Genomic DNA, 115,343 nt, shown 5'->3' on the forward strand with positions numbered 1-115,343 from the left:
TGATGGCGTTCATGGTGATCGTCCTGGCTCAAGCACCTATGGCCTTGGCGGGTTCGATATCGGCTGCCTCTGCCGCATAACGGCTTTCGCGATATGGCAGCCCAAGATGATCGCGCAGCGTCTCACCTTTCAAAGTGGGATCGAAATAGCCGCGCTCGGTCAGGATCGGCATAACATGCTTGGAGAAATCGTCGAAGCCCTCGCCGATCACCGGGAAGCCGAGGATGAAGCCGTCCGCGCCCTCCTCATCCACCCAGCGGATGATCTCGTCGGCAATGTGCTCGGCGGTGCCGATGAAGGAGGTTCGCGGCGTGGCAGCATCGAGCGCCACTTCGCGCAAGGTGAGACCTTTTTCGCGCGCCGTCTTCTTGATGCGATCTGTCGTGGCTCGGAAATTGTTGCGACCGATATCTCCGAGATCGGGGAACGGCTCGTCCAGCGGATAGACGCTGAAATCGTGATGATCGAAGAAGCGACCGAGATAGGCGAGTGCTTCCTCGATGGTGACGAGATTGCGGATCGCCTGGTACTTGGCTTCCGCCTCCTCCTGCGTCGCTCCAACGATCGGGCCGATGCCGGGAAAGATGCCGACATCGGCAGCACTGCGGCCATGCGCGATCGCGCTCTGCTTCACCTGCTTGTAGAAGGTCTTCGCGTCTTCGAGCGGTCCGCCATTGGTGAAGACGGCATCGGCGTGTTTGCCCGCGAGCCGGATACCGGAATCCGAGGCGCCGGCCTGGAACACCACCGGCTGCCCCTGCTTGGAGCGACCAATATTGAGGGGGCCTTCGATGCGGAAGAACCGGCCTTTGTGGTTCAGGCGATGCAGCTTGGACTTGTCGGCATAAACACCGCTTTCGCGGTCGCGCACGAAGGCATCGTCATCCCAGGAATCCCACAGGCCCTTGATCGCATCAAGATACTCATCGGCAATCTCGTATCGCAGCTCGTGCTCGGGATGTTCGCGACTATAGTTGCGGCCGGAACCTTCGAGCGGTGAGGTCACTGCGTTCCAGCCAGCGCGGCCGCCGCTGATGAGATCGAGCGAAGCAAACTGCCGGGCGATAGTGAAAGGATCGCTATAGGATGTCGAAACCGTACCCACCAGGCCGAGCTTCGTCGTAAAGGCGGCAAGCGCCGAGAGGATCGTCAGCGGCTCGAAGCGGTTGAGGAAATGCGGGATCGATTGCTCGTTGATATAGAGTCCGTCCGCGACGAAAGCGAAGGCAATCCCCGCCTCTTCGGCCTTACGGGCCGTCTTAACGAAGAAGTTCAGATTGGTGCTGGCATCGGCCGGAACGCTCGGATGCTTCCAGGCATTCATGTGACCGCCGGGGCCTTGCAGCATGATACCGAAAGTGACGTGTTTTTGAGCCATGATGATCCTCCTGGGACAGGCCGTTCAGGCAACGAGGGAAAGGCGTTCTTTGGCGAGCAATTCTATGGAATTGAGCCGTTCGGCCGCGGTCAGCGCCGGCGTGTCGAGCACGAATTCCTCGACGCCGTAGCGGCGGTGGAGCGCGTCGAGCTCGTCGCGGATCTGCGCCGCCGTGCCATGCAGCACGCTCGGCGCTTTCTCCTCGGTCCGGAACTCCGAGAAGCCTGCCTGACGCGCAAATTCCGCCGCCTGCTCCTGGGTGCCGACATTGACGCTCTGGCCATTGGGCAGGAAGAGCTTGGTGATGCGCAGCTGCCCGACGCGCTCACGGGCATGGGCTTCGCTTTCGGCAGCAAAGGCTGCGAGCGCCAGGATCGGCACCTTGCCGCCCGTCGCATTTGCGTAAGCTTCGAAGGTATTGCGCAGATTTTCCGGATCGCCGTTCAGATGGCCGGCAAACACCAGCCGCCAGCCCTTCTCCGCGGCGAGCTTCGCGCTCTCGATGCTGGCGCCAAGTAGGAAGCGCTCCGGCGCACGCGGCGGAAAAGGCGTCGCCAGCGCGCCATCGGAATGAGGATCGGCCGAGAGATAGGTGTTGATATCGGAAAGCTGCTCGGCGAAGTCAGGCTTCTTCTCGGGATCGAAGGCCCGCTGCAATGCCCGCGTCGAGAGCGGAAATCCACCCGGCGCCTTGCCGACACCAAGGTCCACGCGCCCCGGCGCCAGCGAGGCCAGGAGGTTGAAAGTCTCGGCAACCTTATAGGCGCTGTAGTGCTGCAGCATGACGCCGCCGGAACCGATGCGGATCCTCGAAGTCCGGGCAAGAAGATGAGCGATCAGAACTTCCGGAGCCGAACTTGCGAGGTTCGCCATATTATGGTGTTCGGCGACCCAAAAGCGATGATAGCCGAGTTCTTCGGCCCTGACGGCCAGCCGTGTCGTTGCGCCAAGCGCATCGGTAGCACTGTGCCCCTGTTCAATCGGGCTCTTGTCGAGAAGACTAAGGAGGTAAGACATGCCGTTTCATCCATGTTTTCGCTCAATGTCGACCACGGAGCGCCATAGTCTATAAAAAACATAGATTTTAAGTTATTTAAGAAACAGCTTTCTTTTTCTTCCACCGGATGCGGAAAAAATCGGCAGTCATCCAAGGAACAGCACCGAGAGCAGCGCATCCATCGTATGTCGGAACTCACGATTGCTGATGGAGAGAAAGACGGTGTGACCATCGCACATCGCCTTTCAACCATCGCCAGAATGAACCGAATTGTGGTTCTCGACCCCGGATGCATCGTCGAAGAAGGCAGGCCGTAGCTGCCTCCCTGAAGAGATCAGCTACTGCGTGAGCCTATAAAATTGCTTGGCTTTCATCCTCTGCGTGCTGTTGCACTCGATCGGAGGGGTAAGATTTTTTTTGCTTCCCCGAGAGAGGCGGAAGGACCGCTTTGGACTGGCATAAAGGGTGTGGCGATCGCGTCCGGCTGCCCCGGCAGCTTGAAGCGCGTAATCATCTGCCGCAGTCTTTCAGCCTCTTGAGCAAGTGTCACGCTAGAGGCTGTTGCTTCCTCCACCATTGCCGCGTTCTGCTGCGTCACCTGATCCATCTGGTTGACGGCGGAGTTGACCTCGGACAAGCCGGTCGATTGTTCGTTCGCCGAAGCCGCGATCGACTGCATATGTTCGTTCACGGCGGTGATATTGTCCTGGATCGTCTTGAGCGCGTCGCCGGTCTCATGGACGAGCTTCACGCCGTGCTCGACCTCCTCCGAAGAGTTTCGGATCAGCTCCTTGATTTCCTTGGCAGCTTTGGCGGAACGCTGCGCGAGTTCACGCACTTCCTGGGCAACGACGGCAAATCCCTTACCCGCCTCGCCAGCGCGTGCGGCTTCCACACCGGCATTGAGCGCCAGAAGATTCGTTTGGAAGGCAATCTCGTCGATGACGCCGATAATATTAGCGATACTATTGGAGGACTCTTCGATACGCGCCATTGCACCTACGGCATCGGCAACGATCTGTCCCGAGCGGTGCGCGCTGTCATTGGCCGTTGCGGCGGCCCTGCTTGCCTCATTGGCTCGCTTTGAGGCATTGCCGACATTGACTGTGATTTCATCAAGGGCAGCTGCCGTTTCCTCCAGCGCCGCGGCCTGTTGCTCGGTGCGCCGCGAAAGATTGCTCGCGCCACCGCTGATCTCGCGGGCGCCCTCATCGATCGATCCAGCCGACCGGGAAACCGAAGCGAGCGTCTCGCCGAGCTGCTGCATGGCCGAGTTCATATTTTCCCGCAAGGCTTCGAAGTCCTTTGCAAAGGGTTGGTCCAACGAGAAGCTCAAATCGCCGAGCGCGAGTTTCGACAAGGCATCGCCGACCGTGCGCACCGCGAATACTCGCGCGCTGACGTCGGTGGCGAATTTCACGACTTTTACGATTTTTCCCGCGTCATTCGTAATCGGGTTGTAGGACGCATTCAGATAGATGGGTTTCCCGCCTTTGCCGTAGCGTATGATATCTCCAATATAAGGCTTGTTCGCACGCAGATCGGTCCAGAGCTGCTCGAACTGGCGATCGCCGATCTCGCCTTCCTCAAGAAACATGCGGTGATTCTGCCCCCTGATTTCAGCGAGCGTATAGCCGACCGCCGCCAGGAAATTATCGTTGGCGCTGACGATCTCGCCGGTGGGTGTGAACTCTATGACCGCTTGCACGCGATTGATCGCCAAGAGCTGATTGCGATAATCGGTATTCTGGATTCTCGCCTTCGCATCGGCCCATTCGACGACAAAGCCCGCGATCCTTTCTGCCCTTGCAAGGGGTGTTACGATCAAATCGAACATGCGATGGCCAACGGATATCGTCGCCCTGTGTTGTTTTTTCAAAGCAGCGAGCATTGAGCGCTGATGCGCCGGATTCTTATGAAAGATGTCGATGTTGGACCCGACCAGAGTCGCCATGCTGAACCGCGGCAACTCCTTCCTGAGGTCGCTTTCTGCCTCTTGCAGCAATTCACGCGTTGCCGGATTGATATAGACAATGTTGAGTTTGGCGTCGGCGATCATGATATTGGCGCTCATCGCGTCCAACGCACCAGTTTTCATCGTTCCAGTAGCACCATGGATTCCTAGCATGACCGTTCTATCCTTCCGGGGGTTTCAAGTAGAAGTTCATTGAACATGAGGCGAATCACGCAAACTATACATTAGCAATACACATTTGAGTAATTTAGGATATTTAATAATTTATTGAAGAACCTGATATCCTTATGATTATCTCTACTTCGGACTGTCGACGATCACGACAGTTACGAGCGCGCTCGTCGATGTTATCCTGCGCCACGCCCCGGATCCGGCCGAATTCCCTATAATGGCTGCGCAACAGATGAGTCCGTTTTCGGATCTCTGTCCCCCTCGGCAGCTGTGCCAAGACCTGGATCGTCGGAAAGTCGCACCGCGGCGACGGCGCGACCAGCGTAAGGGATAACGCCATCAGCATCACGACCTCCGAGAACAGTCAGCTCCTCGGTCGAGACCATCTCCATCTTGAGGGGAGCGCAACGCCATACGGGCAGATGGTTGCTTCACAATGCCAGCCGCAATCGGCAAAGGGAAAAGGCGCAATCGATAGCAATTGCATGCAATAGATTGCCAAAACCCGCAAATCAGTTCACCTTTCGGCCATGCCAAATATCGCACGACCATTCGTGACCGATGATGATCCTGATCGAGACATTCGCTGCCAGGATGCGCTTCAAGCGGCTTATCAAGAGTTGGTGAGCGCTGCGATCATGGCGGGATGGTCTCAGCGTGAGGTCGTTCTTGCGATTGGCGATCTCGCAGACAAGCACTTGCGCTCGCTTGAAACCAATGACAATGCGGATGCTTTGATTGCGCTGCTCCGGCGGATGACCTAATTGCCCCATCTGGGTCGTACCGCAAGCGACCTTAAATTTCGGTTCTTTCGCTTTTGCGCCATAGGTATGTTGTCCTCGCGAGGGTTGGCACAACAGTTCATATGTTGCTGGCCGCCGCTTGTTTCTCTCGCTGGAAAGATGCCTTAGTCACAGTCTTTACGAATTCAGACAAACAATTCCTATTATAGTCTATAAAAATAGTTTGCTATTTCTATCGATCCTCCTGCCGATTTCGATAGGTTCTGTGCATTGCATTCACGGTACCGCCGGAAACGCTGATCCGGCCAAGGGGGCTAGTTATGAAGTTCAATACACTGATCGCTGCGGCCGTGATGGGTCTCGCCAGCATTTCCACGGGCACCGGCGCGACCGCTGCCGACAAGAAGGTCGTGGTCGCCTATCAGACCGATGCCCTGCCCTCCTCGGTTGCGATCGCAAATGGCGATTTTGCGAAGGAGACGGGCTATGAGATCGACTTCCGCAAGTTCAATTCCGGAGCAGAGATCTTCGCCGCCATCGCATCCGGCGACGTCCAGATCGGCTATGTCGGTTCAAGCCCGTTTGCCGCTGCTGCTTCACGCGGACTCGAGGTGAAGGCATTCTACCTCTCGTCCATCTCGGGCGTCGATGAAGCGCTTGTGGTGCGCAATGGCTCCGGCATCAACACACTCGCCGATCTGAAAGGCAAGAAGCTCGCGGCGGCACCCGTCTCGACCGATCACTATCAGCTGCTCGCTCTCATCAAGTCCCTTGGCCTGAGCGAAAAGGACGTGCAGGTCTTCGCCGTCCCGCAGCCGGAAATCGTCGCAAGCTACAATCGTGGCGATATCGACGGCGGTTTCGTCTGGGACCCGGCACTCACCGAGTTGAAGAAGAACGGTAAAGTCCTAGTGACCTCCAAGGACGTTGCCGACAAGGGCGCTCCGACATTTTCCGCCTGGGTTGCAACCTCAAAATTTGCCGCAGACAATCCGAAATTCCTGAAGGCCTATGCCTCGGTGATCAACAAATACTACGCCTCGTTTGCCACCGACAAGGCCGCCTGGGGGCCGGATAGCGAGAATGCCAAGGCGCTCGCAAAGCTGCTCGGCGGCACGGCAGACCAGCAGGCCGCCGCCCTCAAAAATCTGACGCTGCTGACGCCCGATGTGCAGGCATCGGCAGCATGGCTTGGTGGCGGCGATCAATCCGGCGCTGCCAAGATCCTCAAGGATACGGCGACCTTCCTGAAGAGCCAGGGAAAGGTCTCCGAAGTCCTGCCGAACTACGGCACATTCGTCACTGCCGACGCGCTTGTCAGCGCCAGCAACTGATCCTCCCTGGCGTCGGCGCGCTTGTCGCGCCGGCGCCGCAATACTGAGAGAGCCCATGCTTCAAGTCGACCATGCAAGCGTCTTCTTTGCAGCGCGTGACGGTAGAACCGTTCACGCGCTTGACCGCGTTTCCTTCACCATTCCGGAGCGCGGCATCGTGGTGGCGTTGGGTGCGTCCGGCTGCGGCAAATCCACCTTGCTCAATGCCATCGCCGGTTTCCTGCCGCTTTCGGAGGGAAAGATCACGCTCGACGGCAGGCCTGTTTCGAGGCCTGGCGCTGATCGTGGCGTCGTCTTCCAGAAAGATTCGCTGCTGCCATGGAAATCTGTCATCGACAATGTGGCCCTCGGCCTGCAATTTGCCGGACTGGGCAAGCGGGAACGCCGCGATCGCGCATCCGAACTTTTGCGGCTGGTGGGCCTCACCGACTTTGCCAATGCTCTACCCTATGAGTTGTCGGGCGGCATGCGCCAGCGCGTCGGCATTGCCCGGGCACTCGCCACCGATCCCGACATATTGCTGATGGACGAACCCTTCGGCGCGCTCGACAGCCTGACGCGCGAGCAGATGCAGGAGCTTCTGGTCTCCGTCTGGGCCAGAACCGACAAACGCATATTCTTCATTACCCACTCGATCGAGGAGGCGCTGTTTCTCGGAACGGAGGTTCTCGTCATGTCTCCGAGGCCCGGGCGTGTCGTTGCGCGTTTCGAACTCGATTTCGTACATCGCTTTGCCGCCAGCGGCGATATAAGAGCGATCCTGTCATCTCCCGAATTCGGCAATCTTCGGGACGAAATTCGCGCGATCCTTCACAGCGCCGATCACATCAGGAGTGCGGCATGAGCGATATCATCGAAACGCGCCCGATCGCCGGATCTGAAAAGGAAACGCAGCCGAAGCTCGTTCGCATTCCCGGCTTCGGCATTGGTGAAAAACCCACTATCGCTATCAGCATCACCACGGCAGCCGCCTGCCTGGCACTGTGGTGGCTCGTCGCCAAGCTCGGTCTGGTATCGCACCTCTTCCTGCCCCGCCCCGACGAGGTGCTGACGCAGATCGGCGTCGTCTATCGCGACGGCTATGCCGGCGCCTCGCTTTCCGAACACATATTGGCGAGCCTGTTTCGCATCGTCGCCGCCGCGGCCATCGCGATCGGGATAGGCATTCCCGTCGGTCTGCTGATGGGCCTCAACCGCTGGGCAAAGGGAATTCTCGATACGCCCATCGAATTCTATTGGCCCCTGCCTCCCCTTTCCTACCTGCCGCTGATGATCATATGGCTTGGGATCGGCGAGACCTCCAAGATCACCCTTCTTGTGCTCGCAATGTTCGCACCGATCTGCCTGTCCGCTCAGGCCGGCGTCCGTTCGCTGCCGCTGGAGCGGGTCAATGCCGCGCGGTCTCTCGGAGCGAACCGGCTGCAGCTTTTCCTGAATGTCGTCCTGCCTTCGGCCCTGCCGGAAATCCTCACCGGCATTCGGATCGCCTTCGGCATCGGCTGGGGAACGCTGGTGGCGGCGGAGCTCATCGCTTCGACACGCGGCATCGGCTTCATGATCATGTCGGCATCACAGTTCCTTGCCACCGATGTTGTCTTCGTCGGGATCGGCATTATCGCGGTCTGCGCCTTCGCATTTTCGGCTGCCATCCGCATCCTCGAAGCCATCCTCGTTCCCTGGAAGGGCAAGCTTTAGCGCAACGGACCGGAAGCGATGGTGCTCACGGTCTTCTTCGCGACAGAATCCATCATTCGATCCAGAAAGACATACAGGCGCAGGCATGAGCAGCAATTGCGAATTTCTTTGGTACATTCCCAATGATGTCAAACCGGGCCATCGCGGTGATTCCACCGTCGAAAATCACAACAGCCTGGAGACTCTGACCAGCCATGCCAAGGCACTCGAAGATCATGGCTGGAAGGGCGCATTGATCGGCACAGGCTGGGGCCGCCCCGACACCTTTACCGTCGCGGCTGCCCTTACAGCGCGCACTACGACCTTCGAACCGCTGATCGCAATCCGCCCCGGCTACTGGCGGCCGGCGCACTTCGCCTCCGCTGCTGCCACGCTAGATCAGCTGAGCGGCGGCCGGGTACGCGTCAACATTGTTTCCGGCAAAGACAATCTTGCCGCCTATGGCGACAGCGAGGGCGATCAAGCCCACCGCTATGGCCGCACCAAGGAATTCATGCGGCTCACGCGCAGGCTGTGGACCGAAGAGAACGTAACCTATGAGGGGGAACATTTTCGCGTCAGCGAATCTACGGCTGCGCCGCGCATCGAGCCTCGGGGGAAACGTCTGCATCCCAGGCTCTACTTCGGCGGCGCTTCGGATGCTGCGGAACGTGTGTCCGCCACGGAGGCCGATGTTCAGCTTTTCTGGGGCGAGCCGCTCGCCGACATCGCAGAGCGGATCAGCCGGCTCAGGGCGCTCAGCAGAGATCTTGATCGTGATCTGCCGCCGCTGGAATTCGGGCTGCGCATAACGACGCTGGTGCGCGACACAACGGAGCAGGCCTGGACCGACGCCGAAGCGAAAGTCGCCGAAATGGCGAAGAATAAGGGCGTCGGCTGGAACGATCACCGGCAATCGATTGCGGTCGGCCAGAAACGACTGTTCGATCTCGCCGCCCGCGGCGACGTACTCGACGACAATCTCTATACCGCGCCCGGCAAATTCGGCGGTGGCGGCGCCGGCACCACCTGGCTGGTCGGCTCAGCAGAGGATGTCGCCCGCTCCCTGCGCAAATACCGCGATCTCGGCATCACACAGTTTGTCCTCTCGGACACGCCCTATCTGCCGGAAATCAAACGGCAGGGCGAGCAATTGCTGCCGCTTCTACGCGACTAAGCATCTGAGACCCACGTCAGCCCAAGCGAGGAATTTAATCTGACGGCCGACGGAGATCGGCCGCCGGGGTTTCATAACGTCGCTGAATTATTTATAGTCGAGGCTAAACATCATGACACGGTTCTTAATCATGGGGAGATGAGCCGCCTTGACGAAATTGCCTGCCGCCGCGGAAAGCCGTCTGTCTTCGACCGAGATCGAGACGCATGCCGAGGCCTTTCAGAAAAGCCGCGACGACCGACGCACGGAATTGATGGAAGACTATGTCGAGCTCATCGCCGATCTGATAGAACATGCCGGCGAAGCGCGCCAGACCGATATTGCACGGAGGCTGGGAGTAACACAGCCGACGGTCGCCAAGATGCTCAAGCGGCTGGCGGAGGAAAACCTCATCACACAACGCCCCTATCGCGGCGTCTTCCTGACCGAGGAAGGCCAGCGCCTGGCCGCGGCAACCCGCCGACGTCACGAGATCGTGGAAGCAGTTCTATGCCGTCTCGGCGTCGATCCCGATACGGCAAGAAATGATGCCGAGGGGATCGAACATCATGTCAGCCAAAGGACACTCGAGGCCTTTGAGCGCTTCTTGAAGACGTGACGGTTCGCATCGGACAAACCGATAGCAATCAAGCCAGGGCTTCTTTCGGGCATATTTCCAACAAGAATGAGTTGAAAAGAGATTGAGGCGCAGTGTCCGGCTTGACCGCTACTTGATGTCAACGCAAGCTTTACGAATGCTTGCTAACCAGAACTTAGCGAACTGCTGGCCTTTGTATAACGAATACTGACTTTTATTGCCGGCGCAGGGAATCATGATGAACGCCCAGGACTTCAGCAGCACCATTTTCGATCTTGCCCCCGTCGCCATGTGGCTGGAGGACTTCAGCGGCGTCAAGGAGCAGTTCGAATTCTGGCGCGCTGAAGGCGTAACGGACCTGCGTTCTTATCTGCTTGCTGATTTGCAACGCGTTGCGACCTGCTCGCAGAAGATCAGGCTTCTTGCCGTCAACGCCAGGACGCTTGAGCTTTTCGAGGCGTCGTCCTTCGAAACGCTTGTCGGAAATCTCTCACAGGTGTTCCGCGACGAGATGCTGCAGAGCCATGTGAACGAACTTGTGGCGCTCTGGGAGGGCAAGACCGAATTTTCCGGTACGGCCATCAATTACTCGCTGGGCGGCAAAAGGCTCGACATCCAGCTTCGCGGCGTCATCCTGCCGGGTCACGAGAGCTCATGGAGCCGGTTGCTCCTGACGACGGAAGATGTGACGGCTCGCGAGGAGGCAAGACGGCAGGAAGAGCGCCAGCGTCGCTATGCGGAAGGCATGTTCGAGCACTCGCCCGTTTCTCTCTGGGTCGAAGATTTCAGCCGCGTGAAAATCCTGCTCGATAAAATCCGCGACCGCGGCATCGTCGATTTTCAAGTCTTTCTCGATGTGCATCCGGAATTCGTCCAGCAATGCATGAGCGAAATCAGTGTGCTTGACGTCAATCAGGCCACCCTCGATCTCTTCTGTGCGCCGGATCGTCAGACCTTGCTACATCGGATCGGCGAAGTGTTCCGCGGCGACATGGAGAAGCATTTTCGCGGGCAATTGCTGGAGTTGTGGAACGGTCGCCTCTTCCATCAGCGCGAGGTACTGAACTACGCTCTCGACGGATCGGAGCGCCACGTCCTCCTGCAATTTTCCGTATTTCCCGGTTACGAGAACGATTGGTCGCTCGTGCAGGTGGCGCTGACCGATATTACCGCCCGCAAGAAAGCGGAAGCCTATCTTGAATATCTCGGCAAGCACGATGTGCTCACCCGTCTTTTCAACCGAGCCTTCTATATGGAGGAGCTCAACCGGCTGGAGCGCAAATCGCTTCGACCCGTGTCTGCTGTTATCATCGATCTCGACGGGCTGAAGGAGGCCAATGACGAGAGCGGCCACGATGCCGGCGACGCGCTGTTGCGCCGCATGGGCGAGGTGCTCAACAGCGTCGTCTCGCTGCCAAATCACGCAGCGCGCATCGGCGGCGACGAATTTGCCGTTCTCCTGCCGGGCGCCGATGAAATCACCGCTGCTGCAATGGTCGAGACGATCAACGAGCTGCTGAAGATCAACAATCAGTTCTATTCCAGCGCGCCGCTCAACGTCTCCATCGGGGTTGCAACGAGCCAGCCTGGCGAGACCATGGAAGCGATGATCAAGCGCGCGGATCTCGGCATGTACGAGCAGAAGAAGGCTCACTACGCCGCGGCGGCTGCCACGCGCCCACATCGGGCAAAGAATGGCGCCTGACGCCCAGCACTCAGCTAGAGCCCTATAATCCCTTGAAACAACTTGTTTTCGCAGACCCGTTCCCGGGAACAAAGATCGCGACTTCTCATTTGGCTCTCGGGGAAAGATGGAGTTTTGACATGGACGATCAAGCGGCCAATTTCGTCGTCGCAACACGCACCGCGCTCGACCAGGCCTCGGCGCTCGCGGTTCAATACGGTTTTTCGCTTCTTGGCGCGATCATTCTCCTGATCGGCGGCTGGCTTCTTGCAGGCGTTATCAGCCGCTCGGCCTATCGCGTCATCTCACGCATTCGCGGCATCGACGAAACGCTGGCGAGCTTCTTCCAGAATGTGCTGCACTATAGCTTGCTCATCCTTGTCTTCATCACCGTGCTTGGCCAGTTCGGCGTGCAGACCGCCTCGATCATCGCCGCTCTCGGCGCCGCGGGTCTCGCGATCGGCTTGGCGCTGCAGGGCACGCTTCAAAACATCGCCGCCGGCATCATGCTGCTGATCCTGCGGCCGTTCCGGGTCGGCGAATATATCGAGACGGCCAACGTCAAAGGCTATGTCAAGGAAATTGGGCTGTTCGCGACGGAAATGAAGACGGCGGACGGCCTTTATCTCATGGCGCCGAACTCGACGCTCTGGAACACACCCATCGTCAACCACAGCCGCGAGCCGGATCGTCGTCAGCAATTGTCCGTCACCCTGCCAGAAAAGATGGACATCGATCTTGCCCGCAAGACAATCCTCGACATCCTGAAAGCGGATCAGCGCATCAAGGCTTCGCCTCCACCGAAGGTTTATCTCGATGATCTGTCGGCCGATCAGGCCGTGCTCAATATTGAATATTGGACGATCACATCGTCCTGGTCGGATGTCCGGCATGACGTGGTGTCCAAGCTGAAGGCTCGGCTTGCCGAACCGGACATTACTATCAAAACGCGCGCAAGCGCGGCTGGATCCGACGAATGACCCCTACAAAAGCCAAGCCTGCCGCCGGCAGGGAGCTGAGCAAGCGGCAGGCTTTGCGAGGCGTAACACCTCAGGCAAGATTGATCTCTTGCGAGGTCTAAACTTCCGCTGGAGCCATTTGTTCCGCATTATCCGAACCCTACGATCGGGCTACCATTTGATGCGATAATCCAGGCGAACATTCCCGGTCGGTGTTAAAGTCTGGGGATCGGCAAACGACGCCGAGAAATTCAGGTGCGGCGCCAAGGGCTGCTGAAATGATACCGTGCTGGAAAAGGCATTGCCGACGTCCTTCAGATTGCCGATCGCGGAGATCGAAGTTCCTGTTTGGGGAACGGCAACGGTAACAGCCTGTGTCGCGGTCACGGAGTTTGCCGCGCTCCGCGAACCCGCATAATTCACGTTCAGCGAGCGAGACGTGCTCATGTCCAGGTTTTCCGACACCGTCCAACTCCGCGAGCGTTCGAGGCAAAGCGTTCCTGTGCTGTTGAGTGCGTCAACCCTCAACGACACCTCGCGGCGCCATACCGTCGAAAAACGTTTCTGATCGTCGATCGCCGTTCCCCACAGGGTCGCCAGGCTGCTGCTGCGCAAGATTGTGCCGCTGGCCGCACTACCAAGTCCAAGATCCATGCCTGCACTAACATCCCAAGTCATCGGCAGCCGAAAACCAAGGGTGGTCTTGTATGTTCTGGGCGCGACCTTGACCGGCGACCAGATCATCAGATCGCTGGCTTTCGTGACCTGCGGCAAGCTGACACTCGCAAGAAGACCAAGAACGCCGCGAAGGACGCGTTTTGACTTGAAGCCCATGTTAAAGCCCGCATTCTCTATGCCCTGCCCTGACGATGGCCAGGCCCGCACCAAGGCAATAGCCAGCGCGGAACACCGCCGCATTCTGGCTTCGGATTGATTTGTTCGGTTGAGCGCCAGCAAAATTGCGGCACATCGGAGCCAAAGATTTACGGCATCCGGTTGAAGGAAATAACGCCGCTTCCAATCAAGCTGCACCCTTCGCCTGAAAGAATCCCATCCGAGGCTATGCTTGTAAACCCCTTGACCTCAAGTTTTTTGCTGCGTTGCACACATGTCGCATCTGCGACGCAGCTGTATGAAAGCGACATTGCCGTAAGTGGCCTAAAAACCAGCCTTGGCCGGACAATCATATCGCAGTTAAACGATAATCACTTTCTCGCGAGCAGCGGCGGTGCAAAGCATCAAGGCGATGGTTCACTCCACCCGAAGCCCCGCCTTCTTCAGAATCGGAAGCACCCGATCGCAGAAATAGGGCAGTTCCTGGGTATAATTGACGAAGGACAGGGCGATGCCGGCATAGCCTTGCTCGGCAATGGCAATCATCTCCTCCGCGATGCGCTGCGGCGTCCCGATCAGCGGATAGCTGCCCGCCCCGCCGGCAAAACGCTGACGGTAGCGCTCATAGGCCTCGCGATCATGAGACTGCGAGAACTGTTTCTTGCCGGCCATATGCTGATCGACGGCAGCGTGATCGGCCATCGTCACGGCATAGCGGGTGTAATAGTCCTCGGCCTCCGTTTGTGTCTCGCGGCAGACGACATGACAAGCCGTGTATACGCCAACCTGCCTGCCTTTGCCTTCCGCCCGCGCGGCGATGTCAGTAACGTGCTTTCCGGCTTCATCGATCTCGGTAAAGGTGGTGAAGAGATAGTCGCAATGGGCGGCGGCAAAGTCTCGGCCGGGACCACCGAAAGCCGCATTCATCGTCACCGGCCGCGGCGCCTGCAGGCTAGCAGGGCGGCTGACAGCCTCTTTCAGATTGTAGTAGGCGCCGGCATAATCGATAGGCTCATCCGAGGCATAGAGCCTTTCGACGATTTCGAGCCATTCGGCGGCCTGATCGTAGCCTTTTTCCACCAGCGGCACACCGAACATGCCGAATTCCTTCGGGTTCCAGCCGCAGACAATGTTCAGTCCGGCCCGCCCATGGCTGATATGATCGACCGTCGCAAGCGACTTGGCAGCATAAAGGGGATGGACGAGCGGCACGTGCACCGTCATGAAAAGGCCGATCTGCTCGGTCGCGGCCGAGAGCGCAGCAGCCCAGGTGAAGGTCTCGAACGACCATTCGCGAACACGGTTCTTGCCGCCGAAACCACGCCAGCGAGCAATCGGCAGAAAGAATTCAAGCCCCGCCCGATCCGCAATCTGTGCTGCCGTCAGATTATCCTGCCAGCCGGCCGTCCAGCGCTCCGGCACATCGGTGATCGCGAGCCCACCATCCGCGTTGGCCGAGAAAACGCCGAGCTTCAGCCGGTTCGGCCCCTTCAGCGGATGCATCTTCATGGCGGCTTCCTCCTCCCGAATTTATCTCGCGTCTGCTGGAGATATGCAGTGACACGGTATGAAAACGTGTGACCGTTGCAATAAGGAATTTCAAGCTTAAAATTTATATGCCGCCGTCAAGATCGGGAACAGCGGCATGGATGGCATATTGCGATCGCGGCGCGACCTCACTCAATAGCCAATCCTGAAACAATGTCGCCGTCTCCTTCGTCTGCTTCTTTTCCGGCATGACCACGTAATAGCTGTTCTCGGTCGGCATCGGCAGATTAAACAGCGGCAGCAGCGTGCCGGCCTTGAGCTCATCCTCGATCAGATAGGTCGGCAGAAGCGCCACACCGAGCCCGGCGATGGCGGCTGCGATGATCATGGAAAACTGGTCGAAGCGCGCGCCGGGATAGGCATTCTCCGTCGGCAGCTCCTGCAGATCGAACCATTGCGCCCAGAGCTTCGGACGCGTCGTCAGGTGCAGCAGCGGCGCTCCTGCCAGCTCGTCTGACGAGACTAGAGCTGGCCACCCGCGATCATATCAAGCGTATGGATGGCATCTTTATTGGCGGCCTGTTGCTCCGCCAACTCCATTGCCTTCGATGCAGAAATACTCGGGTTTAACGTTCGTATAATCGACGCGTTCCTCGAAATAAGACGCCGTCTCAATAGGCCTGGCTGCTTCAGGACGAACGCAATCTGCGCTTCCGAAAACTTCGAGGCCTTCATCGAATTCTCCTCTTCTTCCCTTCAGGGATCATAAGTGGAAAATTCCAGTTCCAAATGGCCTAATTCATTGGGGGCACGTCAGTGCAGCCTACCGCCTTTCCCACCAATATGACCCGGCTTCGCCGCATCCGACCACCTCCATCGCGAATTTTTGAAAAGGTACTAGACGCCAACGGTCAATCATCCTATCGGGCGTATTACCGTGTATTGCCCCCTTTCCAGTTTCATCAAATGGAAGGTACCCAGCTGAGCGAGAATAGCGAAATGCTCAAGCGCTTTTACACGCCTGATGTTTTCGAGCCGTCGCATGGGACTATCCAGACCGACTGTCGCAATCGCTGGAAAGTAGCCATAGCATTCATCTCGCTCCAACGAGCCGTAAGACGCTATACAGCGATCGAACATAGGTTTGCCCTGAGCGTCGAATTCCTCGTAGTCTCTGCGGTCTGATACAAGTAGCGAGCGAGCGAGGATGTTTGGATCCGAACTGCGTTCCCGCTTTTCGAACCCGGGGGGCAGGATGAATTTCGTTGGGGCGAGCTTGCTGGATGTCAATCGCAGATCAACAAGATCGATCTCGAAATGATCATGTCGCTCAGACCAGCAGATAAGCCGACCGAACGCGGAATGGGCGACCACGAAGCAATCTTTGTGACTGAAATCCGCATCCGCGCCGAAAACCAAAGCAAGGATGGGCGAAAATTCCGCCGGATCGCAATATTGTACCTTTCGATCGAAATAGTCGCCCAGCCCGTATGCGCGCAAAAAATCCATAAAACTGCTCGGCAGGCATTTAGAAAGGCGGGCATCCTGCTCTGCCGTCAATGGAAGGCATCTCTGTGGCGGCCCTATTTCGTCAATCGTGTCTACAAAAAAAGAATCCAACATTTAACACCCATGCTATCGTTATTTTTCCCCACATATTTTTAGTTCGACACTCATTAGGCTTCCCGCCTCTTCCTAAATCCACAACACGCAAACCGCGGTCGCACGTCAGCTTAAGTTGCTCACCGCACCGCTCGCATCGCCAGGACTTGCGAAAAGGCTATCGCGGCCCTATCGGGCGCACGACCACGGACTGGCCATATCCCTGAACGTCGATAAGATTGTATTCCATAGTCTGCGCGACGATAGCGAAATGCTCGGACGCCTTTAGGCGCTTGAGGTGAGCGATATCTGAAACTCCTCCGAGAGCCAAAGCAGGCACGAATCCGTAACATTCTCCAGATTCGAGAAATCCGAGCTTCTTAGAAGCTCGCTTGAATAGTGGCTTGCCGGCTCCGTCCTCAAAATCCAGCGCCTGATCCGATAACCAGAACGGTACTGAAACCGCATTGGCAGCCATCGCTCCTGCAGGCTGCCCCTTCACAAAATTCTTCTGCGTCAAACAGCCTTCATAAACACTGATATTGCCGTAGCCATAATCTTTCATCCAAAAGAAAATAATGCCAAAAGCAGAATAAGCAAAAGCATGGCAATTGTTGTGCGAAAAATCTCTGTCAGCACCGAAAATAAGCGCGAGAATTCCCCTCATATCATCGGGATGGCATGATTGAATAAGTCCGCTACCCAACACCGACCGACCAATATCGAAGCAAAAATCGGCAACCGGATCCGGGAAATATTTCCGAAGCGCTAAATGCTCCTGTTCCGTAAAGGAGACGGACAAAGTCGGCTTGCGATATTTGCGCGCTATCTCTTCGTAAAGTTTATTCATTTCAATTATATACTGGAGTTGCCCCTTCAACCGTCGAACGGAAACCTGATCAGGTTCGATTTTTAAGGGGCAATTCCATACCCTTAACTGCCCCCAATACTTCGAATATGAAGTCAAAGCCGACTTCTTATCTCACTTAGAAAGAACGCGCCGAAATTTTCCGACAGCCTTTCGCCGGGGTTTGACGCAGAAGTGCTGGGTGTCCATTCAACAACTGGATACTCTTCTTCCGCGGTAACGGCAGAACCGTCGAGGCAAAAAATGGGACCATAACCACTGCTCATTATGGTGATATGCGTTTTAGGATAGCCGGCAAGTTTACGATCTTCCATAGTTCGCCAAATCATGCTCGGCACCGAACTGCCAGGTATCTTGTTAGCGATGATTCCATAAAATTCGGCGTCATCAAATGAGCCGACGCCCAAGGTAATCAGGAACCTACGATAACTTGGCGGCATGCGAATACCAAGCATCCGCTCTGCTGCTGCGACATTGTCTTCGGGGGCCGCGCCAAAAAAATCAAAACGGGAGGGAGTGTTTTGTACGATTGCAAGTGCGTCTTCAAAATCGGTTATCGCTGTCATTTCTAGCTCCTAGAAGTCATTTGCTCCCGTCCAATAACAATCCAGATTTCCGTCCATTAATTGAAAGTGCCCCAAAGACCATCTCACCGTCCCCGACGATCGTTTTCACAGTCTACACCTGTTCAGGAGTTCCGCCTAAGGCCGAACGATAGCACCGGTCGCCAACGACAATCGAAAGCCGAATTCGCCTCAGATTTACAGTGGAAATTTATAGCTCGTCAGACCTAATATATAACGAACTTTCCCCGAGGAAAGGCGCCAGAGAAGCCACACGGAAAGTGTCCGTGAAAATAATAGAACGAAACGGAGGAAAAAAATGCGGGATCCACAAGATCGGAATATTCAGCTTCCATGCACAAGTGAAATATATCCCACCTAATACATTTCAAAAATGTCTCAGGAAGCTTATTTGATATTGAAATTTTTTCCGCCTTATCCCTGGCGAGAGCATCCGAAAGAGGCTTTACCACTTTTAAAATACTATTCCACTGATTTAGTCTCTCCTTACTCTTCTCCCTAATCCGTTCCCGCATTTGATTGGCGGCTTCTAAAGTAAGATTTTCCCACTCAGGCGCTGAGCAGGATTTTATAGCGTCGGCCCATGAATTCACATACTCAGCGTGATTCTGGTCTTTCTTTCCTGCATTTGCAAACCAGTCGACAGAATCCAGCTTATCCAAGGTCGCAATCGTACGAGAATTGGGCTCAGTCAAAGTTTCTCCCAAACTACTTAGATTGGTTTATGCGCCCTGGTATTCTAGGCACTAGGTCATCTGAATTACGGTGACGAATTACGGTGACAGTGCACTAATTTTGGTTCTGCAACCGGAACGGGCGGGCCATGGGGTACGCTACACAGCGTATGTTCCTATTTAAGTGCACTGTCACCATAATTCTGAATCTGGTGAACGCACAAAGCTTGAATCCCGCTCTTAACCTTCGGCTCCGCTAGCCGATGGGCCGTACCGCCTGAAGGCCGCTTGAAACGGGCTTGGCAAGATAGAATTGCCGCAACTGCGCAAGGAACGTGAAATGCTCTAGTGCCTTCACTCGCTTGATGTGCTTTAAGTCTTGCGCTGGGCCGAAAGCACCGGCAATCGCCAAAGCAGGGAAGAAACCATAGCATTCATTCGCTTCATTCGCGCCATAAGCGCGTTGACATTCGGCAAACATGGGATTGCCGTTGGCGTCCAAAAAATCTGCTTCTTCCTCATCTGGAATCATGCCCGACGCAATATGCTCTGCACTTGCTTGGGGCGGCCAGTTTTCTGGCGTTGTAAGAGCTCGGCAGTAAACAACATTTAAAGGCAACTCTATCCGAAAATTGTAGAACTTATCCGACCAACAATAAAGAACGCCGAAGGCAGTGTAGCCGAACACATGGCAGCTCCTGTGATGGAAATCGTTGTCTGCACCGAACACTAACGCGGTGACAGTCCTCATCTCATCTGGGCTGCACATGGTAAATAGACCATTGTGAAAGGAGCAAAACCCCTTCTCCTCGATGAAATCGACAATCGTCTGAGGTAGCATTCGACGCAACTCCGAAAGCTCTGGTTTAGACGCAAATCGGATTTGCTTTACTGGGCCGTATTCTTCCAACGCGTATTGCAAATTTTCATGAATTGCTGGCATGACCCGCCTACGTCTATTCAACTCGACATGCGCATTTGCAATATCCCGATCATTGCGTCCTGTGCGTTCCGCGTCCTTTCTTAAAGAGGAGATTTGCCGCGTCTTGCACTGACGGCCTCCAAGTGAGAACCCACGTTCAGTGCTCGTCAGCAATTCCTTAGGGTCCGCTGACGAAGTGCGGCTGCCAGTGCGATCCCTAGCATTATGGCGACACTCAGCATATACGATCTCAAGCAACACGGCCTCTATCAGAATGAACGATTCCGACGAAAAATTGTGCTCCGCCGTTGAGGTGCACTAGATAACGGACAACCTCTCGCTGCTCTATCGCAAAGAAGCATATACCTTGGAAATCGACGGGGCGACATCATGGAATGCTTCCACACCACCTCGATCAATTGTCTTCCATTGCGATGGAAGTCCAATTGTCAAAAAGATCCCAGAAATCCATATCTGTCATGGGTTCGTCATCGTCAACCCAGAGAAGCAATCCCTCCGGATCATCAACAACGGTGCTGTGAAGGCTGACATAGCCCTGTCCCTTTCCGCCGCTGTTGAATATGTGAAAATAATCCTTTGATTTGACAGTCTCGAATAACTTCGAAGACGGCTCCGTCCAATACTCGTTACCGTCCTTACCTATCGGACGGATTTCTCCTTCCGGCAGCAAGCCACCCATAGAATGGAAGTCGCAGAAGCCGTCGAGCGCTTTGTAGAAAGCCCCAACGCTTCCTCCGAACATGGATTTATCAGTCGGTGCAAATCCCCTGTAGGATAAAACCTGATCGTCCGCCTGCCGGTCGGTAACGAGCGCCACATCGCCTCGTACTTTGACGAGATAGGCATCGGTCGTTCTCTCCAGAAGAAGACTGCTCGTTTCTGGCATATGAATGAAGACTTGGCGCACAAGCGCCCTAAAGGCCTCCAATCTCCGGCTTTGATCCGCAGTCGCAATGTCCACCCAAAAAGGCGGCAGCGAACGGCCGATATCTGCCGCATCGAGAATGACCTGATAATCACTCCCCCAAAAGCGTGAAAGATAGGTGTCGTTCATTCAAAACCTCATGAATGGTGCTTATCTTCCAGAAGATAGATCATTAATTTGCTGCTGCAACTGAGGCCTAATTTGGTTTGAGCGCTCGATCATTTGCTGCCGAAGAGTCGAATTAACCGCGATTCTATCGTCGCCTTGCCCATAATAAATCCAGTCTTCGAAGGACTTCGCCCCCTTTGAGGAGTTTGCCGATTTGCTAAGCCCTGTGAAGTTATCAGGATTATTTAGGACTTTAAGCTGATTCTCAGTGCTCAAATCTGCAAATCCGTCCATCTCAGTGATATTTTTCATGGAAACAATATGATCTGCCTCCAAGGGTCCAGTACGTTGTTTGCCCGGCAGCCAAGGATCATCAACTGGATTCTCGGGCGTGGCAACGGGCTGTCCCTCATTGACCTTATCTCGCATAGCCTGAGATGGCGTCTTCTTTCTAAGTTTATCGTACTCTTCTTTCGAGAGCTTCTTTTTCGGCGATTTCTCTGGGTCTAACTTCGTACTCCTCGCACCCTGTGCGCCGTCTTCAATCTTCCCCTCAATACGCCGCGCATCATTTACCGTTTCCGCAACTTCTTCCGCGCGATGAGCTTTCGCGAAAACGCTAGCCCCAACAGAAGCCGTTTTGCCAGCAACCGTGACAGCACCTTTGGTCGCGAGAGCTTCCACAGCTAATTTTACAACGTCAAAAGTACCATGACCAGCGGCCTGTGCCAGACCACCCTTTGCATAGGCTTCGCTGTAAGGGTCAGCCACACCATGCCATATTGAACTCGCGGTGTTGGTAGTATTATCCCATCCTCGGGCCAGAGTTGCACCCGGGTTGTCATATAGGTTCTGCCCAACTTCGGCGGTCCAATTAGCGGCCCCGACTGCGCCATCCTTGACACTTTCAGCGCCCGCGGCGACCGTCCCGCCAGGATCATTCCAAAGGTCGGACGCCAGATTCTTCGTACCGTCCCAGAGATTTGAGCTGACTTTCTTGACACCGTCCCAGGTTTCGCTGGCGTTTTCGGTAAAACCATCGGCAAATTTTTCGCCGGTGCTACGTGTGTCCTGCGTCTTCCCGGAGCTCTGGTTCTGTTTATCCGTGGCATCCGGCGCCTTGTCAGTCTCGGTCGACTGAACATAAACATACTCGCCAGGGCAGTTACCATTGTTCAATGTGCAACGATCTGTATGACGCTGTACCGGTATGCCGTTTGCTCGCACGATGTTAGACGAGGTCACCGGCGTTACGATATTTCCCACGGTGCCTGATTTTACACCCAGTCCCGTTCCAGGCTGATCTCCATAAGTCGCTGTGAATTGTGAATTGGAGCGCTTGATAACCTTCCCGTTGGATTTCACATCCGGGGAGTAATTCTGTTTATCGTCGGCCTTGCCCCATACCATGTAAGGCACGGGTGCAGTTGGTGAACGACAAACATCCGGCGACAGGCAAACCGCAATCGCGGAGCTGTCATCGGGAATGAATTCCGGGGGCGGTGGAACGGCTGCCGTAGGGCTTATTCGAGGGCCTTTCGTGGCTTGCTTGCCGTTGTCCGACAGCAAACTACTATTGGGATCGATCCGTACATACTCCAGAGGCTCTGGCTCTGGGGGCGCTTCTGCAGGCTGATTGCCGGCCATTAGCTGACACCTTCAGAAAGATTGACAACAGTCATCCTGGGCAGCCCGCGACGCTCCGGCCAGGGAAAGCCGATCCGCCAGGTCAGGAAAACGCGCCCCACATCGGGCCTCATGTCGAAATGGACGCCGTCGAGCACCATGGGGCCACGCGCCGGGCCTGTACCCCGATCGATTTCAATCTGAAGACCAACGCCAGGCAGGCGACCATGGAACATCTCTAATCCCGGCAGGAGGTGATCCAGCTCAAAGGCTTCGTCGCCCCGCAGCCAGGGATTTGCCACCAAGTCCGGATGCGCGGCCTGCCAGAAGGAGAAATCGAAGTCGCGGGGAAGCAGAGGATGCCTTTCGTTTAGCCAAGCGTCGTCATAGGTTCCCGCCTTTCGTATCCGATCTTCCCAGAATGGCGAAAGCAGACCAAGACCTGCGGGCGCCGGCCTGTCGTCGACAGAGCGAACTGGTTCGTCCGCATCCTCGATCTGCGGCGCTGGCCATTCCGGTCTTTCACGAAACTGGTGCTGATCGACGAGCCCGATCCCGAGTGGGTTCCGTTCGAATACCTCGCCGCTCTCGATCCTGCCTCCGAAAGCAAATCGCCAGTCGATAGGGACATAGGTCACCGGCTCTCCCGTAGTCAGCTCCCAACCATCAAGCGCGTCCTCTTTCTCCTTGTCGATCAGTCCCCGCCATGTCTTGCGGGTCTTCGCCCGCCAGACACGCGGTCCATGAACGCGCAGCCGCTTTTGTACAGGCCCTACTTTCAGGCCACATATCCATGAAGAAGCCGCCCCACCGTCGGAGGCAAAGGCGGCACCTATAAAAGTTACATCCGTCCCTGGCTTGAACGGTGCCAGATCTGTGCAAGCCATCTGTGGCGTCTCATGCGGATCGCCGTCATAGACGTCCGACATGACCAATGGCCGCTGGTTTTGATCCAAAACAAGCGGACCGTCATTTGTCAGTTTGAAAGTGCCTCTAGCGACAACAACACCCAGCAACTCGCCAGCCAAATTATACTGCCGGAAAGCGAGCGCCGGGAAAGGTGTGTGATTGTCGACCGACATTGCGCCTCAGCCCTGTGCCGTCGTATCCGACGATGACGGGGAGGCTTCGGCAAAGCCGCCGCCCGGCTTATTGAGATCGACGACTTTGCCGTTGATCTGCGTCGGCCCCGATGCGGTGAAGTTGAAATGCGTCCCAAGAATGATGACCGTGCCGTCCTGGCGCATGATGAATTTCGAGGCGCCGCATTCGATAACGAATTCGTCGCCCACGATCACTTTCTTGAATTTTCCGACCTTTTCGAGGGACGTTTGACCAACGTGCGTGACCTTGCTGACACCAATCTGCTCTGCTCTTGCAATGCCGATAGTGTCCGATTTGAACGACCCCACGACAGTGTTCATGATGCCTGGGAGCGGAAAGAGGCCGCTTGCCGCTTCGCCCAACCCGCTGCCGGAACCGGACAGATTCGTTCCAGCGTCCGCTCGCGGGTTTGGCCCCGAGACCACACCTTCGCGGCTACCCAGCCCTCCTAATCCGAGGAAGCCCAGGGCGGAGGAGGCAATGGTGCCAGCGAATGCGGCAAGTCCTTCACCGCCCCCGCCTGCGATTTGACCCGCCTGGGAAAGCAATCCGGCCGTCTGCCCCGAAAGTCCCTGCACCGCGCCCATCAACGCCATGGCCATGGGCCCGGTACCGCCCACAACCGTATTCACCGATCCACCGATCTCGTGCTTCTGGTTGCCGCTCACCTCAACGGCGCGGTTGCCGCCGATGGAGGCGACCTCGTGGCGGTCGACGCGTTTGGTGCGGTCGTTGCGCACGCGCGTCGTCTGGTCCTTCTGGGCGTGAAAGAACATGTTTTCCCGGCCGGCATCGTCCTCGAAGGTCATCTCGTTGAAGCCGGTGCCCTTATGCGTATTGGAGCGCAGCACCATGCGGGTCTTGTTGGCAGGAAGGTCGTAGGGCACGCCGTTGCTTGGGTTCGGCACCACGCCCGTTACCAAAGGCCTGTCCGGATCGCCGTCGATGAAGGCGACCATGACTTCCATGCCGATGCGCGGGATGACCTGGCCGCCCCAGGTGCCGCCGGCCCAGCTCTGGGCGACACGCACCCAGCAGGTGTCCGATCCGTCCTTCTTGGCGCGGCGATCCCAGGGATACCAGAGCTTGATGCGGCCATATTGGTCCGGATGGATTTCCTCCCCGGGAGGACCGGCGACGATTGCGACCTGCGTGCCGCGGATGCGTGGCCGCTCGGTTGTGCGATGCGGCGTCATCGGCACGCGCGACGGCACGGCTTCGAATTCGTTGGTATATTCCGGCTGATCCGCATTGGTTTCGTAAGAGGGGTCGACCGCATAATGGGTGGCGCGAATGATAACATGCTCTTCATAGACATGTTCGGGATGCGCCACTTCGTAAGGCGTAAATCGCCGGCCAGCCTCCAGCACGCGCGAAGACGATCGGCCGACGACCCGATTATGGTCGGCCTCGCTCGCCTGCATGCGCAGCTTCTGCGCCCGCTCGGCTTCTGCAACGGATGAAATGCGAGCCGGATATTCATAGAGCTCCCGCTTCATCGCGTCGGGCATTTGTACCAATGACGGCGTGGTCGTGCCCGGCACCATTTGCGGTGTCTCGAAGTTCCAATCGGCGCCGGCACGCTGGCCTGGAACATAGGCGTAATGCTTCGTCCAATCGCTGATGTGATTGCGGTCTGTCGAGCCCTGAGCAAGGCGCACGCGCCCTTCTCCCTGCGCCGACGGAGACGGGCCGGCCCATGAGTTGGCGCCATCGGCGACATGCAGCCGGTGGCTGCCCTCTTCATGTGAAAACCAGTAGAAAAGGCCGTCTTCCTCGAAGCGGCGCGTCAGATAATCCAGATCCGTTTCGTTCCACTGCACGGAATAATGTTGTGGCGGCGGTGGCGTCACGACACCGGAAACATCCGGGGCCGGAATGCCGTGTTCGGAAAACAGCGTCTCGACGATATCGATGCTGGTCTTGTCCATCCAGATGCGGCAATCCGAGCGCTGTGATAGCAGCCACATCTGCGGCTTAATCACCATCGAGTAGGAACGCAGGCCGCGCGTGATCGGCGGCCCCTCCTGAAGCGCGGTGACCAAGCCGTTGAACGGACGGCGAACGCCATCGCCACCGTCTTCATCCTGCTGGACTTCCAAGGATATATCGATCAGTCGACCGATCAATTCCTCCGGCTTAATGACTTCCCGTTTGGCGCGCACGGAGAGCCGGATGTCGAAAAGCGACGAAACGCCTTCCGTGATCATCACTCGCTCCGGCAGGAGTTGGTCCGTTCCAAGCGGTGAGGAAACCCTGAGGTTTCGGGTCGCCTGGATGAAATCATTGGCCGAGGGCTGATCGTTCATCTGCGCTTATCCTACCAGTGAGCTTGCCGAGCCTATAGTGCTGGCGCTGCCAATCTGCTGCTTACGGCCGCCGACGAGATAGACGATCTGGAACAGGGTGCCGTTCGGCAGCGTCTCGTGCATGCCGGGGCCATACAGCACCTGAGGGGTCAGGATCTTGCCGATATCGGCGCGCTTCGGCACCGTGCCAAGCAGATAGGCGCCGCGCGCCATCAGTACCCGTGTTTCGCCGTCGGTGACGGAATAATTGTATTGCGCAACGAACACCGAATGATGGTTGGTATCCATCTCGCGAATGATATGCGCCTCGTTGTTGCGCAGCCATCGCTGGAGCCAATGCGTCAACGACATCTCGTTGGCTTTTTCGGAGAACATCCGGAAAAGCGATGCGGCGGCTCCCATCGCCTGACCACGCGCCGCAAATTCGCGCGGGCCGCTTTGATAGGAAAAGTAGTCGTAGGACGGCCCGCGGCCTGCACGCTTCACGGGCGGAAGATCGGCCTGCTTCACGGGCTCCATCTGCAGTGCCGCTGACGAAACGGAAAAATCTACCATGGCGACCTCTTTGAGGGACGTTTGCCGAAACATGCCGATCGCGCCAAAGCACGATCTGGCAGCGGACGCGATTCCGGCGCGCTGATGCCAACGCGCCGGAAAGCGATACAAAACTCAGGCAGCCTTGGTCGTTGCCAGGTCGTAGGACGCGATCATCGGCGACTGCGGCGTCTGCGAGTCGTCGTAAGGCGTGTACTTCACTTCCATCTTCGTGAAGTTGAGCTTGATCGTTTCGACCGGACGGTCGCCATTGGAATCGACCGAGTAGCTGGCGATCAGCGTGTTGGTGAGCGTGTACTCGATATAGGTATCGCCCGGGTTGCCGGTGGTTACCAGATGGATGACGGCCTGTTTGCCGGTGCGGCCCGAGCATGCTTCCTGGAAGAGCTTCGTCGACGAGGAATCGCTGACCTTGGTCAGGATAACTTCCGAAACGGTCGGCTCGGAAGCTTCGCGGTTCGCAGCCGAACCGGCTGACGTCTTCATGTTGCGCGAGACATTCCAGTGAATGACTTCGATGTCCATCCACTTCTTGTGTTGCTCGTGGGTTGCATCACCCTGAATTCCGTCGATCTGCAGATAAATCGGCATGCTCTGAACTCTCCTGTTGAGATTTGAATTTCGCCCTGTCGCTGCAGGGCGGGTTTACCTTTCCGTCTAATGCCGCATCCGGGCGCTGTGTTCGTCCGGGGCTGCTTTATTCGCCGTGCCGCCATCCTCGGGGCCAGCGAATTCCTGGTCGCCCACCGGATCCTCTTCGATGAGAAAGCGATGGTCGTGAAAGCTTATGGTGATGCCGCCAACCTTGCGTCCAGCTGCGACCGCATCGAGGAAGAAGGTCGAAAGCTCTGGCAAAAGATCGCGTCCGATCATGGTTTCGATGGCACGCGCGCCCATTTCGCTTGCCTTGGCGCGGCCGACCAGCGCCTCGCGGGCTTCCGAAGCGAGCGAGACGCTCGTGCCATACGAGGCGGCGACGCGATCACGGATGCGGCCGATCTGAATGTCGACAATCCCGCTCAGCGTCTCACCGCTCAGCGGCATGAAGGGCAGAACGGTCGTGCGGCCGACGAAGGCCGGTTTGAAGTGCTTCTGCAATTCGGGAAGCAGCAGCGTTTCCAGCGCTTCGCCCTCAGGCATGGTTTCCGGATCAGCCGCCAGGGCTGCCAATAACTCCGAGCCGGTATTGGCGGTCATTACGATGGTGGTATTCTTGAAATCGATGTCGCGGCCCTCGCCGTCGCGCAGCGTTCCCTTGTCGAAGACCTGATAGAAGACTTCCTGCACGCCCGGATGGGCTTTATCGATCTCATCCAGTAGCAGCACGCCATAGGGGCGACGGCGAACGGCCTCCGTCAAGACGCCGCCCTCGCCATAACCGACATAACCGGGGGGCGATCCGAGCAGCAGCGAAACCTTATGGTCCTCCTTGAACTCGGACATGTTGATGGTCGTCAGATATTGGCTGCCGCCATAGAGAAGATCAGCCAGCGAGAGAGCCGTCTCGGTCTTGCCGGTTCCCGACATGCCAACGAGCAAAAAGACTGCGGGGGGGCGACGTGGGTCGGAAAGGCCTGCGCGGGCAGACCGCATCGCAGCCGAAATCCGCGCAATTGCATTGTCTTGCCCGAGCACGCGCTCCTTCAGCCTTGCATCGAGCGTCTTGACGGTTTCGACCTGGTCGGACAAGAGTTTGCCGACAGGGATGCCAGTCCAGCGCGCTACGATCCCGGCAATCACTTCCTTGTCGACCACGCGAGGCACCAGAGGGGTTTCTCCGGCAACGTCGGCAAGACTGCGCTCGGCCTGTACGAGGGCCGCACGAGCGGCGTCGACGGATGAGCCATTCGGCTGGAAGAGAGCGACATTGTCGCCGCGCAGACGAACGCCATCTTCGCCCTCTGGACCATTGGGATCGGCGAGCGCGGCTTCGATACGATCGGCCTCGGCCGACAGCCTGATTTCAGCGTCGAGCTTGGCCTGCAGCCGCTCGACCTCACCTACCGCTTCGTCCTTTTCGCTCGCGATGATAGCAAGACGTTCGACGATATCCGGGGTCGGCGGCTCGGCAGAAAGGGCAGCGGCTTCGACCTCCAGCATCCCCAGCTCGTTGCGCAACTCCTTCAGCGCCTCTGGAACGGTCTGTCGAGCCAGTGAGACGGCTGCCGCGGCGGTATCGATGAGGCTGATCGCCTTGTCGGGCAATTGCCGCGCCGGGATATAGCGCGTCGAGAGGCGGACGGCAGCCGCGAGCGCTTCGTCGCGAATCCGTACTTTGTGGTGAGCCTTGAAGCTGCCTACGACGCCACGCAACATGCGGATTGCCGTTTCTTCGTCGGGTTCGAGCACCTGAACGACCTGGAAGCGTCGGGTCAGCGCCGCGTCCTTCTCGATATATCGCTTGTATTCGCTCCAAGTCGTGGCCGCGATCGTCCTGAGCTCACCGCGCGCCAATGCCGGCTTCAAAATATTAGCGGCATCCCCCTGCCCGGCCTGCCCACCGGCACCGATAAGGCCATGCGCTTCATCGATGAACAGAATGATTGGCTCGACCGACGCCCGCACGGCCGCGACAACGCCGTGCAAGCGGCGCTCGAACTCGCCTTTGACGCCGGCGCCGGCCTGTAGCAGGCTGAGGTCGAGAAGAAGAATCCGTACCGGCTTCAGCATATCAGGCACATTGCCCGCCGCAATTTCCAGCGCCAGCGCCTCGGCAACAGCCGTCTTCCCAACACCTGCTTCGCCGACCAGCATCGGATTGTTCTGACGGCGACGCATGAGGATATCGATCACCTGGCGCAGCTCGCGATCACGCCCGATAACTGGATCGATACGACCAAGCCTCGCATCCGCCGTCATATCCCGCGTGTACAGGCGCAGGAATTCATTTTCGCCGACGGCGGCAACAGTTTCGGAATTCTCTGACAATGATGAGGCGCCGTCGGAAGCGAAAGTCGCGTTCAACTTTTTTTCAAGGGCGTTGCGATCAAGGCTGCGCAGCGACGGCGCCATGCCCCGTGCCATGATTCGCAGCGACTGGTCGTCGCTCAGTGCGGTCAGAAGATCGGCGAACGTGATGCTGCTACGCCCGCATTGGAGCGACGCGACAAGCCATGCCTCGCGCATCAGAGCGAGCAAATTTTGAGAGAGTACCAGTGCGGCACCATCGCCCCTCGGTAGGTCGGCGATGGCGCTATCAAGCTCCGTGCGGAGCGCTGCGGAAGAAACGCTAAGCTCTTCAAACAAAGAGCTAACTTCGGATATATCCAGCAACGACAATATCCAATGTGCGACATCGACATTTGCATGGCGATCACGTGCTGCAAGCGATGCTGCAGCCTCGAGACCGACGCGCAATGCTGGCTCAAGCGTTCTGATCAGACGATTGAGATCGATATTCGACACCTAGAAGTTTCCTCCCTCTGGTTTCATTTCAACCACACGCTCCAAATCGCGGCAACAACTAGGGCGGTTATTTCGATACGTCCAGATGGACTACAAAAAATTTTTCACGTGGTCAAAAAATGGAATCGTCATAAATCTGTTGCAGAATAGACATGGTTGACAAAGGAATATATCGGCCTAACTATCACGCCCTCTAACGATGTAGTTCATGATATGGAGTTAATTCCCTGCTGAACGTTCGCGACATAGAAAATCCATTTGAAGAAAACGCGCCATGCGGAGAAAATATTCGCAATAATACTTCTACGCGCGAAATATACTATAGAATAAAGGACGCAAGAAACCAGGCTCGCGCGGCGGAACGAGGTATATCTCCGGGCGAAAATATTAGCATTTCGCCTCTTTGGGCAGATGTCAGCAATCTCGGATTGCAGATTATTTCTTCGAAAAGTAAGGATCTCGAAGTATTAGCATGGTTGGCTGAAGCGGAATTACGTTTGCGCGGTTTCGAAGGGTTGCGGGACGTCTACCATGCGATCGCGTCGCTTTTGGACAAGCATTGGGAGAAATTTCATTCCGTCGGCGTCGACGATATCGAGGAACGGCTTGCCCCGCTTTCGGGCCTCAATGGCATCGGCGGCGAAGGAACCATCATCCAAGCGATCAGGTTGTCGCCGCTCATTCCCGGCGCGAAATTCGGCCAGTTTTCCCTCTGGGACTTTCAGCTGTCGCAGCGGCCCAACGAGGTAAAACGGCGTGACGAGTTGAGTCAGGCTGTTCTCGAGGCAGGCACGGCGGCGATGAGTTCGCATCTTGAAACGGTCAGTGGCTGCATTGCCGCATTCGACCGCCTCGTATCGGTTCTTAACGATCGCTGCGGGCAGATGGCACCGCCGAGTTCCAACACGCATAATGTTCTGCAGGAGGCAGCCTTGGCGCTTCGTTCTCTCGCCGGCATTGAATCGGATGAGGTCGTGGCCGCGGGGGAACCACAGCAAGGGGGCGGCGAGCAGGTACAAGTGCGTCCGCGCGCACTGAGTGTTGAACAGATCGGCTCGCGCGAGGAAGCCTTCGAGCTGCTGCTTGTCGTCGCGCGCTATTTCCGCCGCACTGAACCCCACTCTCCGATCTCGATGTCGATCGAGACGATGGTCAGGCGCGGCCGCATGGATTTTTCCGAGCTATTGGCCGAATTGCTGCCGGAACAGCAGGCGCGCAACGCCGTGCTGACGGCTGCAGGCATTCAGCTGAAATCGAACAAGAATGGGTGAGAAATACAACCGTCTTCTTAACTTTTTGCAACCGACCCTTTCCAAAATCGAGTTGCGCCACATCTGTAGAGCGAATTTGCCGCTGGCATGGAAGGAGAAACTTTATGGCGAGTGTTCACGAAAAGCTGGAGCGAGTGCGCAAGCCCAGGGTCCACATCAAATATGAGGTGGAGACTGAGGGTGCGATGGTCGTCAAGGAATTGCCTTTCGTCGTCGGCGTTCTCGGCGACTTCTCGGGCAACCCGACCCAACCGCTGAAACCGTTCGGCGAGCGCAAATTCGTTCAGATCGATCGCGATAATTTTGATGACGTCATGCGCCGTATGACGCCTGGCCTGAACATTTCTGTCGAAAACACGCTGGAGGGCGACGGCTCGCAGCTTCCCGTCTCGCTGAAATTCGAGAGCATGCGGGATTTCGAGCCGGGCTCCATCGTCAATCAAGTCCCGGCACTCAAGGCCCTCCTCGATGCGCGCAACCAGCTCCGCGACCTCATGAGCAAGGCCGACCGTTCGGAAGAGCTAGAGCGACTGCTTGAAGACGTGCTCCAAAACAAGGCTGATCTGTCCAAGCTGATGTCCGAGCTTGGATTGGCCGAAAAGCCGACCGCAAGCTGATCGTCGTCGGCGATCAGCCAAGGCCGATCGCCCGGTTCCGTTTCAAGCGGCCGATAACGACGGATTTCAAGCTGCGTCGATATCGCCCGCATTTCCGCAAGGATCGAAAAATGAGCGCTGAAAGCCAACTGAAGACCAAAGAGGCCGAGTTTGCGCCCGAGGAAAATCTGCTGTCGCAGATCGTGGCCGCTACTAGGCAGACCGAGCCCGATCGTGCCCAGGATCTCCTGAGAACGCTGACCGATCAGGCACTCAAGGGCACCGTCACCTATGACCGCAACCTGACGGTAACGCTCAACAAGGCCATTGCCGAGCTCGACCGGAAAATCTCCCGTCAGCTTGCCGCGATCATGCAGTCGCCTGAATTCACCAAGCTGGAAGGCAGCTGGCGCGGCCTGCAATATCTCGTCAAGAACAGCGAGACCAGCGTTAACCTGAAAATCCGCGTACTGAATGCTTCCAAGCGCGAAGTTTCCAAGGATCTCGCAAAGGCGGTGGAGTTCGATCAATCGCGGCTGTTCAAGTCGATCTACGAAGACGAATTCGGCACGCCTGGTGGTGAGCCGATGGGCGCTCTGATCGGTGATTACGAATTCGACAATTCCTTCGATGACGTCCAGACGCTGCAGGCGATTTCGTCGATTGCGGCCGCCGCTTTCGCGCCTTTCATTTCGGCCGCAAGCCCGCGCATGTTCGGCTTCGACGACTATCGCGAACTCGCCCGCCCGCGCGACCTGGAAAAGATCTTCGAAACTGTCGAATACGCCAAGTGGCGCAGCCTGCGCGAAAGCGAGGATTCGCGCTTCGTCACGCTTGCCCTCCCCCGCGTGCTTGCCCGCATGCCCTATGGTCCGAAGACCAACCCGATCGACGACTTCGCTTTCGACGAAACCGATCATTCGAAGACCGGCGAACTCGAGCACAATTCCTACTGCTGGATGAATGCAGCCTACGTGATGGGAACGCGGCTGACGGACGCCTTCGCCCAGAGCGGCTGGTGCACGGCAATTCGCGGCGCGGAAAACGGCGGCAAGGTTGAAAACCTGCCGATGCACATCTTCTCGAGTGACGATGGCGACCTCGATCTCAAGTGCCCGACCGAAGTGGGTATCACCGACCGTCGCGACGCCGAGCTCGGCAAATTGGGCTTCCTGCCGCTCTGCCACTATAAGAACACCGACTATGCCGTGTTCTTCGGTGCGCAAACGACGCATAAGCCGAAGGTTTACGACAAGCCAGAAGCAACGGCCAATGCCGCAGTTTCCGCCCGCCTGCCCTACATGATGGCCACCTCGCGCTTCGCCCACTATCTGAAGGTCATGGGCCGCGATAAGATCGGCTCCTTTATGGAAGCGCAGGATTGCGAAAACTGGCTCAACCGCTGGATCGCCAACTACGTCAACGCCAATGACGATGCAGGCGAGGAGTCCCGCGCCAAATATCCATTGCGCGATGCAAAGGTGACCGTTCAGGAAGTGCCGGGCAAACCCGGCTCATACAATGCCGTCGCCTGGATGCGCCCCTGGCTGCAAATGGAAGAGCTGACCACGTCGCTCCGCATGGTCGCGCGCATTCCGAGCAAGAACTAGGAGGGGCGGCGCGGCGATCGTCTCGCCGCGCGCCTTCAGTCAGCGCCATGACCGCGACAACGACGGAACAGAGAGCTGCCTGGCCGCGTCAAGTGCATCGCGTGATCGCCATGATCGACGATGCGCTCAATAGGCAGGTCAATGCCATCCTGCACCACCCCGAGTTCCAGGCAATGGAAGCGCGGTGGCGCGGGCTTGCTATGCTCATGCGTCACACCGGCCGATCGGAAGAAGTGAAGATCAAGATCCTCAGCGTCAGCTGGGCGCAATTGACGCGGCATCTCGAGCGGACCACGGAATTCGACCAGAGCCATCTCTTCGAGCTGATCTACAGCCGCGAGTTCGGCATGCCTGGCGGAGAGCCCTTCGGTCTGCTGATCGGGGACTACGAACTCTCTCCGCAGGATAAGACCGGCGGCGATACCGTCGGCGCGCTCACGCAGATCAGCATGGCGGCCGCCGCGGCCTTCTGCCCCTTCGTCGCTGCCGCCGCTCCGCAGGCAATCGGCCTGCAGGATTTTGACGAACTCAATCGTGTGCAAGACTTTTCTTGGCTCGCCTATGATCCCACCCGCATCCGCTGGAACGGGCTCCGCGCCCGAGAGGACTCCCGTTTTTTGGGCCTGGTCGCCCCGCGTGTTTTGATGCGTGCGCCTTATGAGGCGTTTTCCCGCGAGCGCGACGATCGGTTCCCGTTCCGCGAAAGCATTACCGCCGACGGCAGCACCTTGCTTTGGGGCAATGGCGCCTTCGCTTTTGCGATGATCGTCATCCGCAATTTCATCGAATCCGGCTGGTTCGCCGATATTCGCGGCGTGACGCAGGATGCGGTCGATGGCGGCATGCTGAGCACGGAGGAACTTGCGTCCTACGATCTCGGTATCGAAAGCAACGGGTTGTCGCAGCAGGCGCCGGTCGAGATACGGCTGACCAGCGGGCAAGAGCAGCAACTCTGTGAACTAGGCATCGTGCCCGTAGCGACCACCTATCTCTCCTCCTCCGCGATCTTCAATTCCAATCAGTCGTTGCATGCGCCACCACACTATTCGAGCGAGCACGCACGGCAAAATGCCCGCATCGCGGCGATGCTGCAGTATGTGCTCTGCGCATCGCGCTTCTCGCACTACCTGAAGGTCATCATGCGCGATGATATCGGCAAGCTGGCCGACAGCGCCTCCATCGAACGCAAGCTGAACGATTGGCTGTCGACTTACACGCTTGGCAATGACGACGCCGACCTGTCGCTGCGCACGCGTTTCCCACTACGTTCGGCCGGCATCAGCGTCGATGAAATTCCCGGTAAGCCGGGCATGTTCGCCTGCACGGTACGGCTGCAGCCGCATTTTCAGCTCGACGACGTCTCGACAAGTTTTCACCTCATCGCGGAGACGGCGAATGCGACCTATGCATTCTCGCGTCCCGCGAACATGCAAAGGATGTCCGCATGACGCTCTCCGCCAAGATCGCCGAAGCTCTCAGCGAAAACGCGCTCGACGACGCAATTGAGCAGGCGAAGGCACATGTAAAGGCAGCGCCGACCGACAAGGATGGTAGGCATATTCTGATCGATCTTCTGATCCTTGCCGGAGATTACGCACGAGCCGATGCGCAGTGCAATGTCGCGACGACATTCGCGCCGGAGGACATGATGGGCTTCGCCATGCTGCGCAATCAGCTGCGAGCGATGGCTGGGCGTTCGGCCTGGTTTGACGAGGCGGCAGCACCGGACTTCCCGAACGGACCGACAGCCCTCGACCAAGCGGCCCTGAAGGTGGGGATCGCTCATCGCGACCATGCCTCGGATGCGGCCGCGGCGTTGCAGTCCCTGGAGAAGATCAGAGGTGAACGGTCGATGCGTTGGAATGGCCAGCCCGTGTCGGACCTTCGCGATCTCGACGATCGAATTCCACATGCTCTCGAAGTCATCATGAGTGGCGGTGCCTATTTGTGGATCGACTTTTCCAGGATAGCAGCGCTTCGCGTCGAACCGATCGCCCGCCCCCGCGACCTCGCCTTTCGCAGGGCCGAGCTCGAACTCGTGGACGGTGCAATCGCCCCCGTGCTCCTGCCTGCGATCTATCACGGTACAACAGGTGCCAAGCTGCTGCTTGGCCGCGAGACCGAATGGATCGACGAGGCGACCGGCATTACAACAGGGCGCGGCCAAAAGTGCTTCCTGGCGGGCGACGATCTTGTTTCATTCCATGATCTGAAGTCGCTGGAATTCGCTGCGACCTCTGCAGAGACGAGGCGCACCGCTCATGGTTGATCCGTTGGAGCGCTACAGGCCGCGGGAAAGGATCGTCGCGAGGTCGATCATCGATCGACTGATCGACGAGGACCCCGATCGCCTGCAGGATCCGCCGCTGACACAGGCCGAACAGCTGCGCGAACTGCGCGAATGCATTCGCCGCGATCTCGAATCTCTACTCAACACGCGCCGTCGACCGGCTGCTCCACCATCGATCTATGAAGAACTCGGCGATGCGCTGGTGTCTTTCGGCGTTGACGGCATGGTCTCGGCAAATCTCGTCACCGATGAAGCCAAAAGCCGTCTCGCTCGTTTGATAGAACGACGCATCGCGCTGTTCGAAACGCGGCTGTCCGACGTGCAAGTGGGTATCCTCAAGAGCCGCGGAAATGGCGAACGAGCCTTGCGGCTGCGCATCCACGCGACCTTCCGCGTGCATGAGGGGATGCCGCCGATCAGCTTCGAATCGACGATCGATCCATCCACTCAGCGTTTCCTGGTGGAGGCCAATAATGGCTGACGGCTTCCTGCAGCGTTACAACGACGAGCTGGCTGCGATCCGTCGGCGTGCAGCGCGTTTTGCCGACGCTTTCCCTAAAATTGCCGGCCGTCTGCGCATCACCGGCGAGGTCGCGGACGATCCGCATGTCGAGCGCCTCATCCAGAGCTTTGCCTATTCGGCAGCCCGCGTGCGCCAGAAACTCGACGACGAGTTTCCGGAATTGACGGACGGGCTGCTGGAAACGCTCTATCCGCACTATCTGGCACCGCTGCCCTCGATGAGCATCGTGCGCTTCACGCCAAGCACCACGTTGGCATCCGTCCAGATCGTGCCGCGTCACACAGAAATCTTCGCAGAGCCGATCGGCGGCGAGAGCTGCCGTTTCCGCACAACGCAGGACACGCAGATCGCACCGATCGAGATCGTTTCAGCATCGTTGACCGGCCACCCGATCAGTGCGCCGCCGTCTCCTCATGCAGGTGCTGCCGGTTGCCTGCGCTTGTCGATCCGGGCACGGGATGCAAACAAGCCGCTCAGCGAAATCGGCTTGGACAAGCTGCGGCTTCATATCGGTTCGTCCTGGCAGCAGGCCGTCGCCATCCACGAGCTTCTCGCCAATCACACACTCGGCATCGCGCTTGCCCACCACGCCGATGATCGAGCGCCGATCATGCTGCCGGCCAAAGCATTGCAAGCTGTGGGTTTCGAGCCGGATGAGGCGATACTGCCCTATCCAAGCTCAAGCTTCGCCGGTTATCGTCTGCTGACGGAATTCTTCGCCTTGCCGCAGAAATTCCTCTTCATCGACATCGTCGGCCTGAAGGCTTGGCGCGGAGATACGCTGGAAATCTTCATCTATCTCGATGAAACCAGTGTAAAGCTGGAGCGCGCCATCTCCGCCCGTGATTTCGTCTTGAACGCTACTCCGATCGTCAACCTGTTTCGCCAAAACTGCGAACCTATTGCGCTCGACGGCACACGCACGGAGTATCGCGTGCTGCCGGACGCTAGGCGACAGAAGACGCGTGAGATTTATACGATCGAGAAAGTGGTCGTATCGGCACGCACAGGGGACGAGGAAGAATGCCAACCCTTCTTCGGCCGCAGCCTGAAGGGCGGAGCTTCCACGCTCTTTTGGCAATGCATGCGCCGCTTCGATGCCGACGACCATACCTCTGATATGGAGATCACCTTCGTGGATCGCGCGCGCCGGGCAAGCGGTCCGCTCGACAAGATCGCTAGCATAGACGCTCTGTGCCTCAACCGCGAACTACCGGAGCAACTGCCCTTTGGCGGCGGCCATCCTTATTTGCAGCTGGCGTCCGGCAGCGAGGCAGTCGGTTCAGTCGAGGCCCTGATGGCACCTACGCCTTCGGTGCGGATGAACGAGCAGCAAGGGCGCAACTGGCGGCTCATGTCGCATCTCCAGCTCAATCATCTTTCCATATTCGACAATGATGGCGCCGCGCTAAAGGACATTCTTGCGCTCTATGCTTTCAGGGACAGCCGCGAAACCAGACTGCTTGCCGATGCTCTTGTGCGGGTCGACGCTAGAAGCTCGATGACGCGGCTTGGCAGCGGCGGGATGGTGAGGGGCACGAATATCCGGCTGGAATTTGATCCAGCCGCCATCGACAGACCCTCGGCTTATCTCTTCGGTAGTGTCCTCGACCGGTTCTTCGGGCTTTACACCTCGATCAACAGCTTCACCCGCCTTTCCATCTCGATGAAGGGGCAATCGAAACCGATCGCCGTCTGGCCGGCCCGTGCCGCCGAGCGGCCCTTGTTGTGATGACGAGGTGAACAGACGCAATGGACCAGTTCCGGCCAAGTGATAGCGAAATACTAGCCGCGCTGCTCGAACGCGACCCCGGTCGCTTTGAGCCGTCGACGGCGTTCCGCGTCGCCCAGCACGCGGCCGACGATCATTTGACGGTGTCCTCCCCCGTCGGCGTTTCGCCGGCACCACTTGCCGTCAGCGACTTCAAGCGAAAGGGCGCCACGAGTTCGGTTAAGGCCAGCATGGCCAGTCTGCTCGGGCCACTCGGTGCCATGCCGCCGAGCTACAATGAGCTGGTCATGCGCGAAGAGCGCAATCGTGCTCATGGCCTTTCAAGTTTTTTCGATCTCTTTACGAGCCGTCTTGCGGAGCTTTTCGTCGATGCCTGCGAGAAATATCGCCTTGCGCGGGGATTGCGATGGAGCCCGGACAGAAACGGAAACGCCTTCATCAAGACCCTATTCGCACTGACGGGTTTCGGTACAGCCCGGCTGAGAGAGCAGGTCCGCCCCGATGACGAACCGATCCTCCGATTTTCCGGATTTTTCTCGGCCAGAAACCGCAATGCGGTCAATCTGCGGGCCATGCTGCAGGAGTTCAGCGGCCTGCCGGTTGCGATCGAATTGTTCAGGGGCAGATGGCTTTCCATTCCCGAGAGCGAGCGCAGCCGCATGGAGCAGCCGCAGGGTGTGCAGCTTGGCGTCAACTCGACCGCAGGTGCGGCAGTCCATGATTTCGGTGGCAGTTTCCGCGTTGTGATTGGCCCGGTCGACTATGAAGATTACCGGTCTCTTTCTCCAGGCAGCGCCAATATCGATGCGCTGTTTGCACTAGCGCGCCTTTACGTAGATCCGTCGCTCGATTTTGACATTCAGGTAGTTCTGAAGAAGGAACATATCCCGTTTTGCCGGCTGGGCGATGTCGATGATCCGCCGAGGCTCGGATGGAATAGCTGGGCGCGCGTCGCGGCGGCGGATCAAGACAGTGGCGATGCCGTTATTGCCGAACCGAGCAGAGTGAAGCGCCAATCCGATCACGGAGGGCTCCATGCGGCTTGAACTGCGGCAAACGGCCGGAGAAGGCGCCAGCAAAGGGTGGTTCTTCGAGCGGGGCAAACGCACGCTCGGCCGATCGCCGGATTGCGATTGGCAGGTTTCCGATCCAAGTCGGCTGATTTCCAAAATTCATTGCGTGATCGAACGCGATCGCGCCGGCTTTTTCGTGCGGGACCAGAGCGCCAATGGCACCCGTGTGGACAGCGCCACCATTTTTGAAGGTGAAACGGCGAGACTTACGGACAAATCCAAGATTGCGTTCGGCGACGTCGCATTCACCGTCGTCATTACCGGAGAAGCTGATCGCGATATCGACGATCCAGCGGCCGATCTGCGCCTCAGCGACGAAAGAATGACGATCTCTTCGATCCTTGCCGATATTGCGCCCGGCGGCAGCACGGCAACCGGTGTGCTCGGCCGGCGCAATGGCGACGATTGGATCGCCGCGCTGTCACAATCGACGAAAAATGACAAGTCGCCAAGCAGGAACATCGATATTGGTTGGAACGGTCCGCCCGATGTCAACGGCATCAAGCCGATACTTCCGGATGATTGGAATTCGGATTTCGAGCTGGGCAGCCAGTTGGAACATGGCGCGGCAACCCACATCTCCGTCGCCGTTGCCCGCAGTTCTAGTTCCGAGACGGTTGAGGCTGCCAAGGCGGTCGTCCCGGCCAATGATGCGCGAATTGCCGGCGGGACGGATCAGGGCGCGAATGATACGACTTTCGCACTGCAATTCGACCCGCTGCGCCAGCTTGAAGCGCTCATCTCGACCTTGGAACAAACGCTCGACGATGAAGCCTCCATCTTCGGAATTGACGACAACCGGACCGATGCGTCCACCTCACTGTTCAGCCGTGAACGCACGGAACAGCTTGCCGAACGGCTTCGATCGCTCATTTCCCGGCAAGCCACCCTCAATTCCGGCCTCGAAAACCTTCTTCGCGAGGCCAATCGCATGTTCGAGCCGCGCATGGTCGAGGCGCAGGTCGATGCCTCCCAGCGCAAGGCTCTTTGGCGCGGCAATGGCGATTATTGGAAGGCTTATCGAGCCCAGTTCGAAAAGGGCGGCAAGAACATTTCCGTCCGCGATTTGTTGGCCGAGGCATTCCGCGCCTCCGCCGATAGCCGCGACGAAGACGATACCACCAGTTTGGCAGAGAGGACGGGCAACACCCGATGAAGAACGAAAATCGTGTGGCTTGGAGCGAGGGCATGTTCCTTCGTGTGCAGCATTTTCAGCAAGCCGACCGTTGGACGGAACGGCTGGTCCGCACGACCGCGCGGGGGCTCGCGCCCTACCCCTGGGGCATTGCCGAGATCGGCATTGATCGCAGCGCGCTCGCGATCGGCCAATTTGCTTTGTCGAACCTGCGCGGCATCCTGCCCGATGGCACGCCATTCGAGGCGCCTGTTGATGCGGATCTGCCTGCGCCGCTGGAGCTCGACGATTCCACAAAGAACGCCGTCGTTTATCTTGCTCTGCCGTCGCGTCAGCCTGGGAGAGCCGACGTCGCCATGAACGGCAGCGCCATGCGTAACAGCGTGCGCATTACAGCCTCGCAATATGAGGCGCCGGATGCGAATGTGGAGACCGACTTCATGGCGCCGATCGATGTCGGCCGCCTGAACCTGCGTTACCTGAAGACCGGCGACGAGCTCGCTGGATACGACCTGATCGGCCTTGCACGCATCATCGAGGTTCGCTCGGACCGTTCGGTCATTCTCGATCCGGACTACATCGCCCCATCGCTGAATTGCGCGGCGGAAGCACGTTTGAATGAGCTCATTACCGAATTGCTCGGCATAGTGCGGCATCGGGCCGAAGCGATCGCCGAGCGCATCGGTGACCCGACGGTGCGCGGAACCGCCGAGGTTGGCGACTATTTTCTGCTGCATATACTCAATCGTGCCGATCCGATGCTGCGCCATATCGCGGCGAATGCTTCGCGGATGCATCCGATCATCTTCTACCAGGAATGCATTCAGCTAGCAGGCGAACTCGCCACCTTCACAGCGGATCGCAAGCGGGCGACCGATTTCCCGCCCTATCGTCACGATGATCTGAAGGCGACATTTGCTGCTGTGTTCAATGATCTGCGCGCCTCGCTTTCCGCAGTACTCGAGCAGGCAGCCGTTGCAATCGAACTCATCGAACGGCGTCACGACGTGCGCGTCGGCACCATCAACGACCGCTCACTGCTCAAGGATGCGGGCTTTGTGCTTGCCGTTCGCGCCGAGATGTCGGCCGAAGATGTCAGGCGCAAGCTGCCCGCACAGATCAAGATCGGCCCCGTGGAGCGGATCGCCGAACTTGTCAATGTCGCGCTGCCCGGCATTCCCGTCCGGCCCCTTCCCGTGCTGCCGCGGCAGCTGCCTTACCGGTCAGGCACGATCTACTTCGAACTCGATACGAAGAATCCGCTTTGGAAACAGCTTGATACCTCCGGCGCGATCGCGCTGCATCTCGCGGGCGACTTTCCTGGCCTGGAGATGGAACTGTGGGCTCTCAGAGAATGAACACACCACGCTCAACACCCTGGCACGAGCTGCCGACGATCATCGAGCTGACCGAGGACGGCGCACGCAAGAACGAAGCCGCCCGCAAGATGGCCGATATTCTCGACGAGGAGCTGGATAAGCAGCCGAACGGCAAATCGCGCAATGCAGCCGGCGGCTGGTCTGTCGATGCCTTGATCCGCGGCTTTCGCTTCGGCGGCGACGATGTTCCCACCATTGTGCGCTCGGCGGCGCCATTGCTCAATCTCGCCTATAGCCTGCGCAATACGGAAGAGCAGCCCGATATTGCCGAACTCAGGCAGGTGACGATCGATGCGGTTGGACGCTACGAGCGCGATCTCGCGGGCGCGCGCATCAGCCCCGAGCGAGCTCGCGCGGCGCATTATGTCATATGCGCGACCATTGACGACGTGGTTCTGAGCAAGCCTTGGGGCGTGCGCGCCGGCTGGGCGCGATCCGGCCTGGTATCGACCTTCCATATGGACGTGACCGGCGGCGATCGCGTCTTCGATCTCCTCGATCATTTCCAGCAGAGTCCCGGCACCAACAAGGACCTACTGCTTCTCATCTATCTCTGCCTGTCGCTTGCTTTCGAAGGCCGCACGCGCGTTTCGCCGCGCGGATCGCTGGAACTCGGGCGCATCCGCGATAGTCTCTACAAGACGCTGCTCGGTCAGTATGGTGTTTTCGAACGCGAGTTGTCGCCGCATTGGCGCGGCGTTTCGGCGCGCCACAAGCCGCTGCGCACGGCTGTTGCGCTTTGGACGATCCTTTCCGTCCTCGCCCTTCTGTTCGCGCTCGGCTATATGTTCTTCACGCTTTCTCTCAACAAGGCCTCCGACGCCACCTTCGAGCACCTGGCAAACCTGCCACCGCGCGATACGCCGAGCGTTCTGATCGACGCGCCCAAGCCGAAAGAAGCCGTACAGACGCCACCGCCTGTGAGGAAGCAGCCGGAGACACCGCCGGCGGTCAAGCCGCAACCGACGCCGCTCGACAATCTGCTCGCTTTCCTGCAGCCGGAAGTCGACCGCAAGCTGGTCACTCTGTCGAATTCCAATGGCAGGCTGCTGGTGCGCATCAACAATTCCGGCTTGTTCGACACGGGCAGCGCCGAAGTCAGCGATAAGTTCCGCGATCTCCTCCAGCGTATCGGCGGCGCGCTAGCTTCAGAAAAATTCCGCGCCATCGTCGTCGGCTATACCGACAATGTGCCGATCCGCACGGCTCAGTTCCCGTCGAACTGGCATCTTTCCGAGGCCCGAGCCCGCGCTGTCGGCGATATCTTGGCTGCCTATACCGGCAAGGATGCCATCCTGACGGAGGGCCGCGCCGACAGCGATCCACTGGCAAGCAACGATACGGCAGAAGGACGCGAGGCTAACCGCCGAACGGAAATCCTGGTCCTGACCGACCCAGCGCAGCGCCTAGGCGATGCCGCCCGCAATCCGCAGGCAACGCCACAGACGCCAGGCGTAAATGCGTCGGCGACATCTGAGACGACGGGAGGAGCCCGATGAATCCGCTTGGCGCGTTTTATACGCTTCGCTCCTATGTCTCGGCCTATGCAGGTCTGCTCGGACAGCGCTTCATCTCGCTGATCTGGGTCGCGGCGATCTGCGTCGTCATCTGGTTCTATGGCTCCATGGCCGGCTATGGCAGCTTCAAGCCGCTGGCGGGCACCAGCGCGCGGATGATCGCGATCGGCGTGATTATAGCGGGTTGGCTGATCTATATGCTGGTCACGACCCTGCGCGCCCGGAAACGGGACAAAGCTCTCGTAGACGGTATTGCCGACGACGCTGCCAGCCAGCAGGCTGAAGTGGGTGAAATCCACAGCCGTCTGAAGGAAGCCCTGCTGCTCCTGCGCCGCATCAGCAAGAAGCGTTTCGGCTACATCTATGAGCTGCCCTGGTATGTCATCTTCGGCGCGCCGGGATCGGGAAAGACGACAGCACTCACCAATTCCGGCCTGAAGTTCCCGCTTGGCGATGCGATGGGCAGCAATTCCGTACAGGGCGCCGGCGGTACGCGCAATTGCAATTGGTGGTTTGCCGACGAAGCGATCCTAATCGACACCGCTGGCCGCTATACCACGCAAGACGACCTGAACGGCACAGCGAAGGCCGGATGGGAAGGCTTTCTCGGGCTATTGCGCAAATACCGCCGTTCGCAGCCGATCAACGGCGCGCTCGTCACCCTCTCGATCGGCGATCTTTTGAGCCGCGATCACGATGTACAACTCGAAGAGGTGCGTTCCATTCGCAAGCGCCTGTCGGAGCTCGACGAGTTCCTGCACGCACGCGTACCGGTCTATATCGTCCTGACCAAGGCCGATCTCCTGACCGGCTTCGTCGAATTCTTCGACGGCCTTGCCAAAACGGATCGTGAGCAGGTCTGGGGCACGACCTTCAATCTCGACGAGAGCTATAAGGGCGAGAACCTGCCCGAGCGCTTCATGGAAGAGTTCGCGCTGTTGCAGCAGCGAGTCGATGCCATGTTGATTGAACGCCTGCAGCAGGAGCCGAACATCGAGGTTCGTGGCAGAATTTTCCGCTTTCCTGCAGAGCTTGCCTCATTGGGCGAGCGTCTTCAGGAGCTGTTGACGGAGCTCTGCGCCTGTTCCAACCTCATCGAATCTCCCCTTGTTCGCGGTGTCTACTTCGCCTCCGGTACACAGAGCCGCGAGACGGATACGCCGCGCACCCGACGCAGCTATTTCCTGTCGCGTCTTTTCAAGGAGGTGATCTTCGGCGAAGCGTCGCTGGTTGCCCGCGACAGGCGCCTTTCGGGCCGGCAAGCCATGATCAGACGGATCGCTTATGGCGCGGCGGCCATCGCTCTTGCGATCGTCTTCACCGGCTGGACGGCAACCTATTTTCAGAACTCGCGCGCAATTGCCGCCGCCGAGCGGCGGATCGACAACTACGAAAAACTCGCAAGCGGCATTCAGGTGCGCGACGTAACCGATGCGGATTTTCTGCGGGTCCTGCCGGCACTCGACAATCTGCGCGCGGTCACCAGCGGCTTTGACGAGGCGCGCGCCTGGCCGACGAGTTTTGGCCTCGACCAGGGGAATAAGATCGCCAGCCGCCAGCGAGGAGCCTATCAGCGCGCCTTGAACGCGCTGCTTCTGCCTCGCATGCTCGTTGCAGTTCAAAATGAGCTCAAGCAGACCTCGGATGTTCAAAAGACCTTCGACGCTTTGAAGTTATATGGCATGCTCGGCGGATTGGGGCCGGTCGACAAGGATTTCGTCTCACAGCAATCGGAAGATATGTTTGCAGCACTTTATCCCGGTGAAGGACGCTCGGCCACGCGCAAGGCACTGGCTGCCCATGTAGAGGCCATGGCAGCGGGCAGCCTGCCCGCAATCGAGCTGGACAATGCCCTGATTGCCAAGGCACGGGAAACGATCCACTCGCAAAGTCGTGCAGCCCGAGCCTATGATATCCTCATCCATTCCCGACAGGCCCGCCAGCTTGATGCCTGGCTTCCCGCCAACGCATTGGGGCCGCTTGGAGCGCAGGTTTTTCAACGCAAATCCAAGGCGACGCTGCGGGAGGGCATTTCGGGAATTTTCACGGGCAAAGGCTATCGTGGCGTGGTGCTTCCGATGGTCGCGACCGCCGCCACCGAAGCGCTTAGGGAGCAATGGGTTCGCGGCGACAGCGGTGCACCGCCTTCGGGAACGACTACAGATGCGATTTCCCAAGCGGTGCTGCAGCTCTATTTCGATGCATTCCAGCAGCAATGGTCGTCACTGCTTGCTGATCTACAGGTACGTCCGTCGAGCAACCTTGCCGATGCGACTGAGACGGCGCGCATCCTGGCGGCCAATCCAAGCCCCGTGGAGATGATGCTGAAATCCATTGCTAGCGCCACCGACCTGCGTCCGGCAGCAGGCGCAGAAGTTGCCTCGCTAGACGATGTTCCGGACGCTGCTCTGACCGCCGCCACTACGGGCGCTGTCAGCGCGCCCGATCCTTACGGTCCGCTGCGAGCCGCGCTCGAAGCGAATGTCGCCAATACACAACCGGCATCACAGGACGGCAAGGCCAGCGATAACGATAAGCCGCGCTCGCAGATCCAGGGTCTCCAGCCAATCCTGCAGAACATCTACGGACAGTTGTCGCGCGCCGCGAACTCAACTGCAGAGGTCGCACGCGTCTTTGACGCTGGCGGCCAGCTCGCCAATGCCAATCAGGATCTGGTGCAGCAAGCTCGAGGGCTGCCGACACCGGCAGACGCATGGATGGTCGCGGTCGCAACCGATATCGGTTCGCTGGCGGTCAAGGCGGCACGCAGCCGCGTCAACGACCTTTGGGCAAGCGAAGGCGCCGATCTTTGCGCCCGTATCGTCAACGGCCGCTATCCCTTCGATCGATCTTCCAGCCAGGATATCGCCATGGCGGACTTTGTCCGGCTCTTCGGACCGCAAGGGCTGTTCCAGTCATTCTTCAAGAACCGACTCGAAGCCTTCGTCGACACGAGCGCACAGCCGTGGGGCTGGCGTGGAACGTTCGGCGGCGACAGCATCCCTAGTCAGGCGATTGCCCAGTTCGAAAATGCCAGCAAGATCGAGCATGCTTTCTTCCCTGCCGGCAACGAGAAACCCTCGATATCGATCAATATCAAGCCCGTTTCGTTGTCGGATTCAGCTAATGCCGTAATAATGGATATTGCGGGCGAGCGCGTCGTCTACAACCATGGACGTGTAGTGCCTAAATCCATTGCTTGGCCGGCGGCCGGTGCAGCAAACCAGTCTCAAATCGCATTTTTGCCGGGAGGCTGGCAGGAAGCCATGACACAGTCCGGCGACTGGTCGCCCTTCCGACTATTCGATGCCGCCAAGGTGACCGTTCAGGCCCCTGATCTCTTCCGGGCTCGATTTGAAGACAAGGGCCAGTCGGCGGAATTCGACGTGCAGTTCGGTTCTGTGCTCAATCCCTTCCGGCTGCAGGCATTGTCCGATTTCAGCTGCCCAGCGCAATTCTGACGGTCCGCCGATGAACGAACCGCTCGCCCGTACTCAATCGCCGATGAAAACCGATGCCATCGGCTTCTTCGGAAAATTGCCGGCCCATGGCGATTTCGTATCTGCCGCATTTGGCTCCCGCCTGCAAAGCGAACTCGATCAATGGGTTCGAAGCGGCCTGATTGCCCTGGAAGCCGCATTAGGCCCGGATTGGCGCCGGCCGTTCCACGCGATGTCGGCGTGGCGCTTCGTCGTAAACAAAGGCGTCTGGGCGCCGGCTGCCATAGCGGGCGTCCTCCTGCCTAGCCGCGACCGCGTAGGCCGCAGTTTCCCATTGATTATCGCCGCTCAGTTACCGCGCTTTTCTGGCCAGCTGCGCGATCTCTGCGAGGACGAGAGCTGGTTTACCGCGGCCGAAGCATTGGCGGAGAGCTCCGACAAGGCCGATTTCGAGATGAAGCGTTTCCTCGAAGGCATCACGCGGCTTCGCCCGCCGTTCATTGACAAGCAATCGACCACGATGCAGCCCGCCGCAATCAGCAATGCTTCCACACCGGGCTCGCTCTGGTGGCGGATCAATCCCGGGACGCGCCAAGGCAAGGGGTTTCGAACCGTAGCCGCTCCCGCGGCCCAAGATTTCGTCAGGCTCGTTACGGCGGAAACCCCGAAAGTCCCAGTCGCCGCTGAACCGGAGATATATTCTGTTGCTTCCGCTGCGATTGAAGCGCCGCAAACGGCGAAGGTGGGATCAGCCGATTTTGCGATAGCATACAGCCATGCCAGTCACGCCGGAACACGTCTTACGTTGAATGCCGATGCACTTCTTCTAAGTGCCGCACCGCATATCTTTGCGATTGCAGACGGTGTCGGCGATGGCATTGGGGCCATCGAGGCGGCGAGGATAACAACGGGAATCCTCGCCGGCATCCCGCAACGCGATGCGCTGCAACTCTTGCTACAGGATATCAAGAGCAAGCTTGGCCACGCTCACGCGATCCTGCGCGCCAAGGGCGCAACTGCGGAGCGTGAGCTTCCCATCGCCAGTGTCGTGAGCGCTACATTGCTCGACGGCGAATTTGCCGCCATATGGGCGGGAGATGCGCGATGCTATTTGCTACGCGATGGAATGATGCGATTACTGACCCGCGACCACATCGAGATTGGGCTAAGGCGTACACTCGGCCGTGCCTTGGGGCTGAAGGATCAGTTCGTCTCGGAAACTCTTCGTGACCGCCTTCAACGCGGTGACCGGCTCCTGCTCGTAAGCGGTCCGCTTCCCCGTACCCTTACCGATCGCGTCATTGCAGAGATCCTAATTGAAACGCCGCTGGAACGCGCCGCGGAAGCACTGATTCAGGAAGCGCTCATTGCGAACTGTCGCGAGAATGTCAGCGCAATCGTCATCGGCGTGACATGAGTGGGGATGCGAGCGAAACAGATATGAGAAGGATCGCAGCAAGCTTTGCGGAACTGCTGCATCTTCTCACTCATGAAGGCGAAGCTGAACGACCAAAGGAGGTGCGCGATCTTCTGATCGATCGATTGCGCGACGCATTGGACCGACGCCTGCCTTTCCTCTCCGGGGGTGAACCGGCTTTCATCGGAAATACCTTTCTTGTCGAAGCGGTTGTACACCGTAATGACCGGACAGAAATCACCCGGTTGCGCCATCGCGATCTCGGCACCTTTCATGCCATGAAAACGATACCGCCGGATCGGGCAAATGAGGCCACCGCCAAAGCCTTGCTGCTGCGTGAAGCAAGCATCGGCATGACGCTTCGCAGTAGCGAACTCGCCTGTACTCAATGCGCAATCCGACTGCCCGATGGCCGGCCGGCCCACATCATGGAATGGGTGGGACCATCCCTGTCGCAACGACTGGCACAAGGCCCTATCTCACCGACCGATGTGAGGGCGGCTGCAAAATGCCTACTTGCTGGGCTGACCGCAATCCATCAAGCAGGTTACGTTCATGGCGATATTTCGCCAGCAAACCTTTTGCTGAACAATGGAAATTTCGATTGCCTAAAGATCGCCGATTTCGGTACCGCGGTAGAGCGCGGAACCCGTTACAGCGACCTCGATATCGCCAAGACTATGACGCCCAGCTTCACCGCGCCAGAACTTTCAGGCGATACCGCCATGCAGATCAGCGCCGATCTCTTTTCGGCCGGGTGCGTCATCAACCTACTTCTGAACCATTGCGACGAGACCGGGCAATCGATCGTTCAGATCAAGGCGGCTGCCCGACATCTGGCGGACCCGACGCCTTGCAAAAGGCCGCCGAACGCGATGGCGGCCCTTGCGTTGATTGAGACAGCCTAGTTCGAATCCTGCTAATTCGAAGATGGACTGCCTGGAAGCGGTGCCGCGGCGGTCGGCGCGCTCTTCTGATACACGGTCAACAGCTTGGCAAAATCGACCGTGTCTGCATTGCTGGCGAAGATCGTGTCGCCATCCTGCATCTTGAACTGCTGCATCAGCACAAAATTCGATACCTGCTTAAGATTGACGCTGTAGATGACCGGCTTGACCGAAGCAACGGTCGGAGCGCTGGCGCCCTTGGCAAGACTCGATGCGACCTGCGAATAGATCTTCTGGTTTCGGAAAAGATAGAAGTTACGGGAGTCCGCGCGGTCATCAAGCAGGCCGCCGGCGCGGGCGAGCGCCTGCGCCAAGGTGGTCTGGCCGGGCTCAAGCGGGAACTCGCCGACGCTCTTGAAGGCGCCGAGTGCCGTGAAGGTCTGCAAAGAGCCACTGACGAACAACTGATCGCCAGGCAGTAGGTACACGTTCTGCTTGCTATCCTGAAGGATGCGATCCAGCGGTGCGCTCGCCCTTTGCGAACCGCGGGTCAGCGTCACGGTTGTGTTGGCCGGCGCAGACGATGCACCGCCGGCGAGCGCAAGAACATCAAGCACCCGCTCCCCGCGGGCCGTCAAGGGGAAGCGACCGGCAGAGCGAACCTTACCATCGACCGTGACGGCACTGGAGGGCTTGTCGACGACCGTGACGACGGCCTGAGGGTTGACCGAGGAGCCTTTGAGGGCGGTGACGATCTTCGACTGCAAACCTTCCGGCGTGGAATCGATGACGCGCTGCTTGCCGACATAGGGCATGGTGACGAAGCCGCGCGAATCGACGGTGAATCGGCCAAGATTGAGGGACTTACTTTGGGTGGCCGACAGCAATCCGTCCTCTCCGGTATCCAGCACCGTCACGTCGAATACGTCGCCCGGGCGCAGGCGGGCATCCGAAAATCTCCCGGAGCGCAGTCCGGCAAGCCCATGATCCGTGAGCGCATAGGACGGTGTCGCAACCTGCGCACCCATCGGAGCTTCGGAGAGCGGCACGACCGGAATTTGTCGCTGTGTACCGGGCATCCTCGCATTGCGAATGTTGAGGGCGCTTGGCCCATCCGACGGCCCTGCACAGGCGCTGAGTGCAACCAAGGGTAAAATCGCCGCCCATTTCCGCATTCCGGAATCTCCTTCGGATGTTAGAAGCAAGGCAGAAATATCAACCAGAAGGCGGGAGGCAATATGCGAACCTAACAAATAGTGAATTATGACAGTTTGGTTGTTTACCATTGTGTCCAAATGGCAACCGAAGAGTAGTTCAGCGCCTCTCTAACCGCTCTCGTTGCAGGCAAATTCGAGACCTGAGCGCCTAAAATGCGAAGCGCTACGGCGAATCGAACTTTCAAAATCACGCAAGCGTCGTGTGCGGAAAGCTCTCGCGTTGAGGGAAATTAGCTTCGTTATGCAGCACGCTCCAGTAGAGTCGTGTACCCGGCCTTTATTACAGCCATCTACCGACGATTTCCTTGCTGATGCTGCCGACAAGGGTCTTACCACTTGAAAACCTGCGGATCGGAGACCGTCGAAGAAAGTGCCGACGCCGTGACAAAGCCCACCCCCGGGATGGTTTCCAACCGGTTCGGCAGATTATTTCGGTAATGCCAGGAAATCAGTTTCTTTTCGATCGCTGGAAGTCGCTGCGCCAGATCGCAAACCAAATTGGCGAGGGCTTCCAGCACGAACCGAGCAAGCTCCGGCAGGGCAGATCGCTCACCTTGCGCAAGCTCTCGCACGACGCGCCATCTGGCTGATGCCCACGCCAATCGAAATGCCAAGCTCGGCAAGCTCGGTACGGATCGACTGCCATCGTGGGCTGCTTAATGAGTAGGGCTCCTGAACGGAGCAGCATCGCTGCGGATTGCGGCTCAACGGATTTGACTGGCACAAATCACATTGTCGGCCTGCTGAGACAGATGCCTTTCATGGGATAACGCTCTATTATGAAACCGCTCGGCAGTATCGGTGTTACCGCTTTCGCAACGAACCGCGTTTCAATCGAATCCATTACCTCAGCGGGCTAGGAATGAGCCGGCGCCTTCTCGATCAATCGATATTGTTTCGACATTCTTGTTCCTGATCGTCGCCCCTATTTGATGCAGGCTCCGTTCGATTTTTAACATGTCGAACATCTGCTGTGGTGACTTGAATACGGTAGCAACATGGAGAGCGGATATATTCTCCACCCTCCAGTTGCCTACCGTAGGACTTGTATATTCATGCAATTTCATGGTTCAGGTCGAAGGCCTTCAGCTCTTCTTCATAGCAGCAGTCTTGCATTGATCGCGGAATTTCTTGCGATCCTTGCCGTGCAGACCTTTAGCGTCAGCATCGGCCGAACATTTCTTGGAAATGGCCTGCTTTTGCGTGTCGGCTATAACCGGCTTTACAGTCGTGGTCGTTGTTGCTGCCGGCTTTGCTGTATCTACGGTTGCTGCAGCAGCTGGCTTTGTAACGGCGTTTGTGCTTGTGGTAGTGGTAGTTGCGGTTGAAGATGCTGCAAAGGCCGAGCCGGAAAATGCCAGCACGCCGGCAAGAGCGAGAGCATAGGTGATTTTCATGTATTGCCTCCGAAAGTTAGGGGGTGTCTTAAGGGACGCATATATTTGTGCATGCCGCATCTGAACCGGATGTGAATGCTCGACAAGCGCACGTTGCCTTTGCTCTTGGGAGTGGGAAAAGATGAGGTTATGCTGCAAGACTGAGCGTTGTCTGCTTGGGGCGACCTTCAGCGGCGGCTAGGACCGGTAGAGCGCGATGAGCGCCAATCGGCAACCAGCGCATCTGACGCTTCTGTTCCTGCAGGCATTGACGAGGCTGTTGGCGGTACTTTCGTCCGGCGAGCTGGATATCGGTAGGCCAGATCACAACAATCAACTCCGCGAAACAAGGCTCTTTCGTCGCGCTTGTTGCGATGCCATGCGCTTGTCACCAGCAAAAAATGGACCGCCATGCCGGTCCAGTTCGCTGTGTGTCAGATCGCACAATGGCTCCACCTCTCCAATTGAAGCGTGCTCGAAGGCATCATCGAAGCTCTCGGCCAGCTCACGATCCATTTCCCGCAGCAGGCGGGGAATCCATTTGCCCCTGCCCGACCATCTTCCTCGCCCGAGCAGCATAAGATCGGCCAACGGTTGATAGAGTTGCGCGGCAATCGCGCGTGCCTCCGGAGCCGCCCGCTCCCCATGCAGGTCATCGAGAAGGTCGGTGATTTGATATTTCAAAGCATTCAGCTTCTCACCTTCCAGCTCTGGCGGGCTGGCATGGAGGATGTCGGCAGCATAGTCCTTCCAGACCTGTCCCTTGTCAGGATTTGGCCCGAGGATCTGGCCTGTCGCAACCATATGAATGATAACGGGATAGCCACGCGCAATATCGTTCTCGAAAAACCAGCTGATCGTCTCGGGGTCGTGAACAAACACTTCGAATGGAAAGTCGCCCTCGATAAAGGTTTCGCGCCAAGCGGTTTCGAGCCGATCGAAGACCACGACCAAATCGATGTCGGAGCCCTTTCGCCCCTCGCCTCGTATGATCGATCCTGAGGCAAAGGCAAAGGAATAGCCCGCAAAACGGCTGGCGAGAACCGAGCGGGTCGCCTGCATTGCCGTTTCGAATATGCTCATCTCACTCTCCACACATCAATTGTCTTGCTGGTCCGATATGTTGGCCGAAATCTCCGTAGAGGGCATCTGCTCTCCAAATTAAACGGCTGCGATAATCTGTCGACGAATGGCTACAAAGCCAAGGGCAGCTCGAAGCTTCGCTTCAATGTTTCCATCGGCACATCGGTCTTGACGTTCAGTACGCTTGGGATGCGAGTCAGATGGTCGGCCTGAAAGCGCCAGTAGCTGTGAAGATCGGCCGTCACGATGCGCAGGATGGCATCGCACTCGCCCGTGGTCAGATAACATTCCATGACTTCGGGGAACCGTCTCACGGCCTCCGCGAATTGCAAAGTAATTTGCGCATCCTGTGTCTTGAACCAGACGCGGGCAAACACGGTAAGGCCCACACCCACCTTTGCCGGGTCCAGAACGGCAACATAGCGATCGATGATGCCCGCATCCTCCAACAATCGCACGCGGCGAAGACAGGGGGATGGCGACAACCCCACTTCCTTCGCGAGGTCCACATTTGAGATGCGTCCGTCACGCTGGAGCACCCTGAGGATCCGCCGGTCGATCTCGTCCAGAGTCGGTGACACAATATAGCTCCTTGCGTCGATTAAACGGCATAATATGCCAAATTTTCTCGCAGTATTGAACTCTTTGCAAGCTCATTGCGCTAGGATTGGCCTATCGTTCCAGCCATTAATATGGAGACGGAAGCCGATGTCGAAAAAGTTCAAGAAAGTCGTACTCGCCTATTCCGGAGGACTGGACACATCCATCATCCTGAAATGGCTGCAGCAAACCTACGGCTGCGAAGTCGTGACCTTTACCGCCGACCTTGGCCAGGGCGAGGAGCTTGAGCCCGCCCGCCGAAAGGCCGAGCAATTGGGCGTTAAAGATATTCGCATCGAAGATGTCCGCGAAGAATTCCTCCGGGATTTCGTTTTCCCGATGTTCCGGGCAAACACGCTCTATGAGGGGCAATATCTCCTCGGCTCCTCCATCGCCCGCCCGCTGATCGCCAAGCATCTCGTCAGTATCGCAAGCGAGGTGGGTGCCGATGCCATTGCTCACGGCTCCACCGGCAAGGGCAATGACCAGGTGCGTTTCGAACTGGCGGCCAATGCGCTCGACCCATCGATCAAGATCATCGCGCCATGGCGCGAGTGGGCCATCCAATCGCGCACCCAGCTGATCGAATATGCCGAAGCGCATCAAATTCCCGTGCCGAAGGATAAGCGCGGCGAGGCTCCTTTTTCGACCGACGCAAATCTCTTGCACACCTCCACCGAGGGCAAGGTCCTGGAAGATCCGGCTGAAATCGCGCCATCCTATATCTATCAGCGCACCGTCGATCCTCTGGAGGCACCCGACGAGCCGGAAATCGTCGCCATCGGCTTTGAAAAGGGCGATGCGGTCTCCCTGAATGGCGAAGCAATGGCACCGGTGGCACTCCTGACGAAGCTCAACGAATTGGGCGGCAGGCATGGAATCGGCAGGATCGATCTCGTCGAGAACCGTTTCGTCGGGATGAAATCGCGTGGCGTGTACGAAACTCCGGGTGGCACGATCCTGCTTGCTGCCCATCGCGGGATCGAATCCATCACACTCGACCGCGCCGCTGCACATTTGAAGGACGAGATCATGCCCCGCTACGCCGCGCTGATCTATAACGGCTTTTGGTATTCGCCCGAGCGGGAAATGTTGCAGGCATTGATAGACCGGAGCCAAATCCATGTCAGCGGCGAAGTGACGCTCAGGCTCTACAAGGGCTCAGCCAGCGTGATCGCGCGCACCTCGCCCGCCTCGCTCTACTCGACCGAACTCGTCACCTTCGAGGAAAGCTCCGGAGCATACGACCACCATGACGCGGAAGGTTTCATCAAACACAATGGCTTGCGTTTGAAGAGCTGGGCAATGCGAAACAGGAGGGTAGCCGCATCTGCTATTGACCTCGACTGCGCTTGAGGTTGCAGAATGGCTGGCCTAACGAGGTCCATTCGCAATGAAGATATTGAATGACGAGGATTTATGCCCTGCCGCAGTGATGCGTGGCGCGATCGATGCCTTGGAAGCAGCTTTCCGCGCCAAGGCGGCCGGCAAACTGGTGTCCCCGCCCCGGCATCACGTCTCCTTTCCCGATCGTGGAGACATCGTGTTTACCGTCGGCGGCATCGATGGTGAGCGGCCGCTTGCCGGCTTTCGCGCCTACGAGACTTTTGCCGGCGGACAGCATGCACAAATCGTCGCTGTTTGGCGTGCTGACACCGCTGAACTTCAAGGGATCATCTTGGGCGAGCGGCTCGGCCAGATCAGGACAGGGGCAATAGGAGGCATAGCTATCCGTCACCTCAGCGACGCGACCGCCCGCACGGTCGGCATCATTGGTAGCGGTGCGCAGGCACGAACGCAGCTCGTTGCCGCTGCTGCCGTTCGCGCCATAGACTCTGCCCGCGTCTTCAGCCGAAACCCGAGAAACTGCGCCGCCTTCGCTGAAGAAATGCAATTAGAACTCGGCATTGCCATTGAACCGGTTACAAGCGCCGCAAAAGCCGTGGCCGATGCCGATATCGTGTTATGCGCAACAAGCAGCGATATGCCGGTGATCGATGCTTCTGATTTAAACGCCGGCGTCCACATCAATACGATCGGCCCGAAGACGCTGAAGGGACATGAACTCGGCCTGGACGTCGCGAACATGGCCAGCATCATCGCTACGGATTCTCCTGAGCAAACGCGCGCCTATGCGTCCCCATTTTTCCTTTCCGGAACCCTCCACGAGGAGCGAATGCTTGATCTTGCTGCCATAGTCGCGGGTCATGCTGCCGGCAGAACATCCCCTCTCGACACCACGCTTTTCTGCTCGGTCGGCCTCGCGGGTACGGAAGTCGTCGTAGCATCGGCCATATTCGACATGATCTGACATCGGGTCGGAAATCATGCGGCGATCCTCCGGTGCCGTCATTGGCTATTGCGGCGTGACCTCACTCAATAGCCAATCCTGAAACAATGTCGCCGTCTCGTTCGTCTGCTTCTTTTCCGGCATGACCACGTAATAGCTGTTTTCGGTCGGCATCGGCAGATTAAACAGCGGCAGCAGCGTGCCGGCCTTGAGCTCATCCTCGATCAGATAGGTCGGCAGGAGCGCCACACCGAGCCCGGCGATGGCGGCTGCGATGATCATGGAAAACTGGTCGAAGCGCGCGCCGGGATAGGCATTCTCCGTCGGCAGCTCCTGCAGATCGAACCACTGCGCCCAGAGCTTCGGACGCGTCGTCAGATGCAGCAGCGGTGCTCCCGCCAGCTCGTCCGGCGAGATGAGACTTAGCCGCCCGGCAAGCTCACGACTGGCAACGGGCAGCACGGTCTCATTGCAGAGAAAGGTCGCGACGGCTCCCGCCCATGCCGGCAGACCGTAGTGTATGGCCAGATCGAAATTATCCTCCTCAAAATTGAAGGGCTTGGAGCGCGATTCCACTGTGACGGCGACATCGCGATGTTTGTCCAGAAACCGACCGAGGCGCGGCACCAGCCAGCGTGTGCCGAAGGTCGGCAAGGTCGCGACCTTGAGCGATAGTTTCATCTGGCCTGCGGCGACGGCGCCGATCATCAACCGCTCCGAACGCAAGAGCAAATCCTTCACCTCCGGTAACAACCGAAGTCCAGCCTCAGACAGCACAACGCGCTGACGGACGCGCTCGAATAACTTCAGGCCCGTCTGCTGCTCGAGATCGCTGATCTGGCGACTGACGGCGCTTTGCGTCAGATTGAGTTCTTCGGCGGCACGCGAGAAATTCTGATGGCGCGCAGCGCATTCGAATGCCTGAAGATTGACGATGTCAGGGATGAGGCGTCGACGCATGATCATTCCATTTTCGCATCAAGTTAGAATTCTCTCTCACAACACCAGTGGCCAAACAAGAGATATTCTGCCAGATAGGAATGATATAGCCTTTCAAGAAGAGATCGCACATGAAGCCTGATCACGTCTCGACCAGTGATATTCGCAGCGCTTTTTCCGCCGCCATGTCGGCAATGTATCGCGAAGAAGTCCCCGCCTACGGTACGCTGATGGAGCTGGTCGCTCGCGTCAACGACGAAACGCTGGCGGCACATCCAGAGCTTAAGGAGCGGCTGGAGGCGACGGATTATCTCGATCGCATCTCCGAGGAGCGGCACGGCGCCATCCGGCTCGGAACCGCAGCCGAGCTTGCGATGATGGCACGGGTCTTCGCCGTCATGGGCATGTATCCCGTCGGCTATTACGACCTCTCGACCGCCGGCGTGCCTGTACATTCGACAGCGTTTCGCCCGATCGGCGATGCTGAGCTGAAGCGCAATCCTTTCCGCGTCTTCACCTCGCTGCTGCGGCTCGATCTCATCGCCGATGAAGATCTTCGCAAGGCAGCCGCAGACATTCTCGCGAAGCGCCAGATTTTCACCGATGGCGCCGTCGCACTCACCGAAAAGGCCGAGCGCGAAGGTGGCCTGAACAAGGAGGACGCCCAGCGCTTCGTTGACGAGGTTTTGGAGACCTTCCGCTGGCATGACGAGGCCAATGTCGATGCCGCCATGTATCATCGGCTTCACGACGCCCATCGGCTGATTGCCGATGTCGTATCCTTCAAGGGACCGCACATCAATCATCTGACGCCGCGCACCCTTGACATCGACCAGGTGCAGGCGCTGATGCCGGATTACGATATCGCACCGAAGGCCGTGGTCGAAGGACCGCCGACGCGCATCTGCCCGATCCTGCTGCGCCAGACCTCGTTCAAGGCGCTCGAGGAACCTGTCTCCTTCCGCAATGCCGATGGCATCTGGGAAGCAGGCTCTCATACCGCCCGCTTCGGCGAGATCGAGCAGCGCGGCATTGCGCTGACGCCGAAGGGCCGCGCGCTTTACGACCGATTGCTGGATCAGTCGCGCAAGATTGTGCGCCCCGCAGCCGACGGATCGAACGCCCGTGACTATGAGGCAGCGCTTGCGGAGAGCTTTGCCGAATTCCCGGATGACTGGGCGGCAATCCGCGCTGAAGGCCTCGGCTACTTCACCTATTCGCTGACGGCCAAAGGCAAGACCGCCGCAACGAGCCACGGGGATATCGACGCGCTGATCGAACAGGGCTTTGTGCAGTTTGATCCGATCGTCTACGAGGATTTCCTCCCCGTCAGCGCGGCCGGCATCTTCCAGTCCAATCTCGGCGATGGCGCGCAGCAGGACTTCGTTGCCAGCCCGAACCAGCAACGCTTCGAAGCCGATCTCGGCATGAAGGTGCTGAACGAATTCGACCATTACGCCGGCATCGAACAGGCATCGATCGATGCTTGTCTACGAGCCCTTTCCAAACAAGACGCCGCCGAGTGAAGTGATGCGGCGATATCAGCCGCGCGCCATCCGGATCAAGACAAGTGGAGTTTCATGAGATGAACATCGCAGCCAAGACCCCTTCTGTTGCAGCCGAAGCTGCCGCCATTCTCGAAAAGCTCGGCGTCGACAAGGCGCTTTATACCGAGGGCGACATGCCCTCCTACTCCCCGGTCACCGGCGAGAGGATCGGCAGCCTCAAGACCGTTTCTGCTGACGAAGCAGCAAGCAAGATCGAGAAGGCGCACGCCGCATTCCGCGCCTGGCGCCTCGTCCCGGCACCGAAGCGCGGCGAACTGGTGCGCCTGCTCGGCGACGAGCTGCGTGCTGCCAAGGACGATCTCGGTCGCCTGGTTTCCATCGAAGCCGGCAAGATCCGCTCCGAAGGCCTCGGCGAAGTGCAGGAAATGATCGACATCTGCGATTTCGCCGTCGGCCTTTCCCGCCAGCTGTACGGTCTGACGATCGCCACCGAACGTCCGGGCCATCGCATGATGGAAACCTGGCATCCGCTCGGCGTCGTCGGCATCATCTCCGCCTTCAATTTCCCGGTCGCGGTCTGGTCGTGGAACGCGGCGCTGGCGCTGATCTGCGGCGATGCCGTCGTCTGGAAGCCCTCGGAAAAGACGCCGCTGACCGCTCTTGCCTCGCAGGCGATCCTCGACCGCGCACTTTCCCGCTTCGGCGACGCGCCGGAAGGTCTTTCGCAGGTGCTGATCGGCGATCGCGCGATCGGTGAAGTGCTCGTCGACCATCCGAAGGTGCCGCTCGTTTCGGCAACCGGCTCGACCCGCATGGGCCGTGAAGTCGGGCCGCGGCTTGCCAAGCGCTTTGCCCGCGCCATTCTCGAACTCGGCGGCAACAATGCCGGCATCGTCTGCCCGTCGGCCGATCTCGACATGGCACTGCGCGCCATCGCTTTCGGCGCCATGGGCACGGCCGGCCAGCGCTGCACGACCCTGCGCCGTCTCTTCGTCCACAAAAGCGTCTACGATCAGCTCGTTCCGCGGTTGAAGAAGGCCTATCAGAGCGTCTCGGTCGGCGACCCCCTGCACTCCTCCGCGCTCGTCGGCCCGCTGATCGACAAGGCAGCGTTCGACGGCATGCAGAAGGCCATTGCCGAGGCCAAGGCCCACGGCGGCTCGGTCACCGGTGGTGAGCGGATCGATGTCGGCCATGCCGATGGCTATTACGCAAAGCCGGCGCTGGTGGAAATGCCGAAGCAGGCAGGCCCGGTGATGGAAGAAACCTTCGCGCCCATCCTCTATGTCATGCCCTATGACGATTTCGACGCCGTTATCGACGAGCACAATGCCGTTGCCGCCGGCCTGTCGTCCTCGATCTTCACGCGCGACATGCAGGAATCCGAGCGCTTCCTCGCAGCCGACGGCTCGGATTGCGGCATCGCCAACGTCAATATCGGCACGTCAGGCGCTGAAATCGGCGGCGCATTCGGCGGCGAGAAGGAAACCGGCGGCGGCCGCGAATCCGGCTCGGATGCCTGGAAGGCCTATATGCGCCGTGCGACCAACACCGTGAACTACTCCAAGGCCCTGCCGCTGGCTCAGGGTGTCTCCTTCGACATCGAGTAAGGTTCCATGACGGTCGCGACCAAAATCGAAGAGGCGGGCTTCAAGCCCGCTTCGCGGATCGCCTCTATCGGCGTTTCCACCATTCTTCAGATCGGTGCGCGCGCCAGCGCGATGAAGCGGGAGGGCCTGCCTGTCATCATTCTCGGCGCCGGCGAACCGGATTTCGACACGCCCGACACTATCAAGGAAGCCGCCAAGGCCGCCATCGATCGTGGCGAAACGAAATATACCGCGCTCGACGGCACGCCGGAGCTGAAGAAGGCGATCGCCGGAAAGTTCAAGCGCGAGAATGGCATCGACTACGCGCTCGACGAGATCACCGTGGCGACGGGTGCCAAGCAGATCCTGTTCAACGCCTTCATGGCGTCGATCAATCCGGGCGACGAGGTTATCATCCCTACGCCCTATTGGACCTCCTATTCCGATATCGTCGAAATCTGCGGCGGCGTGCCGGTTCTGATCCCCTGCGATGCTAAGGCCGGTTTCCGCCTGAAGGCGGATCAACTCGAAAAGGCCATTACCCCGAAGACGCGCTGGCTCCTGCTCAACTCGCCATCGAATCCATCGGGCGCGGCCTATTCCGACGCCGATTATCGGCCGCTGATCGAAGTGCTGCGGCGCCGTCCGCATGTCTGGCTGATGGTCGACGACATGTACGAGCATATCGTCTACAAGGGCTTTGAGTTCACCACGCCCGTCGCCATCGAACCGCTTCTCAAGAGCCGGACGCTGACGGTCAACGGCGTTTCCAAGGCCTATGCCATGACCGGCTGGCGCATTGGCTATGCTGGCGGTCCCGAGGCTCTCATCAAGGCTATGGCCGTTATCCAGAGCCAGGCGACCTCATGCCCCTCCTCTGTCAGCCAGGCGGCGGCCGTTGCAGCACTGAATGGCCCGCAGGATTTTCTCAAGGGCCGCAAGGCAAGCTTCCAGCGCCGGCGCGATCTGGTGGTTGGTCGGCTTAACGCCATCGAAGGCCTGAATTGCCTTATGCCGCAAGGTGCCTTCTACACATTCTCCGGCTGCGCCGGCGTGCTTGGAACGACGACACCGTCCGGAAAGAAGATCGAGACGGATGCGGATTTTTGCGCCTATCTCCTCGACGAAGCGCATGTCGCCGTCGTGCCCGGCTCCGCCTTCGGATTGTCGCCCTATTTCCGCATCTCCTATGCGACGTCGGAAGCCGATCTCGTCGAAGCGCTTGATCGCATCGAAAGGGCCTGCGCGGCGCTCCGGCGCTAGAGCAATTGTGGAAGACGCGCAAGATGGCTGCCCATCCGGACCTGCGTGAAAACAAAGAGATAGAGCATTCGCGTAATTCTGTTTAAAAGCGGGAATGCTCCACTCATCGCGTAAAATGCCGGAAGTCTTCGCATCATGATACCACGCCTCGTTTCGGCGAAAGACAGTTCGCTACATCAGACCGGCGCCTTCACCCGTCGGCTGTCGGCATTAGGCTTTAGCGGCGACGTCGAAACGGATGAAGGTGCCAGGACAGTCGCCTCGACCGACAATTCCATCTATCAGATCAAGCCAACGGCAATTCTCTATCCGCGCGGCGCAGATGATCTGAAAATCATCGCCAAAGCCCTATCCGAACCTGCCTTTTCCGATCTCGTCATCACCCCGCGCGGCGGTGGAACCGGAACGAACGGACAATCCCTGACTTCGGGCGTCGTCGTCGACTGCTCCCGGCATATGAACCGCATCCTGGCGATCGATCCGGTTCGAAAGATCGCCCGTGTCGAGGCCGGTGTCGTCAAGGATCAATTGAACAAGGCGTTGAAACCGTACGGCCTATTCTTTGCGCCAGAGCTTTCCACCTCCAACCGCGCCACCATCGGCGGCATGATCTCCACTGATGCCTGCGGCCAGGGCTCCTGTCTTTACGGCAAGACCAGCAATCACGTTCTCGGCCTTCGCGTGGTGCTTTCCGATGGCAGTGATTGGTGGTCGCGTCCGCTGGGCAATCCCGAGCTGGAGGAGATCAAGGCGCGTGACGATCGGATCGGCGAAATTCATCGCGTCGTTGATGCAATCGCCAGGGACAAAAACGAGCTGATCGCGGCGACCTTCCCCAAGCTCAATCGTTACATGACCGGCTACGATCTTGCCCATATCCGGCGCGACGACGGCCGCTTCGATCTCAATGCGGTGCTGTGCGGCTCCGAAGGCACGCTTGCGATGATCGCCGAGGCCGAACTCAACGTGCTGCCGATCCCGGCGCAATCTGCCCTCATCAATATCCGCTATGATGATTTCAACACGGCGCTCGAAGATGCCAGACGGTTAGTGGCGCTGAAGGTCGCCTCGGTCGAGACAGTCGACGAGAAGGTGCTGGGTCTCGCCAAGGGCGACATCGTCTGGAGCGGCATCGCCCACTTCTTTCCGAAGGATGCGTCCGGCTCGGCCAATGGCATCAATATCGTCGAGGTGCTGGCTGACGATCGCGACGAGCTGGAACGCAAACTGACGGACATGACCGCGGCCCTTGATGACCGTTCTTCCGCGCGCCACAAGGGTTACACGGTCGCCCGCGAAAAGAGCGAGATCGAGGCGATATGGTCGATGCGTAAACGCGCGGTCGGCTTGCTCGGCAATGTCGAAGGACCGGTGCGGCCGGTGCCCTTTGTCGAGGACACTGCCGTTCCGCCCGAGCATCTGGCCGCCTACATAAGAGAATTTCGCGCCCTTCTCGATGCCGAGGGGCTGGATTACGGCATGTTCGGCCATGTCGATGCCGGCGTGCTGCATGTCCGCCCGGCGCTCGATCTTACCCGCGCCGACCATCAACCGCTCGTCCGCAAGATCAGCAACGGCGTCGTTGCCCTCACCCGCAAATATGGCGGGGTGCTCTGGGGCGAACATGGCAAGGGGGTTCGCTCGGAATATGTCCCTGAATATTTTGGCGACCTCTATCCAAGCTTGCAGGACATCAAGCGCGCATTCGACCCCGGCGATCGCCTCAATCCCGGCAAGATCGCATCCGGCTCATCCCGCCCGTTGCTGAAGATCGACGAAGTGTCACTGCGTGGCGACTTCGATCGTATCATCGGCAACGACATCCGTGCCGCCTTCGATAATTCAGCCTATTGCAACGGTAACGGCGCCTGTTTCGATTTCGACGCGACAAGCCCGATGTGCCCCTCCTTCAAGGCGACCGGCGACCGGCGCTATTCGCCGAAGGGCCGCGCGGCGCTGATGCGCGAATGGCTGCGTCTGCTGGCGGAGCGGCAGGTCGATCCGCTGCGTGAGGCGCTAGCGCTGCGCCGCGCCAATCCTTTCGGCAATCTGTTGCGGCGAGTGGTCAACTCGCTCGATCCGGCCAATCGCGACGACTTTTCCCATGAGGTGCGGGCGGCAATGGACACATGCCTCGCCTGCAAGGCCTGCGCCGGCCAATGTCCCGTCAAGGTCAGCGTCCCGGCTTTTCGATCGAAATTCCTGGAGCTCTATTACGGTCGATACCTTAGGCCGCTGAAGGACCCAATCGTTGCGGCCATCGAGACGACCCTGCCGCTGATGGCGCGTTTTAAGCCGGGCTACAATCTGCTCACCGGTTCAGCCGTCGGACAGGCCTTGATGCGGTTCGCTGGTCTCACTGCGCTTCCGGCCATGCCTGCAGTATCGCTCGAACGAGAAGCCGCTCGTCTCCGCGTGCAGGTTGCTACTCCGGAACTGTTGGGAAAGCTCTCCGCAGAGGAGCGAGCCCAAGCGGTCGTCATCGTTGCCGATGTCTTTTCCATCTATTTCGATCCGGCCGTCGTCATCGCAGCGCTCAAGCTCGCCCTGAAAATGGGTTTCAAGCCGTGGCTCGCTATGTCACAGAACAACGGCAAGGCCCTGCATGTCCATGGCTATCTCGGCCGCTTCGAGAAGGCGGCGGCGAAATCGCGAGATTATCTCGATCGCATCTCGCAGATAGGCATCCCGCTTGTCGGTATCGATCCGTCGATGACGCTGACCTATCGCAGCGAATATGCCGCCCTGCCATCCGCCAAGCTGCGCGCGCCGGTGCTGCTGCTTCAGGAATGGCTCGCCACCAACCTCGACCGATTGCCGCCGGCTCAGACTTCGCCGCAAGAGCGTTTCACGCTGCTTGCGCACTGCACCGAACGGACGAATGCTCCGGCTGCCCTCAAGCAATGGGCGATGCTCTTCGGAAAATTGGGAATCAAGCTCGATATGGCCGATGTCGGCTGCTGCGGCATGGCCGGCACTTTCGGCCATGAGGTGCGCAATCGGGCCATCTCGGAAAAGCTCTATGCAATGAGCTGGCAGGACAGGATCGCCGAGAACGGCAATCAAACCGTCGTCATGGCAACCGGCTTTTCCTGTCGTTCCCAGGTTGCCAAGATTGATCGCCAAACCATTCCGCACCCAATCGAAATCCTCGAACGGCTCATCGCCTAGTTACTGGGTCGCTGTTTTCAAAGCGAAAATACATGTGGCGCCCGAAGGCGCCACACAAAAACTCCAAGTAAAATAACCGCTTAGACGGCTTCTCTCATTTTGATTTTTTCAAGGCTGTAAACCTGTCCGAAGCGATTGGCAAGGAAATCGCCGAAATCGATTTCTTCCTGACTGACGAAGCCCTTGTAGGGCAGTTTACCCTGAGCGAGAAGATCGAGCACGGTGGTAATGCCGGCTGCGGTGGTGATCTGGATGGCGCTCATCTTCTTGCCCGCGACAATGCCCGCATAGACCTTGTTGGCATAGGTTTCCTGCATGTAGCGGCCTTCGCGCCAACCGCAGACGGTGACGAAAACGACAACCACGTCCTGCATGGTTGCCGGCAGCGCATTCTCGAAGAGATCCTTGAGCACATCGCGGCGGTTCTTGAGGTTGAGGTCGTTGAGCAGCGCCTTGATGATGGCCTGATGGCCGGGATAGCGGATGGTGCGATAGTTCATCGTCCGCACGCGGCCAGCCAGCGTCTTGGCGAGCGTGCCGAGACCACCTGACGTGTTGAAGGCTTCATAAGTGACGCCGTCGAGCGAGAATTCTTCGCGCTCTTCCATGGCGGGAACGGTGACGAGCTTGCCTTCGACGATCGCTTCGCAGGGCTCGATATATTCGTTGATGAGGCCGTCCGTGCTCCAGGTCAGATTGTAGTTCAGAGCGTTGGAGGGATACTGCGGCAGCGCGCCGACGCGCATACGCACGCTGTCGAGGCTGTCGAACCGCTTGGCGAGATCGTTGGCGACGATCGAGATGAAGCCCGGCGCCAGGCCGCATTGCGGGATAAAGGCGGTATTTGCTCCCTGAGCCAGTTCCTCGACCTTCTTGGTCGTCGCGACGTCTTCAGTGAGGTCGAGATAATGGACGCCGGCTTCAAGTGCCGCTTCCGCGACGAAGCCGGTGAGATGGAACGGCGCTGCGGACAGGACGGCGAACTTGCCCTTCAGAACGCCAACGAGCCCGGCGCGGTCGGCAATATCGACGGCGGCGGTGGAAATCGCAGGGTGACGGTCGATCTTGTCGAGCTGTTCCTGGCTGCGGTCGGCGACAACGACCGTGTAATCGCCCGTCTGAGCCAGCATCAGAGCGATCGCCCCACCGATCTTGCCCGCGCCGATGACCACTATGTCTTTCATATGACTCCCCTGCATTTCATTGATAAGATTTTTATAAGTGTAGGTAGGAGTTGAACGATTCATAGCGACGAAAAATGCATTTCGTTGTACAAATCTATACAAATTGACGAATAGAATTTGCAAAATGCAGGAATCGCCATGCAGGTCACCGATAAGGACCGCGAACTGATCGCCTTGCTCGGCCAGAATGCCCGAATGCCTGTCGCGAGTCTCGCCAAGAAGTTGTCGCTGTCGCGCACCACCGTTCAGGCGAGGCTAGAACGGCTAGAGCGGGAAGGTGTGATTGCGGGCTATGGCGTGCGGCTGTCGGAGACCTATTTGTCCGGCCTCATTCGGGCGCATGTGCTGATCACGATTGCACCGAAAGCGCTGTCGGCGGTGACCGCATCGTTGAATGCTATCCCCGAGGTAACAACGCTTCATTCCGTCAGCGGCACGTTCGATCTGATCGCTATCATCGCAGCGCCGTCAATCTCCGAGCTGGATCAACTGATCGACGGCATCGGCACGATCGACGGCGTCGAGCGCACTCTGTCGTCCATCATTCTTTCGACCCGGATCTCGCGTTAAAGACGAGGCTCAACCGAGCGCCGCCGGCTCCATCTCGGGCGTCGTGGACAAGACTGCTTCCTTCAAGGCTTGCGAATAGGGATGCTGCGGATTGTCGAGAACAGCGCGGGCACCGCCCTGCTCGACGATCTCGCCCTTCTTCATGATGATGATGCGATCGCTGATATAATAGGCGGTCGCCAGATCATGAGTGATGTAGATGATCGATAGCCCAAGGTCCCTCTTCAGCTGGCCGAAGAGATTGACGATCGCCATTCTCAGGGAGGCATCGACCATCGAGACCGGTTCGTCGGCCACTAGCAAGCGTGGCTGCGGGATGAGTGCCCGCGCGATGGCGGTGCGCTGCAGCTGGCCGCCCGAAAGCTCATGCGGAAACCGTCCCTTTACCTCGGCAAGTGTCAGTCCGATATGGGCAAGCGCGTCGTCTGCAATACGCTCGACATCGGCTCGGCTTGGCCTTGGACCCATTGGTGCGAAATTCCTTGCCGTTTCAAAAAGATATCGATCAACTCTCTTGAGTGGGTTGAACGCTTCGAACGGATTCTGAAGGACGGGCTGCACCTCTCGCATGAAGGCACGCCGCTCGGACCGGCCATGAATGGCCACTGGTCTGTCGCGAAAATTCAGGCTGCCCGATGTCGGCGCCGTCTGGCCGAGGATCATCGCCGCAATGGTGGATTTGCCGGAGCCCGACTCGCCGACGATGGAGAGGATTTCCGGCTCCTCTCCGAGGCTCAGACTGACATCGCGGACCGCCGTGATATGACGACGGCTAAGCATGCCGCCCTGACGATAGACTTTGCTGACATGCGAGAGTGAAAGAAGATCGCTCATCGCTCCCCTCCCGTCACCGCGAAACAGGCGACACGCCGGTCCGGCTCGACGGTCACCATGGGCGGCACTTCGCGGCTGCAGATATCCATGCGCTTCGGACAGCGCGGATGAAAACGGCATCCCTCCGGCGGCATGGCGAGATTGGGCGGCCGTCCTTCCAGCGACGGCCGCGTCGAGGCATCCCCGATCCGCGGCAGGCTTGCGACCAGATGCTGCGTGTAGGGATGCAGCGGCAGGTGAAAAAGCTTGCGCGTCGGCGCCTCCTCCACCAACCGTCCGGCATAGACGATGCCGATACGATCGGAAACAGCGGCGTGAACGCCCATATCATGGGTGACGAAAAGGAAGGACGATCCCATCTCGCGCTGTATCTCGCGGATCATCTGCAGTACGTCGCGCTGGACGATAACATCGAGCGCCGTCGTCGGCTCGTCGGCGATGATGAACTCCGGCGTCAGGATGGTCGCAAGCGCGATAGTCATGCGCTGACGCATGCCGCCGGACAATTCATGCGGATAGGCATCGAGAAGATTCGCATCGAGCTTCAGCCGCTGAAGGTGAGCGCCAACCCGATCGAAGAAGGTGCCGCGATCGGCTTTCATGTGGCGGAAGGCAAAATCCGTGAAGGAATGCCGGATGCGACGCACGGGATTGAGCACATTCATCGACCCCTGCATGACATAGGAGAGATGCCGCCAGCGAAGCGATGCCCGCTGCTCCGCCGTCATGGCGTAGATGTCCTGGGTTCCATTGTTGAAATGGAATTTAACGGCACCCGAGACGACGCGCAGCGGCGGCCGGATGGCACCCGCAATCGTCTTGATCAGCGTCGTCTTGCCGCTGCTCGATTCACCGGCAACACCATAGATCTCGCCTCGGCCGATCGACAGGCTGATATCGTCGACCGCCCGCACCTCGCGATCGACGCCATAAAGGAAGGCCCGGTAATATGCCTTGAGGTTGTTGACCTCGACGACAGCCTCCATCCTTCAGCCTCCCATCCGGTTCAAACGACTGCGGGGGTCGTTATATTCATTCATCGACATCGACAGCAGAAAGAGCGCCATGAACAGCACCACGATGGCGGCGACCGGCGCCGCAACCCACCACCATGTTCCGGCGATCAGCGCCGAATGCGCATTGGCCCAATAGATCATCATGCCCATGGTCGGCGTCTCGATATCGGTAAAGCCGAGCACCGCAAGCGTGATCTCCATGCCGATCGACCAGATCATATTGTTCATCGTCGTGGCGAAGACGATCGGCAACACATAGGGCAGATGCTCCTCGACGAGGATCTTGCGCATGCTCATGCCGGAATAGACGCTCTGCGTGGTGAAAGGCCGCGTCTTCAGGCTGATCGCCACCGAGCGAATCAAGCGCGCGTCATAGGACCAGCCAAGCGAGGCCATGACGATGATGAGCACCGTCCAGGTCATTTCATCCTTGAGCACGAAGTAGAACAGGATCAGCAGCGGAAACTGCGGAATGACCATGATGCTGTCATTGATCGCCATCAGCACGCGATCGACGGCACCTCCGGCATAGCCGGCCACCAACCCCACGACAAGCGAGATGATGCGCGAGAGAATGGCGACGCCGATGCCGAAATAGAGTGTGTTGCGAAGCGCTGTCGTCAGCTGCCAGAAGACATCTTGACCGCGCGATGTCGTACCCAGCCAGTATTGCCCATCCGGCGGCATGTCGGGCGGCAGCAAATAAAGATCGGCCGGGCCATAGGGCGAGAAGTAAGACAGGATCACCAGCCCGACGATGACGGCGAGCAACAGAAGACCGAAAAGGAATTCCATATTCTGGCGAGCAAGGTCGCGAACGATCGTCAGCATGGCCTACTCCACCTTGATGCGCGGGTCGATCAGCGGACCCAATATGTCGATGATGAAGACGGCAGCGGCGACACCGACGATCGACAAAGCGCTAAGCCCCAGGACGAGGCTGTAATCGCCGGCATGCACGGCTGAAATCAGGAGATTGCCGATGCCGGGATAGCCGAAGACGATTTCGGTGATGACCGTGCCGTTGAAGACCGCGCCAAGCGACATGGCAAGGCCGGTAAATTGCGGCACCATGGCATTGCGGGCGATGTAGGAGCGCAGGATCTTGCGCTTCGGCACGCCGCCGAGCTCGGCGAAAACAACGTAATCCTCGGTGATGATATTGGATACCAGCGCCCGCATGCCGATCAGCCAGCCCCCCGTCCCGACAAGGATCAGCGACAACGCCGGCAGGATAGAATGCCGGAGAATATCGAGCACCAGCGTGAAGGACAGTTGCAGGTTGGTGTTCATCTCGTAGCCGCCATTGATCGGCAGGATCGGCCAGACATAGCCAAAGAGAATGATGAGCACGAAGGCAAGGATGTAATAAGGGATCGGCTGCATGGCGATGAAAACCAGACTGACGGCCTTCAGAACCGCGCTCTTGCGATAATATCCGGCGAGCGCGCCTATCATGTTGCCGAGAATGAAGGTCAGGATGACGGAAACGGTCATCAGGCCGATCGTCCAGGGCAACGCCCTCGCGATAATGGCGGAAACAGGCGTAGGAAATGCCGAAAGCGAAGGCCCGAGATCACCGGTCGCAAGACGCCCCCAGAAATGCAGATATTGCTGCCAGATGGAACCCTCAAGACCATAAAGCTCTCGCAACGACTGACGCATCAGCTCGACAGCGCGGGGATCGGATTGGCCCATCTGCTGGATGGTCCCGATGCTTTCCTCGACGGGATCGATCGGCGTCATGTGGGTGATGAAGAACGTCGCGGAAATGCCGAGGAAGACAACGAGCAGGAATTGGCCAAATCGTCTCAATACGAAAACTGGATAGGACGTCATGCCGCCGTCTTCCTTACTGCTTGCGCTTCATCATCAATTCAAAAGATTCGCCGGACCTGCCTAGTGTCCGGCGAAAGGTGCCTGATGCGGCGATTACCGCATCAGGGTCGGGAGAAATCAGGGCTGTGCCGGCTTCAGCTTGACCATCATCAACCGGGAGTTCGCCCAATTGGGAACGGGGTCCGTATAGGGATCGGCAATGGTCGGATAGCCTTTCCAATAGGTCGTATCCATCGAAGTGAAGACGTTATAGGACATCAGCGGAATGGTCGGCATCTGCTGCGCAACCAGCTTCAGATAGTCCTTGCCAAGTTCGATGCCCTTCGGATCATCGGCGCTGATGCGGCGGATATTTTCGATGATCTTGTCGAGATCCGGATTGGACCAGCGTTGCCAGTTGCGCGGTGCCTGGTTCTCACCCTTCTTGGCGACAAACTGCGAATGCCAGCTATCGAGGAAGAAGGATAGATCGGGATCGCCACCCCAGGTCTCGACGCTCCACGCAATCGCGACCTGATAATTGCCGGGCTGCAATCCCGCCTGCCAGACGCTGGTAGATGGAGCAGCTTTGGAATCGATCCCGAAGGCTGCCCATTGCTGAGCGATGAGAGTGCCCGCACGGGTAAAGACGGAGCGAGTGTCGCCTTCGACCGTCAGACGGATCTTGAACGGCTGCCCGTCAGGCGTCATCCATTTGCCGCCCACTTTCTTGAAGCCGGCCTTTTCCAATAGCTCGCCGGCGGCCTGCGGATCGGGCTTCCACCAGCCGTAACCGAAGGCAGCGCTGATGGCGGCCGGATCGGTCGGGATCTGATCCTTATATTTCGGCTGCTTGCGCAGGATATCGGCAATTTGCTGCCCGATCGTGGGATCATATGGCTTGATCTTGCGCTTGCCGGTATCGATCTCGAAATTCTTCAGCCAATCCTGCATTGGCGCCTGATAATCCGTCATGGCGACCGCCGTCGGAGGAACGCCGAGTGCGGAGAGCGTGGCGGCGCCGCGATAGCTCGCCATATCGACGGCCTTGATATCAATAAGAAGTGCAAGAGCCCAACGGACATCGGGATTCTGGAACAGCGGGTCCTGATTGTTGAAGATCACGGCGGGCAGCGTCGGATCCGGATGCGCGAAGGGGAAGCCTGGGAACCAGCTTTCGACGGTCTTAGACTTTTCCTTCAGCGTGAACATGCCTTCCGGCGTGTTGTCGTGAATGATATCGAGATTGTGCTCGAGCTGCGCGATCGTGCGCTTATCCGGCGGACCTGGATCGACATAGGTGACATATTTCGGTGCTGGTTCGCCGAAACGGCCGAGCGATGTGCGCTGCCAATCGTCGCGCTTCTCCCAAGTGTACCATTTGCCCTGCGGATCATAGGCCTTCAGCTTGTAGGCACCGAGCGAGACGGGATTTGCATTATCATAACGAACTGGATCGGCGACCTTCTCGAAGACATGCTTGGGCATGATCCACGCGCCGTTCCAGCGAACGGTGAAGATGGCGTGGAAACGCGAATTCGGCTTCTTCAGCTTGAAGACGACCGTATAGGGATCCGGCGCCTCCACGCTTGCAACCTGGACCGAGAAGGCCGCGCTCCAGTTCATGCCCGGATGATCCATCTGGGTTTTGACGGTGTAGACGACGTCGTCGGCCGTGAATTCGACGCCGTCGCTCCAATAGAGGCCCTTGCGCAGTTTCACCGTCATCTGGGTGAAATCGTCATTATATTGCGGCTTGTCGGCAGCAAGCGAGTTGTCCCAGGCCGAACCGCCCAGGCCCTTTTCCGGATCGATGTACCAGAGCGTGTCCATCGTCAGCTGCTGGAGGCCGGTCGAAACGCCGCCGCCGCCATTGACCCATATGTTGAACCAGCCCGGATTCTTGATCGTTCCCTCAGGGTTTTCGACGATCAAGGTCTCCTTGCGAGGCAAGGCGGTATAATCCTGAGCCTTGGCTGCCGCGATGAGGCCGAACGTGGCCAGCGCGACGCCGAAGGCAAGCTTCTTCCACTGCTTCATGATCTCCTCCCGTTTTTATCGACTGCGCGGTACGCTCGAGCGATGATGAGCAGACCGCGATTTCACTCCTTTTCCCCGGCCTGCCGCTCAAAGCAGCGGGCGGCGGTCCGGGCCTGCAATGGGTCCTCAGCCGCCTCCTCGCGACCATCAGACCGTTTTCAGTGCCGGGTGCATCCGCCCCGGCAGCAAGGCGTCATCACACCGCGAGCCGGATCACCGTGTAGGATAGCGGCTTCAGTGTGGCACGAAGCCGTCCATCCTCGATCTTGGCGTCGCCCGTATTGGTTGGGACGACTGCGTTCGGATGCGCTGCCGTGTTGGTCGCCTGCAAATCGCTGTGAACCATTTCATGCTGTTCGACGACGCGGGCTCCGGTAAAGCCTTCGAGGCGCGTATCGAGATCGAGCGCGCTGTCGGGATGGCGGTTGACGGCAAAGAGCGTGACCATGTTTCCTATTTCGTCGTGGACGGCCGACACATCGAGATAGGGCACGTCATTGGCCTCGTCGCTGTCATAGGTCGGCCCGTCCGTGACCAGGCGCAGCGCATAGCCGCGACCGTATTTCGAGGCGAAATAGAGGGGATAGTAGATCGTCTGCCGCCATGCCGGGCCGCCATCTTCCGTCATGATTGGCGCGATAACGTTGACGAGCTGGGCGATGCAGGCAATGCGCACGCGGTCCGAGCGGCGAATGAAGGTATTGAGAATGCCGCCGACCTGCAGAACGTCCTCGAAATTATAGACATCTTCAAGCAGATGCGGTGCATCCGGCCATTCGTCGCGGGCCAGGATCTCTTTGTCCTGTTGGTTGGAGTGATACCAGACATTCCACTCGTCGAAGGAAATGCCGATCGTCTTCTTTGAGCGCTTCTTCGCCTTGATATAATCGATGACGCCGCCGATGGTGACGATGTAGCGATCGAGCTTCTCGGCCTTCGCGAGATAGTTCAGCGTGTTTTTCTCGCGGTTGGCGAAATACATATGCAGCGAGATATGGTCGGCGCTGTCGTAGCACTGATCCAGGACCTCAGCCTCCCAACCGGGATAGGTTTTCATGTCGGAATTGGACGAGCCGCAGACGACAAGTTCGAGCGATTTATCAAAGCCGCGCATGGCCTTGGCAGTCTCATCGGCCAGGCGCCCGTATTCGTAAGCCGACTTGTGACCGACCTGCCAGGGACCGTCCATTTCATTGCCGAGGCACCAGAGCTTCACCCCATGCGGGTCAGCCCAGCCGTGCTTGCGCCGCAAGTCCGACCAGTAGGTGCCACCCGGATGATTGCAATATTCGAGGAAGTTTCTCGCCGCATCCAGCCCGCGCGAGCCGAGGTTGACGGCAAGCATTGGCTTGGTGTTGGCCTTCCTGCACCAATCAACGAATTCATTGACGCCGATTTGGTTGCTCTCGCGCGTCCGCCAAGCAAGATCGAGGCGCACCGGCCGCTCGGAACGAGGCCCGACGCCATCTTCCCAATTATAGGCTGAGACGAAATTACCGCCCGGATAGCGGCAATACGGCGAGTTGAGCTCGCGCACGAGCTCAATCACATCCTTGCGAAATCCGTTCTCATCGGCGGTCGGATGGCCCGGCTCATAGATGCCGCCATAAATCGCCCGCCCCAGATGCTCCAGAAAAGAGCTGTAAAGCCGATCATCGATGTCGGCAATTCGGAAATCACGATGGACGATGACATGCGCCTTCACGGCCTTCCTCCCATATATATCAGATATTTCGTTCTTATACCTTGATCTTGATACACTTTTGGAAAGCCGTCAACGCAGTCAAGGCGGAAAATATCGCGAAAGCCATAGAAGCAGCCCTCACTGAATTACAAAATACCTTTTAAATTCAATTAGGTATGAAAAATATGACATATTGAGATTTTGCACCGGCAATATGCTATGTATCATAAATTACGATACTATTGCGCCAAATCGATGCGCATGAGGATATCGCGGCCATAATTGCCGAAACCGCGGCCGAAGATATTGACGCCACCAGTGTTGCGGGCATCGTCGGCGATCCCGATCCGCAGACGGATCGAGGAATGCTGGCTAATGGCAAGATCATCGATCGTCACATCGGAAGAAGCGACACCGTCGATGAACGTGCCCTTCTTGGAGATTCGCCAGGTCTTGAGCTTGCCATACTGAGAGCCTTCGAGCTTCCACCAGCTTGGCGTGAAGGCCCCGCGCTTGTCGCCATAATCGCCCGGAGAGGTCCAGGTGCCGACAGCGACGCCGTTGATCCAGACGGTAATGTCGGATGGCCAATCCGGATTGGTGCCAGGCACTTCGGATGACAACTCCATCGAGAATTCGATGGCATTGACGTTCCGGTTCAAGATCTTGGCATTGTTTGGGAATTTATATTCGACATGGCCGCGGCCGAACCAAAGAAGGCCGGCCTGCATGCGTTGCGGGTCGAGAAAATAGTCGGGAACATCGAGCAGACCGATGACGCCTTCGGTCGAGCACAGGCCACAAGGCGCATGCGTCTCGCAGCTCGTGTAGAGACCGATCGGCATGGCGACTTCGATCACGTCCTCATCATGCTTGAAGGCCTGATCTTCGAAGCTCAGCAGGATCTCGTCGTAAAGTGCGGTGCAGATCTTCTGGTAGCCCTTGCGCGCTTTCGCAGCCTTGGTCTCGACAAGGCCGGCCTCCTCCAGGATCATGATACCCGTCGCGACGGTCGATTGCGGCAGATCCAGTTCGCGGGCGATCTCGTTGACGTTCAGCGAGCCCCTTGCACAGAGCAGCTTCAGCATATCCACACGCGCCGGCGCCGATAGCGCCCTGAAGACCGCAGCGTTCTCACCCGCATAAATTGTCAGAAAGCCGCGCTGCATTGAAATCCTGAATTCCCCATCAATAGGTCTCATTTATATCAGGATTTTTGATTTCACAAGAGATATTACTTGAAATGCGTGGCTTGGTGTAGGAATCCGCGAAACATGTCCCAAAGTCATTGGCATGACCCAAGCATAAGCAAGGATTATAATCCTATTTAAATGTAATATCCGTAATAAGTTGGGGAATTACACGTATTATACTACATAATAAAATATATTCTTTTGTATATTCAGAATACGCGCTCGATTTGAAGGTATCAATACTGAATTCCTGAGTTTCTGATTGCGAATTACATAAATCTCGAAATTACCTCATTCTCACAGGAGTGTCGGAGCATTCACTCTCCGATGACCCCTTACAACGCCAGGCAAAATTCTATTGGTATCGATCCAGGAGCTCATTATGCAGCAAAAATATCATCCGGACCGCTATCACCAAGCAATGTCCGCCGCCATGTCAAGGATCGAGTCCCTTGCTGCCAATGCGCCGGCAGACGGCACTGCTGGAGAGAAATCCCTCGCAATTGAGTTTGAGGGTATGTCTGAGGCCGAAATGGGGGAGCGATCTTCGCGTTTGGACCAAATCGAACGCCTGATTGCTGGCTGGGCAGCCAACGGGCACGTTATCTTCGATGCCGAAGAGACTTTAAACGAACTCGCGCTTAGTGAACCCGCCCCATTTGACCTTGACGCGGAGCTCTTCGTCGGCGGCATCGGATATATCCATTTCGGCAAGATCAAGGGGCTGCAGTCGCAGAGCGATCCGCGAACTCACGTCGAAGGCACCTACATCCGCCACGCCGAACTTGATGATGTTCCAGGATACGAATTGACGTTTGTTTGCAATGAACCCGGCTGGTCCACTCTAAAGGACGCCAAATATGGAGACGCCATCCGAACAGCATCATGCGTTGCGACGGCTTTTGTGGCTCTTGACCAGGAGCTTCCGTGTGTACCGAGGCAAAACATGTTTCGCGGTGACCCAGCATTGATTGCTGATGACGTTCTGGCGCGCGCCTTCGGCGTCGCGATTATTGCCTTGGCAATTCTGTCAGCGCGAGAAAACAAGCCCACGGTGCAAGCAGTGCCTCTTCGGCATTAAATACGCGCTGGAGAAACCTGGGCTATACAGCCCACTGATTGTGACCAATCACGTCAAGGTAATTGACCATTCCTCGTCGGCTGGTTTTCGGGCCGAGATGCGCCCGCCTTCCGACTCTCCACGCTCAATCTCAATTTTGATATCGTAACCGAGCGCCTTCAACGTAGTCATCAAGCGCCATACGGAGTATTCCTTCACATTGCCGTTGACGATGCGTGAGACGTCGGGTTGCTTCAGGCCCGCCATACTTCCGGCTGTGGTTTGCGAAAGGCCACGCTCTTCAATCGCTACTGCGATCTGGTTCGCCATGAAGAACTTAGCACGGATCTCGGCGGGGTCGGCGTAACCGCGGTCCTTGAGGTAGTTGCCTGTGCCGACGATGAAGTCGTTGTCGGCAATTTCTGGCTTTGTTTTCTTCGCCATTCCCTCGCTCCGATCAGCAGACATCCTTCGGCTGTGTGTCTCTGTTGAGACACTCGCCTCGAGCTTGACCTCATAGTATAGTGGAACCGCTATAATATCAATTGAGAAGCCGGTGTGTTGGCAGGCGGTTAACGAAAGGAGGTTGGAAACGCTCCGAAACAGGAGAATGCAAATGGACTACCCGAATTCGCTTAGATCGCGACGGCTCGTCGCCAAGGCACCGAGGTCACGAAGATAGCTCCGTCTGAGTCATCTATCATCGAGGGCAACCCTGAGAACGTCCGCCTGACTATCTGGCATGAGCCTGAGCCGATCTAGGATCAGCTCCCGGAGGGAGGCCCAGTTCAGCGTAATCGGCTGTGGGACCAGACTGACCTCGCGGCCAATTGGACTAGGCAGATGTTGTGCAGTGATTGTGACGAACACCGAAGGCGGCCGACCAACATCTTTCGCGTGAACATAAGCATAAACTGTGGCTGCTTTGCCTTGCATGAACACTGAGCATCGATGACTTTGAATGGCTTCAGTTCGTTGGGTCCTATGGAACGAGTACTCGTCTTTGCGATCGGCCGATACAAGATCCGCCAGTGATGCCATTGACCACCTCTGTAAGCTTGGTGGCTTGGGTTTCCTCAGTTTCCAATCATTAAACTTTTCGATGCTCGTCGGGTCGATGAATTTCGCGTTCCCGCGTATCTCCATATCCACGCAAATGTTTCGATCGGGTGCTTCTCCGTCGTTTTTTATCGTTACCTCGACCAAATAAACAAGGCGAAGCATTGTGAGTTGCTTGAGCATTTGGGTTTCGCTCACTCGATCGAAATGGGCTCGGAAAGCGTTCACCTCACTTTCCCATGCATACAGCTCCGTCTCGCCGATTCCGCCCCACAGTGGTTCAGGCATAAACGGAGAACCAGCGTCGCGTCGACCGAATTGCTTTACGAGATCCATTCGTGTCGGCAGCTTCACACGGTCCGCCAAGCGAGCCCGCATTTCAGCTTGGAATTTCGCATAATCGAAGTCTTGCGCGAACACCAAGGTACTGCTTCCGCCGCTTCGGACCGAGATCTCTCGCAACTCCACCTTCGGCATAGCGCCCACGATGCGCTCGAGTTCCCGCGTTCGTTCGCGGAGCGATCGCGTTACCTCGTCCTCGGGTTCCGTCCTATCTGCGGTCCAGGAATCGGGGCGCAACGCCGACATTAAGGCGCGCTTGGCCGCTCGGATCGGGCTGGCATCATTCGCGATAATGGTTAGTTGACCCCATGTCTTCGAGGCGTGGTGGTATTGAGCGACGATGAGCTCATCAGCGTCCGTGAGATCGAATTGCGTACCGTCAAGAACGGAATTTTGCGGCCGATCGAGAAACACGCACCTTACGGGGATATCCCCGTCATCCAACGAGACCTCGTAGCCATCGTCTTCTGCCGAACGGAGAACCTTCTGGAACTCCTTTGCTCTCTTTCGAACATATCCGGCACCGTGGTCTTTATGGCGGTCCATCTCACTCTGAACTTTCGCGCACACCAAAACAGTAATTGACGTCGCGTCCGGGAACAGCTTCCTCCAGGGAAGACGCTTGAAACTCCCAAAATTGATCAGAATGTTGGTATCTACACCAACGACTTTGTTCAGCGAATCAAAGGGTTCCACGAGCATCTCCGACTCATACTATCAGAATAAGTCCAGCCGGAATGTTTGACCCTCTGAAGGTGACCTTCACTTGTATTTTCCTTCCGACTTCGGTCGCACCACACCTGCGGCCTTATTGAGTACCACTATCAAACGTCGAGATTACTCGGATGCAAGATCACCACGGGTTGAGGGAGTCGACCATGGCCTACTGGGAGAATTTCCTGGTGGCATCCAAAACGCTGCCCGTTTGGACAACGATGTTATTCACAAGAGGCTCATAGAACCGTTTTGTACGCTCATTCCCCAGCTGATAGTAACGACGGGTAGCCCACGCGCAGACGTCCGCTATTTGAAGCGCGGGCGAGTCCGGCTTGTTTGTGAAACTGATACCGTCTCGGATCTTGGTATATGGGCCCTTGTATCGGCCAACCATTTGAGCGTAGCAAGCCGCTTGAGACGACTTCATTTCACGGTGATGGAAGAGTGCGGCTTTCTTCACCTCGTTATTGTTCTCGGCGATGATCCACGCACACTCGGTCGCAAATCGCTGGTTCATGAGTTCGTCCAAAGCAGACGAGACGAGCGCAATAGCGGTCGCATGCATCACCACTTTCTGCGTTTGGGTATCCATTCCGGGTTGGAATTCGGAAAATCTGTCCCACCAGATCGTGCTTTCAATTATGTGGAGGCCTAACTTGGCTGGAAGTGCCACCATGCCATCAAGAATGGCGTCACGAGCCTCCATGTTATCCCTCAATTCTTCAGGCTGGTTTTTGTTACCGTTGAGGTGGGCAGCGTGTACTACGTAGGTCTCAAGGCGTTCCTTCCGAACACGTGGCCTGATGATGTTTCGGATTTCCTCTTCGAGAAGACGAGCCTGTCGATCGGCATCAACCATGACGCCGACAACAACCATCACTTCGTCATTTTTGTTGATACCTGATTCATCCATGTAAAGAATGCGTGCCATTATCGCTCTGGACTACTGAAGGAGTTAGCAAAATCCTTGCCCCTAAACTGTTCGTCCGCTCCTCTCACTCAGCTCGCGTTTGCAATCGCTTCTCACTGGTAGCTCTCGACAGAGCCATCCGAAAAACACTGACTTACCCGATAGGGCTGCAACCAAAGGGTAAAGTGCTGCAATCCCTTTAGTAGCAATCTAGCAAATCGGACTCAACCCTACCTTGACTCTCCCTCGCTGTTTGGCAATGTCAGCGTGGGGTTAGGGGCATGGGAATTCAATGAAAAGCATTTTCGCATTGATCGGAATGCTCGCCTTGGCGGGTTGTGGTTCGATCACGTCTCCGGCGGCAGTACAAATGGATTCCGGCGAAGCGTTCATCGGCACGACAACGGCGGCTGCGAGCGGTGGGCACTTCGAAGTTCGCTCCTCGCGGAAAGGCGTGAGATGCTCGGGCAACTACGATGCAAGAGACGCGAGCGAGACGATTACAGTGCCAGTCAGATGTACGGACGGGCGTTACGGCGTGGTGACGGTGACAAGAACACCAGATCTGATGGCAGGCAGCGGACGTGTATCTCTGGCGGATGGTAGCTCGGGAGCGGTGGCATTCGGGCGATTGGCCGCTTCGGTAATTTCGACGCCCAAAGATAGTTTCAACACCTTGGGAGCTGCGGCAAGCGTCTCCCGGCAAGCAACTCTCAACAGTTCTGGTTATCCCGCTGTCCCTTCGGGTGGCTGTCAGTCGGAAAACTACTATGGCGGAATTTCCTGCGTAACCGGATGGCCTAGAACGACGTTTGTCGGAGGTTACTTCCGCAAGAATGGTACCTATGTCCGCTCCTATTATCGCAGCCGTCGGTGAACCGAGATGTTAAATCGAAAAACGCTAAACCTGCTGGCAATGCTCTTGTTGATGGTGGCTTTGTCATTGCCTACGGCATCCAACGCCGCCGATGACAGGTATGTTCCGGTGGCAAACAGCTCCGGTTGGATCATCTCTTTTGATCGAGAGCAGAATAACTGTGTTGCCGTGCCCAAGACAGCCGAAGGGCTCTTCCTCATCAGGTCGAGCAAGGACGCCCTGCGGTTGGTCTTCGCGACACCCCGTCTCACTTGGCTCCAAGACGCGAAGGCATATGATGTCCTTCTTTTTACGGATGGAGGGCGTTGGAACGGCACGATGACCGGAATGCGGGTGGATCAGTCGTTCGGCCTAATCGTCGACAACCCAAGTCCAAAATTCCTAGCTGCCCTGCGTTCTGCAAACAAATTGAGGCTACAGGTCCAGGGAGCTGTCCTTGGACCCTACCCACTCTCTGGGTCAGATAAGACGATTTCAGTTCTTTCGCAGTGTATTGCATCACGCGATGCAGGAGCATTCCAGCCGGAGCGACCCAAGTTTCTTCCCTATCGTCAGCCAATGGCATGGACAAAGGACGACTACGGAAAAACGTTCCAAGGGGAAGGTTGGACGGCGAAACTCCAGGGGCAGGACAACGTAGACGGCACGGCCACGGCATACCTGATGGTGTCGTACGAAAAGTCCAGCTCGGATACCTTGAAGCTCGAAACTGCCCCGGAAAGAGGCTCCGGAACTATTGAGGTCTTACCGCTCACGTCCGGAAAGCCAAGCATCGTATTCTCATCCTATACCGGGGGCGCTCATTGCTGTGTGGGCACTGTAGCCGCCACTCCCGATGGAAATCTCATCAAGCAGGCCGAACTCGGAGTTTTTGACGGTGGCGGCGTCAGCTTTGAGGACCTCGACAACGATGGGCTTTACGAAGCGGCAACCGTCGACCAGCGTTTCCTTTATACTTTCGCATCTTATGCAAGCTCCCTTGCCCCACCACAATATTGGAAGCTCAAGAACGGCAAGTTCGTCGACGTGACACGCGAGAAGGTTTATCAGCCCCTGATCAGAGCAAGCTTGGTAAAGCATCTAAATCGATATCAATCCGGAGAGACAGGTAATCCAGACGCCGGGTTCGCCGGAGGCGTGCTCGCTATAGCTAGCCTAGTCGGTCAGTATAATAGCGTGAAGGCTTCAATGCCGACCGCGCTAATGAACGGCGCGCCGGAAGATGGTTACGACATCTGCAGGCAGCCTGAATGCGAAGTGGAGAAGCGCTATAGGTCCGTTGGAGAGTCTATTTCTGATCGGCTGACCAAATGGGGCTACGATCTCAATCCTCACCTAGACCCGGCAAGCCTAACTTTCTTCAAATCTCTTGCGGCCAATGGAAGTTTCGGTGAGGGCAACGCGGAAGGATCCTGTGAAAGCGGTCCCACGACCTTCGAAATCAAAGACGACAAATACGTTTCCTTTTCGGGATATGAAATGGGATGTGACATCGAACAAGCCGCTTTGTTAAACGGGACCGTCGCGGCGACCGCACTCTGCAGTGGCGAAGGAGAGTTTTGGTCCGGTGGGTACCTGATCTGGAAGTCGGGCGACGGCATATCGATGGCACATTGGTTCAACGATATTAGCGAGCTGATGCCGCCCGCCAAAGACAATCAAACGCGTAAGCTTGATCTATGTCCAGTGAAGAAATGAGAGTCCCTGGCGGAAATTCGCGAGGGCTCAGAGCTGGGCCAGATCTCGGAGGATCTATTGAGCGGCCTTAAAGCATCACCTGACGGACACGCTTGGACGATTCCTTGGTGATGAGAGGTGAATGACATGCATATCATGGTCCTACACTTAGGATTTCAGATGAAGAGGCCAAGTCCTGTATAACGCGGCCGTATTTCATCAGCCGCTGCCGATCAACCGCCCTCGCTCAGCCAATCTGTCCGCCACTTCGTTGCCCTCAACGCCGACATGCGCCTTGCACCACTCAATTTTGATGTTCGGGTTTTGATTGAGCAGCAGGTCAATTACTTGCCAATATGCAGCATCCGGGACAGATCGACTGCGACCCTGCCCGTGCGGCGTCCGCTTTCGCCATTTGTTTGAGCGCCAGATATGCCGCCATCGCGTGCAACCGTTCACGGCATATGCGGAGTCGGTGTGGATGACCGCCTCCACCCCGGCCGAATTATCGGCCAGCCATTCACACGCCTTTAAGATCGCCATAAGTTCCATTGCATTGTTTGCCGTTCGCTCCTCACCTCCGAAAGTCGCAAAGACCTGGTCCGATCCACGAAAAACTGCAAACGCCCACCCTCCGGTCTTAGAAGTGGGATCGAACGAGCCATCAGTGAAAACATGGCATAGTGGTTCAAAGTCAGTGCAATTCAGAGTATCGCTTATGGCGGCTTCGGCATTCGTCAAAACCATGTTCACCCACTCCGGCTAAGCATAGGCTAGGCACCAGCCGAGACCGCGAAGCCAACATTGCTCAGTCGGCAGTTCATCATGACGGTAGAGCCGCGTTACTTTCTTGTGCTCCCCGCTCTCGAATGCTGCCGCAAGCGCCTTTTCCGATTCCGCGTCGCGCATTCCTTCACAGGGGAAAATAGCCACTGGCGAAATCCATTGCGCATGGAATTCCTCACCCTTACGCTTCACGAGGAACACCGCTCCTCGAAGATGCATGTTGCTCCAATTGCTGCTGGTGAATCCAAGATCGGTTGTAAGCGGGAGGACCAGCCTTCCACCATCATTGAGCCGGTCCAGCCAGATATCCGCCGGTCGAGTTGCCCCAGCGTTCACATAGATCACATCAGCCGCATCGAAAGCCACAGAGCTGCCATCTCCCTGAACCACGGAAACGTTCCGATAGGGAGTTAGATTTGCCTTCGCCCGCGCAGCAAGCCCCAGTTCGAACTCGATCGCCGTCACCTTGCCAGGGGTGGCGACGAGGTTTGCCATGATCGCAGAATAATAGCCGGTACCAGCCCCAACATGCACGATATGCTCACCTGCTCTCGGCGCAGCTTGCGAAAGCAGGAAGGCATGAAGTGACGGCTGCCCGTTGTTGATGTGGCGCTCGGGGACGATGCCAACGATGTCGTCCGTGTAAAGGTAGACTGGATCTGCGGTCGGGGTTGGAACATAGGCTTTCCGCATTCGGAAGATCGGCCAGGGACCGGGACCAAGGAAATCCTCTCGCGGAACTTCGGCGAAAGCTCTTTCAACGCGCTCATCGACAACTCTAACAGCCGCCGTGATCTGCTTCGCATAAGCTCGACGCACGATCTTCAATTCGTTTGGTGTCATCAACAGAACTAGCTCCACATGTTCACGACAACCCGCTCCCGACCTCTTCGCTACCGCTGGCCGTCATGAATGACGTTCCTCAATCCGGACGCCAAGGTGGCCGAAGCTGCCGCATGTTTTGGGGAATTTCGCGACAAACGGCATGGTCAGAACTGGCGTGGGCTCGTTTTAATTTCAGATTCGACGGTCGCAAATGACTGTGCAATCTGGCATTCTTTAGGGCCTAATCATGTTTGACCGGAGGAACAATGAGCGATCACCAAGAACACAACCCATTTGATGGCCCCCAGATGCAGGGAACGCATTACGAGCGGGCCGATATGTCGGGCGCTAATTTCGATGGTGTAAACCTCGCAGACGCGCGATTTTACGCTGTTTTGACTAAGGCAAAATTCACCGACACCAATTTACGCGAAGCGCTTTTTGACGATATCTGCCTTGCAGACGCACACTTTAACAACGCCAATCTGTCCGGAGCCACCATCACGAACGCAAATCTATCGCGATTGACCATACGCGATGTCACATTGGCAGATTCAGACATCAAAGACGCCGATTTGACTGGGATGCGGATCAATGGCGTTCTCGTAACCGATCTATTCAAGGCCTATGAAAAGACGAAAACCTAAAGAAACTCTTCTTGCGCGACAGATTTTTGCGACATTGGAAGTCCGCTTTCGCGCATTGTCAGCCCGGAAGCTGACTGATCGGTTCCCACCCCAATTCGGTCACCTGATAAGGCCAGTCTGCAATGAATCTAGAAATGACGTTCGCAATCACTCAGCTACAAGCTCAATAGGTAACGCTGGATGACGCCTTCGACCCCGAGCCGCGTGCGAGTAATCCTTCTCTCTTCAAGGGAACGGGTTCTTTTGATCCGGTATCGCAACACGGACCGGTCAGGTGTGGATCGCTCCTGCTGGACCACGGCTGGCGGTGGAATGGAGGCAGGCGAGACTATTGCGGATACCGCACTTTGTGAGATCAAGGAAGAAACTGGTACTTCTGATGTCAGGCTCGGTCCTGTGGTTTGGTACGGCGAAGACAGCATAAGGAACGGTGACTGGGGAGTAACATTCAAAGAACACTTCATCGTCGCCCACTCGAAAACCGAGGACGTTCGCAGAGATGGGTGGACCGAGCATGAGCATCAGCAAATACTGGACATGCGGTGGTGGAGCATTCAAGAAATCGGCGATAGTTGCGATCTGATTTACCCGATTGGTCTCCATGACCTCCTTACCCCGATCCTCGCGGGAGAATACCCGGCAGAGTTAGGGGTCATTTCTGCTCCCTAGCGGAGCATCACGGCCGTCTGAAATGCGGTGCACCTCCGGACGGGGCCACTTTCCTGCTCTCATCGCCAAAAGCCGCCAGTACCCCTTCCACCCTACTCAGACATGTGCAGATCGATCCTGAAAGACCGGTTTGGGCCGAAAGCAGCCGGTGTCTCGACCGGAATGCGACAGTGGCGGCCATTGTGGCGTCGTAAACTTTCCCTATTTCTTTCGTCAATTTAATCATGGCCGCTAAGGACATCGCCAATGGGATGGGAAGCGCTCGGTCAATGGGGTGACAACGCCGCTCGCATCGAACCACTTACGGGTGGGGTTGCCAACGAGGTATGGAGTGTTCGCGTCGACGGGCAGCTCGCTGTCGCTCGTTTCGGTTCCAGGGCCGACGCTGATCTCGTGTGGGAAGCTGAGCTACTCCAACACCTTAGCCGTGAAGGTATGACTGCTCCAGTGCCGATTCCGACGCCAACAGCGCCGGAATCGTTTTGTATCTCATCGGCTAATCCCCCAAAATCGAAGCCCTCCGACAATGGAAGGCGCGATCATCGCCGCTCAATTGAGCCGATTCTGGCCGCCAAGCGCGATGAGCATTGGCGTGGACCGCCGCTGCTTCCGCAACCTCGGACAATCAGTTTAGGTTTTTGGGAATTTTGGAAGGGGAAACTACCCTGCAGCTGAAATTTTCAGTTGCTTAGACCTCCTTCACCAAAGCCGTACCTGCCGATCTACAAAACAAAATTGCAATTTTAAACCTAGTGCTGAATGACATCTTTAGTGAGAGTTGCTCCGCTCACATCTGGACCAACATGCCTTCCCTCTAATGGCGCAAGTCGGAAGACCTGTTATTCTCTAGGCTCCTTGTGGGACTGGAGGCCATTCACGTGAAAGATCTCTTTCTATCGCTGATCAGCGACTTTCTCGCGGACAACAATTTCCCGCTGTCGTCGACGGTGTCCACAGGAGGCGCGATCACGTTGAAAGGACTTCTGGGTCGGCGGGTCGAATCGGCGCAACAAGTGCTCCTCGACGAAATTAAACGGGGCGACCGTCCATTGGAGTTCCACAGCGCTGACGAAGCTGCGGCGATCACGTACCGCTACTTGCGCGCAGCCGAAGAAGGTGCGGCTCGGCTCAACCTGCGGCTCCTTGCTCGTGTGATCGTCGGGAGCGTGGAAAATGGAGCGCTGTATGCCGACGACTTTCTCCGATGGGCGGATACCTTAGCTGGATTGAAGCGCGAGGAAATTATAGTCCTCGGTGTTGTTCAGCGACAGACCGAAATATTCGAAGATCCCTTCCCCGACGACGGCTCGATCGCAAGGTTTTGGCAAAGTTGCTGGATAGCGCTACTTAACGAGCACGGGATGCAGTCATCGGAATCAGTTGCCTACGCTTCCTCTTTGACCCGCACCGGACTCGTTGCCCCCAACACCGATAGTCCGAATGGTGGCATCGCGTTCTATGGCACCCACCTCCTACAAGAGCTGGCCGGCATGATGGTAGTCGAAGGCATACTCGAGCGGGATAAGGCCGACCAGGTCCGATAGATGCTAGCCGGCGTCTTGAAAAGACAAGGCGGTCATCGGCGGCGCAAACGAGACAGGCTCGCCCAACACAAGTTACACAGGGTACGCCAAAGCAGTAATCGATGTTCCACACTGTGTTTTCTCGCCCGCACACTGCAACGAACGAAGTTAAACTGAGATAACAATCATCCGGTGGGAATAGCCACAATTGGACGACAAGAATGCGGAAACAATTTCACTTTATCGTCCCCTTACTCAATCGGGGCGCGCATTATTGTGATCAGCGAAATAAGCATCAAAAACTTCCGTTCAATCTCGTCGGCGGTCGTCAAAGGCGGCAGGATAACGACGTTAGTAGGCTCAAACGACGCTGGCAAGTCCAATGTCCTGCGTGCCCTGAACCTCTTTTTCAATGGCACGACTGGACACGATGAGCCCTTCGATTTCGCGAAGGACTATAATCTTTATGCGAAGAAGCGCTCGAAGAAGGCTGGTGAAATCGAAATCAAGCTGACCTTCACACTCCCAAAGTCCTACCAACGCGACGACCTCCCGACTAAGGTCGAATGGAAAAAAGTTTGGCGGGAGGAAGGTGAAGTTGATCGCCTCCGCTCGTTTAGTTATGTCGGTGGGGCAGAGATACCCGCCAGAAGCAAGGTCCCAGCGTTAATTTATCGGGTTCTTTACACCTATATTCCGGCAATCAAGGACCAGGACTTTTTCGCGGATCTGCAGGGGCGGCTTTACGACGTACTGTCAGATGTTGCCGCGGAGCCGTTGAAAAACTCCGCCTCTAATTTTGAGAGCCAGCTTCAGATTCAGCTCGGTGAGCTGCTGCAGTCCCTGGAAACGATTTTCAAGGGGCGGGCGTTGATGAAGTTGCCCGAAAACCTCAGAGAAATCTTTGAAAATCTTGAGATTAGCTCCGGTGATATCCCACTGTCGCGCCGAGGCGATGGCATCAAAATTAGAAATATCCCGATGATTCTTCGCTTCATCTCTGAGAAGCAGGACCAGATCCTCAATCGTGGCGGTGTCAGATATACCCATATTTGGGGCTTCGAAGAACCCGAAAACAACGTTGAAATGTCTGCTGCCTTTTCCATGGCACAGGACATGTACGACACCGTCGCGGGCCGGGAAAATCTTCAACTTTTCATGACGACCCATTCCCCGATCTTCTACAAGATGCCCTCTCCTGAGGATAATGGTAACGCCGGTATCTCGACGAACTTCGTGGAGCGGATCGATAATGAGACGTTGATCGTAAACAAAAATGCAGACGAAGTAGATATCACGATGGGGCTTATGCCGCTTCTTGCACCATATCTGGAGGACGCGAAGAAGCGACATGATGAACTTCAATCCCAGCTAAAGACGGCACATGAACTGGCGGCATTGAAGGTTCCCACTATTTTCGTAGAAGGCCCCACGGACGTCCAAGTTTTCAAGAAGGCGTGGTCGCTCTTCGGCGACCCGAACATGAAGCTTCACGTTAATGACGGCGGCAATGTTGGTTATGGGAGTGCAAACGCCTTGGCCAGTAGGTCGTTGGCTTGGCTGTTGGAAATGCGCCACCGTGCGAAGGACGACATTGTACCCGCGGTCTCTATCTTTGACGCAGATGAAGCCGGCAAGAACGCCAAAAGGGAACTTAGCGAAAATATTGCGTCGCTTGGGATACGCACGAATTTGAAATTCACGTCCCAGACTTACCCGCAGATTGAATCTGTGAGGGCACTCAACCAGCAGGGATTTGTGCTCTACGCCGATCTGGAGAGCACATACAGCGACAAACTTTGGTTGCTGGCGGAAAAGCAGGGATGGCTGGAGGATTTTGACAACGTTGGGACAAGACTTAGGCTCGAAGTGTTGCAGAGCGTCCTAAACAATGACCTAGCTAACCCATTGGACGGCTTGATCGGGGTTGAGCGACTACGCGTTCGACGGCGCTTCAGCGACGCTGGAAAGGTGAAGATCGCGAAGCACATCGATAAGCTAAACGACGCCGATGCGACGGCAGCCCTAATTGGCTTGAAGCAGTGGATAGAGAAGACGCATGCCTGCTTGGCATCATAGTGGCTGTTTACTTTTCCGGCCGCCACCAGATACCTCACTGCTCCAACCTGCGGGATAGGGATGCATCCCATTGCCTCGATCTGAGACGAAACGAACTCCTCCAACGGGGAGTCGTATGCTCTGTGGATATTCAATGGCTCGAACTAGGAAGTGACCGATGCATGGAAACCGCAAAGTTCTGTCGCCCAAAGCCCGCCTTCCGAAGTCGCTCCATGACGAACTTGGCCTGGAAATCCAGGGGGCTACTTCAGCGATGGGAGCTGGCCACATCGCGCTTGTCCCAACACTATTGTTGCGGCGACACTTTGAATCCGCTTCCGTCCTTGCCGCTGTTCTCTCCGCCGTTCGAGTAGAAAGAAACGTAAGTTAGATCGCTTTCCGTCATACACATGGATAGTTGCATAGGTTAAGGACACCTCTTTATTTTCGATTGCCGGTTCAGCTATTGCGATTTCGGCAAATTTTGCCCAAGTGTTTACTGGTAAATATCCCGAAGGCATCAATTCCTGCTCTGAGTGCCGTCCCGAGGTGAATGTGACTATCTATCGTTTTGGCGAATTCGAACTAGATCCCGGTCAGCGCCGGTTAAGCAGGGGCGAAGCAGCCGTACGTATCGGCGCGAGGGCTTTCGATGTGCTGACGTGCCTGGTCGAGAAGGCAGGAACGATCGTAACGAAAGAAGAAATCATTAAGACCGTCTGGCCGAGCACATATGTCGACGAGGCTTCGCTGCGCGTCCATATGGTGGCTCTTCGCAAGGCGATCTACGATGGTGAGTCAACGCTTTGTATAGAAAGCATACCGGGTCTTGGATACAAATTTGCCAAGCCAGTTTCCACGATCACCGATGATTCCTCCGCCAGCCCTGCGCCTACGACACGCCACGGCCTGCCGGCAACGGTCGTACGTTTGATCGGACGAGATGAATTCATCGCACAAAGTGTAGAATTGATGCGCTCGATGCGGTTGATGACGATCACAGGGCCGGGAGGCATCGGAAAAACGTCGACAGCAATCGAAATCGCCCGCTGCCTCGCCACTGAGAACAACAGCGTCGTCTTTCTCGACCTCGCAGCCCTCTCGAATGAGGAATTGATAGTCTCGCACCTGGCGTCGTCGCTTGGTCTGAGCGTCTTTTCGTCGGACCCCATGCCTGGCATCGTTCAGGCACTCGGAAACTCGCGCACCATTGTAGTGTTTGATAATTGCGAACACCTGATCGACAGCTGCGCTGGCGTTATCGATAGGCTTCTTCAACTTACACCTTCCACCTCTGTAATCGCGACAAGCCGTGAACCCTTGAGGATCGCCTCGGAGAAGGTCCGGCTCCTGCCTAGCTTGGACGTTCCGAAGAAGGACGATCTGCCGTCCGCCTGTAATGAATTTTCCGCACTGGAACTTTTCAATGAGCGTTTGATTTTCGCCACGGGCCAGAACGGGCTTACCGAAACAAAAGACATTTCGGTTGCCGCCGATATTGTACGCAGACTGGACGGAATCCCGCTCGCGATCGAACTGGCGGCATCACGCGTTGCAGGGCTCGGCCTTCAAAACACGGCTTCTTCCCTCAGCGATCCGATCAACACCCTCTGGCGCGGTCGCAGGACTGCCCCTCCCCGACAGCAGACCCTGAGAGCGACAATAGAGTGGAGCTACAATCTGCTGACGATTGAGGAGCAGCTTCTACTCAACTGCCTTTCGGTTTTCGCAGGATCGTTTACAAGCGACGCGGCTTGGTCGATAGCCGAGGATTTTCTCGATAGAGAAACGTTCTCAGACGCGCTCTCCGCCCTACGGTCGAAGTCGCTAGTCTCGACGTCCCGTGGCGACGGACGTCTTCGTCTACTGGAAATGACCCGCGCCTTCGCTCGCAGGCAGCTTAGCGCAAGCGAGTTCGCTGAATCCTGCAGCCTGTCACATGCTCGTTGGGTCTGCGCGGAACTCGAACAGGCGAAAGCTGAGTGGCGAAATCTCGATAAGTTCGAGTGGCTTCAAGCGCACGGGAACCTCATAAACGATGTCCGCGCAGCGCTCGACTGGGGTTTCGACACGGGTCAACGGAAGTTGTGTTTCGAAATTACGGCTGCGTCCCATATCCTCTGGACACAACTCGGCTTGATGAACGAGCAACTGAAGATCGTCGAGCGGGCTATGGCGCTAATGGAGGGGACGGCCGACGTCGATCCTCTGATCGAGGCCCAGCTTCGCTCTACCCTCGGCCTCGTGCTCTTCCATGTGCGAGGGTTGCGTGCTGACCAACAAGCCATCCGGGAATTCGAAAAGGCGGCCGAGATCGCAGAGACGACCGGTGACCACGTAGAGATCGTCAGGGCTCACAGTGGACGCTGCGCAATCATAACAACGCAGGGAAGATACGCGGAGGCTGCTGATATTGCGCTTCAGCTGGAGTCGAAGTTTGGCAAGCTCGCTCATGGTGCAAGCAGCAGAATCCTTGCCATGAACACCCACTTCCTTGGGCAGCATGAGAAGACGAACCATCTTTGCACTGTTGCTGTCGAAGCCACCCGGGTGCCGATCGGCCGCACGCTGACGAGCGGTGCGGGATATGATCAAAAAACGGTCGCATTGATGTTGATGGCCAAAACCGCCTGGCTCCAGGGATTCTCCCAGCGCGCGATTTCTCTCGCGGACGAAGCTATCGCCGAAGCCCTAAACTTGGACGATGCGATATCAATATGCCTTGCAATATATGTTTCCGCATTTCCGGTGTATTTCGGTCTGGGCGAATTTCAAGTTGCACGACATCATCTCACGCTTCTTCGAGAACTATCGACGAAACATTCGATGCTCAGGTCGCTGCTTTGGGCAGATGCATTCGAGCTGTTGCTGCCGGAATCAAACGCCACGACAAGGCAGTTTGAGACTGCATTCGTTGGAGACACCAACGGGGCTCGGCTCGAGACGGTGATTGCGCTCGCAGGAGAGCGTTGCGGAGCCCATCTGGTGGATTGGGCGCTCGCCGGGGATGCCGGCTGGTGCCGTCCAGAGCTCCTCAGGATAAAAGGCGACATCGTTCGCCACAGCGATCCGGCAATGGCCCGTGACCTATACGCCCAAGCAATTGCCGGCGCGATCGCTCAGAGGTCGCCGTTGTGGCAACTGAGAGCCGCCAACAGTAACGCTGAATGGCTGCAGGATGACGAACAGTCGACCTCGAAGCGGATGATAGAGGCAGCGTTGAAGGCGTTCCCGGAGACACCGCCGAGAATAGAGCTTCAAACCGCAGAGCGCCTGCTCGCCTTATAACAGCCGGCATCTCCGAGTGAGGATCTAAGCCAGCTGGTTATGTATAGCTTCGGAATTCGTTGACGAACCCTCGTCAAGACCAATGCATGCAAAACCCTTGGCGCTGTGGGAAACACAGCACGCACCAGGTCCCGCGAAGTGCGCAGGCAACAAAACGCTGCCTCTATCGCATGCACGGTCAAGGACACCCTTACGCGTTTTCGTGGCTTGGTCAGCATCGAAGCAGAACGCGCTGTGCCAGTCGGGGTAATAGACCTGGATCGGGTGATGAACGATGTCGCCAACAAAGAGCCCTTCCCGATCATTATCGCGTAGTGCAAAAAGAAGATGGCCAGGGGAATGGCCAGGAGATTCTTCTGCGAAGAGGTTGTCTCCGATCTGAAAATCGCCGTCGACAAGGAGCTCCTGGCGATTTTCTATGACTGGAAGGATGCTATCTTCATAAAGTAGAGAACCCCAAGCCGCGAATGAACCGCCGCCACCTTCCGGCGAGAGCGCCTCATAGTCGGTTTTCGACATCACATATTTCGCGTTAGGAAACGTCGGAACCCAGCGCCCGTTGGAAAGGAAGGTGTTCCATCCGACGTGATCGGCGTGAAGATGAGTACAGAGGACGTAGTCGATTTCTTCCGGGCGGACTCCGGTAGACGCAAACCTATCCATATAGGGGGTGTTCAGCATGTCGAACAAGGGAGCTCCGCCTGGTCGCTGCTTGTGGTTGCCCGTGCAGGTGTCGATCAGTATCTTGTGATGTTCCGTCTCTACTAGCCAGCTGTGGCACGACATCACCAGCCTTCCGGTTTCCCGGTCGAGATAATGCGGCTCGAGCCAATTGAGATGCGGAACTACAGCGTCGGCAGACCAATCGGGGAGCAGGTCGTTGGGCATGAAAGCCGGACCACGATATTCCTCTATCCTTGTGATTTTAATCGAACCGATTTTCATTTTAGGCCTCACGGTGAACCGGACAGCAAGCGAACAGGCCGCCTCGCACAAGTATTGTATAATCCGGCATTTTAAACGATCCGATCGCGTTTTCTGTGTTTGCGCATCCGATGGGGCGTGTGTAGCGTTCAGCCGTGGTGGCGCGAGGGCTTCACCAAATCACCAAGCGTCCGCTAATTTACTTGCGCCTGACGGCTCGCCGCGCTTCTTGGAACGGTGAGATTCTTCTGAGAAGGCATCGGCTGCGCATCGAACACTACGGCAAGCATTTCGCACCTCCGCGCACTGTTATTTATACCGATGATGCTTAATGACTGCGGGAAGGAGACGCATATGATACCAACAACGAAAGAAAGGCTCTTCAACGCGGGGGCGGATCGTTTCCACGAATTGGGATACTCCGGTTGCAGTGTACAGGACATTGTCGATCAAGCAGGTGTCCCGAAAGCCACGTTCTACAATCACTTCAAAACCAAGGAAACCTTCGCGGTCGAGGTCGTCACGAACTACATCGCATCGACAAGACGCGACATACTCAAAGACCGGGGTGTCACTCCGCTCAACCGGATCGCCCAGCACTTCAGCCACTTGCTGGAGAGCCACGAAAGAAACCGGTACAACCGGGGCTGCCTAATCGTCAATCTGACTGCGGAAACGTCCGATAGTGTCCCCTTGCTTCGCGATACCCTGAATGCATCGCTGACGGAGTGGATCGATGTACTCGCAGATACCATCCGGGAAGGCCAGCGCAGCGGAGAAGTCAACACCAAACATGAGCCAGATAAGCTCTCTCGCTTCCTGATAGATGGTTATGAGGGGGCGCTCTTGAGGATGAAGCTGACCAACACCAAGCATCCACTCGAAAACTTCTACTCCATCGCGATGTCGTTGTTGGCGGCTAGCCAATTGAATGCAAAGTAAGCTCGACTTTCGGCGAGCGCTTCCTCGTAGGATAGTCCATTTTTCATCAGCAACTCGCTGGGCCGGACAGCCGTTGTAATGAAGGTGCAATGCGGCCGGATGTGACAATATCCGCATAACTGTTGCTATTACTTTCACTCCATCAACACTGACCGAGATGGAGTCTCCAGTGACAAACGATTTCAGCCTACCCCTTTCTCGCAGACAGACCTTGATAGCAGGCGCTGCCGCGTCGCTTGTGATGGCGGCACCCGGCCTTGCAGCCCAGAAACAATCTCAAATCCCTCACAATGGAGAAGTTCGGATGACCGACGGTTTCGTTAAAACAAAGGACGGCGTGAATATTTACTACAAGGACTGGGGTCCGAAGAATGCCCAGCCGATCGCATTCCACCATGGGTGGCCGCTCTCGTCCGACGATTGGGATGCGCAAATGCTCTTCTTCCTGGGGCACGGTTTTCGTGTGGTCGCCCACGATCGTCGCGGACATGGACGCTCCAGCCAGGTCGCCGATGGTCACGATCTCGACCATTACGCCGCTGACGCCGACGCGGTGTACCAGCACCTCGATCTCAAGAACGCCGTCCATATCGGTCACTCGACGGGCGGTGGCGAGGTGGCACGATATGTCGCGAAATACGGCGAGCCTCAGGGCCGTGTCGCCAAAGCCGTTCTGGTAAGCGCCATCCCTCCATTGATGCTCAAGACCGCATCCAACCCCGGTGGCCTGCCGATTGACGTCTTCGACGGATTGCGGAACGCGTTGGCGGCAAACCGCGCCCAGTTCTTCTTAGACCTGCCGACCGGCCCGTTCTACGGCTTCAATCGCAATGGCGCGGCGATCTCGCAGGGCACTATCCAGAACTGGTGGCGTCAAGGGATGATGGGCGGAGCCAAGGCCCACTATGACGGCATCAAGGCCTTTTCCGAAACGGATCAGACCGAGGACCTGAAGAGGATCACCGTGCCCACGCTTGTCATGCATGGCGACGACGACCAGATCGTCCCGATCGACGACTCGGCCAAGCTCTCCGTCAAGCTCCTCAAGAACGGCACTCTCAAGGTTTATCCAGGATATCCGCACGGGATGCTGACAACGCATGCAGATGTCATCAACCCCGATCTCCTGGCCTTCATCAAGGGCTGACGTTTCAACCTGCTATCAATCAGCGGCGGACAGATTGTCCGCCGCCCCGACACCAAAACGAGCGCTGGGTAAGCCCGCCAACAGTCAGCTTTACATGAATGCTCCCGCGTCCGGTTGCCCGAAGGTGCTCAATGCGACTCCCAAAATCCCGAGAGAGCTTAGAGTTCTTTTTCGTCCTCGGCCTGTATGGCCTGGGTATCGTATCGGCCCTCGCATGCGCGACCGTAGATGTCCGCAGCGACGTCAATGCATATTCAGTTCAAGCCGCAGCACTTGGACACCACCTGATTGCCCGCTGAAAATAGAGCCCTTTGCCGAAGATGGTCGAAAAAGATCGCAATTGCTGAGGGCTACAACCTCAGACAGAAGCGTCGCGACGGCAGACAAGGATGGGCTATTGCGTAGTCAGGGATCGTCGCAGTGTCCTTCGGACGAAGTTTGTCCGGTTACTTTGACCTTGAAACAACAAATCCCAGCACAGCCAAGATTTTGCGATCGACCAGCGCGGGCTGGGAGGCCGGAACGTTTTCCGAGATCATCCAAGACGAAAATAGCGATTCAGCCCGAGCGGCCGTGCGATATCTCGTATCGCGGCAGGCGATGCCCTCGCGGACGCGCGTGGCAGGTATAACGACCTGCCTAGCTTGAACCGACCTCAGCTCGTCAACCAGTCGAAAAATTGCGGCGCGTTATCCCACCCACGAAGCTCAGAAATCGCACTGCAGACGGTCATCTTGGCGCATGATCCTGGTGCCTTTGAACTCGTCCCTCGGCCGTCAGTGGCACGCCGCGCTGTCGCAATCATAGCTGGCGGGAGGGTCACCAAAGTTCTCAAGGATAGCAGGTTGTGCCTTGCGCAGTAAACTTTGAAGGTCACTGTAACGAGGTGGATCGGAACAATGGAAACAAATCAACAGACCAAAGTTGAAGCAGAGCGAGACATATACGATCGGGGCTCTATTTCGTCTTTTTGTGACCGTGTAGCAGCTATCGTCGGCTCTGTAACAGCGGCCGGTATCAAGGCATACGAGGCAAGAGGGGGGAGTGTCATAGCCTGCGACATTGCTGGAAGCGAAGGATCAATAAGTCTAACGATGTTTCCTGACGGAAAAACGAACATACCTGGTGCTGCGGAGTTTACGGCGGGTCAGCTAGGCAGTGCTCCCAACGAATTCGAGCTTGAATTCTCGGTCAGAGATTACGCCACGGCGAGGCTGATATGCGCTCGCCTTGCAGACTCGCTGGTGTTTGACGTTATTTCAGAGGGCCAAGCATTATTACGAGATGCCGCAAGTCTTCCACAACCAAGTTCATTGACCTGCCCTTTGGACCAATTTCCAGTCGACCAAGCGCATATACAGTGAAATATTTCCGCAGTGCTCCGTCGTCGATTATGCCTCTCATGTATCGCCCAAAGCGGTAGTCATCTATCTGTTGCGGGCTTACGTAGAGATAAACGCGAAGTTCGTTTATTCGATCGTAGAAGCGCAACTTAAATCCAACACCATATCGACCTTCCAGTGTGGCTCCGCCAAATATCACCCTGTCACGCGTATAGGGGTCACAAAACTGAAGCGGCCTAAAGTAGTCAACTAGCTTGAGCGTTCCAACACCCGTCACATTCAGCATCAGTTCGTTCCTTTGCTCAGAAGGTAACCGCTCTCTAGTTTCCACAAACGTCTCGACGAGGCGGTGCAAGTCGCGTGTTCGAACGTCGCCTTGTCGATCGACATCGGGACGTTGTGCGCCTGGAACGCTATTGGCCCTAATGCGCCCTCCAACGCCATTTCCCTCGCCGGTCGTGATGGCCCTGTCGTCCGCAAGACGGGGATCGAAACCCGTGACGAGATCAGTAAGCTTTCTCCGAAGCCACCGCTGTACGGTCTGTTCATCTGTTTCGTGAGGATGCCTCACCTGTGCTTGCTCGGTATGCATCAACGAGACCCATTCGCAACCCTGCAGGTGCGTGTGGGCGGGGTTCTCGCGAAAGTGGGCCGCCACCTGCTTGGTGCCTTCTTCCGAATTGAACATGTAGTTGACAGCGGTGACCTTCACCTCAGCCGCCCTGCAAGCTGGACTTGAACATAGGAATCGGAACCGGCGAGGGCGCGGATCACAGGACAGGTATTCTCTCCGAGCTGCGTCGATAGTGATAACGTCATCAAGTTCGACGCAGTATGCTCGGGTGATCCGCATCAGTGGCAAACCTTTCGATTATCGATGTCTCGAAAACGGGAACTGAATGGCTTGCCTCAACGATGACTTTGCGAAGGACACCTTCACTCCCTCGCCTTTGCCACATCTTTCGCCGTTACTCTACCGTTCTTTCCGCTCAGCAGCCCGGTCACGTAGTTGGCGAGCGCGGCGACTTCCTCGTCGGAGTAGATCGCATGGAACGCAGGCATCGTCTGGCCCGGTAGACGCGCCGAGTTCGACGAACCTTGAAGGATCACCCTCACTAAATTGCTACCTTGGGGATCGTTCACCGCGTGCGAACCTTGAATTGATGCCCGGGCGTTCACAAGGCCGCTGCCGTCCTTTCCATGGCAGCTGGAGCAAGCACCTGCAAAGATACGTGCGCCGAGTTCTTCGGGGGGACGAGTAGATGCCTCCGGCACTGCGGGAACCACCTTCGATCCCGGATCGGTCTTAACAGCCGGAACTGTTCGTAGATAAGCCACGATTGCTTGGATGTCAGAAGGTGGGAGCCTGCTGAATGAGAGGTCGACCGCCTCCCGCATCGCGCCGCCCGCAGGGCCGTGGCCCTTGGCGTGACCGGTGGCGAGGAATCCTTTGAGGTCTTCATCGCTCCAGTTGCCAATGCCGGTCTCGGGGTCACTTGTAATATTCCATGCCTTCCAGCCGTCCACTTCGCCACCCGACAAGGCTTGCCCTTGCTTTCTCTGGAACATGAGACCCCGAGGAGTATGACACTCCCCGCAGTGTGCCAGGCCCTCGACAAGGTAAGCGCCACGATTCCACCGCTCATCCTTCGAAGGATCGTTTTCGAAGGGACGCGAGGGCAGGAACAGGAGGTTCCAACCGCGCATCAGCCAGCGTTGGTTGAACGGAAATTCGAGCGTGTTCTCGGGCGCAGCGTCCGAGACCGCCGTGACCGTATTAAGATAGGCACGAATGGCCAGGATATCGTCGGTCGAAAGCAGAGCGTAGGATGCATAGGGAAACGCGGGATAAAGGTTCTCGCCATGCTTGCCGACGCCCGATCTCACTGCGCGCACGAATTCCGCATCGCTCCAAGCGCCGATACCGTGTTCCTTGTCCGAAGTGATATTGGACGAATAGATAGTTCCGAATGGAAGCTTGAATGGCAGCCCTCCAGCGAACGGTTTGCCACCTTTCGCGCTGTGACAGGCGGCACAGTCGCCAGCGATCGTCAGATATTCACCGCGTGCGATCAACTCCTGCCCAGATGGCTGTTTTGCGCTCGCAGTCACCTCCGGAAGCGAATGGGGGTAGAAGAAGAACAGTCCGGCTCCGGCTGCCCCCACCACGGCTAGGAAGCCCAGGCTCAACAGAATTTTCACGGAATACTTCATTGCCCGGCTCCTAAGGCTCGTTCGTCTATTTCAGGCTTTTGCGCGGTGAGGCTGCTTTCCAATTCCGGCGGGCTCCAACCACGCTGGACCATCTCATCGTATTTTTCACGCCGTCCCAGCATGGCTTCCTGGATGACGCGCCCGATGTCGTTGAAACCCGCGACAAAGCGCTCGTTGTCGGACACGCGCGTCGTCTCGTCGAGCAGCGCCCCCATTCGTGCGAGGCCCGCGAGATCCTGTTGGACGAACACGCTCTTTCGCTTCTCAACCTCGTAGGGATGCATGCCCATTGTCCTGAGAGCCAGGCCGCCTGCCTCCACCGAGCTTCCGAAAATCTCGCGGACAACATGATCCGCACCCGCGTCGACAAGCTGGTAATGATGCAACCGGTCATAAGCGCGAGCGATAATCGTGATCCTGGGATTCGCCCGGCGAGCCGTCTCGATGATCTGTATGGTGCGGTCGGGGTCGTCGATCGCGACCACAAGCAGTACCGCCTTGGCTAGACCAGCCGAATGAAGCAGATCAGGACGCCCTGCGTCGCCGAAATACGATTTCACCCCGAATTTGCGGAGGTCATCAACCACGTCCGCACGGTAGTCGAGGACAACGGGCACGAAGCCGTTGGCCAGCAACATGCGATTCACGATCTGGCCAAAACGGCCAAGGCCCGCGACGATGACCTTGCCGCTGCCGGGCCGCTCTGGTTCTACCGCGGGACCTTTTCTTCTCTCAAGCCGCACGACCATATGGTCGAAGAGCATGAAAAGCCCCGGCGTGATTATCATTCCCAGGGCTATGACGAGCACGCCGATGGATGCAGAGGTTCCGGTTATCAGACCCATGCTCTGACCGAGCGAGAGGAGAACGAATCCGAATTCGCCCGCTTGTGCCAGCCCTAACGCGAAGAGCCATGTAGCTGCATCCCTCAGTTTGAAAAAACGACCGAGCGGAAACAGGACCGTGAATTTGATGATCACGAGCACAGCCGTTGCTTCGAGCACCACATCCCAGTTACCCACCAAGACGGAAGGAGAGATTTTCGCGCCGATCGTCATAAAAAAGAGGCCGAGGAGCAGCCCTTTGAAAGGCTCGATATCGTTTTGAAGTTCGTGCTTGAACTCGCTGTTTGCGAGCACGAGCCCTCCAAGAAAAGCTCCGAGCGCCGGCGATAGTCCGACCAAAGACATCAGCAGAGCGATTGCTACCACTACCAGCAATGCGAACGCCGTGAAGATGTCGCGAAGTCGGTCTCGCGCGATCGCGCGCATGATCGGACGCGAAAGATAATGGCCGCCGACTACGACCGCCGCCACTGCGCCCAGTGTCAGGAGTGCGGCTGCCCAGCCGGGAACAGTGGAGAGCCAGGTTGCCCCATCGTCGGTTCCAGACGTCTGGCCGCCGGGTGCCATCAGCGGAAGGCACGCGAGCATTGGAATGACAGCTAGGTCCTGGAACAAGAGAACCGCAAAACTCGCCTGACCTCCGTCCGAGTCCAGCACCCCCCTTTCCTCCAGGGTCTGCAAGACTATTGCCGTCGATGACAGGGCGGTGACGAATCCAAATAGAGCCGCCTGCTGCCAACGAATATGAAGTAGCACACCGAGCGCGGTAACGGCCGCGACGGTCAAGACCACCTGCAAGCCACCCAATCCGACGAGCTTTGCACGCAAACGCCAGACCATCTTTGGATCGACTTCCAGTCCGATCAAAAACAGCATCATGACGATGCCCAATTCGGAGAGCTGTTCGAGATAGCTCGTATTGGCTTCCGAGAGCTGCAGAACCGGGCTCATCAAGGCACCTGCGACAATGTACCCGACGACCGAACCGAGGCCGAGCCTCCGTGAAACGATGACAGCGAAAACCGAGGACGCTAGATAGGCGAATGCCGGCAAGAGAAAGCCAGACATCAATCTACTCCCTGCTGGTCTACGAGCGCGGCAAGGTCGGCTGCGGTAACTTGATCGCGTCGTCCGAGCTCGCCAACGTCCAATGTCGCATCACGCAAGGCCCCCAGGAGCAAAGGATAAGACTCGATGTGGGTTCTTGCGGAATGTGAGTCCGTGTGGTTGGCCGCGTGGAGCACAAACGGCGGCAAAAAGGTCATTCCGCAGAGTTCAACGGTCTGTCGTAGCGGTAGAATGAACGCGGAAAACGGATGCTTGTTGCCACCGTCATATGAGTAATCTTGAACGCTGCCAGCGGTGGTTATGCAAGCGATCGCCAGCTTGCCGGCCAACTTTTTCCCGTGAGGCCCGTGTGCAAAACCATACTCTAGGACCAGATCCTGCCATTGCTTCAGAAGAGCGGGCGTCGAGTACCAAAACAGCGGGAACTGAAACACGATCACGTCGTGATCGATCAACCGCTTCTGCTCACGTTCGACGTCGATGTCGAACCGAGGGTATTCGGCGTAGATATCGACAAACGTGACCCCAGCAACCTGCTCGGCGCGCCTCGCCATCGATAAATTGATGCTTGTCGGCCGTTGCGCAGGGTGCGCGAACAGGACGAGAACTCGCGCCAAAGCCTTATCCTTCTTCTTTTGATGCTGCTCCCGCGGTCCAGAATCCGGAGGACGCGAGTTATTCGGACACGAGTATAATCGCTCGCAACATCAAATCTTGGATGATCTGGTTTCGATGTGTGGGAAGGTGCGTTCCGGGAACGATATTGACAATAATCGTCGCCATCCGCGTGCTACGCAGGCCCATGCCCGAAAAGTCAGGAAGACTCTCGTGACCTCTTTCGGTCGTAAGCTTCAGTACCTCTTACGGACCGCACGAGATTAAATCAGATCGTCTTTGGGGGAAGACGTCGTCGGAATTTTCGGAGGAACACTCAAGAGTTGGGGACCCCATGACCGTACTTCATTTCGAAGGCTTCGAGCTGGATATTCAAAATCGGAAGCTAATGGAGGATGGTCAACAACTTAGACTTGGTGGCCGTGCGTTCGATATCCTCGCAATTCTTGCTCAACGTGCCGGCCAGGTGATCAGTAAGGACGAGCTCCTAGACGCGGTTTGGCCGACCGCCCAAGTCGAAGAAGGTACGCTGCGTGTATCGCTGGTTTCGCTCCGCAAGTCGTTGGGAGAGCGTGCCCGTGGCTTCATAGATAACGTGCCCGGCAAGGGGTACATTTTCGTGCCGCCGGTTCGCATCGACCGCGCCGCGTCCGTCACGACGAAGCCCAGCATGTCCTCAGCGGACCTTCCACGCCTCCCGAACAAGGTCATCGGCCGCGATGAGTTCATCGAAACAACAAAAAACTTTTTACAGCAGTCGCGCATGATTACCATCACGGGCACGGGAGGCATCGGAAAGACGTCTGCCGCAATCGCCATCGCAGAACGCTTCTTAGGCCGACGGAGAGTGTTGTTCATCGATCTCGCCTCTCTGTCCGAAAACGCAAGCTTAATGCCGTCGCTCGCCAGTCAGCTCGGCCTAAGCGTCTATGGTTCGGAACTGCTCCAGGCTGTGGCGACAGAACTGCGAAAAACTCCGACGCTTCTTGTTTTCGATAACTGTGAGCACGTCATCGAAGCAGCAGCCGAAGCAGCAGAATCGATTCTTCTCGAAGTTCCAACGTCCTCGATTCTCGCGACCAGCAGAGAGCCACTTAGGATACAGCTCGAGCGCATCCGTCGCTTGCCACCCCTCGCCGTCCCGCCAGAGGGGATAATCGCGGAAGAAGCGCTAGGCTATGCGGCTTTGGACTTGTTTTATAGAATGGCAGGTCTCTTCAAAGACGAGCGAGACCTGAGGCAACCCCAGATAATCGAATTGTCTGCCGACATTGTGCGAAAATTGGAGGGCATTCCGCTCGCCATTGAACTTGCGGCGTCGAGAACCCTCGACTTGGACATCAGCGAGCTGCATCGCTCCGTGGCAAGACCACTTGCAGTTCTTCGTCGTGGAAGGAGAAATGCTCCCGCAAGGCAACAGACTTTGCAGTCGGCCCTCGACTGGAGCTTCCAAACATTGTCTCCGGCTGAAAAGGAGCTGCTGCTCCGCTTATCAACCTTTGCTGGACTTTTCAGCGCCGAGGATGCCCGCGCCATCGCAGGCGACCATCTTTCCGATAACGAATTCTACGAAGCGTTCGACGACCTCTTTCTCAAATCCCTCCTAAACGTCGCTTCCGAGGGCGGAAACTATAGGCTTCTCGTAACAACACGCCATTACGCCTCAGCGAAACTCGCGTCGTCGCCCCTCAAACGGGAGGCCCAGCACACACATGCCCGCCATTGCTCCGTGAGGTTGAAAAAGGCTGAGACGGATTGGACTAAACTTGAAACAGATGAGTGGCTGAGACTGCATGGTGCCCTCATCCACGATCTACGCATAGCCGTTGCCTGGGCATTTGCCCCCGATGGCGACGTTTCTCTCGGAATAGAGCTTACCGCCACTTCGAACATTATCTGGACGCAACTGGGATTAATGACCGAACAGCTTGCCGTGATCGAAACCGCGCTCGCTCGGGCGTCTACCTCCGAAGCACTTGATCCACGTCACGAAATGCACCTGCGGCTGTCGCATGCAGGCACCATCTATCACATCAAAAGCTCCGAGCGGGATCCGCAGGCGCTTGCCGAATACCACAGAGCAATCCAGATCGCTAAAGAGCTCGACGATCACATGAGCATACTTCGGGCGAGCGGCGGCATAACTGCGATCCACACAATGAATGCGGACTACATTGATGCGATCAACGTTGCTCGTCAGTTCGATGACCTTTGCGGCGCAAAACTGCCGAACGCCGTGAGCCGCATGCTCGCCCACAACCTCCACTACATTGGCGATTTCGAAGGCGCTATGCGACATGCCAACATAGCCCTCGACATGGCAAAAGTGGGTGTTCGAGGAACACTGAATAACGGAGCAAGTTACGACCAAAGACTCAGTGCTCTTTCAACTGTCGTGAAGACCTTGTGGGTCCAGGGCGAACTACGAGCGGCGATGCAGCAGCTCGAAACCGTATTGGCCGAAGCAATTAACCTGGACCATGCTATCTCAACCTGTCTCTATCTTGCGGTATCGGCCTGTCCCACCGCCTTTGGCATGCGAGAATTCGAACTCGGTGAGCGCCTGCTTCGCCTCCTCATCGAAAAGGCCGGCAACAACTCCCTGCTCCGTTGGCAGGAATGGGCTTTCACGTTCGAGCAGGTTTCCATGTCCTTGGCATCCGACGACAAGGAGCGCTTCAACAAGGCGCTAGCAAATGCCAGGGGTGCGCGGTTCGAGAACTGCCTGATTGTAGGCGGTCACCTTGCGGACCGGGTAACCATAGACCGCGCGCTATCAAAAAACGCCGGATGGTGCCGGCCGGAGCTCTACCGTCTTAAAGGTCTGCAGCTCCTTGACGAAGACGCCGACGCCGCCCGGAAGCTTATCATGGAAGGATACTTGCTTTCGTCCCAACAAGGAGCGAAGTTCTGGGAACTCCGTTGCGCGACAAGTATGGTCAGGTTTGCGTCAGAGGAATCCCTCGGCGCTTCGAAGAGTCGCCTTGACCGAACGCTGTGCTTATTCGACGGAGAACTTGCGACAGCGGACCTCGTGGAAGCGAGAGCGCTCCTATAACGCTTGGCATTGAAGCGGAATCTGCATCGTTGTTTTAGCTGATGAACTCGGCTTCAGCCTCATTTGGACTGATATTGCACACGAGTGAAGCCGTGCTCTCAGTGACCGCCATTGCGGATATCAGCGCGCAATACTGCCGTCCATATGGAACATTCCGATGTTGCCAAAGCCAGCAAGAATGTTGCCATTTGGCCCCTCTAGGACGGTAAACATGCCGGGCACGGCCTGAAGCGAAATGCGAGATGAGGCGGCGTCGACCCCGCGCGATTTCCTATAAACCCCGCGGGTATCAGCATCGGCAGAAACCGCGATGAATGAGGCGAGAAAGGCTCACCATGTCTTGGTTCCCGAAAGGTGGAATTCGGATGTATGAAAGGCCGTTTACGGACGCTCACTGACCTGATGGTTGCGGACAAACGACGCGATCACATCAGCGCAATAGTGCGGTTCCTGATGGTGCGGTCCGTGGCCTGCTTGCGGCAGCGTGACCAAGTGAAGCGACTTCCAGTCGCGCACCAGCTCTAGCCAGTTCTCGACAGGGCACGCGATGTCATGATCGCCCGTAATCACCAATAGCGGCACATCCCCACCCGACAGCTTTTTCATATGAGCCATTTCGGGGTCCGGGTAGATGGTCGACCTATCTTTCGCCTCGCTGAGGAGCTTCAAGAATGTCGCTTCCGGGATAGCAGGAGATCTGCCCATCTGGCGTTCGGCGATCCGATCATGGGAGCGCTTCGCGGCCGCCTTACTACCCTCAGATGCGGGCTCGAAGAACAGGACAAACTCGTCATCAAGCGTATTCACCGGGTTCATAGCGGTTTTAATGAAAAGTGGCTCTGCGCTGACTTTCGGATGTCCCGGAGGGGCCGTTCCGATCAAGACTGCCTGCGAGACTTTGTCCGGATAGGTCACTGCGAAAACCTGCGCGACGACCCCACCCAGGGACCATCCCCCCATGACAACTTTCTCAAAGCCAAGGAAATCGATCAAATCCCCCACATCCTTCGCCAGCGAGGCACGATCGTATGTAGGTGTCCCGGTCGATGCACCGAGCCCGGTGTAGTCGAAGATCACCACCGTAAAATTCTTGGCTAGCTCGTCAAGGAACAGCGGGTCCCAGGAGTCCATTGTTCCTCTGAACCGGACGGCCAGAACCAGCGGCGGCCCCTTTCCGAACTTGCGGTAGGCAAGCGTACGACCTTCAAGGTTTGCGTAGCTGGTTTCGATTGTCGAAGCATTCGCTATGGTCATCATCTAATCTCCGAACTCTAGTTAGTTGCCCTTGGTCGGAGCGCCGACATTTGCAAAGAGCATGTTGAGGCCTTCAGCGATCGTAGGATGGGCGAATATGCCGTCACGCAAAGCAGTGAAGGGCAATCCACCCTGCATGGCCACTTGGACGACGCTCATCACGTCGCCAGCGTTTACACCAAGCATGCTGAACCCAAGAACCGTGTCGCTATCGCCGGCAATGATGGCCTTCATGAATCCTTTGCGCAGGGATAGAGTTCTCGCTCGTGGAACGACATCCATGGGAAGCTTAGCAACCCGGTATTCAATACCCTGTTTTGCCATGTCGGTTTCATTCTTGCCGATCCTTGCGAACTCGGGATCGATGAACACGCAGTACGGGATCGTCCGATCGTTGGTAGTGCGGTCCCCGCCGCTCATGGTGCTTTTGACGATTCGGTAGTCATCGAGCGAGGCATGCGTAAACATCGGCGTTCCTGCAACTTCACCCATCGCCCAGACATCCGGAGCACTCGTGCGCAGTCGTTCGTCGACCCTGATGAATCCGCGTTCATCAACCTCGACCCCGGCAAGCTCCAACCCGATGTTGGCCGTCCTTGGCTTTCGACCTGATGCAACCAGGATATGCGAACCTTCGAACGATCGGCCGTCGGCGCAACGAACCGTGACGCGATCGCCGGAGCGACCCGAAACAGTAAGATCGTAAGCGCTTAGAGCTACTTCCACGCCTTCTGAATTGAGGATTTTGAGGATTGCTTCGCTGACGTCGACATCTTCGCGCGGAGCAAGCCGCGGCCCACGTTCAACGATAGTGACCTCCGCGCCGAGACGTCGAAACGCCTGCCCCAATTCCATTCCGATGTACCCACCGCCAATTATGATGAGACGAGTAGGCAACTCGCCCAGCGTCAAGGCGTCCACGTGTGTAATCGGGTTCGCCTCGGCCAACCCTGGCACATCCGGAATGTCTGCGATCGTTCCAAGATTGACGAACACCTGGTCGCCCGTAAGCGTCCGCACGCCGTTTTCGGTTTCGACCTGAATGGTCTTGGGCGCTACAAAGCGACCCCAGCCCAAAACGAGGTCGAGCCCGCTCGCGTTGAACCCCGCCTGGTTCGTCACCACCATCTCAGCGACAACCCTCGCGGTACGGTCTCTCACCAGATCGAAGCTATGGCGAACGGTATCGACGGAGATCCCGAACTCGGCGATATTGTTGGTCGCGTGCGCGACCTCGGCGCTGCGAATGAGAGTTTTGCTGGGAATGCAAGCGACGTTGATACAAGAACCGCCGATCATACCGGCTTCCACAACCGCAACTTTTTTCCCTGCCTTAGCCTGCTCCATAGCTAGGGTCTTGCCTGCCTTACCGCCGCCGAAGATAAGGAAGTCGAATTTCTCGATGTCGTTCATTGCTGCCTCGCTTTTCGATTTGGCAGCATGGAACCATGCGAAAGCATCTCGATATTGTAAGATGCGGCCCCTCGCAAAATTGTCAGGGAGCTGGATTGTCAAAGATCTGCGCGCTCTCCAAGCCTAATCTCCCAACTGACTTTGCCATAGTGGCGGGTGATCAGGAGGCTCTTTCCATGACAAGCGGTTTCAATATGCCTGAGGCGGCGGCGTTCACACTCGTTGACGGCATCGCTGTGCGAACCGTCCGTAGGAATGATACTCAGGGCATTCCCCTACTCCTTACAGCCCCGTGGCCTGAAAGCATCTTTGCGTTCAATCTCGTGTGGGCTCGCATCGGCAAGCTCGGACCATTGACTGCCGTTGATCTGCCGGGCTTTGGCATGTCCGAAGGCCGGCCGGACCTGATGTCACCCCACGCAATGGGAGACTTCCTCATTTGCATCATGGACGCCCTCAAGATCGAGCGGGCGCACGTCGTCGCACCTGATGTCGGCACGCTCGCTGTGCTTTTCGCTGCCAGCGGCCATCCCGAGCGCTTCGAGAGCATCGTGGGGGGCAGCGGCGGAACAAGCGAAGAGCTCTTCGGAGATTCGCTGCGTCAGATCACGGCATCATCAAAGAGTGACTTCGTTAATTTCGATAGCGGCCAACGCGTTTATGAGCTGGTAAAAAGCGCAGTGCGTGTTTCGATTCCCGAGGCAATCCTGCAAGACTACAAAAGCTCCTCCAGCGGTCAACGATGGAACGAAGCTGCCGAATTTGTTCGAGCCTATAAGCAAGATCTCCCGATTCTCGCCGGCCTTCTGCCGTCGATCCCTACACCAACGCTGGTCATCTCGGGCGAGAGCGACCCGATCGTCCCACCTGCGAATGGCCAGTTCCTTGCGGATAGACTTCCGCATTGCCGCGCCGAGGTGGTCGATGCCGGACACTTCGTCTGGGAAGATGCGGCAGACAGCTATGCCGATCTGGTGTCATCTTGGATTTCCGGCGGCTATAAGGGAGCCTGAAGATTGGCATTTGTCACCGACGAGTAACGTATTTGCTTTCACGGCGGCCTCAGGTGAGCTGGCGCGTTCAGTCTTTGCGTGCTGAATCTTTCGACGATCGTCCCGATTATCAGGCGAGCTCAAGCCCCCGAGTCTACCAGTTCACCACCATCAGGTGCCCGTTACACACGATCAGACATAATCACGAAGCTCAGATGCTGGTTAGCGGCCGGCTGCCGCTTCCCGTAAACGCGGCCTCTGGGAACTCTCCTTGAGCAAGCCGCCGACTCCCAGCCTGGCAATCGTCCCGCTGTCAAGGCGATCGCCTGCGAGCAGCCTGTCCAGCACCCAGTCGAGACCGTTGAAAGATGCGCTGCGGGCACAACCAGGCGCTCCTATCAAGGGAACATCGCCGAGCGTTCCAATGACGATCAGGTTGCCTGGATCTACAGGCATTCCGATCCGTTCCACATTTCCACCCGCCTCAAGGATTGCGGCTGGAATGACGTCGTTTGCGTCCGCTACCGCCGATGCTCCGAACACCACGATAAGATGATTGGAGCCTGCTCTTCCCTCGGCTTCTTTCTTCAAGAGCTCCGCCAACGCGTGCATGTCGTGTTCCACAAATAGGTCCGATACGAGCTTCGAGCCCCGCGCGGCTAACCTTTCGACGGTTATTCGCGTCGTCTTCTCTACTGTCTTCGCGCTCAGCGATGGTAGTGTTGTTGAGATGAGCGTCACAGTCCGCGATTCAAACGGCCTTACAGATATTGGCGGACGGATGGAGGCCACCAGCTTGGCCGCCTCGACGATGTGTTTTTCGACCGCTAGCGGAATAATCTTGAGAGTACCAACGAGTTCTCCCACGGCTACCCGGCAGCGATCGGTCAGGCAGGCAAAGGTGACAGCATCGTTGATGCTATTGAACGAGTTGATCAACTCGCGCTCGACAATAAATAAGCCATCAGCTTTGGCATAGAAGTTCATCCTCCCGCCCACAACAGACTTAGATAAGATGCCCGCCTTGGCAAATGGAGCGCCTAGCATCTCGGCAGCGGACACCTCGTCTATTTCGTGTTCCTCAAACTGATGGGCAACCACGCTGATAACGCCATTCGAAAGGAGGAACGCCACGTCCTCTAGTGACAGGAGGTGCCCTTTGGTGAACGCCTTGCCGCCAACAACGATACGGTGTCCGAGCATCATACCGGTCGCTAGTCTTGTCTCAAACTTACCGAACATAAACGCTTTCCCGCCTCATATCCAGGAGCCCCGATGGCGGTTGCCTCAGACAGGGCGGCCATGGCGAAGTTTCCCAGCCTCCTCACCGTGGTGTTCACGTCCACAGCCCTGCGGCCACTTCGCAGACGCGCAGCAATTGGACACCCAACGGCGACCACCCGCGTTGAGGATGGCTTCTTTCCGGAATATCCATCTTTGAACACAGGTTCTTGATCATGGAGGGTATCAGGCCGATACGGAGTGGATCGCCTCACGGATACGGACATATGTGCCGCACCTGCAAATGTTGCCCGCCATGGCCTCATCGATCTCAGCATCGGTCGGTGTTGGATTGGCAGTAAGCAGGAAGGTCGCCGACATTATCTGTCCAGACTGGCAATAGCCGCACTGCACGACTTCATTCTCAAGCCAAGCTGCCTGGACCTTCGCGCCGATCTCCGTTTTTCCAACGCCTTCGATTGTTGTAATTTTCTGACCGTTAATCATGTCAATCGTCGTCTGACACGCACGGACGGCCATATCGTCGATATGGACCGTACAAGCACCGCACTGGGCAATGCCGCATCCGTATTTGGTACCGGTCATACCGAGGATGTCACGAAGCACCCAAAGAAGTGGCATGTCGTCCGGAGCATCGACCTGGTAGGTCTCGCCATTGATAATGAGAGTTTTCATGCTTTCGCTCCTCTAGTGCCGGGTTAGCGGGCGGTGAGTGTTTTCAGATAGGCGATGAGATCGGCGCGATCCTGGTCCTTCGGGATCAAGATCGCCATTCGCGTTCCCTTGACGACGCTCGAAGGCGACCTGAGAAATGCGTCAAGCGCTCCTTCGTCCCAGATGATGCCCGATGATTTCATCGCGGCCGAATAGCTATAGCCTTCCGCGGTTCCTGCTGGCCGTCCGACCACGCCAAGGAGTCCGGGACCGACCTTGTTCTGTTCGGTTGCAGCATGGCAGGCGCTGCAGCGCGTGAAGAGCTTCTGTCCCCTATCCGGATCGCCATCTGCCCACGCGATCGAAGCTGCGGGCGCGATCGCCATCCAGCCCAGCGCCAAAAGACAGAAATATTTCCGCACAGTACCCTCCGCTGAAAGTGCGACAACCCGGCGGAGCTGAATTGCTTCGCCGGGCGCTCGCAAACCGAGCCATGGGCTGCATGCTCCAACTTCGAAATCTGACAGCCGACGCCGTAACCTAGCCAAATGCTCCCTACGCCGCGAAGGTGTGGTTTGAATGAGTGCCATGCCCTTAGACCGCGATGGTACGTTCAGACGACTGGGCAAGCCTTGACCATGAGTGCGATGCAGTTGTGATAGTCGATCCGTTTGCGTGGCGTCGCCGCCAATTCAACGGCGTAACCCCAACTAGGCGTTTGAACACCTTCGAAAGATGAGCCTGATCGCTAAGCCCGCATGCTTGCGCAATCTGACTTAGCGGTTCGTCAGTAGAGGTGATGAGGAATTTGGCCGCCTCGATCCGTCGAGCGAGGACGTAATCATAAGGCGACTTCCCGAACGAGACTTTGAATCCCTTTGAAAAACGGCTAACGCTGAGCCGCACCTGAGCTCCAAGCTCCTGCACCCTTATACAGCTTTCGACATTATCGTCGATGTAGCGCACGATCTTGTTTTTTTGCCATTCGGCGAGGCCAGCAACCGTCCTGCCGCGAGGAAACGTCGGTGTTTTCGTCGGAGCGGATACGGGTGTTGGAAAATGCGCCGTGAGGCCGTGAGTATTCAAACTCCATACCACCGCCTGATTATTTGCCGGGCGCAGCTGAGCGGATGAAACTTGATTTTGCATTGGCGTAACTCGTTGCTTCGGATGCCGTTGAACCTAGTCTCGGCATTCGGCGCTAAGCGAGTTAAGCGATGTTAAGTCTGGTTAGCAGTGTTACGGTTTGCGCTGCGGAGGTTTGCTACCCAATTTTACAATACGGGTATCGGCCCTCCCCGTACGGTCGAGCGATGGGCGAAGCTGGGAGTAGGCTTCGTTGCCGTAGTTCTGAAGGAAATGCCTGTGCCAGAATCGCCCCACGACAACCTACGCCCGCTCGCAGGCCGAGTGGCGCTACTAACAAACGCCGACAAGGGCGTAGGGCGTGCCACTGCAAAACTGCTTGCCATTGCGGGAGCCGACCTGGCGCTAACGGTCGATGCCGGCGAACTTTCTCCCGATTTCATCGTCGAACTTCAGCAGTTTGGCAGTCGAGTTATGAGTTTTGACTGGCCAAACGACGGATCAGGAGTGGAATGCACGCGACTGGCGCGGAAGGTCATCTCGGCGCTAGGTCGAATGGACGTGCTCATTGCGAATGCACATCACCGCGCCCATTGGCAGATCGATGACGTGGACATGGATGAGGACGCACTCGATGCGCAGTATTCGGGTACCCTTATGGCGACCTCAGCGCTTATCCGCGCCTCCGTCCGATTCATGGAAAACGGAGGACGGATAATCGCGCTCAGCGCAAGCCTCGCGGACCGGGTTGGAGCACCTGGTCTGGCGGACTATGCGGCCACCCGAGCGGCAATCACGGCTTTCTGTCGCGGCGCAGCCCACGACCTCGGGCCGCGGGGGATCAATGTCAACGTGGTCCAAATCGGGTCGATTCAGGCCGAGCTCTCCGAGGCCTCTAGCGAAATGCTTGAAGCCGAGAAGCAGTCAAACGTCCTCAAGCGACTGGGAACGCCTGAAGAAGTCGCCCACGCGATACTCTTCCTCGCCGGGCCGAATTCCTCGTTCATCACCGGAAGCGTTTTAAACGTCGACGGCGGATATAACGCATAAGGACAAGCTCAGATCTCGTTCGCTCAATGGTCCGTTGCATAAACTGACCGGTTGGTCTATCTCCCTAGCAAGACCAAAGGCGAGCCTGACGTGGGACAAGACCGCTTACGAATTTTTCCTGTCGGAGCTTTGCGCGCCGCGCCTACGTCGGCGACCGCGCCCCTATTCGGCTGTCCTGACAATCACCCCTCATCATTCGCGTGTTATCGCGGCTCTAACCCAGCCGGATGCTTCCAATGACCGTACTAAGGTTTGGACGATTTGAGTTGGATACCGCCCAACGCAAGCTGACCGAATCCGGCAACGTACTTCGGCTCGGCGGCAAGGCATTTGACATATTGGTCGTACTTGCAACTTCGGCCGGCGAAGTGATCAGCAAGGAAGCCCTGATTGCAGAGGTGTGGCCGGATACGACCGTAGAAGAGGGCGCGCTCCGCGTGCACCTGGTCACACTCCGAAAGCTTCTGGGTGACCGCACGAGCGGGAGATACATCGAGAACATACCTGGCAGAGGTTACATTTTCGTCATGCCGGTGGAGGGCTCAGGGGTCGAGTCCCTCAATCAAGCAGAGGCCAAACCGCAGGTTCTACAGCAGCGTTTCCCGCGACTGACCGAACGCCTCATAGGTCGAGACGACTTCGTGGCCGAAACCGCGGGTTTGCTCTCGACACATCGTCTGGTGACGATTTCGGGAGCAGGCGGCGTTGGCAAGACGTCCGTCGCGTTGGCGGCTGCCGAAATCATAAGTGCTGCTCGCGAGGTCTTGTTTGTCGATCTCGCCTCGTTAAGTGATGAAAAGCAGATCGCACCGACGCTGGCGAGCCTGCTCGGATTAAGTGTCGTCATCGACAACGCGGAACATGCAGTACTGGAAGCTCTGGCCGAACGTGACCTCCTCCTCTTACTCGACAACTGCGAGCACGTAATTTCGAAAGCGGCTGTTATCGTCGAGGACATCCTGGCGACCACGAGGCTGGTGACTGTGCTCGCCACAAGCCGCGAGCCTCTGCGCATTGCGGGGGAAAGAATACGACAGTTACCTTCCCTTCCTGTGCCTCCGGAAGACAGCCCCCAATCATCGCTACTGAAATATCCTGCGGTCGAGCTTTTCGTTGACCGGGTTATGTTGTCATCCGAACTGGAGGACTTCGATAATCCGGACAGGCTTGCGGCGGCTGCGTCTATCGTTCGCCGTCTGGATGGTATCCCGCTTGCCATCGAACTTGCCGCATCCGGCGTCGCCAACCTCGGACTTACCCACCTCGTCGGATCGCTGAGCGACCCGCTCGCCGTTCTACGTCGAGGACGACGAACAGCGCCTCCAAGGCAGCAAACCCTGAGGGCGACACTCGATTGGAGCTTTGATGGGCTGACGGATAAGGAACGCCTTCTGTTTGAATATTGCGCGATGTTCGCCGGCGCTTTTTCAACCGAAGCCGCCCTGACGCTCAGTGCGGGCGTGATGGCGGAGGAGGATTTCTACGAGGCCTTCGATGGCCTGTTCCTGAAATCACTATTCTCGGTGAGCGGCGACGGGAAATATCGACTTCTTCAGACGACAAGAAGCTACACTCTGGAGAAGGTTAAGAGAGGAGACCAGGCCCACCGGCTACACGCGTCTCATGCCGACTACTGCGAGAAGGCGCTTACCAGCGCCACGCGTGACTGGCCAACACTTCTGACCGCCGACTGGATGCGGCTCTATTCAGATTTGATCCACGATATCCGCAGCGCGATCCATTGGTCATTCGAGTCTGTCGAATCGGAAGAATTGGGAATGCGCCTCGCTGCCAATTCCAAAGTACTTTGGGTTCAGCTCGGATTGATGAACGAGCAGATACAGGTCCTTGACGAAGCTTTGAAACGCATCCCTGGGTCGGCGCACGAGGGGACGGAAACCGAACTCGACCTCCGAATTTCCAAAGGAAGCGCACTATACCACGTTCAGGGATACTCGAAAGACGGCGATGCACTCCACGAAATTGATCGGGGGATCGAAATAGCGAAAGCGATTGGCAATGTAAGCAAGCGTATCCACGCAAATGCGGCGAGAACAGCCATCCTCTGCTCGCATGGCAGGTACCAAGACGCGATTAATGCCACGCTCGCGCTCCGGGACGAGAATCCACAAGTGCCATCGCATGTGTTTAGTGCCATGCTCGAGCACAATTACTTCTTCAACGGCGATCTTGCGCACGCGAGAAAGGAACTTGAGGGTTCGCTGGACGACGGCAGCGGGTCGATCAGGAGGACCGCGAATCCCGGACTGGGTTTCGACCAACGGATCACGGGCCTAGCGGTCCTGGTGTTCGTAGAATTCCTCGAAGGCAACATAGCCACCGCCATGGATCGCCTCGAGAAGTCAGTAGAGGAAGCGGAGGATTTGGGGTATTCGATCGCTTCATGCCTCCTTCTCATGCTGAGTGCGTTTCCGATGGCTTCGCTTGTGGGACGACACAGCCAGGCAAATGAATACCTCAACAAAGCAGAAAGCCTGGCGAAACAGCAAAGATTGATCCGTTGGCAACAGTGGATTTCGTCGTACCGGAACGGGTTGTCCGAAGCAGACAACCACGATGCTTTGGAGAAGGCGCTTACAGGGCTGGCTGCACTGAGGCTGGAATACTTCCTGATTATCTGCGGAGCGCGTACGCCAACAGCTCATGTCGAACGCGCACTTCAGGGCGAGGCCGGTTGGTGTCGTCCAGAATTGCTCCGCCTGCTGGCGGTCGCGAAGTTCCCGACAAATCCGGAGCTAGCGAAAAACATCGCCGCTGAAGCGGTTGCGCTCTCCCGTAAGATGAGGGCGGTGTTCTGGGAGTTGCGTTGCCTGATGACCGCTTATGAACTCTCGCCGCGTTCTGACCAACCCACCATTGTCGATGACATCGAAGCGGCGATCGCCAAATTCGAACCGGAAAGCAAGACCGTGGATCTCAGCGCGGCAATAGAGCTGGTACGATCGGCTCCCTGCCGCAGCGACCTAGCGCCGGCGAACGTTTCCTCCTCCTAATCCGACGTAGGTAGAGATCAAGTCAGTTGCGGATGATCAAAGTCCGCGGGCGGGACTTCTGTTTCGAGCGATAAACCAACTTAACACCGATTAACTCGCGTAACGGCACCTTAATCGGCACTTTCCTTCACACCAACATGGACGTGATGACAAGGAAAGGATGCCTGATGTCCGTCAAACTTGAGGAAGCCGAAACAAGGTATGTGGAAGCCTACGGAATTCGCTATGCGTACCGTCGGCTAGGCCGTGAAACCGGGACCCCCCTGGTTTTTTTGCAGCATTTCACCGGAACGATGGATTCATGGGATCCGGCCGTAGTGAACGCTCTCGCGGTGAATCGGCCCGTAATTGTTTTCAATAACGCCGGCGTCGGAACATCGGGAGGCAAGACTCCCGACACGGTCGATCAGATGACCACGGATGCCGAGAGCTTCATAGCGGCGCTCGGTTACGAGGAGGTTGATCTTCTCGGCTTCTCCCTCGGCGGGTTCATCGCACAGCTTATGGCTGCTCGCCCGGCCGTCAAGGTCCGCAAGATCGTACTCGCAGGCACAGCGCCCAAGGGCGGCGAAGAGCACCTGATGCAGGTCGTCGAGGAAGCATTCGCGCGAAATGCCGAGGACGTCCGCCTTCCCCTCTTCTTCACTCCGTCGGAAGCAAGCCAGGCTGCTGGACAGGCATTCATCAATCGCGCCGTTGTTCGGACACATCAGCGCGATCCGGAAAGTTCGGATTCCGTCAGCAATCCGCAGGCAGCCTCCATCATCGGATGGTGCGCTGACAAAGACCCCGACCACAAATCGTTGAAGGCAATCAAGCAGCCAACGCTCATCGTACATGGCAGCAGCGATACGATGTTTCCTTCCATCAACGCGTACGAGATGTTCAAGAACATGCCGAACGCCACGCTCGTTCTATACCCTGACTCCGGTCACGGCGCACTTTTCCAGTACCCCGAAACGTTCGTCGCGCACGTCCAGCACTTCTTGAACAGCTAAACAAAACAACTACGGAGAAGACAAATGCACTCCCTCGTCGAGAAAATTATTGCCGCTCATGGTGGCCTGGAAACCTGGCAGAAGTACACGCGTCTCACAGCCCATCTCAAGCAAGGTGGCGTTTTGTGGCCGCTCAAGGGGCATTCCGGCCAGCTTGACGTAACCAACGTCTCGGTCGGCCTCGGCGAGGAGTGGGCTTCCCACGACCCCTTCAGCGCCGAAGGAAAAGTGACGCGGTTCGAGCCTGATCTGGTCCAGATCAAGGATGCACGTGGGAAGGTCCTCGAAGAGCTCAAGCATCCCCGCACGTCGTTCACCGGCCACACGCTGGAAACTCCTTGGTCCGACCTACAACTTGCCTATTTCGCAGGCATCGCAATGTGGACTTACTTCAACATGCCGTTCCTGCTGGCAGCGCCCGGGGTCGAAAGTGAGGATGTCGGCGAGTGGACGGAAAGCGGAGAGACGTGGCAGCGTTTGAAGGTCACGTTCCCCGCCAATATCGCAACGCACAGCACCGTCCAGACGCTCTACGTGGACGACAGCGGTCTCCTCAAGCGGCACGACTACGACGTTGAGATTGCGGGAAACACTCCGGGTGCCCACTACATCGGCGGCTACAAGGAAGTTCAGGGACTGATGTTCCCGACCGAACGGCGCATTTTCCCCAGACAGCCTGACGGCAAGTCAATGCCGGAACCGCTCGTAGTATCGATCGATCTTTCGGACATACATCTTTCGTGAGGTAGCGGGCGCGCGGGCAACCACCCGCGCCCTATAACGCTAGCGGGGCTCGTTGCCCCGCTTCCAAGACCGGAATTGCTTGAAATCCCACCGAAACAGACCTGAAACATAGACTGGCCGCGTTCATGAAAGAGTTCACGAGAAACGTGTTGCCGCACGTTCCAGCCTTTCGAAGGTTCGCAAGCGGGCATGCGGCGGACATTGGGTCGGCCGATGCACTGGTGATGATTGCATTGAAAAAACTGAAAGCACGATGGATGTTCCTCGGCTTCGGCGACCTCAGGATCGAAGGCTACGGTCTGATCCATAGTCTTGCGGAAAGCGATGTCGCGATCATCGACGAAGTCGAGAGCCAACAGATGC

General features: G+C 57.2%; 94 protein-coding genes and 3 pseudogenes (1 of these 97 cut by a window edge). 46 read left to right on the top strand and 51 right to left on the bottom strand.

Annotated features, from left to right (window positions below):
• The 4 genes from ACYJRZ_RS18750 to ACYJRZ_RS18765 form a co-directional block, all read right to left on the bottom strand.
• Nucleotides 1–13, bottom strand: the 5' end (the start) of a protein-coding gene (locus ACYJRZ_RS18750; RefSeq protein WP_459461455.1) for a M20 aminoacylase family protein. Its footprint begins 1,187 nt before the window's first position; 13 of the gene's 1,200 nt are visible here — the first part of the coding sequence; it begins with the start codon at nucleotides 11–13; its stop codon lies beyond the left edge, outside the window.
• Between the two features lie 15 nt (nucleotides 14–28).
• A complete protein-coding gene (locus ACYJRZ_RS18755; protein ID WP_459461457.1) occupies nucleotides 29–1,378 on the bottom strand; it encodes an LLM class flavin-dependent oxidoreductase in 1,350 nt (449 codons plus the stop codon).
• A 24-nt stretch (nucleotides 1,379–1,402) separates the two neighbouring features.
• Nucleotides 1,403–2,395: an LLM class flavin-dependent oxidoreductase gene (locus ACYJRZ_RS18760; RefSeq protein ID WP_459461459.1), complete on the bottom strand. Its 993-nt coding sequence runs from the start codon at nucleotides 2,393–2,395 to the stop codon at nucleotides 1,403–1,405.
• A 350-nt stretch (nucleotides 2,396–2,745) separates the two neighbouring features.
• A complete protein-coding gene (locus ACYJRZ_RS18765) occupies nucleotides 2,746–4,503 on the bottom strand; it encodes a methyl-accepting chemotaxis protein (RefSeq protein WP_459461461.1) in 1,758 nt (585 codons plus the stop codon).
• Between the two features lie 572 nt (nucleotides 4,504–5,075).
• Between ACYJRZ_RS18765 and ACYJRZ_RS18770 the strand changes: the two genes are divergently transcribed.
• From ACYJRZ_RS18770 to ACYJRZ_RS18805, 8 genes are all read left to right on the top strand, one after another.
• On the top strand, nucleotides 5,076–5,285 hold the full coding sequence (locus ACYJRZ_RS18770) for a hypothetical protein (RefSeq protein WP_459461463.1): 210 nt from the start codon (nucleotides 5,076–5,078) through the stop codon (nucleotides 5,283–5,285).
• A gap of 299 nt (nucleotides 5,286–5,584) precedes the next feature.
• Nucleotides 5,585–6,598 carry a taurine ABC transporter substrate-binding protein gene (gene tauA / locus ACYJRZ_RS18775; RefSeq protein ID WP_459461464.1) on the top strand — a complete coding sequence of 338 codons (1,014 nt, stop codon included), beginning with the start codon at nucleotides 5,585–5,587 and terminating at the stop codon, nucleotides 6,596–6,598.
• Between the two features lie 55 nt (nucleotides 6,599–6,653).
• A complete protein-coding gene (locus tag ACYJRZ_RS18780; protein ID WP_459461466.1) occupies nucleotides 6,654–7,442 on the top strand; it encodes a taurine ABC transporter ATP-binding protein in 789 nt (262 codons plus the stop codon).
• Entirely contained in the window at nucleotides 7,439–8,293 is an 855-nt protein-coding gene (locus ACYJRZ_RS18785) for an ABC transporter permease subunit (protein WP_459461468.1), read from the top strand. The genes ACYJRZ_RS18780 and ACYJRZ_RS18785 overlap by 4 nt, the downstream gene beginning before the upstream one ends.
• An 85-nt stretch (nucleotides 8,294–8,378) precedes the next feature.
• The gene (locus tag ACYJRZ_RS18790) at nucleotides 8,379–9,449 is read left to right on the top strand and encodes an LLM class flavin-dependent oxidoreductase (protein ID WP_459461470.1); all 1,071 of its coding nucleotides are present in this window, start codon (nucleotides 8,379–8,381) and stop codon (nucleotides 9,447–9,449) included.
• Nucleotides 9,450–9,597: 148 nt separating this feature from the next.
• Nucleotides 9,598–10,047 carry a manganese-binding transcriptional regulator MntR gene (gene mntR, locus ACYJRZ_RS18795; protein ID WP_459461472.1) on the top strand — a complete coding sequence of 150 codons (450 nt, stop codon included), beginning with the start codon at nucleotides 9,598–9,600 and terminating at the stop codon, nucleotides 10,045–10,047.
• 214 nt (nucleotides 10,048–10,261) lie between these two features.
• The gene (locus tag ACYJRZ_RS18800) at nucleotides 10,262–11,731 is read left to right on the top strand and encodes a sensor domain-containing diguanylate cyclase (RefSeq protein WP_459461474.1); all 1,470 of its coding nucleotides are present in this window, start codon (nucleotides 10,262–10,264) and stop codon (nucleotides 11,729–11,731) included.
• Between the two features lie 119 nt (nucleotides 11,732–11,850).
• On the top strand, nucleotides 11,851–12,690 hold the full coding sequence (locus ACYJRZ_RS18805; RefSeq protein WP_459461476.1) for a mechanosensitive ion channel family protein: 840 nt from the start codon (nucleotides 11,851–11,853) through the stop codon (nucleotides 12,688–12,690).
• Between the two features lie 150 nt (nucleotides 12,691–12,840).
• Here ACYJRZ_RS18805 and ACYJRZ_RS18810 read toward each other — a convergent pair whose 3' ends face one another.
• The 16 genes and pseudogenes from ACYJRZ_RS18810 to tssH form a co-directional block, all read right to left on the bottom strand.
• Entirely contained in the window at nucleotides 12,841–13,701 is an 861-nt protein-coding gene (locus ACYJRZ_RS18810) for a hypothetical protein (protein ID WP_459461478.1), read from the bottom strand.
• A gap of 219 nt (nucleotides 13,702–13,920) precedes the next feature.
• A complete protein-coding gene (locus ACYJRZ_RS18815; RefSeq protein WP_459461480.1) occupies nucleotides 13,921–15,012 on the bottom strand; it encodes an LLM class flavin-dependent oxidoreductase in 1,092 nt (363 codons plus the stop codon).
• A 103-nt stretch (nucleotides 15,013–15,115) separates the two neighbouring features.
• Nucleotides 15,116–15,502, bottom strand: a pseudogene (locus ACYJRZ_RS18820) (LysR substrate-binding domain-containing protein); the annotation flags it as partial.
• An 11-nt stretch (nucleotides 15,503–15,513) separates the two neighbouring features.
• Complete coding sequence (locus tag ACYJRZ_RS18825; protein WP_459461482.1) at nucleotides 15,514–15,726, bottom strand: hypothetical protein; 213 nt, start codon at nucleotides 15,724–15,726, stop codon at nucleotides 15,514–15,516.
• A 180-nt stretch (nucleotides 15,727–15,906) separates the two neighbouring features.
• Nucleotides 15,907–16,614: a GAD-like domain-containing protein gene (locus ACYJRZ_RS18830; RefSeq protein ID WP_459461484.1), complete on the bottom strand. Its 708-nt coding sequence runs from the start codon at nucleotides 16,612–16,614 to the stop codon at nucleotides 15,907–15,909.
• A 157-nt stretch (nucleotides 16,615–16,771) separates the two neighbouring features.
• The gene (locus ACYJRZ_RS18835) at nucleotides 16,772–17,443 is read right to left on the bottom strand and encodes a T6SS immunity protein Tdi1 domain-containing protein (RefSeq protein WP_459461486.1); all 672 of its coding nucleotides are present in this window, start codon (nucleotides 17,441–17,443) and stop codon (nucleotides 16,772–16,774) included.
• A gap of 113 nt (nucleotides 17,444–17,556) precedes the next feature.
• Nucleotides 17,557–18,027: an SMI1/KNR4 family protein gene (locus tag ACYJRZ_RS18840; protein WP_459461488.1), complete on the bottom strand. Its 471-nt coding sequence runs from the start codon at nucleotides 18,025–18,027 to the stop codon at nucleotides 17,557–17,559.
• Nucleotides 18,028–18,251: 224 nt separating this feature from the next.
• A complete protein-coding gene (locus ACYJRZ_RS18845; protein ID WP_459461490.1) occupies nucleotides 18,252–18,740 on the bottom strand; it encodes a hypothetical protein in 489 nt (162 codons plus the stop codon).
• A 235-nt stretch (nucleotides 18,741–18,975) separates the two neighbouring features.
• Nucleotides 18,976–19,662, bottom strand: a complete 687-nt coding sequence (locus ACYJRZ_RS18850; RefSeq protein WP_459461492.1) for a GAD-like domain-containing protein — start codon at nucleotides 19,660–19,662, stop codon at nucleotides 18,976–18,978.
• Nucleotides 19,663–20,056: 394 nt separating this feature from the next.
• A complete protein-coding gene (locus ACYJRZ_RS18855; RefSeq protein WP_459461494.1) occupies nucleotides 20,057–20,716 on the bottom strand; it encodes a hypothetical protein in 660 nt (219 codons plus the stop codon).
• 21 nt (nucleotides 20,717–20,737) lie between these two features.
• Nucleotides 20,738–22,342, bottom strand: a complete 1,605-nt coding sequence (locus ACYJRZ_RS18860; protein WP_459461496.1) for a DUF4150 domain-containing protein — start codon at nucleotides 22,340–22,342, stop codon at nucleotides 20,738–20,740.
• Nucleotides 22,342–23,403 (bottom strand): DUF2169 family type VI secretion system accessory protein, encoded by a 1,062-nt coding sequence (locus ACYJRZ_RS18865; RefSeq protein WP_459461498.1) that lies wholly within the window; start codon nucleotides 23,401–23,403, stop codon nucleotides 22,342–22,344. The genes ACYJRZ_RS18860 and ACYJRZ_RS18865 overlap by 1 nt, the downstream gene beginning before the upstream one ends.
• Before the next feature lie 6 nt (nucleotides 23,404–23,409).
• A complete protein-coding gene (gene tssI / locus ACYJRZ_RS18870; protein ID WP_459461500.1) occupies nucleotides 23,410–25,734 on the bottom strand; it encodes a type VI secretion system tip protein TssI/VgrG in 2,325 nt (774 codons plus the stop codon).
• 6 nt (nucleotides 25,735–25,740) lie between these two features.
• Nucleotides 25,741–26,289 (bottom strand): hypothetical protein, encoded by a 549-nt coding sequence (locus ACYJRZ_RS18875; protein WP_459461502.1) that lies wholly within the window; start codon nucleotides 26,287–26,289, stop codon nucleotides 25,741–25,743.
• 114 nt (nucleotides 26,290–26,403) lie between these two features.
• Entirely contained in the window at nucleotides 26,404–26,880 is a 477-nt protein-coding gene (locus tag ACYJRZ_RS18880; RefSeq protein ID WP_069613675.1) for an Hcp family type VI secretion system effector, read from the bottom strand.
• A 66-nt stretch (nucleotides 26,881–26,946) separates the two neighbouring features.
• Entirely contained in the window at nucleotides 26,947–29,694 is a 2,748-nt protein-coding gene (tssH, locus tag ACYJRZ_RS18885) for a type VI secretion system ATPase TssH (RefSeq protein ID WP_459461504.1), read from the bottom strand.
• A gap of 230 nt (nucleotides 29,695–29,924) precedes the next feature.
• Here tssH and tssA point away from each other — a divergent pair, with 230 nt between their 5' ends.
• The 14 genes from tssA (at nucleotide 29,925) to ACYJRZ_RS18955 (ending at nucleotide 48,585) form a co-directional block, all read left to right on the top strand.
• On the top strand, nucleotides 29,925–30,965 hold the full coding sequence (gene tssA, locus ACYJRZ_RS18890) for a type VI secretion system protein TssA (RefSeq protein WP_459461678.1): 1,041 nt from the start codon (nucleotides 29,925–29,927) through the stop codon (nucleotides 30,963–30,965).
• A gap of 104 nt (nucleotides 30,966–31,069) precedes the next feature.
• On the top strand, nucleotides 31,070–31,582 hold the full coding sequence (gene tssB / locus ACYJRZ_RS18895; RefSeq protein ID WP_459461506.1) for a type VI secretion system contractile sheath small subunit: 513 nt from the start codon (nucleotides 31,070–31,072) through the stop codon (nucleotides 31,580–31,582).
• A 110-nt stretch (nucleotides 31,583–31,692) separates the two neighbouring features.
• Complete coding sequence (gene tssC, locus ACYJRZ_RS18900; RefSeq protein ID WP_459461508.1) at nucleotides 31,693–33,171, top strand: type VI secretion system contractile sheath large subunit; 1,479 nt, start codon at nucleotides 31,693–31,695, stop codon at nucleotides 33,169–33,171.
• A 47-nt stretch (nucleotides 33,172–33,218) separates the two neighbouring features.
• Nucleotides 33,219–34,619, top strand: coding sequence for a type VI secretion system contractile sheath large subunit (gene tssC, locus ACYJRZ_RS18905; protein ID WP_459461510.1), 1,401 nt, complete (start codon nucleotides 33,219–33,221; stop codon nucleotides 34,617–34,619).
• Complete coding sequence (locus tag ACYJRZ_RS18910) at nucleotides 34,616–35,440, top strand: type VI secretion system accessory protein TagJ (RefSeq protein ID WP_459461512.1); 825 nt, start codon at nucleotides 34,616–34,618, stop codon at nucleotides 35,438–35,440. Before tssC (ACYJRZ_RS18905) ends, ACYJRZ_RS18910 begins: the two co-directional genes overlap by 4 nt.
• Entirely contained in the window at nucleotides 35,433–35,942 is a 510-nt protein-coding gene (tssE, locus tag ACYJRZ_RS18915) for a type VI secretion system baseplate subunit TssE (protein ID WP_459461514.1), read from the top strand. The genes ACYJRZ_RS18910 and tssE overlap by 8 nt, the downstream gene beginning before the upstream one ends.
• Nucleotides 35,935–37,716 (top strand): type VI secretion system baseplate subunit TssF, encoded by a 1,782-nt coding sequence (gene tssF, locus ACYJRZ_RS18920; RefSeq protein ID WP_459461516.1) that lies wholly within the window; start codon nucleotides 35,935–35,937, stop codon nucleotides 37,714–37,716. Before tssE ends, tssF begins: the two co-directional genes overlap by 8 nt.
• A 20-nt stretch (nucleotides 37,717–37,736) precedes the next feature.
• Nucleotides 37,737–38,762 carry a type VI secretion system baseplate subunit TssG gene (tssG, locus tag ACYJRZ_RS18925; RefSeq protein WP_459461518.1) on the top strand — a complete coding sequence of 342 codons (1,026 nt, stop codon included), beginning with the start codon at nucleotides 37,737–37,739 and terminating at the stop codon, nucleotides 38,760–38,762.
• The gene (locus ACYJRZ_RS18930; RefSeq protein ID WP_459461520.1) at nucleotides 38,752–39,945 is read left to right on the top strand and encodes an FHA domain-containing protein; all 1,194 of its coding nucleotides are present in this window, start codon (nucleotides 38,752–38,754) and stop codon (nucleotides 39,943–39,945) included. Before tssG ends, ACYJRZ_RS18930 begins: the two co-directional genes overlap by 11 nt.
• Nucleotides 39,942–41,282, top strand: a complete 1,341-nt coding sequence (gene tssK, locus ACYJRZ_RS18935) for a type VI secretion system baseplate subunit TssK (RefSeq protein WP_459461522.1) — start codon at nucleotides 39,942–39,944, stop codon at nucleotides 41,280–41,282. Before ACYJRZ_RS18930 ends, tssK begins: the two co-directional genes overlap by 4 nt.
• A complete protein-coding gene (gene tssL / locus ACYJRZ_RS18940; RefSeq protein WP_459461524.1) occupies nucleotides 41,279–42,802 on the top strand; it encodes a type VI secretion system protein TssL, long form in 1,524 nt (507 codons plus the stop codon). Before tssK ends, tssL begins: the two co-directional genes overlap by 4 nt.
• Nucleotides 42,799–46,281, top strand: a complete 3,483-nt coding sequence (gene tssM, locus ACYJRZ_RS18945) for a type VI secretion system membrane subunit TssM (protein ID WP_459461526.1) — start codon at nucleotides 42,799–42,801, stop codon at nucleotides 46,279–46,281. The genes tssL and tssM overlap by 4 nt, the downstream gene beginning before the upstream one ends.
• A 10-nt stretch (nucleotides 46,282–46,291) precedes the next feature.
• A complete protein-coding gene (gene tagF / locus ACYJRZ_RS18950; RefSeq protein WP_459461528.1) occupies nucleotides 46,292–47,677 on the top strand; it encodes a type VI secretion system-associated protein TagF in 1,386 nt (461 codons plus the stop codon).
• A gap of 23 nt (nucleotides 47,678–47,700) precedes the next feature.
• Nucleotides 47,701–48,585 carry a protein kinase domain-containing protein gene (locus tag ACYJRZ_RS18955; protein ID WP_459461530.1) on the top strand — a complete coding sequence of 295 codons (885 nt, stop codon included), beginning with the start codon at nucleotides 47,701–47,703 and terminating at the stop codon, nucleotides 48,583–48,585.
• Nucleotides 48,586–48,596: 11 nt separating this feature from the next.
• Here ACYJRZ_RS18955 and ACYJRZ_RS18960 read toward each other — a convergent pair whose 3' ends face one another.
• The 6 genes and pseudogenes from ACYJRZ_RS18960 to ACYJRZ_RS18985 form a co-directional block, all read right to left on the bottom strand.
• Nucleotides 48,597–49,739, bottom strand: a complete 1,143-nt coding sequence (locus ACYJRZ_RS18960; protein ID WP_459461532.1) for a polysaccharide biosynthesis/export family protein — start codon at nucleotides 49,737–49,739, stop codon at nucleotides 48,597–48,599.
• Between the two features lie 371 nt (nucleotides 49,740–50,110).
• Nucleotides 50,111–50,299 carry a transposase gene (locus ACYJRZ_RS18965; protein ID WP_459461534.1) on the bottom strand — a complete coding sequence of 63 codons (189 nt, stop codon included), beginning with the start codon at nucleotides 50,297–50,299 and terminating at the stop codon, nucleotides 50,111–50,113.
• A 567-nt stretch (nucleotides 50,300–50,866) separates the two neighbouring features.
• A complete protein-coding gene (locus ACYJRZ_RS18970; protein WP_459461536.1) occupies nucleotides 50,867–51,178 on the bottom strand; it encodes a PsiF family protein in 312 nt (103 codons plus the stop codon).
• A 127-nt stretch (nucleotides 51,179–51,305) separates the two neighbouring features.
• Nucleotides 51,306–51,481 (bottom strand): annotated as a pseudogene (locus ACYJRZ_RS18975) (ISKra4 family transposase); the annotation flags it as partial.
• Between the two features lie 9 nt (nucleotides 51,482–51,490).
• Nucleotides 51,491–52,240, bottom strand: a complete 750-nt coding sequence (locus tag ACYJRZ_RS18980) for a nucleotidyltransferase domain-containing protein (protein WP_459461538.1) — start codon at nucleotides 52,238–52,240, stop codon at nucleotides 51,491–51,493.
• Between the two features lie 110 nt (nucleotides 52,241–52,350).
• Complete coding sequence (locus ACYJRZ_RS18985) at nucleotides 52,351–52,821, bottom strand: Lrp/AsnC family transcriptional regulator (protein ID WP_459461540.1); 471 nt, start codon at nucleotides 52,819–52,821, stop codon at nucleotides 52,351–52,353.
• A gap of 127 nt (nucleotides 52,822–52,948) precedes the next feature.
• On the opposite strand from ACYJRZ_RS18985, the gene ACYJRZ_RS18990 reads away from it, so the two are divergent.
• A complete protein-coding gene (locus ACYJRZ_RS18990; protein WP_459461542.1) occupies nucleotides 52,949–54,196 on the top strand; it encodes an argininosuccinate synthase in 1,248 nt (415 codons plus the stop codon).
• A 37-nt stretch (nucleotides 54,197–54,233) separates the two neighbouring features.
• A complete protein-coding gene (locus ACYJRZ_RS18995; protein ID WP_459461544.1) occupies nucleotides 54,234–55,151 on the top strand; it encodes an ornithine cyclodeaminase family protein in 918 nt (305 codons plus the stop codon).
• Between the two features lie 45 nt (nucleotides 55,152–55,196).
• Here the strand turns inward: ACYJRZ_RS18995 and ACYJRZ_RS19000 are convergent, their stop codons facing one another.
• Nucleotides 55,197–56,096, bottom strand: coding sequence for a LysR family transcriptional regulator (locus tag ACYJRZ_RS19000; protein WP_459461546.1), 900 nt, complete (start codon nucleotides 56,094–56,096; stop codon nucleotides 55,197–55,199).
• 104 nt (nucleotides 56,097–56,200) lie between these two features.
• Between ACYJRZ_RS19000 and hglS the strand changes: the two genes are divergently transcribed.
• From hglS to ydiJ, 4 genes are all read left to right on the top strand, one after another.
• The gene (gene hglS, locus ACYJRZ_RS19005) at nucleotides 56,201–57,595 is read left to right on the top strand and encodes a 2-oxoadipate dioxygenase/decarboxylase HglS (protein WP_459461548.1); all 1,395 of its coding nucleotides are present in this window, start codon (nucleotides 56,201–56,203) and stop codon (nucleotides 57,593–57,595) included.
• A gap of 59 nt (nucleotides 57,596–57,654) precedes the next feature.
• Complete coding sequence (gene amaB / locus ACYJRZ_RS19010) at nucleotides 57,655–59,187, top strand: L-piperidine-6-carboxylate dehydrogenase (protein WP_459461550.1); 1,533 nt, start codon at nucleotides 57,655–57,657, stop codon at nucleotides 59,185–59,187.
• 6 nt (nucleotides 59,188–59,193) lie between these two features.
• Nucleotides 59,194–60,429 (top strand): pyridoxal phosphate-dependent aminotransferase, encoded by a 1,236-nt coding sequence (locus tag ACYJRZ_RS19015; RefSeq protein ID WP_459461552.1) that lies wholly within the window; start codon nucleotides 59,194–59,196, stop codon nucleotides 60,427–60,429.
• 135 nt (nucleotides 60,430–60,564) lie between these two features.
• On the top strand, nucleotides 60,565–63,600 hold the full coding sequence (gene ydiJ, locus ACYJRZ_RS19020) for a D-2-hydroxyglutarate dehydrogenase YdiJ (RefSeq protein ID WP_459461554.1): 3,036 nt from the start codon (nucleotides 60,565–60,567) through the stop codon (nucleotides 63,598–63,600).
• A gap of 80 nt (nucleotides 63,601–63,680) precedes the next feature.
• Here the strand turns inward: ydiJ and ACYJRZ_RS19025 are convergent, their stop codons facing one another.
• A complete protein-coding gene (locus tag ACYJRZ_RS19025) occupies nucleotides 63,681–64,784 on the bottom strand; it encodes a saccharopine dehydrogenase family protein (RefSeq protein ID WP_459461556.1) in 1,104 nt (367 codons plus the stop codon).
• A 138-nt stretch (nucleotides 64,785–64,922) separates the two neighbouring features.
• Between ACYJRZ_RS19025 and ACYJRZ_RS19030 the strand changes: the two genes are divergently transcribed.
• Nucleotides 64,923–65,354 carry an Lrp/AsnC family transcriptional regulator gene (locus ACYJRZ_RS19030; RefSeq protein ID WP_459461558.1) on the top strand — a complete coding sequence of 144 codons (432 nt, stop codon included), beginning with the start codon at nucleotides 64,923–64,925 and terminating at the stop codon, nucleotides 65,352–65,354.
• A gap of 9 nt (nucleotides 65,355–65,363) precedes the next feature.
• Here ACYJRZ_RS19030 and ACYJRZ_RS19035 read toward each other — a convergent pair whose 3' ends face one another.
• From ACYJRZ_RS19035 to ACYJRZ_RS19065, 7 genes are all read right to left on the bottom strand, one after another.
• Nucleotides 65,364–66,188: an ABC transporter ATP-binding protein gene (locus ACYJRZ_RS19035; RefSeq protein WP_459461560.1), complete on the bottom strand. Its 825-nt coding sequence runs from the start codon at nucleotides 66,186–66,188 to the stop codon at nucleotides 65,364–65,366.
• Complete coding sequence (locus tag ACYJRZ_RS19040) at nucleotides 66,185–67,174, bottom strand: ABC transporter ATP-binding protein (protein ID WP_459461562.1); 990 nt, start codon at nucleotides 67,172–67,174, stop codon at nucleotides 66,185–66,187. The genes ACYJRZ_RS19035 and ACYJRZ_RS19040 overlap by 4 nt, the downstream gene beginning before the upstream one ends.
• 3 nt (nucleotides 67,175–67,177) lie before the next feature.
• Nucleotides 67,178–68,035, bottom strand: coding sequence for an ABC transporter permease (locus ACYJRZ_RS19045; protein ID WP_459461564.1), 858 nt, complete (start codon nucleotides 68,033–68,035; stop codon nucleotides 67,178–67,180).
• Nucleotides 68,036–68,038: 3 nt separating this feature from the next.
• Entirely contained in the window at nucleotides 68,039–69,043 is a 1,005-nt protein-coding gene (locus tag ACYJRZ_RS19050; RefSeq protein WP_459461566.1) for an ABC transporter permease, read from the bottom strand.
• 117 nt (nucleotides 69,044–69,160) lie between these two features.
• Nucleotides 69,161–71,062, bottom strand: coding sequence for an ABC transporter substrate-binding protein (locus ACYJRZ_RS19055; protein ID WP_459461568.1), 1,902 nt, complete (start codon nucleotides 71,060–71,062; stop codon nucleotides 69,161–69,163).
• A gap of 196 nt (nucleotides 71,063–71,258) precedes the next feature.
• Nucleotides 71,259–72,767, bottom strand: a complete 1,509-nt coding sequence (arfA, locus tag ACYJRZ_RS19060) for an arabinosylfuranosidase ArfA (RefSeq protein WP_459461570.1) — start codon at nucleotides 72,765–72,767, stop codon at nucleotides 71,259–71,261.
• A 218-nt stretch (nucleotides 72,768–72,985) separates the two neighbouring features.
• Entirely contained in the window at nucleotides 72,986–73,915 is a 930-nt protein-coding gene (locus ACYJRZ_RS19065) for an ArsR/SmtB family transcription factor (protein ID WP_459461572.1), read from the bottom strand.
• Nucleotides 73,916–74,321: 406 nt separating this feature from the next.
• On the opposite strand from ACYJRZ_RS19065, the gene ACYJRZ_RS19070 reads away from it, so the two are divergent.
• Nucleotides 74,322–75,020 (top strand): hypothetical protein, encoded by a 699-nt coding sequence (locus ACYJRZ_RS19070; protein WP_459461574.1) that lies wholly within the window; start codon nucleotides 74,322–74,324, stop codon nucleotides 75,018–75,020.
• A 48-nt stretch (nucleotides 75,021–75,068) separates the two neighbouring features.
• Here ACYJRZ_RS19070 and ACYJRZ_RS19075 read toward each other — a convergent pair whose 3' ends face one another.
• From ACYJRZ_RS19075 to ACYJRZ_RS19085, 3 genes are all read right to left on the bottom strand, one after another.
• A complete protein-coding gene (locus tag ACYJRZ_RS19075; RefSeq protein ID WP_459461576.1) occupies nucleotides 75,069–75,443 on the bottom strand; it encodes a helix-turn-helix domain-containing protein in 375 nt (124 codons plus the stop codon).
• Between the two features lie 249 nt (nucleotides 75,444–75,692).
• Nucleotides 75,693–77,096, bottom strand: a complete 1,404-nt coding sequence (locus ACYJRZ_RS19080) for a hypothetical protein (RefSeq protein ID WP_459461578.1) — start codon at nucleotides 77,094–77,096, stop codon at nucleotides 75,693–75,695.
• Nucleotides 77,097–77,283: 187 nt separating this feature from the next.
• Complete coding sequence (locus ACYJRZ_RS19085; protein WP_459461580.1) at nucleotides 77,284–78,048, bottom strand: DUF3800 domain-containing protein; 765 nt, start codon at nucleotides 78,046–78,048, stop codon at nucleotides 77,284–77,286.
• A gap of 271 nt (nucleotides 78,049–78,319) precedes the next feature.
• Between ACYJRZ_RS19085 and ACYJRZ_RS19090 the strand changes: the two genes are divergently transcribed.
• Both ACYJRZ_RS19090 and ACYJRZ_RS19095 read left to right on the top strand, forming a co-directional pair.
• Nucleotides 78,320–78,904, top strand: a complete 585-nt coding sequence (locus ACYJRZ_RS19090; RefSeq protein ID WP_459461582.1) for a hypothetical protein — start codon at nucleotides 78,320–78,322, stop codon at nucleotides 78,902–78,904.
• Nucleotides 78,905–78,910: 6 nt separating this feature from the next.
• Nucleotides 78,911–80,602 carry a hypothetical protein gene (locus tag ACYJRZ_RS19095; RefSeq protein WP_459461584.1) on the top strand — a complete coding sequence of 564 codons (1,692 nt, stop codon included), beginning with the start codon at nucleotides 78,911–78,913 and terminating at the stop codon, nucleotides 80,600–80,602.
• 198 nt (nucleotides 80,603–80,800) lie between these two features.
• Here the strand turns inward: ACYJRZ_RS19095 and ACYJRZ_RS19100 are convergent, their stop codons facing one another.
• The gene (locus ACYJRZ_RS19100; RefSeq protein WP_233788646.1) at nucleotides 80,801–81,328 is read right to left on the bottom strand and encodes a ribonuclease H family protein; all 528 of its coding nucleotides are present in this window, start codon (nucleotides 81,326–81,328) and stop codon (nucleotides 80,801–80,803) included.
• A 15-nt stretch (nucleotides 81,329–81,343) separates the two neighbouring features.
• A complete protein-coding gene (locus ACYJRZ_RS19105) occupies nucleotides 81,344–82,210 on the bottom strand; it encodes a protein-L-isoaspartate O-methyltransferase family protein (protein ID WP_233788665.1) in 867 nt (288 codons plus the stop codon).
• Between the two features lie 248 nt (nucleotides 82,211–82,458).
• Between ACYJRZ_RS19105 and ACYJRZ_RS19110 the strand changes: the two genes are divergently transcribed.
• The 6 genes and pseudogenes from ACYJRZ_RS19110 to ACYJRZ_RS19135 all read left to right on the top strand — a co-directional run bounded on the left by ACYJRZ_RS19110 (nucleotide 82,459) and on the right by ACYJRZ_RS19135 (nucleotide 90,377).
• Nucleotides 82,459–82,839: a pentapeptide repeat-containing protein gene (locus ACYJRZ_RS19110; RefSeq protein WP_113407215.1), complete on the top strand. Its 381-nt coding sequence runs from the start codon at nucleotides 82,459–82,461 to the stop codon at nucleotides 82,837–82,839.
• 180 nt (nucleotides 82,840–83,019) lie between these two features.
• Complete coding sequence (locus tag ACYJRZ_RS19115; RefSeq protein ID WP_113407216.1) at nucleotides 83,020–83,508, top strand: NUDIX domain-containing protein; 489 nt, start codon at nucleotides 83,020–83,022, stop codon at nucleotides 83,506–83,508.
• Nucleotides 83,509–83,754: 246 nt separating this feature from the next.
• A pseudogene (locus tag ACYJRZ_RS19120) lies at nucleotides 83,755–83,970 on the top strand (aminoglycoside phosphotransferase); the annotation flags it as partial.
• A 416-nt stretch (nucleotides 83,971–84,386) separates the two neighbouring features.
• A complete protein-coding gene (locus tag ACYJRZ_RS19125; RefSeq protein WP_162751391.1) occupies nucleotides 84,387–85,052 on the top strand; it encodes a hypothetical protein in 666 nt (221 codons plus the stop codon).
• Nucleotides 85,053–85,307: 255 nt separating this feature from the next.
• Entirely contained in the window at nucleotides 85,308–87,110 is a 1,803-nt protein-coding gene (locus tag ACYJRZ_RS19130; protein WP_459461588.1) for an ATP-dependent nuclease, read from the top strand.
• Between the two features lie 471 nt (nucleotides 87,111–87,581).
• Complete coding sequence (locus ACYJRZ_RS19135; RefSeq protein ID WP_459461590.1) at nucleotides 87,582–90,377, top strand: ATP-binding protein; 2,796 nt, start codon at nucleotides 87,582–87,584, stop codon at nucleotides 90,375–90,377.
• A gap of 24 nt (nucleotides 90,378–90,401) precedes the next feature.
• On the opposite strand, the gene ACYJRZ_RS19140 is transcribed toward ACYJRZ_RS19135, so the two are convergent.
• Nucleotides 90,402–91,322 (bottom strand): MBL fold metallo-hydrolase, encoded by a 921-nt coding sequence (locus tag ACYJRZ_RS19140; protein WP_459461592.1) that lies wholly within the window; start codon nucleotides 91,320–91,322, stop codon nucleotides 90,402–90,404.
• Nucleotides 91,323–91,655: 333 nt separating this feature from the next.
• On the opposite strand from ACYJRZ_RS19140, the gene ACYJRZ_RS19145 reads away from it, so the two are divergent.
• Nucleotides 91,656–92,243: a TetR/AcrR family transcriptional regulator gene (locus ACYJRZ_RS19145; protein ID WP_152095843.1), complete on the top strand. Its 588-nt coding sequence runs from the start codon at nucleotides 91,656–91,658 to the stop codon at nucleotides 92,241–92,243.
• Between the two features lie 304 nt (nucleotides 92,244–92,547).
• Nucleotides 92,548–93,390 carry an alpha/beta fold hydrolase gene (locus ACYJRZ_RS19150; RefSeq protein ID WP_459461594.1) on the top strand — a complete coding sequence of 281 codons (843 nt, stop codon included), beginning with the start codon at nucleotides 92,548–92,550 and terminating at the stop codon, nucleotides 93,388–93,390.
• A gap of 1,254 nt (nucleotides 93,391–94,644) precedes the next feature.
• Here the strand turns inward: ACYJRZ_RS19150 and ACYJRZ_RS19155 are convergent.
• The 4 genes from ACYJRZ_RS19155 to ACYJRZ_RS19170 all read right to left on the bottom strand — a co-directional run bounded on the left by ACYJRZ_RS19155 (nucleotide 94,645) and on the right by ACYJRZ_RS19170 (nucleotide 99,477).
• A complete protein-coding gene (locus ACYJRZ_RS19155; protein WP_095436641.1) occupies nucleotides 94,645–95,445 on the bottom strand; it encodes an ATPase in 801 nt (266 codons plus the stop codon).
• A 224-nt stretch (nucleotides 95,446–95,669) separates the two neighbouring features.
• Complete coding sequence (locus ACYJRZ_RS19160) at nucleotides 95,670–96,947, bottom strand: cytochrome c (protein ID WP_113407224.1); 1,278 nt, start codon at nucleotides 96,945–96,947, stop codon at nucleotides 95,670–95,672.
• Nucleotides 96,944–98,860 (bottom strand): cation:proton antiporter domain-containing protein, encoded by a 1,917-nt coding sequence (locus tag ACYJRZ_RS19165; protein ID WP_113407225.1) that lies wholly within the window; start codon nucleotides 98,858–98,860, stop codon nucleotides 96,944–96,946. Before ACYJRZ_RS19165 ends, ACYJRZ_RS19160 begins: the two co-directional genes overlap by 4 nt.
• Nucleotides 98,860–99,477, bottom strand: a complete 618-nt coding sequence (locus ACYJRZ_RS19170; protein WP_113407226.1) for an NAD(P)H-dependent oxidoreductase — start codon at nucleotides 99,475–99,477, stop codon at nucleotides 98,860–98,862. Before ACYJRZ_RS19170 ends, ACYJRZ_RS19165 begins: the two co-directional genes overlap by 1 nt.
• Nucleotides 99,478–99,809: 332 nt before the next feature.
• Here ACYJRZ_RS19170 and ACYJRZ_RS19175 point away from each other — a divergent pair, with 332 nt between their 5' ends.
• Complete coding sequence (locus ACYJRZ_RS19175; RefSeq protein ID WP_459461597.1) at nucleotides 99,810–102,533, top strand: winged helix-turn-helix domain-containing protein; 2,724 nt, start codon at nucleotides 99,810–99,812, stop codon at nucleotides 102,531–102,533.
• A 381-nt stretch (nucleotides 102,534–102,914) separates the two neighbouring features.
• Here ACYJRZ_RS19175 and ACYJRZ_RS19180 read toward each other — a convergent pair whose 3' ends face one another.
• Both ACYJRZ_RS19180 and ACYJRZ_RS19185 read right to left on the bottom strand, forming a co-directional pair.
• Entirely contained in the window at nucleotides 102,915–103,790 is an 876-nt protein-coding gene (locus ACYJRZ_RS19180; protein ID WP_244575398.1) for an alpha/beta fold hydrolase, read from the bottom strand.
• Nucleotides 103,791–103,808: 18 nt separating this feature from the next.
• A complete protein-coding gene (locus tag ACYJRZ_RS19185) occupies nucleotides 103,809–105,200 on the bottom strand; it encodes an FAD-dependent oxidoreductase (protein WP_113407282.1) in 1,392 nt (463 codons plus the stop codon).
• A 176-nt stretch (nucleotides 105,201–105,376) separates the two neighbouring features.
• Here ACYJRZ_RS19185 and ACYJRZ_RS19190 point away from each other — a divergent pair, with 176 nt between their 5' ends.
• Nucleotides 105,377–106,213: an alpha/beta fold hydrolase gene (locus tag ACYJRZ_RS19190; RefSeq protein ID WP_095436644.1), complete on the top strand. Its 837-nt coding sequence runs from the start codon at nucleotides 105,377–105,379 to the stop codon at nucleotides 106,211–106,213.
• Nucleotides 106,214–106,414: 201 nt separating this feature from the next.
• Here ACYJRZ_RS19190 and ACYJRZ_RS19195 read toward each other — a convergent pair whose 3' ends face one another.
• The 4 genes from ACYJRZ_RS19195 to ACYJRZ_RS19210 all read right to left on the bottom strand — a co-directional run bounded on the left by ACYJRZ_RS19195 (nucleotide 106,415) and on the right by ACYJRZ_RS19210 (nucleotide 109,237).
• Nucleotides 106,415–107,434 carry a molybdopterin-binding protein gene (locus tag ACYJRZ_RS19195; protein ID WP_233788645.1) on the bottom strand — a complete coding sequence of 340 codons (1,020 nt, stop codon included), beginning with the start codon at nucleotides 107,432–107,434 and terminating at the stop codon, nucleotides 106,415–106,417.
• Between the two features lie 225 nt (nucleotides 107,435–107,659).
• Complete coding sequence (locus ACYJRZ_RS19200; protein ID WP_095436645.1) at nucleotides 107,660–108,109, bottom strand: (2Fe-2S)-binding protein; 450 nt, start codon at nucleotides 108,107–108,109, stop codon at nucleotides 107,660–107,662.
• 23 nt (nucleotides 108,110–108,132) lie between these two features.
• Complete coding sequence (locus ACYJRZ_RS19205; protein ID WP_233788644.1) at nucleotides 108,133–108,510, bottom strand: c-type cytochrome; 378 nt, start codon at nucleotides 108,508–108,510, stop codon at nucleotides 108,133–108,135.
• Between the two features lie 172 nt (nucleotides 108,511–108,682).
• Nucleotides 108,683–109,237 carry a helix-turn-helix domain-containing protein gene (locus ACYJRZ_RS19210; protein ID WP_459461602.1) on the bottom strand — a complete coding sequence of 185 codons (555 nt, stop codon included), beginning with the start codon at nucleotides 109,235–109,237 and terminating at the stop codon, nucleotides 108,683–108,685.
• Between the two features lie 210 nt (nucleotides 109,238–109,447).
• Between ACYJRZ_RS19210 and ACYJRZ_RS19215 the strand changes: the two genes are divergently transcribed.
• The 4 genes from ACYJRZ_RS19215 to ACYJRZ_RS19230 all read left to right on the top strand — a co-directional run bounded on the left by ACYJRZ_RS19215 (nucleotide 109,448) and on the right by ACYJRZ_RS19230 (nucleotide 114,980).
• The gene (locus ACYJRZ_RS19215; protein WP_244575400.1) at nucleotides 109,448–110,224 is read left to right on the top strand and encodes an SDR family NAD(P)-dependent oxidoreductase; all 777 of its coding nucleotides are present in this window, start codon (nucleotides 109,448–109,450) and stop codon (nucleotides 110,222–110,224) included.
• Nucleotides 110,225–110,460: 236 nt separating this feature from the next.
• Complete coding sequence (locus ACYJRZ_RS19220) at nucleotides 110,461–113,238, top strand: helix-turn-helix transcriptional regulator (protein WP_113407229.1); 2,778 nt, start codon at nucleotides 110,461–110,463, stop codon at nucleotides 113,236–113,238.
• A gap of 167 nt (nucleotides 113,239–113,405) precedes the next feature.
• Nucleotides 113,406–114,236, top strand: coding sequence for an alpha/beta fold hydrolase (locus ACYJRZ_RS19225; protein WP_095436650.1), 831 nt, complete (start codon nucleotides 113,406–113,408; stop codon nucleotides 114,234–114,236).
• 24 nt (nucleotides 114,237–114,260) lie between these two features.
• Entirely contained in the window at nucleotides 114,261–114,980 is a 720-nt protein-coding gene (locus ACYJRZ_RS19230; RefSeq protein WP_113407230.1) for a hypothetical protein, read from the top strand.
• Nucleotides 114,981–115,343: the final 363 nt, after the last annotated feature.

It is taken from the genome of Rhizobium sp. No.120, assembly GCF_054558365.1.

Excerpts from the sequence above, each read along its gene's own strand:
- ACYJRZ_RS18755 (WP_459461457.1), bottom strand. The coding sequence starts at position 1,378 with ATGGCTCAAAAACACGTCACTTTCGGTATCATGCTGCAAGGCCCCGGC.
- ACYJRZ_RS18760 (WP_459461459.1), bottom strand. The coding sequence starts at position 2,395 with ATGTCTTACCTCCTTAGTCTTCTCGACAAGAGCCCGATTGAACAGGGG.
- ACYJRZ_RS18765 (WP_459461461.1), bottom strand. The coding sequence starts at position 4,503 with ATGCTAGGAATCCATGGTGCTACTGGAACGATGAAAACTGGTGCGTTG.
- tauA (WP_459461464.1), top strand. The coding sequence starts at position 5,585 with ATGAAGTTCAATACACTGATCGCTGCGGCCGTGATGGGTCTCGCCAGC.
- ACYJRZ_RS18780 (WP_459461466.1), top strand. The coding sequence starts at position 6,654 with ATGCTTCAAGTCGACCATGCAAGCGTCTTCTTTGCAGCGCGTGACGGT.
- ACYJRZ_RS18785 (WP_459461468.1), top strand. The coding sequence starts at position 7,439 with ATGAGCGATATCATCGAAACGCGCCCGATCGCCGGATCTGAAAAGGAA.
- ACYJRZ_RS18790 (WP_459461470.1), top strand. The coding sequence starts at position 8,379 with ATGAGCAGCAATTGCGAATTTCTTTGGTACATTCCCAATGATGTCAAA.
- ACYJRZ_RS18800 (WP_459461474.1), top strand. The coding sequence starts at position 10,262 with ATGATGAACGCCCAGGACTTCAGCAGCACCATTTTCGATCTTGCCCCC.
- ACYJRZ_RS18805 (WP_459461476.1), top strand. The coding sequence starts at position 11,851 with ATGGACGATCAAGCGGCCAATTTCGTCGTCGCAACACGCACCGCGCTC.
- ACYJRZ_RS18815 (WP_459461480.1), bottom strand. The coding sequence starts at position 15,012 with ATGAAGATGCATCCGCTGAAGGGGCCGAACCGGCTGAAGCTCGGCGTT.
- ACYJRZ_RS18825 (WP_459461482.1), bottom strand. The coding sequence starts at position 15,726 with ATGAAGGCCTCGAAGTTTTCGGAAGCGCAGATTGCGTTCGTCCTGAAG.
- ACYJRZ_RS18830 (WP_459461484.1), bottom strand. The coding sequence starts at position 16,614 with ATGTTGGATTCTTTTTTTGTAGACACGATTGACGAAATAGGGCCGCCA.
- ACYJRZ_RS18835 (WP_459461486.1), bottom strand. The coding sequence starts at position 17,443 with ATGAATAAACTTTACGAAGAGATAGCGCGCAAATATCGCAAGCCGACT.
- ACYJRZ_RS18840 (WP_459461488.1), bottom strand. The coding sequence starts at position 18,027 with ATGACAGCGATAACCGATTTTGAAGACGCACTTGCAATCGTACAAAAC.
- ACYJRZ_RS18850 (WP_459461492.1), bottom strand. The coding sequence starts at position 19,662 with ATGCCAGCAATTCATGAAAATTTGCAATACGCGTTGGAAGAATACGGC.
- ACYJRZ_RS18855 (WP_459461494.1), bottom strand. The coding sequence starts at position 20,716 with ATGAACGACACCTATCTTTCACGCTTTTGGGGGAGTGATTATCAGGTC.
- ACYJRZ_RS18860 (WP_459461496.1), bottom strand. The coding sequence starts at position 22,342 with ATGGCCGGCAATCAGCCTGCAGAAGCGCCCCCAGAGCCAGAGCCTCTG.
- ACYJRZ_RS18865 (WP_459461498.1), bottom strand. The coding sequence starts at position 23,403 with ATGTCGGTCGACAATCACACACCTTTCCCGGCGCTCGCTTTCCGGCAG.
- tssI (WP_459461500.1), bottom strand. The coding sequence starts at position 25,734 with ATGAACGATCAGCCCTCGGCCAATGATTTCATCCAGGCGACCCGAAAC.
- ACYJRZ_RS18875 (WP_459461502.1), bottom strand. The coding sequence starts at position 26,289 with ATGGTAGATTTTTCCGTTTCGTCAGCGGCACTGCAGATGGAGCCCGTG.
- ACYJRZ_RS18880 (WP_069613675.1), bottom strand. The coding sequence starts at position 26,880 with ATGCCGATTTATCTGCAGATCGACGGAATTCAGGGTGATGCAACCCAC.
- tssB (WP_459461506.1), top strand. The coding sequence starts at position 31,070 with ATGGCGAGTGTTCACGAAAAGCTGGAGCGAGTGCGCAAGCCCAGGGTC.
- tssC (WP_459461508.1), top strand. The coding sequence starts at position 31,693 with ATGAGCGCTGAAAGCCAACTGAAGACCAAAGAGGCCGAGTTTGCGCCC.
- tssC (WP_459461510.1), top strand. The coding sequence starts at position 33,219 with ATGACCGCGACAACGACGGAACAGAGAGCTGCCTGGCCGCGTCAAGTG.
- ACYJRZ_RS18910 (WP_459461512.1), top strand. The coding sequence starts at position 34,616 with ATGACGCTCTCCGCCAAGATCGCCGAAGCTCTCAGCGAAAACGCGCTC.
- tssE (WP_459461514.1), top strand. The coding sequence starts at position 35,433 with ATGGTTGATCCGTTGGAGCGCTACAGGCCGCGGGAAAGGATCGTCGCG.
- tssF (WP_459461516.1), top strand. The coding sequence starts at position 35,935 with ATGGCTGACGGCTTCCTGCAGCGTTACAACGACGAGCTGGCTGCGATC.
- tssG (WP_459461518.1), top strand. The coding sequence starts at position 37,737 with ATGGACCAGTTCCGGCCAAGTGATAGCGAAATACTAGCCGCGCTGCTC.
- ACYJRZ_RS18930 (WP_459461520.1), top strand. The coding sequence starts at position 38,752 with ATGCGGCTTGAACTGCGGCAAACGGCCGGAGAAGGCGCCAGCAAAGGG.
- tssK (WP_459461522.1), top strand. The coding sequence starts at position 39,942 with ATGAAGAACGAAAATCGTGTGGCTTGGAGCGAGGGCATGTTCCTTCGT.
- tssL (WP_459461524.1), top strand. The coding sequence starts at position 41,279 with ATGAACACACCACGCTCAACACCCTGGCACGAGCTGCCGACGATCATC.
- tssM (WP_459461526.1), top strand. The coding sequence starts at position 42,799 with ATGAATCCGCTTGGCGCGTTTTATACGCTTCGCTCCTATGTCTCGGCC.
- tagF (WP_459461528.1), top strand. The coding sequence starts at position 46,292 with ATGAACGAACCGCTCGCCCGTACTCAATCGCCGATGAAAACCGATGCC.
- ACYJRZ_RS18955 (WP_459461530.1), top strand. The coding sequence starts at position 47,701 with ATGAGAAGGATCGCAGCAAGCTTTGCGGAACTGCTGCATCTTCTCACT.
- ACYJRZ_RS18960 (WP_459461532.1), bottom strand. The coding sequence starts at position 49,739 with ATGCGGAAATGGGCGGCGATTTTACCCTTGGTTGCACTCAGCGCCTGT.
- ACYJRZ_RS18970 (WP_459461536.1), bottom strand. The coding sequence starts at position 51,178 with ATGAAAATCACCTATGCTCTCGCTCTTGCCGGCGTGCTGGCATTTTCC.
- ACYJRZ_RS18980 (WP_459461538.1), bottom strand. The coding sequence starts at position 52,240 with ATGAGCATATTCGAAACGGCAATGCAGGCGACCCGCTCGGTTCTCGCC.
- ACYJRZ_RS18990 (WP_459461542.1), top strand. The coding sequence starts at position 52,949 with ATGTCGAAAAAGTTCAAGAAAGTCGTACTCGCCTATTCCGGAGGACTG.
- ACYJRZ_RS18995 (WP_459461544.1), top strand. The coding sequence starts at position 54,234 with ATGAAGATATTGAATGACGAGGATTTATGCCCTGCCGCAGTGATGCGT.
- ACYJRZ_RS19000 (WP_459461546.1), bottom strand. The coding sequence starts at position 56,096 with ATGATCATGCGTCGACGCCTCATCCCTGACATCGTCAATCTTCAGGCA.
- hglS (WP_459461548.1), top strand. The coding sequence starts at position 56,201 with ATGAAGCCTGATCACGTCTCGACCAGTGATATTCGCAGCGCTTTTTCC.
- amaB (WP_459461550.1), top strand. The coding sequence starts at position 57,655 with ATGAACATCGCAGCCAAGACCCCTTCTGTTGCAGCCGAAGCTGCCGCC.
- ACYJRZ_RS19015 (WP_459461552.1), top strand. The coding sequence starts at position 59,194 with ATGACGGTCGCGACCAAAATCGAAGAGGCGGGCTTCAAGCCCGCTTCG.
- ydiJ (WP_459461554.1), top strand. The coding sequence starts at position 60,565 with ATGATACCACGCCTCGTTTCGGCGAAAGACAGTTCGCTACATCAGACC.
- ACYJRZ_RS19025 (WP_459461556.1), bottom strand. The coding sequence starts at position 64,784 with ATGAAAGACATAGTGGTCATCGGCGCGGGCAAGATCGGTGGGGCGATC.
- ACYJRZ_RS19030 (WP_459461558.1), top strand. The coding sequence starts at position 64,923 with ATGCAGGTCACCGATAAGGACCGCGAACTGATCGCCTTGCTCGGCCAG.
- ACYJRZ_RS19035 (WP_459461560.1), bottom strand. The coding sequence starts at position 66,188 with ATGAGCGATCTTCTTTCACTCTCGCATGTCAGCAAAGTCTATCGTCAG.
- ACYJRZ_RS19040 (WP_459461562.1), bottom strand. The coding sequence starts at position 67,174 with ATGGAGGCTGTCGTCGAGGTCAACAACCTCAAGGCATATTACCGGGCC.
- ACYJRZ_RS19045 (WP_459461564.1), bottom strand. The coding sequence starts at position 68,035 with ATGCTGACGATCGTTCGCGACCTTGCTCGCCAGAATATGGAATTCCTT.
- ACYJRZ_RS19050 (WP_459461566.1), bottom strand. The coding sequence starts at position 69,043 with ATGACGTCCTATCCAGTTTTCGTATTGAGACGATTTGGCCAATTCCTG.
- ACYJRZ_RS19055 (WP_459461568.1), bottom strand. The coding sequence starts at position 71,062 with ATGAAGCAGTGGAAGAAGCTTGCCTTCGGCGTCGCGCTGGCCACGTTC.
- ACYJRZ_RS19065 (WP_459461572.1), bottom strand. The coding sequence starts at position 73,915 with ATGCAGCGCGGCTTTCTGACAATTTATGCGGGTGAGAACGCTGCGGTC.
- ACYJRZ_RS19070 (WP_459461574.1), top strand. The coding sequence starts at position 74,322 with ATGCAGCAAAAATATCATCCGGACCGCTATCACCAAGCAATGTCCGCC.
- ACYJRZ_RS19075 (WP_459461576.1), bottom strand. The coding sequence starts at position 75,443 with ATGGCGAAGAAAACAAAGCCAGAAATTGCCGACAACGACTTCATCGTC.
- ACYJRZ_RS19085 (WP_459461580.1), bottom strand. The coding sequence starts at position 78,048 with ATGGCACGCATTCTTTACATGGATGAATCAGGTATCAACAAAAATGAC.
- ACYJRZ_RS19090 (WP_459461582.1), top strand. The coding sequence starts at position 78,320 with ATGAAAAGCATTTTCGCATTGATCGGAATGCTCGCCTTGGCGGGTTGT.
- ACYJRZ_RS19095 (WP_459461584.1), top strand. The coding sequence starts at position 78,911 with ATGTTAAATCGAAAAACGCTAAACCTGCTGGCAATGCTCTTGTTGATG.
- ACYJRZ_RS19100 (WP_233788646.1), bottom strand. The coding sequence starts at position 81,328 with ATGGTTTTGACGAATGCCGAAGCCGCCATAAGCGATACTCTGAATTGC.
- ACYJRZ_RS19105 (WP_233788665.1), bottom strand. The coding sequence starts at position 82,210 with ATGACACCAAACGAATTGAAGATCGTGCGTCGAGCTTATGCGAAGCAG.
- ACYJRZ_RS19110 (WP_113407215.1), top strand. The coding sequence starts at position 82,459 with ATGAGCGATCACCAAGAACACAACCCATTTGATGGCCCCCAGATGCAG.
- ACYJRZ_RS19115 (WP_113407216.1), top strand. The coding sequence starts at position 83,020 with ATGACGCCTTCGACCCCGAGCCGCGTGCGAGTAATCCTTCTCTCTTCA.
- ACYJRZ_RS19140 (WP_459461592.1), bottom strand. The coding sequence starts at position 91,322 with ATGAAAATCGGTTCGATTAAAATCACAAGGATAGAGGAATATCGTGGT.
- ACYJRZ_RS19145 (WP_152095843.1), top strand. The coding sequence starts at position 91,656 with ATGATACCAACAACGAAAGAAAGGCTCTTCAACGCGGGGGCGGATCGT.
- ACYJRZ_RS19150 (WP_459461594.1), top strand. The coding sequence starts at position 92,548 with ATGACCGACGGTTTCGTTAAAACAAAGGACGGCGTGAATATTTACTAC.
- ACYJRZ_RS19160 (WP_113407224.1), bottom strand. The coding sequence starts at position 96,947 with ATGAAGTATTCCGTGAAAATTCTGTTGAGCCTGGGCTTCCTAGCCGTG.
- ACYJRZ_RS19165 (WP_113407225.1), bottom strand. The coding sequence starts at position 98,860 with ATGTCTGGCTTTCTCTTGCCGGCATTCGCCTATCTAGCGTCCTCGGTT.
- ACYJRZ_RS19175 (WP_459461597.1), top strand. The coding sequence starts at position 99,810 with ATGACCGTACTTCATTTCGAAGGCTTCGAGCTGGATATTCAAAATCGG.
- ACYJRZ_RS19180 (WP_244575398.1), bottom strand. The coding sequence starts at position 103,790 with ATGATGACCATAGCGAATGCTTCGACAATCGAAACCAGCTACGCAAAC.
- ACYJRZ_RS19185 (WP_113407282.1), bottom strand. The coding sequence starts at position 105,200 with ATGAACGACATCGAGAAATTCGACTTCCTTATCTTCGGCGGCGGTAAG.
- ACYJRZ_RS19190 (WP_095436644.1), top strand. The coding sequence starts at position 105,377 with ATGACAAGCGGTTTCAATATGCCTGAGGCGGCGGCGTTCACACTCGTT.
- ACYJRZ_RS19195 (WP_233788645.1), bottom strand. The coding sequence starts at position 107,434 with ATGTTCGGTAAGTTTGAGACAAGACTAGCGACCGGTATGATGCTCGGA.
- ACYJRZ_RS19200 (WP_095436645.1), bottom strand. The coding sequence starts at position 108,109 with ATGAAAACTCTCATTATCAATGGCGAGACCTACCAGGTCGATGCTCCG.
- ACYJRZ_RS19210 (WP_459461602.1), bottom strand. The coding sequence starts at position 109,237 with ATGCAAAATCAAGTTTCATCCGCTCAGCTGCGCCCGGCAAATAATCAG.
- ACYJRZ_RS19215 (WP_244575400.1), top strand. The coding sequence starts at position 109,448 with ATGCCTGTGCCAGAATCGCCCCACGACAACCTACGCCCGCTCGCAGGC.
- ACYJRZ_RS19220 (WP_113407229.1), top strand. The coding sequence starts at position 110,461 with ATGACCGTACTAAGGTTTGGACGATTTGAGTTGGATACCGCCCAACGC.
- ACYJRZ_RS19225 (WP_095436650.1), top strand. The coding sequence starts at position 113,406 with ATGTCCGTCAAACTTGAGGAAGCCGAAACAAGGTATGTGGAAGCCTAC.
- ACYJRZ_RS19230 (WP_113407230.1), top strand. The coding sequence starts at position 114,261 with ATGCACTCCCTCGTCGAGAAAATTATTGCCGCTCATGGTGGCCTGGAA.